93 protein-coding genes and 7 pseudogenes (2 of these 100 only partly in view) are annotated in these 115,343 nt (G+C 66.6%); 58 read left to right on the forward strand and 42 right to left on the reverse strand.

The annotated features are described in order from the left end of the window. From PL79_RS25600 to PL79_RS25610, 3 genes are all read right to left on the reverse strand, one after another. Positions 1-451, reverse strand: partial view of a c-type cytochrome gene (locus tag PL79_RS25600; RefSeq protein ID WP_082088435.1) — the 5' portion only. Its footprint begins 107 nt before the window's first position; 451 of the gene's 558 nt are visible here — the first part of the coding sequence; the start codon lies at positions 449-451; its stop codon lies beyond the left edge, outside the window. Further along, complete coding sequence (soxC, locus tag PL79_RS25605) at positions 444-1,370, reverse strand: sulfite dehydrogenase (protein ID WP_442861570.1); 927 nt, start codon at positions 1,368-1,370, stop codon at positions 444-446. The genes PL79_RS25600 and soxC overlap by 8 nt, the downstream gene beginning before the upstream one ends. Before the next feature lie 442 nt (positions 1,371-1,812). Then, positions 1,813-2,997: a porin gene (locus PL79_RS25610; protein ID WP_044846514.1), complete on the reverse strand. Its 1,185-nt coding sequence runs from the start codon at positions 2,995-2,997 to the stop codon at positions 1,813-1,815. 478 nt (positions 2,998-3,475) lie between these two features. On the opposite strand from PL79_RS25610, the gene PL79_RS25615 reads away from it, so the two are divergent. After that, positions 3,476-3,820 (forward strand): DUF3088 domain-containing protein, encoded by a 345-nt coding sequence (locus PL79_RS25615; protein WP_044846516.1) that lies wholly within the window; start codon positions 3,476-3,478, stop codon positions 3,818-3,820. A 66-nt stretch (positions 3,821-3,886) separates the two neighbouring features. Next, on the forward strand, positions 3,887-4,885 hold the full coding sequence (locus tag PL79_RS25620; protein WP_044846517.1) for an ABC transporter substrate-binding protein: 999 nt from the start codon (positions 3,887-3,889) through the stop codon (positions 4,883-4,885). 50 nt (positions 4,886-4,935) lie between these two features. On the opposite strand, the gene PL79_RS25625 is transcribed toward PL79_RS25620, so the two are convergent. After that, positions 4,936-5,256 (reverse strand): hypothetical protein, encoded by a 321-nt coding sequence (locus PL79_RS25625; RefSeq protein ID WP_044846518.1) that lies wholly within the window; start codon positions 5,254-5,256, stop codon positions 4,936-4,938. 303 nt (positions 5,257-5,559) lie between these two features. Between PL79_RS25625 and PL79_RS25630 the strand changes: the two genes are divergently transcribed. Beyond that, positions 5,560-6,330, forward strand: a complete 771-nt coding sequence (locus tag PL79_RS25630) for a class I SAM-dependent methyltransferase (RefSeq protein WP_044846519.1) — start codon at positions 5,560-5,562, stop codon at positions 6,328-6,330. A gap of 53 nt (positions 6,331-6,383) precedes the next feature. Here the strand turns inward: PL79_RS25630 and PL79_RS25635 are convergent, their stop codons facing one another. The 3 genes from PL79_RS25635 to PL79_RS25645 all read right to left on the reverse strand — a co-directional run bounded on the left by PL79_RS25635 (position 6,384) and on the right by PL79_RS25645 (position 12,056). Continuing rightward, complete coding sequence (locus tag PL79_RS25635; RefSeq protein WP_082088608.1) at positions 6,384-7,505, reverse strand: porin; 1,122 nt, start codon at positions 7,503-7,505, stop codon at positions 6,384-6,386. A 92-nt stretch (positions 7,506-7,597) separates the two neighbouring features. Continuing rightward, positions 7,598-10,024: a membrane-bound PQQ-dependent dehydrogenase, glucose/quinate/shikimate family gene (locus tag PL79_RS25640; RefSeq protein ID WP_044846520.1), complete on the reverse strand. Its 2,427-nt coding sequence runs from the start codon at positions 10,022-10,024 to the stop codon at positions 7,598-7,600. Positions 10,025-10,457: 433 nt separating this feature from the next. Next, the gene (locus PL79_RS25645) at positions 10,458-12,056 is read right to left on the reverse strand and encodes a bifunctional aminoglycoside phosphotransferase/ATP-binding protein (RefSeq protein WP_044846521.1); all 1,599 of its coding nucleotides are present in this window, start codon (positions 12,054-12,056) and stop codon (positions 10,458-10,460) included. A 326-nt stretch (positions 12,057-12,382) separates the two neighbouring features. On the opposite strand from PL79_RS25645, the gene PL79_RS25650 reads away from it, so the two are divergent. From PL79_RS25650 to PL79_RS25670, 5 genes are all read left to right on the forward strand, one after another. Next, positions 12,383-12,823, forward strand: a complete 441-nt coding sequence (locus tag PL79_RS25650) for a hypothetical protein (protein WP_044846522.1) — start codon at positions 12,383-12,385, stop codon at positions 12,821-12,823. Between the two features lie 240 nt (positions 12,824-13,063). Further along, entirely contained in the window at positions 13,064-13,537 is a 474-nt protein-coding gene (locus PL79_RS25655; protein ID WP_044846523.1) for a universal stress protein, read from the forward strand. A 40-nt stretch (positions 13,538-13,577) separates the two neighbouring features. Further along, the gene (locus PL79_RS25660) at positions 13,578-13,853 is read left to right on the forward strand and encodes a DUF1488 domain-containing protein (protein WP_044846571.1); all 276 of its coding nucleotides are present in this window, start codon (positions 13,578-13,580) and stop codon (positions 13,851-13,853) included. A gap of 177 nt (positions 13,854-14,030) precedes the next feature. Then, the gene (locus PL79_RS25665) at positions 14,031-14,465 is read left to right on the forward strand and encodes an Hsp20/alpha crystallin family protein (protein WP_044846524.1); all 435 of its coding nucleotides are present in this window, start codon (positions 14,031-14,033) and stop codon (positions 14,463-14,465) included. Between the two features lie 205 nt (positions 14,466-14,670). Next, positions 14,671-15,321, forward strand: a complete 651-nt coding sequence (locus PL79_RS25670; protein WP_044846525.1) for a BON domain-containing protein — start codon at positions 14,671-14,673, stop codon at positions 15,319-15,321. 83 nt (positions 15,322-15,404) lie between these two features. On the opposite strand, the gene PL79_RS25675 is transcribed toward PL79_RS25670, so the two are convergent. Beyond that, positions 15,405-15,647 carry a hypothetical protein gene (locus PL79_RS25675; protein WP_044846526.1) on the reverse strand — a complete coding sequence of 81 codons (243 nt, stop codon included), beginning with the start codon at positions 15,645-15,647 and terminating at the stop codon, positions 15,405-15,407. Positions 15,648-15,802: 155 nt separating this feature from the next. After that, positions 15,803-16,087, reverse strand: a pseudogene (locus tag PL79_RS25680) (LOG family protein); the annotation flags it as partial. Between the two features lie 59 nt (positions 16,088-16,146). Here PL79_RS25680 and PL79_RS25685 point away from each other — a divergent pair. After that, positions 16,147-17,136 (forward strand): zinc-dependent alcohol dehydrogenase family protein, encoded by a 990-nt coding sequence (locus PL79_RS25685; RefSeq protein ID WP_044846527.1) that lies wholly within the window; start codon positions 16,147-16,149, stop codon positions 17,134-17,136. A 25-nt stretch (positions 17,137-17,161) separates the two neighbouring features. Here PL79_RS25685 and fnr read toward each other — a convergent pair whose 3' ends face one another. The 3 genes from fnr to PL79_RS25700 form a co-directional block, all read right to left on the reverse strand. Next, the gene (gene fnr / locus PL79_RS25690; protein WP_044846528.1) at positions 17,162-17,935 is read right to left on the reverse strand and encodes a fumarate/nitrate reduction transcriptional regulator Fnr; all 774 of its coding nucleotides are present in this window, start codon (positions 17,933-17,935) and stop codon (positions 17,162-17,164) included. Positions 17,936-18,358: 423 nt separating this feature from the next. Then, the gene (locus PL79_RS25695; protein WP_044846529.1) at positions 18,359-19,006 is read right to left on the reverse strand and encodes a response regulator; all 648 of its coding nucleotides are present in this window, start codon (positions 19,004-19,006) and stop codon (positions 18,359-18,361) included. Continuing rightward, positions 19,003-20,997: a PAS domain S-box protein gene (locus PL79_RS25700; protein WP_044846530.1), complete on the reverse strand. Its 1,995-nt coding sequence runs from the start codon at positions 20,995-20,997 to the stop codon at positions 19,003-19,005. Before PL79_RS25700 ends, PL79_RS25695 begins: the two co-directional genes overlap by 4 nt. 251 nt (positions 20,998-21,248) lie before the next feature. Between PL79_RS25700 and PL79_RS25705 the strand changes: the two genes are divergently transcribed. Next, positions 21,249-21,698 carry a universal stress protein gene (locus tag PL79_RS25705; protein ID WP_044846531.1) on the forward strand — a complete coding sequence of 150 codons (450 nt, stop codon included), beginning with the start codon at positions 21,249-21,251 and terminating at the stop codon, positions 21,696-21,698. A gap of 52 nt (positions 21,699-21,750) precedes the next feature. Here PL79_RS25705 and PL79_RS25710 read toward each other — a convergent pair whose 3' ends face one another. The 4 genes from PL79_RS25710 to PL79_RS25725 all read right to left on the reverse strand — a co-directional run bounded on the left by PL79_RS25710 (position 21,751) and on the right by PL79_RS25725 (position 25,207). After that, the gene (locus tag PL79_RS25710) at positions 21,751-22,587 is read right to left on the reverse strand and encodes a universal stress protein (protein ID WP_044846532.1); all 837 of its coding nucleotides are present in this window, start codon (positions 22,585-22,587) and stop codon (positions 21,751-21,753) included. After that, positions 22,584-23,087, reverse strand: coding sequence for a universal stress protein (locus PL79_RS25715; protein WP_044846533.1), 504 nt, complete (start codon positions 23,085-23,087; stop codon positions 22,584-22,586). Before PL79_RS25715 ends, PL79_RS25710 begins: the two co-directional genes overlap by 4 nt. A gap of 69 nt (positions 23,088-23,156) precedes the next feature. Continuing rightward, positions 23,157-24,359: an acetate/propionate family kinase gene (locus tag PL79_RS25720; protein ID WP_044846534.1), complete on the reverse strand. Its 1,203-nt coding sequence runs from the start codon at positions 24,357-24,359 to the stop codon at positions 23,157-23,159. A gap of 8 nt (positions 24,360-24,367) precedes the next feature. Further along, a complete protein-coding gene (locus tag PL79_RS25725) occupies positions 24,368-25,207 on the reverse strand; it encodes a universal stress protein (RefSeq protein WP_044846535.1) in 840 nt (279 codons plus the stop codon). Between the two features lie 190 nt (positions 25,208-25,397). On the opposite strand from PL79_RS25725, the gene PL79_RS25730 reads away from it, so the two are divergent. Genes PL79_RS25730 through PL79_RS25750 form a run of 5 tightly spaced genes read left to right on the forward strand, consistent with a single transcriptional unit; the run spans position 25,398 to position 30,561 of the window. Further along, complete coding sequence (locus PL79_RS25730) at positions 25,398-25,928, forward strand: hypothetical protein (protein ID WP_044846536.1); 531 nt, start codon at positions 25,398-25,400, stop codon at positions 25,926-25,928. Beyond that, a complete protein-coding gene (locus PL79_RS25735; protein WP_044846537.1) occupies positions 25,918-26,664 on the forward strand; it encodes a beta-ketoacyl-ACP reductase in 747 nt (248 codons plus the stop codon). Before PL79_RS25730 ends, PL79_RS25735 begins: the two co-directional genes overlap by 11 nt. Then, complete coding sequence (locus PL79_RS25740) at positions 26,661-28,490, forward strand: PHA/PHB synthase family protein (protein WP_044846538.1); 1,830 nt, start codon at positions 26,661-26,663, stop codon at positions 28,488-28,490. The genes PL79_RS25735 and PL79_RS25740 overlap by 4 nt, the downstream gene beginning before the upstream one ends. Positions 28,491-28,492: 2 nt before the next feature. Further along, positions 28,493-29,524, forward strand: a complete 1,032-nt coding sequence (locus PL79_RS25745) for a bifunctional enoyl-CoA hydratase/phosphate acetyltransferase (RefSeq protein ID WP_044846539.1) — start codon at positions 28,493-28,495, stop codon at positions 29,522-29,524. Further along, entirely contained in the window at positions 29,521-30,561 is a 1,041-nt protein-coding gene (locus PL79_RS25750) for a zinc-dependent alcohol dehydrogenase family protein (protein WP_044846540.1), read from the forward strand. The genes PL79_RS25745 and PL79_RS25750 overlap by 4 nt, the downstream gene beginning before the upstream one ends. Before the next feature lie 72 nt (positions 30,562-30,633). Here the strand turns inward: PL79_RS25750 and PL79_RS25755 are convergent, their stop codons facing one another. From PL79_RS25755 to PL79_RS25780, 6 genes and pseudogenes are all read right to left on the reverse strand, one after another. Next, positions 30,634-32,037, reverse strand: a complete 1,404-nt coding sequence (locus PL79_RS25755; protein ID WP_044846541.1) for an MBL fold metallo-hydrolase RNA specificity domain-containing protein — start codon at positions 32,035-32,037, stop codon at positions 30,634-30,636. Positions 32,038-32,206: 169 nt separating this feature from the next. Beyond that, positions 32,207-32,392: a DUF2964 family protein gene (locus PL79_RS25760; RefSeq protein WP_044846572.1), complete on the reverse strand. Its 186-nt coding sequence runs from the start codon at positions 32,390-32,392 to the stop codon at positions 32,207-32,209. Between the two features lie 153 nt (positions 32,393-32,545). Beyond that, positions 32,546-33,670: an ABC transporter permease gene (locus PL79_RS25765; protein ID WP_044846542.1), complete on the reverse strand. Its 1,125-nt coding sequence runs from the start codon at positions 33,668-33,670 to the stop codon at positions 32,546-32,548. Between the two features lie 2 nt (positions 33,671-33,672). Beyond that, a pseudogene (gene rbbA, locus PL79_RS25770) lies at positions 33,673-36,499 on the reverse strand (ribosome-associated ATPase/putative transporter RbbA). After that, positions 36,496-37,569: an HlyD family secretion protein gene (locus PL79_RS25775; RefSeq protein WP_044846544.1), complete on the reverse strand. Its 1,074-nt coding sequence runs from the start codon at positions 37,567-37,569 to the stop codon at positions 36,496-36,498. The pseudogene rbbA and the gene PL79_RS25775 overlap by 4 nt, the downstream one beginning before the upstream one ends. Beyond that, positions 37,566-39,059, reverse strand: coding sequence for an efflux transporter outer membrane subunit (locus PL79_RS25780; RefSeq protein WP_044846545.1), 1,494 nt, complete (start codon positions 39,057-39,059; stop codon positions 37,566-37,568). Before PL79_RS25780 ends, PL79_RS25775 begins: the two co-directional genes overlap by 4 nt. Positions 39,060-39,502: 443 nt before the next feature. Here PL79_RS25780 and PL79_RS25785 point away from each other — a divergent pair, with 443 nt between their 5' ends. The 5 genes from PL79_RS25785 (at position 39,503) to PL79_RS25805 (ending at position 43,090) form a co-directional block, all read left to right on the forward strand. Beyond that, complete coding sequence (locus PL79_RS25785; protein ID WP_044846546.1) at positions 39,503-40,309, forward strand: transporter substrate-binding domain-containing protein; 807 nt, start codon at positions 39,503-39,505, stop codon at positions 40,307-40,309. An 89-nt stretch (positions 40,310-40,398) separates the two neighbouring features. Then, a complete protein-coding gene (locus PL79_RS25790; protein ID WP_044846547.1) occupies positions 40,399-41,085 on the forward strand; it encodes an amino acid ABC transporter permease in 687 nt (228 codons plus the stop codon). After that, positions 41,082-41,732 carry an amino acid ABC transporter permease gene (locus PL79_RS25795; RefSeq protein WP_044846548.1) on the forward strand — a complete coding sequence of 217 codons (651 nt, stop codon included), beginning with the start codon at positions 41,082-41,084 and terminating at the stop codon, positions 41,730-41,732. Before PL79_RS25790 ends, PL79_RS25795 begins: the two co-directional genes overlap by 4 nt. Continuing rightward, positions 41,719-42,468, forward strand: coding sequence for an amino acid ABC transporter ATP-binding protein (locus PL79_RS25800; RefSeq protein ID WP_044846549.1), 750 nt, complete (start codon positions 41,719-41,721; stop codon positions 42,466-42,468). The genes PL79_RS25795 and PL79_RS25800 overlap by 14 nt, the downstream gene beginning before the upstream one ends. Positions 42,469-42,541: 73 nt before the next feature. Next, positions 42,542-43,090 (forward strand): GNAT family N-acetyltransferase, encoded by a 549-nt coding sequence (locus PL79_RS25805; protein WP_235879331.1) that lies wholly within the window; start codon positions 42,542-42,544, stop codon positions 43,088-43,090. Between the two features lie 157 nt (positions 43,091-43,247). Here PL79_RS25805 and PL79_RS25810 read toward each other — a convergent pair whose 3' ends face one another. After that, entirely contained in the window at positions 43,248-44,192 is a 945-nt protein-coding gene (locus PL79_RS25810) for a MarR family winged helix-turn-helix transcriptional regulator (RefSeq protein ID WP_052664729.1), read from the reverse strand. Between the two features lie 154 nt (positions 44,193-44,346). Beyond that, entirely contained in the window at positions 44,347-45,378 is a 1,032-nt protein-coding gene (locus tag PL79_RS25815; RefSeq protein ID WP_082088609.1) for a Gfo/Idh/MocA family protein, read from the reverse strand. 218 nt (positions 45,379-45,596) lie between these two features. Here PL79_RS25815 and PL79_RS25820 point away from each other — a divergent pair, with 218 nt between their 5' ends. The 7 genes from PL79_RS25820 (at position 45,597) to PL79_RS25850 (ending at position 52,672) form a co-directional block, all read left to right on the forward strand. Further along, entirely contained in the window at positions 45,597-46,451 is an 855-nt protein-coding gene (locus tag PL79_RS25820) for a fumarylacetoacetate hydrolase family protein (protein ID WP_044846553.1), read from the forward strand. Positions 46,452-46,618: 167 nt separating this feature from the next. Further along, positions 46,619-47,491, forward strand: coding sequence for a cupin domain-containing protein (locus PL79_RS25825; RefSeq protein WP_235879355.1), 873 nt, complete (start codon positions 46,619-46,621; stop codon positions 47,489-47,491). A 71-nt stretch (positions 47,492-47,562) separates the two neighbouring features. Then, positions 47,563-48,720 (forward strand): porin, encoded by a 1,158-nt coding sequence (locus PL79_RS25830; RefSeq protein ID WP_235879332.1) that lies wholly within the window; start codon positions 47,563-47,565, stop codon positions 48,718-48,720. A 35-nt stretch (positions 48,721-48,755) separates the two neighbouring features. Continuing rightward, positions 48,756-49,745, forward strand: coding sequence for a 4,5-dihydroxyphthalate decarboxylase (locus PL79_RS25835; RefSeq protein WP_044846555.1), 990 nt, complete (start codon positions 48,756-48,758; stop codon positions 49,743-49,745). 25 nt (positions 49,746-49,770) lie between these two features. Then, a complete protein-coding gene (locus PL79_RS25840; protein ID WP_044846556.1) occupies positions 49,771-51,117 on the forward strand; it encodes an MFS transporter in 1,347 nt (448 codons plus the stop codon). A 52-nt stretch (positions 51,118-51,169) separates the two neighbouring features. After that, the gene (locus PL79_RS25845) at positions 51,170-52,420 is read left to right on the forward strand and encodes a flavin-dependent oxidoreductase (protein WP_044846557.1); all 1,251 of its coding nucleotides are present in this window, start codon (positions 51,170-51,172) and stop codon (positions 52,418-52,420) included. A 48-nt stretch (positions 52,421-52,468) separates the two neighbouring features. Next, positions 52,469-52,672: a hypothetical protein gene (locus tag PL79_RS25850; RefSeq protein WP_082088612.1), complete on the forward strand. Its 204-nt coding sequence runs from the start codon at positions 52,469-52,471 to the stop codon at positions 52,670-52,672. Between the two features lie 187 nt (positions 52,673-52,859). On the opposite strand, the gene PL79_RS37260 is transcribed toward PL79_RS25850, so the two are convergent. Next, on the reverse strand, positions 52,860-54,119 hold the full coding sequence (locus PL79_RS37260) for a formylglycine-generating enzyme family protein (protein WP_442861574.1): 1,260 nt from the start codon (positions 54,117-54,119) through the stop codon (positions 52,860-52,862). A 3-nt stretch (positions 54,120-54,122) separates the two neighbouring features. Continuing rightward, a pseudogene (locus PL79_RS37265) lies at positions 54,123-54,821 on the reverse strand (caspase family protein); the annotation flags it as partial. Between the two features lie 325 nt (positions 54,822-55,146). Between PL79_RS37265 and PL79_RS25860 the strand changes: the two are divergent. The 8 genes from PL79_RS25860 (at position 55,147) to PL79_RS25895 (ending at position 66,610) form a co-directional block, all read left to right on the forward strand. Continuing rightward, positions 55,147-55,575 carry a DUF4399 domain-containing protein gene (locus tag PL79_RS25860; protein WP_044846559.1) on the forward strand — a complete coding sequence of 143 codons (429 nt, stop codon included), beginning with the start codon at positions 55,147-55,149 and terminating at the stop codon, positions 55,573-55,575. A 42-nt stretch (positions 55,576-55,617) separates the two neighbouring features. Continuing rightward, positions 55,618-56,043: a DUF4399 domain-containing protein gene (locus tag PL79_RS25865; protein WP_044846575.1), complete on the forward strand. Its 426-nt coding sequence runs from the start codon at positions 55,618-55,620 to the stop codon at positions 56,041-56,043. A gap of 423 nt (positions 56,044-56,466) precedes the next feature. After that, the gene (locus PL79_RS25870; RefSeq protein ID WP_044846576.1) at positions 56,467-57,894 is read left to right on the forward strand and encodes an efflux transporter outer membrane subunit; all 1,428 of its coding nucleotides are present in this window, start codon (positions 56,467-56,469) and stop codon (positions 57,892-57,894) included. A gap of 191 nt (positions 57,895-58,085) precedes the next feature. Further along, positions 58,086-59,945: an FHA domain-containing protein gene (locus tag PL79_RS36930; protein WP_044846560.1), complete on the forward strand. Its 1,860-nt coding sequence runs from the start codon at positions 58,086-58,088 to the stop codon at positions 59,943-59,945. Next, a complete protein-coding gene (locus PL79_RS25880; RefSeq protein WP_082088613.1) occupies positions 59,932-61,341 on the forward strand; it encodes an HlyD family secretion protein in 1,410 nt (469 codons plus the stop codon). Before PL79_RS36930 ends, PL79_RS25880 begins: the two co-directional genes overlap by 14 nt. 101 nt (positions 61,342-61,442) lie before the next feature. Continuing rightward, positions 61,443-62,195 carry a peptidylprolyl isomerase gene (locus PL79_RS25885; RefSeq protein ID WP_044846561.1) on the forward strand — a complete coding sequence of 251 codons (753 nt, stop codon included), beginning with the start codon at positions 61,443-61,445 and terminating at the stop codon, positions 62,193-62,195. 18 nt (positions 62,196-62,213) lie between these two features. Next, positions 62,214-65,285 (forward strand): peptidase domain-containing ABC transporter, encoded by a 3,072-nt coding sequence (locus tag PL79_RS25890; RefSeq protein ID WP_044846562.1) that lies wholly within the window; start codon positions 62,214-62,216, stop codon positions 65,283-65,285. Next, on the forward strand, positions 65,282-66,610 hold the full coding sequence (locus PL79_RS25895) for a sigma-54 interaction domain-containing protein (protein ID WP_044846563.1): 1,329 nt from the start codon (positions 65,282-65,284) through the stop codon (positions 66,608-66,610). The genes PL79_RS25890 and PL79_RS25895 overlap by 4 nt, the downstream gene beginning before the upstream one ends. Positions 66,611-66,625: 15 nt before the next feature. Here PL79_RS25895 and PL79_RS25900 read toward each other — a convergent pair whose 3' ends face one another. Together PL79_RS25900 and PL79_RS25905 are read right to left on the reverse strand one after the other, a co-directional pair. Next, positions 66,626-67,396, reverse strand: coding sequence for a PP2C family protein-serine/threonine phosphatase (locus PL79_RS25900; protein ID WP_044846564.1), 771 nt, complete (start codon positions 67,394-67,396; stop codon positions 66,626-66,628). A gap of 84 nt (positions 67,397-67,480) precedes the next feature. Beyond that, the gene (locus PL79_RS25905) at positions 67,481-67,765 is read right to left on the reverse strand and encodes a hypothetical protein (RefSeq protein ID WP_044846565.1); all 285 of its coding nucleotides are present in this window, start codon (positions 67,763-67,765) and stop codon (positions 67,481-67,483) included. A gap of 482 nt (positions 67,766-68,247) precedes the next feature. Here PL79_RS25905 and PL79_RS25910 point away from each other — a divergent pair, with 482 nt between their 5' ends. Together PL79_RS25910 and PL79_RS25915 are read left to right on the forward strand one after the other, a co-directional pair. After that, positions 68,248-68,769: a lecithin retinol acyltransferase family protein gene (locus PL79_RS25910; protein ID WP_044846566.1), complete on the forward strand. Its 522-nt coding sequence runs from the start codon at positions 68,248-68,250 to the stop codon at positions 68,767-68,769. Between the two features lie 42 nt (positions 68,770-68,811). Continuing rightward, positions 68,812-69,054, forward strand: a complete 243-nt coding sequence (locus PL79_RS25915) for a hypothetical protein (protein ID WP_044846567.1) — start codon at positions 68,812-68,814, stop codon at positions 69,052-69,054. Between the two features lie 29 nt (positions 69,055-69,083). Here the strand turns inward: PL79_RS25915 and PL79_RS25920 are convergent, their stop codons facing one another. Beyond that, positions 69,084-69,302, reverse strand: coding sequence for a hypothetical protein (locus PL79_RS25920; RefSeq protein ID WP_052664731.1), 219 nt, complete (start codon positions 69,300-69,302; stop codon positions 69,084-69,086). Positions 69,303-69,749: 447 nt separating this feature from the next. Between PL79_RS25920 and PL79_RS37060 the strand changes: the two genes are divergently transcribed. Both PL79_RS37060 and PL79_RS37065 read left to right on the forward strand, forming a co-directional pair. Continuing rightward, positions 69,750-71,027 carry a serine/threonine-protein kinase gene (locus PL79_RS37060; RefSeq protein ID WP_328592078.1) on the forward strand — a complete coding sequence of 426 codons (1,278 nt, stop codon included), beginning with the start codon at positions 69,750-69,752 and terminating at the stop codon, positions 71,025-71,027. 183 nt (positions 71,028-71,210) lie between these two features. Beyond that, entirely contained in the window at positions 71,211-71,870 is a 660-nt protein-coding gene (locus tag PL79_RS37065) for a DUF4384 domain-containing protein (RefSeq protein WP_328592079.1), read from the forward strand. Positions 71,871-71,887: 17 nt separating this feature from the next. Here the strand turns inward: PL79_RS37065 and PL79_RS25930 are convergent, their stop codons facing one another. Together PL79_RS25930 and PL79_RS25935 are read right to left on the reverse strand one after the other, a co-directional pair. Then, positions 71,888-72,346, reverse strand: coding sequence for a (2Fe-2S)-binding protein (locus PL79_RS25930; RefSeq protein WP_044848690.1), 459 nt, complete (start codon positions 72,344-72,346; stop codon positions 71,888-71,890). After that, the gene (locus PL79_RS25935; protein ID WP_044848685.1) at positions 72,274-74,658 is read right to left on the reverse strand and encodes a xanthine dehydrogenase family protein molybdopterin-binding subunit; all 2,385 of its coding nucleotides are present in this window, start codon (positions 74,656-74,658) and stop codon (positions 72,274-72,276) included. The genes PL79_RS25930 and PL79_RS25935 overlap by 73 nt, the downstream gene beginning before the upstream one ends. 281 nt (positions 74,659-74,939) lie before the next feature. Between PL79_RS25935 and PL79_RS25940 the strand changes: the two genes are divergently transcribed. After that, complete coding sequence (locus tag PL79_RS25940; RefSeq protein WP_044848684.1) at positions 74,940-77,285, forward strand: hypothetical protein; 2,346 nt, start codon at positions 74,940-74,942, stop codon at positions 77,283-77,285. Between the two features lie 140 nt (positions 77,286-77,425). Beyond that, entirely contained in the window at positions 77,426-78,268 is an 843-nt protein-coding gene (locus PL79_RS25945) for an NAD(P)/FAD-dependent oxidoreductase (protein WP_135801140.1), read from the forward strand. Positions 78,269-78,416: 148 nt separating this feature from the next. On the opposite strand, the gene PL79_RS25950 is transcribed toward PL79_RS25945, so the two are convergent. Then, positions 78,417-78,677, reverse strand: coding sequence for a hypothetical protein (locus PL79_RS25950; RefSeq protein ID WP_044848682.1), 261 nt, complete (start codon positions 78,675-78,677; stop codon positions 78,417-78,419). On the opposite strand from PL79_RS25950, the gene PL79_RS25955 reads away from it, so the two are divergent. Beyond that, complete coding sequence (locus tag PL79_RS25955; protein ID WP_135801141.1) at positions 78,676-79,080, forward strand: hypothetical protein; 405 nt, start codon at positions 78,676-78,678, stop codon at positions 79,078-79,080. The two genes, PL79_RS25950 and PL79_RS25955, sit on opposite strands and share 2 nt — an antisense overlap. Positions 79,081-79,465: 385 nt before the next feature. Here the strand turns inward: PL79_RS25955 and PL79_RS25960 are convergent, their stop codons facing one another. Further along, positions 79,466-79,726: a hypothetical protein gene (locus tag PL79_RS25960; protein ID WP_044848681.1), complete on the reverse strand. Its 261-nt coding sequence runs from the start codon at positions 79,724-79,726 to the stop codon at positions 79,466-79,468. Between the two features lie 370 nt (positions 79,727-80,096). Here PL79_RS25960 and PL79_RS25965 point away from each other — a divergent pair, with 370 nt between their 5' ends. The 5 genes and pseudogenes from PL79_RS25965 to PL79_RS25995 all read left to right on the forward strand — a co-directional run. Further along, positions 80,097-81,692, forward strand: a complete 1,596-nt coding sequence (locus tag PL79_RS25965) for a GMC oxidoreductase (RefSeq protein WP_044848689.1) — start codon at positions 80,097-80,099, stop codon at positions 81,690-81,692. A gap of 384 nt (positions 81,693-82,076) precedes the next feature. Continuing rightward, positions 82,077-83,090: a hypothetical protein gene (locus PL79_RS25975; RefSeq protein WP_044848680.1), complete on the forward strand. Its 1,014-nt coding sequence runs from the start codon at positions 82,077-82,079 to the stop codon at positions 83,088-83,090. 668 nt (positions 83,091-83,758) lie between these two features. Continuing rightward, positions 83,759-87,901, forward strand: a complete 4,143-nt coding sequence (locus PL79_RS25985; protein ID WP_044848679.1) for a CheR family methyltransferase — start codon at positions 83,759-83,761, stop codon at positions 87,899-87,901. 204 nt (positions 87,902-88,105) lie between these two features. Further along, positions 88,106-89,110 carry a chemotaxis protein CheB gene (locus PL79_RS25990; protein WP_044848678.1) on the forward strand — a complete coding sequence of 335 codons (1,005 nt, stop codon included), beginning with the start codon at positions 88,106-88,108 and terminating at the stop codon, positions 89,108-89,110. 62 nt (positions 89,111-89,172) lie between these two features. Next, a pseudogene (locus PL79_RS25995) lies at positions 89,173-89,346 on the forward strand (BON domain-containing protein); the annotation flags it as partial. 49 nt (positions 89,347-89,395) lie between these two features. On the opposite strand, the gene PL79_RS26000 reads toward PL79_RS25995, so the two are convergent. Beyond that, positions 89,396-89,887: a PRC-barrel domain-containing protein gene (locus PL79_RS26000; RefSeq protein ID WP_044848677.1), complete on the reverse strand. Its 492-nt coding sequence runs from the start codon at positions 89,885-89,887 to the stop codon at positions 89,396-89,398. Between the two features lie 543 nt (positions 89,888-90,430). Between PL79_RS26000 and PL79_RS37270 the strand changes: the two genes are divergently transcribed. Continuing rightward, positions 90,431-90,583 carry a hypothetical protein gene (locus PL79_RS37270; protein ID WP_442861571.1) on the forward strand — a complete coding sequence of 51 codons (153 nt, stop codon included), beginning with the start codon at positions 90,431-90,433 and terminating at the stop codon, positions 90,581-90,583. A 175-nt stretch (positions 90,584-90,758) separates the two neighbouring features. Here PL79_RS37270 and PL79_RS26010 read toward each other — a convergent pair whose 3' ends face one another. The 3 genes from PL79_RS26010 to PL79_RS26020 form a co-directional block, all read right to left on the reverse strand. Beyond that, a complete protein-coding gene (locus PL79_RS26010) occupies positions 90,759-91,313 on the reverse strand; it encodes a phasin family protein (RefSeq protein WP_044848687.1) in 555 nt (184 codons plus the stop codon). Positions 91,314-91,443: 130 nt separating this feature from the next. Further along, positions 91,444-91,641: a hypothetical protein gene (locus PL79_RS26015; RefSeq protein ID WP_044848675.1), complete on the reverse strand. Its 198-nt coding sequence runs from the start codon at positions 91,639-91,641 to the stop codon at positions 91,444-91,446. A 98-nt stretch (positions 91,642-91,739) separates the two neighbouring features. Continuing rightward, positions 91,740-92,129: a hypothetical protein gene (locus PL79_RS26020; RefSeq protein ID WP_135801143.1), complete on the reverse strand. Its 390-nt coding sequence runs from the start codon at positions 92,127-92,129 to the stop codon at positions 91,740-91,742. Positions 92,130-92,830: 701 nt separating this feature from the next. Here PL79_RS26020 and PL79_RS26025 point away from each other — a divergent pair. From PL79_RS26025 to PL79_RS26035, 3 genes are all read left to right on the forward strand, one after another. Then, entirely contained in the window at positions 92,831-96,916 is a 4,086-nt protein-coding gene (locus PL79_RS26025; RefSeq protein ID WP_044848673.1) for a CheR family methyltransferase, read from the forward strand. A gap of 21 nt (positions 96,917-96,937) precedes the next feature. Then, a complete protein-coding gene (locus PL79_RS26030) occupies positions 96,938-97,534 on the forward strand; it encodes a recombinase family protein (RefSeq protein WP_044848672.1) in 597 nt (198 codons plus the stop codon). A gap of 183 nt (positions 97,535-97,717) precedes the next feature. Next, positions 97,718-99,208, forward strand: a complete 1,491-nt coding sequence (locus PL79_RS26035; protein WP_044843138.1) for an ISNCY family transposase — start codon at positions 97,718-97,720, stop codon at positions 99,206-99,208. Between the two features lie 328 nt (positions 99,209-99,536). On the opposite strand, the gene PL79_RS26040 is transcribed toward PL79_RS26035, so the two are convergent. Continuing rightward, on the reverse strand, positions 99,537-100,409 hold the full coding sequence (locus PL79_RS26040; RefSeq protein WP_135801144.1) for a hypothetical protein: 873 nt from the start codon (positions 100,407-100,409) through the stop codon (positions 99,537-99,539). Between the two features lie 721 nt (positions 100,410-101,130). Between PL79_RS26040 and PL79_RS26045 the strand changes: the two genes are divergently transcribed. Continuing rightward, on the forward strand, positions 101,131-103,434 hold the full coding sequence (locus PL79_RS26045; RefSeq protein ID WP_044849154.1) for a YjbH domain-containing protein: 2,304 nt from the start codon (positions 101,131-101,133) through the stop codon (positions 103,432-103,434). A gap of 54 nt (positions 103,435-103,488) precedes the next feature. Continuing rightward, entirely contained in the window at positions 103,489-104,205 is a 717-nt protein-coding gene (locus PL79_RS26050) for a hypothetical protein (RefSeq protein WP_044849155.1), read from the forward strand. A gap of 272 nt (positions 104,206-104,477) precedes the next feature. Here the strand turns inward: PL79_RS26050 and rpoD are convergent, their stop codons facing one another. The 3 genes from rpoD to PL79_RS26065 form a co-directional block, all read right to left on the reverse strand. Continuing rightward, positions 104,478-106,505: an RNA polymerase sigma factor RpoD gene (rpoD, locus tag PL79_RS26055; protein WP_235879334.1), complete on the reverse strand. Its 2,028-nt coding sequence runs from the start codon at positions 106,503-106,505 to the stop codon at positions 104,478-104,480. 555 nt (positions 106,506-107,060) lie between these two features. Further along, on the reverse strand, positions 107,061-107,534 hold the full coding sequence (locus PL79_RS26060; protein ID WP_044849156.1) for an RES family NAD+ phosphorylase: 474 nt from the start codon (positions 107,532-107,534) through the stop codon (positions 107,061-107,063). Next, entirely contained in the window at positions 107,531-107,959 is a 429-nt protein-coding gene (locus tag PL79_RS26065) for an antitoxin Xre/MbcA/ParS toxin-binding domain-containing protein (protein WP_044849161.1), read from the reverse strand. The genes PL79_RS26060 and PL79_RS26065 overlap by 4 nt, the downstream gene beginning before the upstream one ends. Positions 107,960-108,138: 179 nt before the next feature. On the opposite strand from PL79_RS26065, the gene PL79_RS26070 reads away from it, so the two are divergent. Next, entirely contained in the window at positions 108,139-108,453 is a 315-nt protein-coding gene (locus tag PL79_RS26070) for a hypothetical protein (RefSeq protein WP_044849157.1), read from the forward strand. A gap of 100 nt (positions 108,454-108,553) precedes the next feature. Next, positions 108,554-108,784 (forward strand): annotated as a pseudogene (locus PL79_RS36765) (ISNCY family transposase); the annotation flags it as partial. 229 nt (positions 108,785-109,013) lie between these two features. Here PL79_RS36765 and PL79_RS26080 read toward each other — a convergent pair. Then, positions 109,014-109,319, reverse strand: a complete 306-nt coding sequence (locus PL79_RS26080) for a DUF4148 domain-containing protein (RefSeq protein WP_044849158.1) — start codon at positions 109,317-109,319, stop codon at positions 109,014-109,016. A gap of 322 nt (positions 109,320-109,641) precedes the next feature. On the opposite strand from PL79_RS26080, the gene PL79_RS26085 reads away from it, so the two are divergent. The 3 genes and pseudogenes from PL79_RS26085 to PL79_RS26095 all read left to right on the forward strand — a co-directional run. Then, entirely contained in the window at positions 109,642-112,890 is a 3,249-nt protein-coding gene (locus tag PL79_RS26085) for an efflux RND transporter permease subunit (RefSeq protein WP_044849159.1), read from the forward strand. A gap of 56 nt (positions 112,891-112,946) precedes the next feature. Continuing rightward, positions 112,947-114,347: pseudogene (locus PL79_RS26090) on the forward strand (efflux RND transporter periplasmic adaptor subunit). A 31-nt stretch (positions 114,348-114,378) separates the two neighbouring features. Beyond that, positions 114,379-115,343 (forward strand): annotated as a pseudogene (locus tag PL79_RS26095) (efflux transporter outer membrane subunit); it runs 558 nt beyond the window's last position.

A 115,343-nucleotide genomic window follows, 5' to 3' on the forward strand; every position in this document is an offset into this window, starting at 1 on the left:
TCAGGTGCAGCACGTAGGCCGTGACCGCATAGACTTCGTCCGCGCTCAGCGACTGCGGCGCGTTGTACGGCATCGCGCGGCGGATGTAGTCGAACAGCGTCGTCGCATACGGCCAGTAGCTGCCGACCGTCTTTTTCGGTTTCGCGCCGGCCAGCGAGCCGAGGCCGCCGACGAGCGGATCGCCGACGCCGCCCTGGCCGCCGGCGCCGTGGCACATCGCGCACTTGTCGGCGAACACGTGCGCGCCGCGTGCGACCGTGCCCGCGCCGGGCGGCAGGCCGCTGCCGTCGGGCGCGACGTCGATGTCCCATGCGGCGAGCGCCGCGCGGTCGACCGGCTGACCGAGGCCGAAGCCGGCACCGAACGCGGGTAGCGCAGACAACGCGAGCGCGCCGAACGTGGCCGACACGGCCGCACACGACGCGAGCCGACGCACGATCGTGTTACGCATTGCGCACCTCCCCGTCCGCGCCGACGCGCCAGTTCTGGATGCCGTTGTAGTGGTATTGGGAATTGACGCCGCGCGCGGCGACGAGCGCGTCGCGGGTCGGCTGCACGTAGCCCGTTTCGTCGGTCGCGCGGCTTTGCAGGTCGGCGGGCTCGCCGTTCCAGACCCAGTCGGCTTCGAAGCGCGTCAGCGCGCGATCGCGCACGTCGCCCGCGAGCCGCGCGGCGCGCCAGGTGCGGCCGCCGTCGGTCGAGACGTCGACCGCGCGCACCCGGCCGCGCCCCGACCACGCATAGCCGCTGATCGGGTAGTAGCCGTGCGATGCGAGCCGGTGGCCGGCCGACGGGCGCGTGATCACCGATTTCGCGTCCATCTCGAACACGAACTGGCGGGCGCAGCCGTTCGGCAGCAGGCTCGTGTACTTCGACGTTTCCTCGCGCGTCATCTCCGGCGCGCGCACGAGCTTCAGCCGCCGCAGCCACTTGATGTTCGTGTTGCCTTCGAAGCCCGGCACGATCAGCCGCACCGGGTAGCCGTTCTCGGGGCGCAGCCGTTCGCCGTTCTGCGCATAGACGACGAGCGCGCGTTCGAGAATCCGGTCGAGCGGCAGGCTGCGCGTCATCGCCGCGCCGTCCGCGCCTTCGGCGAGCAGCCACTGCGCGGCCGGATCGACGCCCGTTTCGTCGAGCAGCGTCGACAGCCGCACGCCCGTCCATTCGCAGCACGACAGCAGTCCGTGCGTGAACTGGACGGGCAGGCCGCTCGGGCCGTTCCATTCGCTGCCGGTATTGCCCGAGCATTCGAGGAAGTGGATCCGCGATTCGGACGGAAAGCGCAGCAGGTCGTCGAGCGTGAAGCTGCGCGGCTCGCGCACGAGACCGTGCACGACGACGCGGTGGCGTTGTGCATCGATCTCGGGCACGCCCGCATGATGGCCTCGTAGACGAGGCCGTTCGCGTGATGTCGCCGAACAGGTCGGCGAGGGCGTCATCGACGAGCCGGAGCAGGCAACGCCGGCGGCGCGCGCTGCGAGGATGATCGCGTTCGTGCCGCCCGCAGGCATACGGCGGCGACAGCAGCGGTGCGCCCGGCGTACGCGCCACGCTCACGTCCAGCGGTGCGAGCGGGCAGCGGCTGGCCCGCGAGCGCGCCGCGGCCGGCAGCATCGCGGCGGCCAGCCGCCGGCGAGCGGCGCAGCGCCGCGCTCGCCGGCGCGGCGTGGCGGAATGAGAGTCGTCATGAGAGAAGCCGTGCCGCGCGCGGCGCGGCAGCATCCGAAAAACGGACATTCTCGGCAACCGGGCGCGACGCGGCAAACAACGATTCCCGCTTTGCTTATCGCGCCGCGCCGGCTGCGCGAACGCTCAGAACTTCACGCGCAGCCCGCTGACGAACGCGAGCTGGCGATTCGTCGACGATGCGCTGCCGATGTTCGAGATCGCCGCGATCCGGCGATAGCCACCGGACGTCGCGGTGCTCGCATCGCCCGCGGCCAGCTGGTAGATGCCGGACAGGTAAATGTCGGTGCGCTTCGACAACGCATAGTCGAACCCGAGCGTGAACTGGTGCCAGCGCGGCTTCAGCGTCTGGCCGCCGGTGCCCGGCAAGCCGCTCGCGCGTCCGTCGGTGAACGTGTAGACGCCGATCAGCGTCGCCGCCGGCGTGATCTGGTAGCGCCCGTTCACGTCGTAGTTGTTGAACTTGCGCGACGAGCCGTCGACATAGTCGAGCTGCGTGTGGCTCCACGCGAAGCCGAGGGTCGCGCGGCCGAGCGCGTAGTTCGCGCCCGCGACGCCGATCTGCTGCTTGCGCACGCCGCCGTTCAGCCCGTAGAAGAACGCGCCGCTGTAGTCGTTGCCGGTCGTCGTGGTCGCGCCGCCCACCGCACCGCTCGTGTTCGACGTCGCGTTCGGGTGGTTGAGCCGCACATAGCCGGCGCCCGCCGACAGCGGGCCGTTCACGTAGTTCGCCGACACGCCCCATGCGTTGTTGTTCGAGAAGCCGGTGCCCGCGCCGCCGTTCGCCTGGTTGCTGAACGCGTACAGCGCGTCGGCGGTGAAACCGGCGATCGTCGCGCTGCGGAACTTCACCGCGTTGTTGATCCGGAAGCTCTGGTTCAGGTTGTCGTTGTCGCCGACATGGGTGGCCGGCGACCAGAAACCGGACCCCGCGTACTGCGCGACGAGATCGGTGATCGGCTCGTACTGGCGGCCGAACGTCAGCGTGCCGAGGTCGGCCTTGCTCAGGCCCACGTACGCGGAGCGGCCGAACAGGCGGCCGCCCTGGCCAAGCCCGCCGTCGCTCGGCCGGAAGCCGCTTTCGAGCGTGAACACGGCCGCCAGGCCGCCGCCGAGATCCTCGTTGCCTTTCAGGCCCCAGCGGCTGCCGCTCAGCTTGCCGCTCGTCTGCTGGATGTTGCTCGCGCCGCCCTGGCTGTTCGTATAGGCAAAGCCGGCGTCGACGACGCCGTACAGCGTGACGGAACTCTGCGCATGCGCGCCGATGGAACCGATCGAAACCAAACCCAGGACTACCGACTTCTTGATCATGAATAACCTCTTTTTTATGGGTGAATCTGCGAGGATCACGATGCTATTGACGTCGGTCCGGTCGACGAACGTTCGATCCGTGGTTTGCAATTCGCTGCGCGAGCGAATTGCAATGCGTGCCGCTGCACGCTCGACGCGTGCGCCGCGATCGCGTCCGGCGCGCGTGCTGCAGCGGACGTATCGGCATGGATGGCGAACATCGCGCGACGGCCATGCGCGGTCGTGCGCATATCGATCGATGAAATCGTTGGATATCGCGACGAGATCCGTTCGGATGACGATGTTTTTATGCAACGCGGCTCTGTGAGACGCGCGGCCGATGCGGTAGGCACACCTGCATATCGATTCCGCAAAACGTTGGTAGGGCCGCGCGATGCAAGGCAGTAGAGTCGGGCATCCGGCCGCGAGCCGGCCAGCGCCGGGCGCAGTGCACGCTGCGTGCAGCCCGGTTGAACCACGAATATGGGAGCCGTGTGAAATGAGTCGGGATGTGTTGTTTCTGCTGGAACCGGGCTTTGCCGATCCGAAGTATCCGGGCCGACACTTCGTCTGTCCTCACGGACTGGCGATCGAAGGCCTGCTTGCGAGCGCGCCCGAGCGGGCCGGCCGCCTCGACGTGCGCCGGGTCGGTTTCGAACGGCCGCGGCACGCGGTGATCGACGTGCTCGACGACGCGCATCAAGGCCTGCCGGTGCTCGTGCTCGGTAGCGCGCAACCGGCGCCGGACGACGCGCAAGCGCTCGGCACGACGCGCTTCGTCACCGACCCGCGCCGCATCCTCGATCTGCTGGCCGAGCGCCACGGTTTTCCTTCGCTGCATTGACGCACGTCGGCCGTCGCGCACGGCGGCTTCCTTTTTCCCTTACCGTTCAATCGACAGGAGTATCCGATGGCGTCAACTTCGGCGGCACGCCGCCGCCTGGTGCTCGCCGGCGCCGCGATCGCGGCGGGCCCCGCGGTCGCGCGGGTCGCGCTTGCCGCGCCGACCGTCAACGCCGATCTTGCCGGCACCACGCTGCGCGTCGCGACCTACAAGGGCGGCTGGCGCGCGCTGCTGCAGGCGGCCGGCCTGAGCGACACGCCGTACCGGATCGAGTGGCGCGAGCTCAACAACGGCGTACTGCACATCGAGGCGCTGAACGCGGATGCGCTCGACATCGGCTCGGGCAGCGAGATTCCCGCGGTGTTCGCCGCACGCCAGAAGGCCAGCGTCCGGTTCATCTCGCGTACGCGGGAGGATCTGAACAACCAGGTCACGCTCGCGCGCAAGGACACGCCGATCCTCGGCATCGCGGACCTGAAGGGCAAGCGCGTCGGCTACGTGCGCGCGACGACGTCGCACTATTTCCTGTACCGGCAGCTTGCGGAGGCCGGCCTCGGTTTCGACGACATCCATCCGATCAACCTGTCGCCGGCCGACGGGTTGTCCGCGTACGACCGCGGCGACCTCGACGCGTGGGCGATCTACGGCTACAACGGCCAGCTCGCGCGCAACCGTTACGGGGCGCGCGTGCTGAAGACGGGCAAGGGCTATCTGTCCGGCAATTTCCCGATCTATGCGAACCCGCGCACGCTGGACGACCCGCGCCGGCGCGCGGCGACCGGCGATCTGCTGCTGCGGTTCCAGCGCGCGTACGCGTGGGCGAACGGGCATTTCGGCGCGTATGCGCGGGCGCAGAACGGCGAAACGCGCGTGCCGGTTGCCGATCTCGAGGCGATGTTCGTGCAGCGCAGCGACGACTATGCACTGCTGCCCGTCACGCCCGACGTGATCGCGCAGCATCAACGAGTCGCGGACGTATTCGCGCGAATCGGCGTGCTGGATGGGCCGGCGAACGTTGCGCCGTTCTGGGATACGTCGTTCAACGCGCTGGTGGCGTCGGCGTGATGCGCGACCGGCGCTTCAAACGCCGGTAGGTGACTGTCGCGCGGATCGAATCAGGCGAACGTCGTCGCGACCATGATGCCGAACACCAGGCCGAGCGCGATGCCGGTCAGCCGGCCGTAGATCGACGCGCGCACATTGTCGTCCAGCTCGAACGGCGAGCGCTTGTGCTTCCATACGGTGCTGAATGCCACCGGGCGGGTCAGCAGCACGGTGCACGCGATCAGTACCGGCGTCGCGACGAGCATCGCGATGCGCGGCCCGGTCCAGTCGACGCCATGCATCATCAGCGAAACGAGCACGGCGAGCGGCACCTCGACGCACAGGCCGAGCAGCGAGCCGCCGACGAAGGAGTCTCCTGGTGATTGGAACATGGTCGGTCCGTCCGTTCGAATGAAAGCCGCGCCCGTTTTCGCGCCGTTGAAAATGGTGACCGCGGTCCTTGCTGAAGCCCGTGGTCGATCGTGTGGCCGGATGTTAAGGCAAATTGTCGACCGGTTGTCGGCTATTCAAGCTATTTAACAAATGTTCGCCAGAAACCGGGTATCGTGCGCGGATCGGGACGATTCGCCGCGGTAGCCGTCGGCCGCGCCGTTCCGGCAGACGGCGCCGGGGCGCCGGGGCGACGTGACCGGGCGGGTGGCGCGTACGCCTGAAGCCAACCAGGGGACTGCAACATGATTGACATTCCGGCCAACCATCCGGCGACGATCGCCTGCAAGGTGTGCGGTGCCGACGCGGACATCTGCGGCGTGGTCGATTTTTCGCGCTGCGGCGCCGACATGATCGCCGGGAAAAAGGTCGATCCGTTCGTGGGCGTGCCGATCTACTACTACGCGTGCCGGCAATGCGGATTCACGTGTACGCCGGCCTTCGACCGCTGGACGCACGACGATTTTGCGCGTCACGTGTACAACGACGACTACGCGCGCCACGATCCGGAGTATCTCGAGCATCGTCCGCAGCAGCACGCCGACCTGATCTGCACCAGCTTTCCGTCGATGCGCGAGACCCGCATTCTCGATTTCGGCTCGGGGCTCGGGCTGCTGGAAAAGAAGTTGTCCGCGCGCGGCTTCGCGGACGTGACTTCGTATGATCCGTTCAGCCATCCCGTCGCGCCGCAGGGGCAGTTCGATTCGATCCTGTCGTTCGAGGTCTTCGAGCATCATCCGGATCCGCGAAGCCTGTTCGCCGACATCATCCGCTACCGGGCGCCTGCCGGCGCACTGCTGTTCCAGACGTCCCTGATCACGCCGGAGATCCTGGCGCGCGGGATCGAGCAATGGTGGTACTGCGTGCCGCGCAACGGGCATATTTCGTTCTATACGAGCCAGGCGCTGACGCTGCTGGCGACGCGGCACGGGCTTGAATTCGGCTCGTTCAGCCCGGAGCTGCACGTGGTGTTCGATCGCGCGGCGGCGCCGGGGTGGCTTGCGAAATTCTTTTAGCGAAAGGGGCGCGTCGCGTCGATCGCGACATCGGCCGCGGACGTGCGCTTCGTCTAGAAGCGATCGATCACGCCGAACTGGATACCGCGCACCGACGCACCCGGCCACGAAGGCGTGAGGCCGGTCACGTTCACGCCTCTCAGCGTGTAGGTGGCCTGGCCGCGATTGTGAAGCCACGCGGCACTCGCATAGACCAGCACCCGCTTCGACACATCGTATTCGCATGCCGCGCTGAACTGGTCGGCATCGTTGTCGCGGCCCGACCGGTCGCGCAGCCACGTATAACCCAGCGACGCGCGAAAACGCGCGTTCACCGCGTAGCGTGCGGAAGCCGACACGCCGTCGCTGTGATATCGCGGCGTTCCGCCGTCGCCATTGAAGTACGACAGGAAGGCCGTCACCGGGCCGAACGCATAGGACACGCCGCCGAGGTTGGCGCGCAGTGCGCCGCTGCCGTGGGTTTGCTGGTGTGCGTACGAAATGCGCAGCGGGCCGTCATGCCAGGCGAACGTCTCGATGTGGCCTGCCAGCCCGTTGCCGTCGCCGTCCTTCGCGTCGCGCAACGACGCCATGATCGTGGTCGAAAAGCCGTGCACCTCGGGGGACAGGTACGTGATCGCATTGCTTTCGTACGGCGTGATTTTCGACAGATTGTTCAGCCCCGACGCGATCGTGCCGGCCCCGAACGCATCGAGCTGCCCCTTGAACGGGATGTAGATCGGCGAATACTGACGGCCGACCCGCACCGTGCCGTAGCGTGAGCTCACGCCGATCCAGGCCTGGCGGTTGAACAACGTGTTGGCGGCGGCCAGGGTGCCGTCCGCCGAGCCGAAGCCGTTCTCGAGATCGAACAGGATCTTCACGCCGTTGCCGATATCCTCCGCGCCGCGCACGCCGATGCGCGAGCCGCGATACGCGCCGGAATCCATCCGGGCGACGTAACCCGCGCCGGGATTCGTGATCTCGATGCTCGTGTCGATCGTGCCGTACAGCGTCACGCTGCTTTGCGCATGGGCCGCCGACGCGTGTGCGGCAATGGCCGTTGCGGCCGCACCGATGCGCAGTGCGAAACGTGTGACGGCCGCCGGCCGGCGCGATCGGCGGCGTCCCGGCGTGAGGTCGTGATTTCGGATGCGGGAAGCGGGAAAGGAACGATTCATGGACAACGGTAGCATGCAGTCAAGACAGTGAGGTGACGCGCTGAATGCGGGACGGTGCGGCAACCCTCGCCGCCCCGTCCCGCACGCGATCCGGTCGATTCCGGCGCTTACTTGCTGTCGGGCAGGGCGTAAGCCACCACGTAGTCGCCCCGATCGGGCGACTGGCGCGCGCCGCCTGCCGAGATGACGATGTACTGCTTGCCGCCGATTGTATAGCTCATCGGCGTGCCCTGGCTCCCGACCGGCAGCCGTGCCTTCCACAGTTCCTTGCCCGTCGAGCTGTCGAACGCGCGCAGGTAGTAGTCCTGCGTTGCGGCGAAGAACACGAGACCGCCGCCGGTCGTCAGCGAGCCGCCGATGGTGGGCATGCCGATCGGTGACGGCATGTTCATCTGCACGCCGTGAAGGCGCGTGTCCTTCACGCTGCCGAGCGGGACTTGCCATGCGATGCGGCGGGTTTTCAGGTCGACCGCGGTGAGGCTGCCGAACGGCGGCTTCTGGCACGGGATGCCGATCGGCGACAGGAAGCGGTCCTTCAGCACCGAGTACGGCGTGCCGCCGAGCGGCACGGCACCCATGCCCGCGTTCACCGATTCGTTGCCGTCGGAGGCGCCGCCGCGGTTCTTCTCCTGCTCCAGATGGACCCAGAGGCCCAGGCGCATGTCGTTCACGTAGATCATGTCCGCGTTCGGATCGTACGACAGGCCGCCCCAGTTCATGCCGCCGAGCGAACCCGGGAAGCTGAGCGAGCGATCGGTGTCCGGCGCGGTGAAGAGGCCGTCGTAGCGCATGCCGCGGAAGATCACGCGGCACATCAGCTGGTCGATCGGCGTGACGCCCCACATGTCCGAATCCTTGAGCACGTCGGCGCCGATCTGCGGCATGCCGACGGACAGCGGCTGGGTCTTCGAATACGGCTCGTTAGGAATCGACGCGGTCTTGACCGGATGTTCGACGACCTGAGTCAGCGGCTTGCCGGTCACGCGGTCGAGCACGAACAGCTGGCCCATCTTGGTGCCGACGATCAGCGCCGGCACGCGCTTGCCGCCTTCCGCGGGGAACTCGATCAGCGTCGGCTGCATCGGCACGTCGTAGTCCCAGAGGTCGTGGTGGACCGTCTGGACGTGCCACTTTTCCGCGCCCGTCGTGGCGTCGAGCGCGAGGAGGGACGCGCCGTATTTCTCGTCGAGCGCGGTGCGCTTCACGCCCCACAGGTCGATCGCCGCGTTGCCCACCGGCATGTAGACCGTGTTCGACGTCGCGTCGTAGGTCATCGGCGCCCACACGTTCGGCGTCGAGCGCACGAAGGTCTTGCCTTGCGCCGGCTGCGCGTGATCGTCCGGATTGCCCGGATCGAACGCCCACTTCATCTTGCCGGTCATCACGTCGAAGCCGCGGATCACGCCGCCGGGCATGTCGAGCGACACGTTGTCGGCGACACGGCCGCCCGTGACCACCGTCGTGCCCGCGACCGTCGGCGGGGACGTGAGCTGGTACAACGGGCTCTTCGCGTTACCGAGGCCGGCCTTCAGGTCGACGATGCCGTGATCGCCGAAGCCGTCGCACAGCTTGCCGGTGTCCGCATCGAGCGCGACGAGCTTCGCGTCGATCGTGTTCATGAAAATGCGGCGGCGGCACACGGCCGGATCCCCGGACGCGGCGACCGGCAGCACCGGCGTCGATCCGGCGACGGTCGGCTGCACGAGCGGCTTGTCCGCATCGAAGTACGCGAGGCCGCGGCAGCGCACCCAGACCGTCGTTTTGGTCGGGAACGCATGGCGCCATTTCTCCGTGCCCGTCGCGGCATCCACGGCGATCACGGTGTTGTGCGGCGAGCACAGGAACAGCGTCTTGCCGACCTGCAGCGGGGTTTGCTGATCTTCCGAGCCGCCGCCGTCCGGGCTGAGCGGCGTGTCGCCGGTGCGGAACGTCCACGCGACCTGCAGGTGTTTCACCGTGTCGCGATCGATCTGCGCGTAGCGCGTGAAGCGGTCGCCGCCGTCCGAGTGACCGTAGGCCGTCCAGTCGTCGGTGCCTGCATTGCCGGCCGCCGGCACGGGCGTCTCGGTGCCGAACGTGCCGTGCGGCACGAACATGCCGTAGACGAACGCGCCGTTGCAGGCGAGCAGGAGTGCGGCAATGCCCCATGCCATGCCGCGTGCGGGTGCCTTGCCTTCGGCACGGCGCAGCAGCGGCCAGGCCGGCGCGAGCAGCATGCCGATCATCGAGAACATGAAGATCCGCGCGTTGAGCGGCCAGAACGCGAAGCCGACTTCCCACACGGCCCACAGCGCCGTGGCGATCAGCATCACGAGGTAGATCGCGACCGCACTGGCGCGGCGCCGGGCGAGCTGGACGCCGGTCGCACACAGGGCGAGCCCGGCCAGCAGGTAGTACGCGCTCCCGCCACGGGCGACGAGCATGCCGCCGCCGATGACGAAATAAAGGCCGAGGAGCAGCGAGACCGCGCCCGCGGCGGTCAGGCCGATGCGGGCGGCAGCACGAATCGGCTCTGCAGGGGATTGCTTGGACATGAGTGTCTTCTTATCCGTTTGCGCCGGGCTGCATCGAAAGGCGGGAAGAGGGCGCCGTGGGTGGCCCTGTTCGAACACGTGGAGAAGGCGCCGCATGGCATGCATGCGCGGGCGCGGGCTTCGCAGGTCCTGATCGTGCAGCCTGGTTAGCTGTAGAAATTAACCAAGCGGTGCATTTTAATGGCGAACCGGAGATTTTGCTCGCCCATTTTTTCGTCGATTCTTGTTCGATTGGTTGAAAGTGTGTTGCAGATTAGTGCGACGGGCGATCGAACGGAAACCCGGTCGATTTCTTGCAGCAAGTGAACGAACCGCAGCGGGGGGAAGCCGCCCCGGGCGAAGTTGGGGGCGAGCCACCTCGAAAGCCGAGCGAGCCGCCTTCGTGCGGGCGGATCGCGCCATCCTGGCGTCCGGCACGAGCCGCGCCGCGTGCCTACGCGTGCAGCGCGGCGAGCAACGGCGCCCAGAACGCGCCGCTTTCATACGCCGCGGCATCGCAATCGGTGTCGAAACGAATCGCGATCGCTGCTTCGGCTTCGGTCAGCGGATCGGCATGCTCGATCTGCCGGGCCAGCACGGCGGCATCGGCATCGGAGGCATCGCGTCCGCGCGCCGCCCGGGCAGCGACACGCGCGGCGAGCGTTGCCCGGCTCGCGGTGAAGTCGAGCATCGCGACGCGCACGCCGAGCCGGGCGGCGAGCGCGATGAACGCCGCCCGGTTGCGCCGGCGCAGGAACGTCGCATCGACGATCGCCGTGTAGCCGCTGTCGATGACCACGCGAGCCTCCGAAAGCAGTCGGTCGTAGATCTCGTCGATCGCCGTATCCCAATAGGCAACGGCGGGCAGGCGGGTGCCGGCCGATGCCCCGGCCAGGCGCTTGCGCTCGACGTCGCTGGACAGCCGGATGGCGCCGAGCCGCTCGGCCAGCGCACGGCTCGCCAGCGACTTGCCCGAACCGGAAACCCCGTGACACAGGAGCAACGCCGGCTGCGCATCGCGTCGTGCGTCGGCCATCGCCGACGCAATGCGCAGATAGCGGGCGCGTGCCGCTGCGTCGCCGCGCAGCCGGGCGGTCAGCGCGCGCACCAGCGCACGGTAGACGAAGTAGCACGGCAGCACGCCGAGTGCAGCATGGTCGCCCGTCCGCGCCAGCCAGCCGGAAAGGAGGCGGTGGGCGCAATCCTCGCGTCCGTGGGCGGAGAAATCCATCAGCGCGAACGCGAGATCGCTCGCCACGTCGATCCAGCGCAGCGCGTCGTCGAATTCGACGCAGTCGAACATCAGGATCCGGTTCCGCCAGCGCACGATGTTCTCGAGATGCAGGTCCCCGTGACATGCGCGCACGAAACCGAGCGCATGCCGATCGGCGAGCCGCGGTGCGATGCGGGTCAGTTCGGCTTCGTACCAGGCGTGCAGCACGGCTTCGTCCGGCACCGCGACGTCGAGCGTGTCGAGCAAGGGCCGGCACTGGGCCGCGACGCTCGCCGCGCTGCCGGGATGGCCGCGCGGCGCACGGCGCGACGCGTGCAGATGATGGCGGGCCAGCGTATCGGCGAGGGCGTCCGCGTCCGCGAGACCATCGTCGTGCGATGCGCTGCGAGCCGACAGCATCGCGTGCGCGTCGAACCGGCGCATGCGCACCACGTACTCGCCCGGCGCCGTCCGCCGCCGGCGCCCGCCGGTCGGCACCGGTGCACCGAACGCCCACCGCCGGCCATGCGTGACGAGCGGCCAGACGCCCAGGTACAGCGGGCCGGCGAACGGCCGGTTGAGCGTGCACTCCGCGAGCGCGCAGCGGCGCCGCCGCGCCGGCTGCACGAGATCCACGAAGGCGAAGCGCACCGGCTTGATGCGCTTGTACGCGTAGCGCCCGGCCAGATAAACGACGGACAGATGGGTTTCGATCCGCTCGATCCGGCCGGCGGGATGGGGATAGGTATCTGGCCGGCGCAACGCGCGATCGAATTGTCTCGACTTTCGTCGTGCGTTTCCGCGGCTCGGCGCGAACGGGACATGCGGCGCTCGGGACATGATGAACGGATCGGTTATACGGGGCGCGCGTACGCGTTGCCGCGCCCGGCGGGTTGGATACGAAACGAGTATGCGCGTTCTCGTTCGCCCGATGTCGCCGGATCCGGCCGGCAGGCCCGGAATTGCCGACGCGACGAACCCTATTGCAGCCGACCACGGCGTATCGCGACTTGATGCCGGTCAAGCCGGACGCCCGACAGACGCGCGATCAGACGCTTGACGCAGGTCAACCGCATTCCCCGGGGCGGCAATACAGTCGGTTCGAGCGCCCGCGCAAAGCGGCGCGTGACCGTATGCGGAATTCACGGCCGGACGAGGCATAGACGATGAAACGACGGGCGTTGGCGATGGCTGTGCTGCTCGCGCTGGGCGCATGTGCCGGGGCGGAGCGAACCGGGACCTTCAGGACGATGGAAACACGACTGCTCGAGATGCGTCAGGCCACCTCGCTGCAGTGTTCGACGCCGTCCGAGTGCGACCGTGCGTGGAGCCGCACGCGGCGCTACGTCCAGGATCATTCGTCGACCCGAATCACGCGATTCAGTGCGGACCGGATCGAGACGGCGCAACCGTATGTGGCCGGAGAAGTCTATCTCTGGGCGTCGCGCGCGGAATCGGGTGGCGGCGGCTCGGTGATCCGGCTCAAGGCGATGTGCAAGGGCATGTATGACAGCAACGGCGGCCCGGGATGGCAATACGACGCGTGCGCCAGGAAGATCCTTGAAATCGAGCAAGGCTTTCGGTCGGACGAGAACCCGCCGGGCTAGCGGCGGATGCCGTCGGTCTTCGGCAATGCGGCGCCTCGCCTCCCGGTCGGCCGGACGCCGGCCAACGGCCGACCGCCGACCGCTTCGGCCCGCATGCCGCGACGAGCGCCAGTCGCCACGCGTGCCGGTTTAGCGGCGGCTCCCGACCGTTGACCTTGGTCAACGCCTGCCCGCGGCGAGCGCCGATGATGGAAGCGAAGCCGAACGCCGCCGGCGCGTCCGTTCATCAGCGAGGTTCGCATGTACACGAATATCATGGTTGCCACGGACGGTAGTCCTTCGGCGCATCGCGCGCTCGACGAAGGTCTCAGGATGGCCAGGCTGTGCGGCGCCCGCCTGTTCGCCGTGTTCGTCGTCGACAAGTCCACGCTGTTCGCCTACGGCGGCCGGATGGAGCCGGAAGCGTTGCTCGACGAAATCCGGCGCCACGGCGCCGCGATCCTGCGAGACGCCGACCGGACGATCTCGCGCGCGGCAGTCAACGGCGAGACGGACCTCATCGAGACCGATTTCGGCCAGGACGTCGCGGAGCGCCTGCAGCGCTACGTCGTCGATCGTTCGATCGATCTGGCCGTGGCCGGCACGCACGGTCGGCGCGGGGTCAGGCGGCTGGTGCTCGGCAGCGTCGCCGAACGTTTCCTGCGCGCATCGAGTTGCCCGGTCCTGCTCGTGCGCGGTGAGGATGCCGCGCCCGCGACGGTCGCGGCGGCCTAGGGTCGCCGTCGGCCGGCGCCTACCTCCCCAGGTGATCATCATGCAGATATCGTTTCCTTCCGAACAGCCGACGTATTGCGGCTTCGACCCGGCATTGAGCTTTCCGGCGCTCGTGGAAGGTCGGCGCGTACGCTGTTCGATCACTGCGGCCGCGCTGGAAGATCACTTCCGCGCGGCGTCGCCTCGCGAGCAGGATCTCGTCGACGCGTTTGCGCGCCATCGTCCCGCCATCGAGCGCGCTGCCCGCTGCCTGCTCGAGGAAATCGGCGGCCGGCCGGTCCTGCTTCACAGCGGCTATTTCCGCTTCTGTACGTAACCGGCCGCCGCCCTTGACGCGCGTCAAGCGCGCGCCGGGGCACGCAGGTACGCTGGACTTCCAAGGATCAATCGTCCCATGCGCGACATGGGGTGTCGCGCCCTCCGATCTTCATTGCGGCTGCTGCTGTCGGGACGAGCGAACCGGCCGCATGTCACCATATGAGGAGTACGAACCATGAGCAACATGACGCGTTACGATCCGTTTTCGATCGAACCCGTATCCGACCTGTTCCAGGGGCTGTTCAGGCCGCTGCGCGGCATGGCGCTGGCGGACCAGCCCGATCTTGCATCGATGAAGATCGACGTCACCGAAAACGACAAGGCGTATACCGTCAATGCGGAGCTGCCCGGCGTCGCCAAGGACGATATCGACGTCCAGGTGACGGGCAATACCGTATCGATCCACGCGAAGATCGAGCGCAACAACGAGCAGAAGGAAGGCGAGCGCGTGATCCGGCGCGAGCGCTACAGCGGTGCGATCAGCCGCTCGTTCTCGCTGTCCGGCGACATCGACGATGCGAGCGCGACGGCGACGTATCAGGATGGCGTGCTGTCGCTGACGCTGCCGAAGAAGGCGCCGGTCGGGCAGAAGAAACTCACGATCAGCTGATCGGACGACGGGCAGCGGGCGAGGCAGGCACGCGTCGCCCATCGGCAGGAGCCGGCGCGCGGAGCGATCCGCGCGCCGCTTCGACGCGCTACGACGTGCGGCGCGCGGCATCCGTTGACCTGCATCAGCGATCGAAAGCCGCGCGTGTGCAACGCTGGCTGCGTGCGGCCAACAGGCACGCCGCGGGCTCACAGGAGAGCAGACGATGAAAACCGACAAGCAGTTGAAAGAGGATGTCCAGGACGAACTGGAGTCCGACCCGGCGATCGATTCGACCCGCATCGGCGTCGAGGTGGCCGACCGGATCGTGACGCTTTCCGGGCACCCGCCGAGCTACGCGGAGAAGCTGGCAATCGAGCGCGCGGCGAACCGCGTGGCCGGCGTCAAGGCGCTCGTCGTCGACATGACCGTGCATCTGCCGGACGACGACGTGCGCACCGACGAGGACATCGCGAAAGCGGTGCGTTCGGTGCTGCACTGGACGGTCGGGCTGCATGACGACGCGGTCAAGGTGCAGGTCGAACGCGGCTGGATCACGTTGTCCGGCAAGGTCGACTGGGCGTACCAGAGCCACCTGGCCGTGCGCGCGATCTCGCAGATGCGCAGCGTGACGGGCGTGACCGACCACATCGCGGTACAGGGGACGGTCGGTTCGGCCGACATCGGCGGCAACATCAAGCGCGCGATCATGCGCCATGCGGAGCGCGAGGCGAGGCACATCGCGATCGACGTGCACGACGGCACCGTGCGGCTGTCCGGCAAGGTCGGCTCGTTCTCCGAGCGCAAGGCCGTGCGGGGTGCCGCGTGGTCCGCGCGCGGCGTGCGTGCCGTGATCGACGACCTGGTGGTCGAGTAAGTCCGGCAGGCGCAGGAGCGGTTCGCGGCGATCCGGGAGGGCGGTCGGATGACGCTTTCAGGCGAACTTCACGACGCCGCGTATCACCCCACCTTGAGCGCGGAAAGCTGCAGCGCCTGGGCGAAGCGGGCCAGTGTGGCGATCGATCCCGTCACGCTTTCGTACCGCTCGCGCCCGATCTGTCCGTCGAGTGTCACCAGCATGCCGGCGTCCCGGGCGAGCGCGACGAGTGCCAGCGTGTCGAGCGCGGCCGTGCTGGCCGTGTCGGCCGTATCCGATGCGGCGGCCCGCATCCCCGAATCGGAACGATAGTCGGCGTGTGACATGACGCTTCTCCTGGTTGTTGTGCGATCGGCGTGCCGGTCGACCGGTATCCGTGGCTTCAGTATCGGTGGGGCGCGCCCCCGATTCAATCAGCCGGCCCCGAAGTCGAGGTAGGAATCTCACCCGTTTCGTCGGCGGATTCCTACACGGCGGGGACCGCGAGAAACGCCAGGTCGACCGCGCGGCGCCAGTACGCCTCGCCGACGAAGACGACCGGCAGCGGCGCGATCTTTCGCGTCTGCAGCAGGGTCGGCACTTCGAACAGCTCGTCGAACGTGCCGTAGCCGCCGGGGAAGAAGACGGCGGCTTTCGCGCGCTCGAGCAGGGGCAGCTTGCGGATCGCGAAATGGTGGAACCGGAAGCAGCGCGCCCGCGTGATGTACGGATTGGGGGCCTGTTCTCGCGGCAGCTCGATATTGAAGACGATGCTCGCCGCGCCGCGCGGGAGCGACTAGCCTTGGATGGCGAAGCGCGCGAAACCGGTCGCGCAGGGAGGCGAGCATGCTTGCGATGATGTTTGACGGCACGACGCCGCATTTGCGCGAAGCGCGCGTGCCGGAGCCGTCGCCCGCGGCGGGCCAGCTGCTGATCGACGTCCACGCGTGCGGCGTCTGCCGGACCGATCTGCACGTCGTCGACGGCGAGCTCGCGCACCCGAAGCTGCCGCTGATTCCGGGTCACGAAATCGTCGGGACGGTGCGCAGGCTGGGCGAAGGCGCGACGGGCTTCGCCGTCGGCGACCGGGTCGGCGTGCCGTGGCTGGGCTCGACGTGCGGGCATTGCGCATATTGCACGTCCGGCCGCGAGAATCTGTGCGACACCCCCGGATTCACCGGCTATACGATCGACGGCGGCTACGCCGAGTGCGCGCTCGCCGACCATCGCTATTGCGTGCATCTGCCGCAGCGCTACTCCGATCTGGAAGCCGCGCCGCTCCTGTGCGCGGGCCTGATCGGTTATCGCACCCTGCGCATGGCGGGCGACGCGCGCCGCATCGGCATCTACGGCTTCGGTGCGGCGGCCCATCTCGTCGCGCAGGTCGCGCATTGCGAAGGACGCAAGGTGTTCGCGCTGACGAAGCCCGGCGACACGGCCGCGCAGCAGCTCGCGCTGTCGCTGGGTGCCGCATGGGCCGGCGGCAGCGACGAAGCGCCGCCGGAGCCGCTCGATGCCGCGCTGATCTTCGCGCCGGTGGGGGCGCTGGTGCCGGCCGCGCTGCGCGCGCTCGACAAGGGCGGGATCGTCGTGTGCGGCGGCATTCACATGAGCGACATCCCGGGCTTTCCGTACGCGTGGCTGTGGGGCGAGCGCCGCATCGCGTCGGTGGCCAACCTGACACGCGCGGATGCGGTCGAATTCATGCGGATCGCGGCCGCGATGCCGCTGCGGGTCGAGGCGGTGCGCTATGCGCTGACCGACGCGAACCGCGCACTCGACGACCTGCGCGGCGGCCGCGTATCGGGCGCCGCCGTGCTGGGCATGCGCGGTTGAGCTGCTCGACGGCGCCGCGGCGCGGTCAGATCTGCTGCAGGCCTTCCGAATCGACGATCCGGATCTGCTTGCCTTGCGCCGCGACGAGCCCCTTGTGCTGGAACTTCGACAGCATGCGGCTGACGGTTTCGAGCTTCATGCCGAGATATTCGCCGATCTCGTCGCGCGTCATCCGCAGCACGAATTCCGCGGCCGAGTAGCCGCGCGCCTTGAAGCGCGCGGACAGATTCAGCAGGAACGCGGCCACCCGCTGTTCGGCGCTCATCGTGCCGAGCAGCAGCATCTGCGAGGATTCGCGCACGATCTCGCCGCCCATCATCTGGTACACGTGGTGCTGCATCGGCCGCACTTCGCGGCACATCTGCTCGAGCTGGCCGAACGGGATGATGCAGACCGTGCTGTCCTCGAGCGCGATCGCGTCGCCGTTGTGGTGCCCGGTGTACACGCCGTCGAGCCCGAGCGACTCGCCGACGATCTGGAAGCCGGTGATCTGCTCGTCGCCGTCGCGATGCATCACGATGGTCTTGAACGACCCGGTTCTCACTGCGTAGATGCTGTTGAACGCATCGCCCGCGCGAAACAGCGTTTCGCCGCGCTTGACGTGGCGCGTCGTGCAGATCATCGCGTCGACGCGCGCGAAATCGTCGGGCGACAGATCGGACGGCATGCAGACGGTACGCAATGCGCACGTCGAACAGCGGGACGCGGCGCGCTTGGGTTGATCCGCCGCTTCGACGCGATGCAGCGGGATGAACGGGCGCATCGGCATGGTCGTCGTGGCTTCGGCACTGCTCTGCATGATCGGCTCCAGTTCGGGGACAGCGGCGGCCCGCCGTCGGGCGGGGTCGCGCTGGCCGTTGTACCGGCGGCTTTGGTCTCTGCCGCCTTCCTCTCGGAAAAGCCCCGCCGGACGCGCCGGGAGACCGATACGCCAGTCTCGACGATGATGCGGCCGTTGCTCCGGGAGGCACGTTTGCTCGTTTTTACTGATGCCAGTATGGATGTTGCGCGGCGTCAAGAAAATCAGCCGGAATTGAAGTTGCGGTAGGTGAGACGGAAGTCTTGTAGGACGTTTCCTACAGGGGTGCGGCAACTTGTCGCGAGCGTCGCGGGCGGGTGCCGGACGCCGATGAAGGGCGCGGCGCCGCCCGCGCCGGCCCGGCCGCCGTCAACGATGCCGCCCGGTGCATCCTGGCGGGGGCGACCGCGCCCGATGCCGCCGTCAGAGCTCGTCCGGGTCCTCGAACAGCTTGTGGCGCATCGCGTAGCGTACGAGTGCCGTGTCGTTCGGCATCTGCATCTTCTCGAGGATCCGCGTCTTGTACGTGCTGACGGTCTTGACGCTGACGCACAGCGCCTGCGCGATTTCGGAAATCGACTCGCCGGTGGTGACGCGCCGGAACACGTCGAACTCGCGGTCGGACAGGCGCTGGTGCGGCAGGAGATCGGTCGGCTCGTTCAGGCTCTGCGCGAACTGCTCGGCCATGGTCAGGCTGACGTAGACGCCGCCGGCCGCGATCTTGGTCAATGCGGCGACCAGTTCGGCGCTGGCGCTTTCCTTGGTCATGTAGCCCGAGGCGCCCGCGCGGAATGCCCGCACCGCGTACTGCTGCTCGGCATGCATCGTCAGCACGAGGACATGCAATCCCGGCTTCTCGTCCTTGATCTGCTTGATGAGTTCGACGCCGTTGCGGCCGGGCATCGACAGGTCGAGCACCAGCACGTCGGCATCGGTGCCGCGCATGAGCGCGATCGTCGACGCGCTGTCCTGCGCTTCCCCGACGACCTCGAAACCGCTCGCGCTCTGCAGGATGTGCCGCAGGCCGTCCCTGACGAGCGCGTGGTCGTCGGCAATGAGTACCCTGATCATGAAGGCACTTCTCCTTGCTGGATGGCGTGCAGCGGCAACGCCACGGTGATCGTGAAACCCGCGCCCGGCCGGTTGTCGATCGTCACCGTCCCGTCGAGCATGTGCGCGCGCTCGCGGATCCCGATCAGGCCGAACGACGGGCGGTTCTGCCCGTTGCGGGTGGGCTCCGGCGCGCCGTGACCGTTGTCCGCGATGCGCAGCATGCAATATCCGTCTTCCACTTTCAATGCCAGTTTCACGTTCGTCGCGTCCGAGTGCCGCGCGACGTTGGTCAGCGCCTCCTGCACGATGCGGAACAGCGTCGTCGCACCGGCGCCGGTGAACGCGGTATCGACGGGCGGCAGCTCACGGTCGACCGTGATCCGGTAGCGGCGCGTGAAATCGTTTGCAAGCCATTCGATCGCCGGAACGAGACCCAGGTCGTCGAGCATCACCGGCCGCAGGTCGGCCGCGATGCGCCGGACCGACGCAACGATCGAATCGATCAGGCGATGCATGCCGCCCAGCCGCTCGCGCACGCCGGTGTCGGGGGCGACGATGCCCGCGAGCCCCAGCTCGACGGCCGAAAGATCCATCTTGAGTGCGGTGAGCTGCTGGCCGAGGTCGTCGTGCAGTTCGCGCGCGATCCGTGTCTTCTCTTCCTCCCGCACGTTCTGCAGGTTGGCGGACAGCTCGCGCAGTTCCTCGCGCGACTGCTCGAGGGCGTTTTCCGCGCGTACCCGCTCGGTCACGTCGCGCAGCATGACCGTGTACAGCTTGCCGGTGCCGTCGCGAATCTGCGAGATCGACGCCTCGATCGGAAACTCGGTGCCGTCGGCGCGCAAGCCGAACAGCACGCGTTGCCGCCCCATCTGGCGCTCCGACACACCCGTCACGCCGAACTGCTCGACGTGTCGCGCATGCGCGGCGCGAAAGCGCTCGGGGATGAAGCGGGACAGCGGCGTACCGACCGCCTCCATCGCGCTGACGCCGAACACGTGTTCGGCGGCCGGGTTGAAGATCACGATCGTCTGACGCTCGTCGACGGTGATGACGGCCTCCATCGACGACCGGATGATGCCCATCATCCGGGCCTCGGTGGGTTGGCTGTCGCCGGCGCGGGCCAGCGCGCGTTTCGCGACGACCTGCCGCACGAGCGCGGCCAGCGTCAGCGAGAGCACGGTGCCGGCCAGCAGGACGGCCGTCGCGGCGCCGGCCGGGGCAGCGCGCGGCGCGCTGTAGCGCAGCGACAGCGGCGTGCCGCCGAACGTCAGCGTATCGGTTCGCGTGAGCACGTCGCGGGCGCCGGCGGCGCCGCCGACGACAAAGCCGGAACCGCCGGAATACGCGGGCGCCGCGGGATTGTCGGCCACGATTTCCACGCGCAGCGGATCGAGCAGGGAAGGATCGACGAGACGATCCGGATTCAGCGCGGCATAAACGTACCCGGTCGCCGTTGCGTGCCGCGGCCCGGACGCCGTGCCGTCCTCGGCATTGGCGTAGATCGGCAGGTAAAGCGTCAGCTCCATCCGGGCGGGCGTCGCACCGGTGCCGTCCTGGATCGCGTTCGCGGCAAGCGCGACCTCGCCGGTTTCCGCCGCGCGCTGCAGCGCCTGCCGGGTCGCCTGATCGTCCTCCGCGATGCTCGGCTCGATTCTCCCGATGCTGTGGACCGGCGACTGCAATCCGTCCAGATCGAGACCGGTGAGATAGCGGCGCCATGCGGCGCCAGATGGCGGCGCAGGCAGTGCCGATGCGAACCCTCGGGCGCCGTGCAATACGGCAGCGGCGCCGAGAAGACTGCGGCGGAGCGCGGCCGTCGCGCGCGTCGCGGATTGCTCGAACCTTGCGTGGGCGGCGTGTTGTGCGTCGTTCTGCAGTACCCGGGATGCGGCAAATGTCGCAACCAGGCCGAGCGCCAGCGTCAGCACCGCGGCCATGGCGGCATATCGCCCGGGCCGGGTCCGGTGTGGACCCGGCCCGGCCTTGAAGGGAGGCGCATTCACTGTCATTGCCGTTCATCCTGGCGGATTTCGTCGACGGCTGGCTGGCGGCGGGCCCGGACGCGGGGCACGAAAGGCGGGGCAGGCCGCAACTGCGATATCGCCCTGAATTGTGCGCGTTTTGCCGACGTTCGCCAATCGGGACCGACGCGCAAGAGGGCGGCGCCGCGCGGGTTTGACCCGCGTCAACGGAGCGTCGCCTGCGAGGATCAGACTGGCTTCACGAACCGGTCGACCCCTGACGACAACTGGGAGGCGTCATGTACCAAAGGATCTTTGCGGCGCTCGACGCCAGCCGTGGCGCGCGCCTCGCGCTCGACGAGGCGATCTCGCTCGCCCGCGAGTCGGGCGGTCTGGTCATCGCCATGTGCGTGGTGTCGGATGCGCCGCGGCTGGCCGACCAGCGCGACCTGGCCGGGCTGGACACGAACGAGGCCGCGGTCGCGGTCTCGGACGCGGAAACGGCGTTCCGGCTGTCCGGCGTACGCGGCATCGCGCACACGATCGACGCGCGCGGAGAGAACGTATCGGACGTGCTGGCGCGTGCCGCCGCCGAATGCGACGCGGACCTGATCGTGATGGGCACGCATGGCCGGCGCGGTTTCCGGCGCATGTTCGTCGGCAGCGTCGCCGAATCGCTGGTGCGCATCGCGGACCGGCCGGTGCTGGTCGTACGGGAGGGGCCGGGCGCGTGTGCCGGCATGTTGTGACGGTCGTGACGGGACGAGGGCAGCCGCGCGCGGCTGCCCCGTTTTCGTTCGCTCAGTGAGACAGCAGGACCGGCACCGTCATCGTTTCGAGGATCGTGCGCGTCGCGCCGCCCAGCACGCGTTCGTGCATGCGCGCATGACTGTACAGGCCCATCACCAGCAGATCCGCATGCAGGTCGGTCGCCCGGTTCAGCAGCGTCGCGCCCACGCTCACCGGCCGTTCGCGCGGCGTGCTCGAGAACGACGCGCGAATGCCGTGCCGTTCGAGATACGCGGCGACGTCGACACCCGCCGGCGTCTTGTCCGGATCGGGTTGCCCGCGGGTGACCGTCTCGACGTTGACGAAGCGCGCGCGGGCGAGCAGCGGCAGCGCGTCGGCCAGCGCGCGGGCGGCTTCGCGCCCGCCGTCCCAGCCGATCAGCACGTTCTCGCCGAGCGTGCGCACGTCGCCCGCGTAGGGCACGACGAGCGCCGGGCGTCCGCTGCCCATCACGACGTCCTCGACGAAATGACGTGCGACGTAGGTCAGCCGGTCGTCGGGGTCTTCCTGGCCGAGTACCAGAAAATCGGCATGGCGCGCGTGCAGGACCGCGGCGGCGGTCGCCTCGCCGGCCGGCGCCTGCCACTCGACTTCGTTGTGCCCCGCGCGCTCGGCGGCCGCGAGGAATCGCTCCTCGGCCTCCTTGCGCCGCTGTTCGCACAGGCGTTCGTAGACGGCCAGCTTCAGCGGTTCGTCCGGCCGCCGCAGCGGCTCGAGGAGGTCCTGGCAGACCACGTAGAGGCCGATCAGATGGGCGTTCCAGCGTCGCGCGAGCTGGAGCGCGAGGTCGACGCGCGTCGCACAGCGCTCGCTGTCGTCGAGATGGACGAGCAGGGTCTTGTAGCTCATGACGGCTCCTTTTCGGTTGATGCCGCGGTGGTTTCGGCGGGCGCCTGCCCGGCGCAGCTCGCCGGTATCGTCAGGACCGGGCACGTGGCCTGACGCAGCACGCGCTCGGCCACGCTGCCGAGGAACATGCGCCGGAACCCGCGCCGGCCATGCGTGCCGATCACGACCAGGTCGGCGCCGATCTCGCCGGCGAGACCGACGATCCGGTGCGCAACGTCTTCGCCGGCCGGCGCGACGTTGGAGATCTGCGGCGTGCCGGCCACGTCGCGCGCTTTCATGCGGCGTGCCGCGTCATCCGTGACGCGCAGTCCTTCCTCGCGGAATGCATCGATCAGGATCGACGGATCGTATCCGTACGTGTCGTAGGCCGGCACCAGGAAGTCGACGACGTAGACCGGGGTCAGCCGCGCACCCGTCTGCGCCGCGAGGTTCAGCGCGGCGTCGAGTGCGCGGGACGACGTATCGCTGCCGTCGAGCGCGACCAGAATGTTCGAGTACATGACGTTTCCCTTCAACGGATGCCGATGGAACCATCATCGGCGCGTATGCGCCGCTCGCGCTGATCTGGATCAAGCGTCGCGATTGGCGCGCAGCACGCGCACCGCGGCGCGCGCCGCGACCCACGCCTCGTTGGTCGGCTCGACGACCACCGTGACCGCACTCGACGCGCACGACACGACGTGCGCATGATCGGCATTCGCGCGCGCGTCGAGCGCGATGCCGAGCCAGCCGAGCGACGCGCAGATCCGCTCGCGCAACACCGCCGAGTGTTCGCCGATGCCGGCCGTGAAGACCAGCATGTCGAGGCCGCCGAGCAGCGCGGTCAGCGCGCCCGTCTCGCGCACGATGCGATGGACGTACAGCGCCAGCGCATCGCGGGCGGCTTCGTCCCCGGCCGCCTCGCGCGCGAGCAGCACGCGCGGGTCGCCCGACGCGCCCGATACGCCCTTGAGCCCCGATTCGTGATACAGCATGTGTCCCAGCTCGTCGCCGGACAGCTTGCCGGCCTCGAGCAGGTGCAGGACGACACCGGGATCGAGCGTTCCGCAGCGGGTGCTCATCATCAATCCGTCGAGCGCGGAGAAGCCCATGGTCGTCGCGACGCTGCGGCAGTCGCGCAGCGCGCACAGGCTCGCGCCGCTGCCGAGATGGGCGGCGATCACGCGGCCGTGCGCACGGGCGCCGAACGACTCGTCGAGCGCGACGGACATGTATTCGTACGACAGCCCATGGAATCCGTAGCGGCGCACGCCCTGGTCGAACCACGCATGCGGCAGCGGCAGCAGCTGCTCGACGCGCGGCAGCGTGCGATGAAACGCCGTGTCGAACACGGCGATCTGCGGGACGTCCGGAAACGCGTCGCGCAGCACGTCGATCGCATCGAGGCTGTGCGGCTGATGCAGCGGCGCGAGCGGCGTCAGCGTGCGCAGCGCGTCCAGCACGTCGTCGTCGACGACCGTCGGCTCCACGTAGCGTGCGCCGCCGTGCACGACGCGATGCGCGATCGCGCCCAGCGCGACGTGCGGCAACTTCACGCGGATCCACGCCGCGATCTGCGCGAGCACGGCGCGGTAGGGATCGTCCGCCGTGCCGAGCGGCAGCGAACCGTCCGGCTCGGCGTCGAAGCGGATCGACACGCTGTTGCCGGCCGCGACCGCTTCGCCCTCGTGCAGCGGCCGCCGCGCGGGGTCGCCGTGCGGCGGGCAGGCAAAGAGCGCGAACTTCACGCTCGACGAACCGGCATTGACGACGAGCAGGGCGAGCGTACGCATCGGCCGGCTCAGTGCGACATCAGGACCGGCAGCGTCATCGACGCCAGCACCGTGCGGGTGGCGCCGCCCATCACCAGCTCGCGCCAGCGCGGATGGCCGTAGGCGCCCATCACGAGGAGGTCGGAACCCGTTTCATAAGCACGCGACAGCAACGTATCGCCGACCGCGGGGCCGGCGCCGGCATCGATGTCGAGCACGTTCACGTCGCGTGCGTGGCGCGCCAGCATCAGCGCGGCGTCGGCGGCCGGAATGCGCGTGGCCGCCGCTTCCGAAGCGCCGTCGACCACGGCCGCGACCGTCGTGCGCTTCGCGTGTTCGAGAAAGGGCAGCGCGTCGTGCGCGGCGCGGGCCGCTTCCCGGCTGCCGTCCCACGCGATGAACACCCGTTCGCCGACCGACGGGAATTCGCCCGCGCACGGGACGAACAGCACCGGGCGGCCGGCGGACAACACGAGGTTCTCCGGAAACTGGTCGTCGATGTAGGTCTCGGGATCGTTCGGGTCGCTCTGGCCCGCGATCACGAGGTCGGCCAGGCGTGCGGCGCGCGGCACGGCCAGGTTCGCGCGCTCGTCGGCTCGCACCCACGCGGCCGGCACTTTCGCGCGGGCCGTCTCGGCGTGGAACAGGCGTTCCAGCGCGGCGAGCCGCTCGTCGCGCTGTTCGCGGCGCTCACGGAAGTAATCGGCGGACCCGGCCATCACGTAGAACGAATGCGGCTCCGGCGTGTAGACCGCGAACAGGCCGGTCAGGTGCGCACCGAAGCGCCGCGCGAGGCGCAATGCGAACTCGAGGCGCGAATGCGCGCGGGCGCTCGTATCGAGGTGCACGACCATGCTCTTGTAGCTCATCGGAATCGCTCCATCGACGGGGGAACCGCCAGTGCAATCCAGTCTACGGAGCAGGGTTTCCGAGTACTTGACTCAGATCAACGGCTCCCCTGCGCGATGCCCGCACAGTGAAGCGGTCGCGGTGCCGATCCCGGGCAGGCGGCACGAGGCGCGATGCCAACCCATTGACCGGATCGAACGAGGGACGCCGATGAGTACGTACGCTTTGACGACACCGAACGACGCTTGCCGCGCGGGCTGCGATCTCGCGCTGCGCATGGTCGCGCTGAATAGCGACTGGCAGCATGAATGGCATGCGCTGGCAGGGCGGCGCATCGAGCGGGACCGCGCCGCGGTTCGCCACCTGCAGCAGGCGCTGGCGGACACGAACGAGTGGCCGGCCTTCGGCGAGGCGACCCGGCAGGTGATGCGCGACTACGCGATCGCGAGCGTCGCGATCTGGCAGGATGCCGCCGAGCTGTGCATGCGTGCGCAATACGAGAACGCCGGCGCATGGCGCACCTGGTTGCGCGAATACGGCGCGGGCGCGATGTCGCGTTATCAGACCGACTGGCTGCCCGACCTGGGGCGACTGGCCGTGGTCAACGAAGCCAGCATGCCGTGGGCCGACTGGATGACGGCGCTGGAGCGCGGGATCGAGGACGCGAACGACGGGGCGCCGGTTGCCGTGCGCCGCCTGAACGGCACGACCGGCGCGCAGGAGAACGACCATGTGTGCTGACCGGGTCGCGTTCGTCACGGGCGGCATGGGGGGCCTCGGCGCCGCGATCAGCCGTCGCCTGCACGATGCAGGCATGACGGTGGCGGTGTCGCATACGGAGCGCAACGACCACGTCGCGACGTGGCTCACGCACGAACGCGAGGCGGGCAGGACGTTCCACGCGTTCGAGGTCGACGTCGCCGACTACGATTCGTGCCAGCACTGCGCGGCACGCGTGCTGGCCGAGTTCGGGCGCGTCGACGTGCTCGTCAACAACGCCGGCGTCACGCAGGACGCCACCTTCGTGAAGATGACCAAGAGCATGTGGGACGCGGTGCTGCGCACCAACCTCGACGGCATGTTCAACATGACGAAGCCGTTCGTGCCGGGCATGATCGAGGCGGGCTTCGGGCGGATCGTGAACATCGGCTCGGTGAACGGTTCGCGCGGCGCATACGGGCAGGCGAACTACGCGGCCGCGAAGGCCGGCATCCACGGCTTCACGAAGGCGCTGGCGCTCGAGCTCGCGCGCCACGGCGTGACGGTCAACACGGTGGCCCCGGGCTATCTGGCCACCGCGATGCTCGAGACGGTGCCGAAGGAAGTGCTCGACACGAAGATCCTGCCGCAGATCCCGGTCGGCCGCCTCGGCAATCCCGGCGAGATCGCCGAGCTCGTCGCGTTCCTGTGTTCCGACGCGGGGGCGTTCGCGACCGGCGCGGAATTCGATGTCAACGGCGGCATGCACATGCGATGAACGCATCCGTCATGCGCATGCCGATCGAGCACGAGTCGATGCGGCCAACGGCTACGAACGCACCGGCGTCGAGTTCGGCCGGATGCACACCGGTCCGGCTGTCGCCCGCCGAACAATGGAACCGCGCCGCGCATGCGAACGTGGCCGCGATGACCTTCGGGCTGTCGCCCGTGTCGCTCGCGCTGGCCACGCTCGACTGGGGCGCGCATCTGGCCGTGTCGCCGGGAAAATGCTTCGAGCTTGCGACGCAGGCGTGGCTGGCTGCCGTGGCACCCGCGGCCAACCCGGAAGGCGAAGGCGAGGGCGAGGCCGACGATGCCGGCGCGGGCGGCTTGGCCGTGCACGCCGGGCAGGCCGATGCGCGCTTCGCCGCGCCCGCGTGGTCCGGATGGCCGTTTCGCGCGTATCGCGACGGCTTCCTGTCGATCCAGCGCTGGTGGCGCGACGCGACGCGCGGCGTGCCGGGCGTCGAACGGCACCACGAGGAGCTGGTCGGATTCGCTGCGCGACAGTGGCTCGACGCATGCTCGCCGGGCAATTTCCTCGCGACCAACCCGGTCGTGCTCGACGCGACGATGCGCAGCGGCGGCGCGAATCTCGCGGCAGGCTGGCGGCACTGGCTGGAAGACGCGCACGCGCTGCTCGAGCGCACGCACGGCACGCGGGCCCGCGACACGCGCACCTATCTGCCGGGGCGCGACGTGGCGATCACGCCGGGCCGCGTCGTCTGGCGCAACGCGTTGTGCGAGCTGCTGCAATACGACCCGACGACGGCCGGCGTGGCACGCGAGCCGATCCTGATCGTGCCGTCGTGGATCATGAAGTACTACATCCTCGACCTGCAGCCGCACGATTCGCTGATCCGCTTCCTGGTCGATGCCGGCTACACGGTGTTTGCCGTGTCGTGGCGCAATCCGGGTGCGGAAGCGCGCGAGCTCGGGCTCGACGATTATCTGCGCGACGGGTGCATGGCGGCGCTCGGCGCCGCCGGCTCGATCTGCGGCGAAGCGGTCCACGCGGTCGGCTACTGCCTCGGCGGCACGCTGCTGGCGATCGGCGCGGCGGCGCTCGCGCGCGACGGCCGCCAACACGAGGCGTTGCGCTCCGTCACGTTGCTCGCGGCCCAGACCGATTTCAGCGAACCCGGCGAACTCGGCCTCTTCATCGACGCGAGCGAACTGTCCGCGCTCGATGCGCTGATGTGGCGGCAGGGCTACCTGGACGGCGCGCAGATGTCCGCCGCGTTCCAGCTGCTGAACGCGCGCGACCTGATCTGGTCGCGCATGATGAGCGAATACCTGCTCGGCACGCGCACGAAGCCGAACGACCTGATGTCGTGGAACGAGGACACCACGCGCATGCCGTACCGGATGCATACCGAATACCTGACGCGCCTCTTTCTCGACAACGATCTCGCGGCCGGCCGCTACTGCGTCGACGGGCGGCCGGTCGCGCTGTCGGATATCGACGTGCCGACATTCGTGGTCGGGACCGAGCGCGATCACGTGTCGCCCTGGCGTTCCGTCTACAAGCTCCATCTGCTCACGCACCACGCGCTGACGTTCGTGCTGACCTCCGGCGGCCACAATGCCGGGATCGTGTCCGAACCCGGCCATCCGGGACGCCACTATCGCTGCGCGACGCGCGAGCCCGGCGCGCCTTACCGCAACCGGCGCGACTTCGTGAGCGAAACGCCCGCGCTCGACGGATCGTGGTGGACGTGCTGGCGCGACTGGCTGCACGCGCATTCGTCGGGCGAGGTGCCCGCACGCGTGCCGGCGGCCGGCTTCGGCGCGGCGCCCGGCAGCTACGTGCTGGAGACCTGAATATGAACCTGAACCTGCATCCGGATCCGTCCGCCGGCGCGTGCCTGCCCGGCCTGTTGCCGCGCGCGGACGGCGAACTGCCAGCCCTGATCGCGCGTGCGCGCCATGCGCCGCCGCTGACGGTGGCCGTCGTGCATCCGTGCGACACGGCCAGCCTCGTCGCGCTTGCCGCGCTCAACGCGTCGCCGCTGGGCGCATCGATCGAACCGCTGATCGTCGCGCCGCGCGCGAAGGTGTTGCGCGTGGCGAGCGAGGCGGGCGTCGATCTCGCGAAATGGACGATCGAGGACGTTCCCCACAGCCACGCGGCGGCGGCCCGCGCGGTGGCACTCGCGGCGTCGGGCCGCGCCGGCGCGCTGATGAAGGGCAGCCTGCATACGGACGAGCTGATGGGGGCCGTCGTCGCCGCGGAATCGGGCCTGCGCACCGACAAGCGCATGTCTCACTGCTTCCTGATCGAGGCGCCGGCGTATCCGCGGCCGTTCATCCTGACCGATGCCGCGGTGAACATCGCACCGGATCTCGCGCAGAAGGCGGCCATCACGCAGAACGCGATCGACGTCGCGCATGCGCTGGGCGTCGCGCGCCCGCGCGTCGCGGTGCTGTGCGCGGTCGAGACCGTCAATCCGGCGATGCGTTCGACGCTCGACGCGGCGGCCCTCGCGAAGATGGCCGAGCGCGGGCAGATCACGGGGGCGGTCGTCGACGGCCCGCTCGCGTTCGACAACGCGATATCGCAACGGGCCGCGCGCGAGAAGGGGATCGACTCGCCGGTTGCCGGCCGTGCCGACATCCTCGTCGTGCCCGATATCGAAGCGGGCAACATGCTCGCGAAACAGCTCGAATACCTGGGCGGCGCCGCGAACGCGGGCGTCGTCGTGGGCGCGCGCGTGCCGATCGTGCTGACGAGCCGCGCCGACGGCGTCGCCGTCCGGATCGCGTCCTGCGCGCTCGCGGTGTTGCTGGCGCAAGTCCGGCATGACGCCGCCCCGATGCCTGAACAGGCCCCCCTTTCGATGGAGGAATTGCGATGAAAGCACTCGTGTACCACGGCCCCGGGCGCAAGGCGCTCGAACGGCGGCCCAAACCGGAACTGCAGTCGCCCACCGACGCGATCGTCCGCGTGACGCGCACGACGATCTGCGGCACCGATCTGCACATCCTCAAGGGCGACGTGCCGACGTGCGAACCGGGCCGCGTTCTCGGCCATGAAGGCGTGGGCATCGTCGAGCAGGTCGGCGCGGCGGTCGATTCGCTGAAGCCGGGCGACCACGTGCTGATTTCGTGCATCTCGTCGTGCGGACGCTGCGAGTACTGCCGCCGCGGACTGTATTCGCATTGCACGACCGGCGGCTGGATCCTCGGCAACCGGATCGACGGCACGCAGGCCGAGTTCGTGCGCATCCCGCATGCGCCGACCAGCCTGTACCGGATCCCGGCCGGCGCGGACGAGGACGCGCTCGTGATGCTGTCCGACATCCTGCCGACCGGATTCGAATGCGGCGTGCTGAACGGCAAGGTGCAGCCGGGCTGCTCGGTCGCGATCGTCGGCGCGGGGCCGATCGGGCTGGCCGCGCTGCTGACCGCGCAGTTCTATTCGCCCGCGCGGATCATCATGATCGACCCGGACGGCAACCGGCTCGAGGTCGCGCGGCGCTTCGGCGCGACCGACTGCATCGACGGCCACGGCGGCGACCCGGTCGCGCAAGTGATGAAGCTGACCGACGGCGTGGGCGTGGATTGCGCGATCGAAGCGGTCGGCATTCCGGCGACGTTCGAGATGTGCACGGCGCTCGTGGCGCCTGGCGGGGTCGTCGCGAACGTCGGCGTGCACGGCGTCAAGGCCGATCTGCACCTCGAGAAGCTGTGGGATCGCAACATCTCGATCACGACGCGGCTCGTCGACACGGTCAGCACGCCGATGCTGCTGAAGACGGTAGGCGCCGGGCGTCTCGATCCGGCGCGCCTGATCACGCACCGGTTCTCGCTCGACGACGTGGAAAGCGCGTACGACACGTTCGGGCGCGCCGCGCAGACCCACGCGCTGAAGGTCATCATCGAAATCGGCTGAATGCCGGGCCGCGCGTGGCGGAAACCGGGTGCTTCCGCCGCCCGTCACGCGCGGCAGGCGTTGCGCCGGCAGTCAGGACGACAGCGCGGTGGGTTCCCGCGTGTTGTTTGATTCAATCGCGTCCAGATCGACGCACTGCTCGTAGGTCGGCACCTCGCACGGCCAATGCAGGCGCTCCGAGATGCGCCGGCGCATCGCATCCGCGGCAGCGGGTTCGCCATGCGTGACGAAGGTCCGCACGGGCGCGCCCTGCATCGTGCCGAGCCACTTCAGGATCTCTTCGTAGTCGGCATGGGCCGACAGCGTCGTGATCGACTCGACCTGCGCGCGCACGCGCACGTACTCGCCGTGAATCTTCAGCGTCGGCTCGTGCGCGGCGAGCGCCGCGCCGCGCGTGCCGGCGGCCTGGTAGCCTACCAGCGCGATCGTGTTGCGCGCATCGGGCGCATGGCGGCTCAGGTGATGCAGCACGCGCCCTCCGGTCGCCATCCCGCTGCCGGCGATGATGACCATCGGGCCGTGGTGTTCGGCGATCGCCTTGGACTGCTCGACCGAGCGGATCATCGTGGCCGCGTGGCCGAGCGCATTCGCTTCGGAGGCCGTCAGCCGGTGTTCGAGGATATGGTGGCGATAGATTTCGGTCACGTCCGTCGCCATCGGGCTGTCGACGAACACCGGGACGCGCGCCATGCGGCCGGCCGCCTTCAGCCGCGCGATGTAGTGCAGGATCTCCTGCGCGCGGCCGACGGTGAAGCAGGGCATCACGACGACCCCGCCGCGCGCGAAGGTCTTGTCGAACATCTCGGCCAGCTCGTTTTCGGGATCCGACGCCGGATGCAGCCGGTCGCCGTACGTCGATTCGACCACCAGGTAGTCGGCATGCGCGGGCGGTCGCGGCGGTTGCATGATCGGGTCGTGATACCGGCCGAGATCGCCGGAGAACGCGAGCACCTTGTGATCCCAGTGCATCACGACGCTCGCCGCGCCGAGGATGTGCCCGGCCGGCAGCAGGCGGAACGACAGGCTGCCGCCCAGCGCGGTGCATTCGTCGAACGCGACGGGTTGCAGCAGGCGCAGCGCGCGCTGCGCGTCGTCCAGCGTGTAGAGCGGTTGCGCGGGATGATGCTTCGAATAACCGTGCCGGTTCGCGAAGTCGGCTTCCTCCTCCTGCAGCCGCGCGCTGTCGCGCAGCATGATGTCGCAGAGTTCGGCCGTGGCCGCCGTGCAGTACACCGGCCCGCGATAGCCTTCGCGGGCCAGCACCGGGAGATAGCCGGTGTGATCGAGATGCGCGTGCGTGAGCACGACCGCGTCCAGCGTGTCGGGCGCGAACGGCAGCGCGCGCCAGTTGCGCAGCCGCAGGTTCTTGGTCCCCTGGAACAGGCCGCAATCGACCAGGACGCGCCGGCCGCCGTGCTCGAGCAGATATTTCGAGCCGGTCACGGTTTCGGTCGCACCGAGAAAAGTCAGTTTCATGGGTTGCCTCCCCGGGAGTCGACGGAACAGTAAGTCGATTACATCCCGAACGCGCGCGCGGCGGTTGACCGAAATCACGAATGGCGGGATTCCGATGACGAACGGCTCGAACGCGACGCGTAAGATGCCGCTTGCGATGCCCCGAATGCAATGCGTCCGGCCGGTGCCGCTAACGCCCGGGCGGCGCCGGATCCAGCTGCGCGACGAACGCCACGATGCCCGACACCAGCGCAACGATCGCGTACGGCACGACCCGCTCGTCGATCAGCATCGCATGCACGACGCCCAGCAGCGACGCGAGTGCGATGAATACGCAGAGCGTCGCGAACGCGTTTCGGTATCGCAGGCCCATCATGACGTTCTCCCGGGAAGCGGCCGCCGTGGACGGCGTTGCCGTCGGCGCATGCCATCGGTTGCGCAAGACATGTGCCATGATCGCGTGCCGCGCGCCGGCGCGATTGATCTGTATCAACCGACGAATCCCGGCATCACGGAATCGACGCGCCGCTCAAGTCATCTGACCAATCGTCTTGCGGAAGCGCGTCAGCGACAGCAGGAACAGCACGCAACCGATCGCGAACAGCGCCGCGAACTGGGCCCACACCGCCTCGAACCCGGCACCGCGATACAGGATGCGTTGCGCGAGTTCGACGAAATGCGTGGTCGGCGCGGCCAGCATGATGTCCTGCACGACGGGCGGCATGCTTTCGCGCGGCGTCAGGCCGCCCGACAACAATTGCAGCGGCAGCAGCACGAGGACGAGCAGCATGCCGAACTGCGGCATGCTGCGCACGAGCGTCGCGAGAAAGATCCCCATCGACGTCGTCGCGAACAGGTGCAACGCCATGCCGGCCACGAACAGCGGCACCGATCCCGGAATCGGCACGTGCAGCGCGCCGCCCACGACGAACGTCAGCGACGCGACGGCCGCCGCCGCGACGACGAGCCCCATCGACCAGACCTTCGCGAGCATGATTTCCGCCGCGGTCACCGGCATGACGAGCAGATGCTCGATCGTGCCGTGCTCGCGCTCGCGAATCAGCGCGGCGCCGGTGAGGATCATCGACAGCATCGTCACGTTGTTGATCAGTTCCATCAGCGCGCCGAACCAGACTTCGTCGAGATTCGGGTTGAAGCGCATCCGCATCGCGAGATCGACGGGCGGCAAGGACGTGCCGCGATGGCGCCGCACGAACGCATCGATCTCGCCCGACACGATCTGCTGCACGTAACCGCCGCCGGTGAACGCCTGCGTCATGCGGGTCGCATCGACGTTGAGCTGGACCGTCGCGTGACGGCCGGCGAGCACGTCGCGCTGGAAGTCCGGCGGAATGTCGAGCGAGAACGTGTAGTCGCCGTTGTCGAGCCCGCGATCGGCCGCGCCGGCGTCGACGAGCGGGGGCGGCGCGAACTGCGGCGGGAAGAACGCCGCCGCGATGCGCGCCGACAGCGGCGACGCATCCTCGTCGACGATCGCGATCGGCACCTTGTGCAGCGTTTCCGGGCGCGCGGTGGCCGCGACGTAGATCGACGCGCTGAACGTGTAGACGATCAGCGCGAGCAGGATCGGGTCGCGGGCGAGGCTCCACAGTTCCTTGACCCCGAGCCGGAAAATGACGAGCAGGCGCGACATGGTCAACGCTCCTGCTTGCGCAGCAGCACGCCGGTCATGACCAGGATGACCGGCGCGGCCGCGAGCATCGGCCAGAACTGGGACGACAGGTCGGCCAGCCCGAGCGCCTTGTTGTAGACGCCGCGGCTGATCGCGAGCATGTAGGTGGCCGGATAGACGGTGCCGACCCACTTGCCGCTGCCCTCGAGCGACGACAGCGGCGTGAGCAGGCCCGAGAACTGCACGACGGGAATCAGCGTGCCGACGATCGTCATGAAGATCGCGGCGATCTGGCTGCGGGTAAACGTCGACGCGAACAGCCCGATGCCGGTGGCCACGACGTTGAAGATCAGCACCGCGGCCGCCAGCGTCGCGAAACTGCCCTTGATCCGCACGCCGAACACGAGGTCGGCCAGCACGACCATCAGCAGGAAGTTCAGCATGGCCAGCATCACGTACGGCGCCTGCTTGCCGAGCAGGAATTCGGCCCGCGTGACGGGCGTCACGTACAGGTTGACGATCGACCCGAGCTCCCGTTCCCGCACGACGGCGAGCGCCGTCAGCATCGCGGGCAGCATCAGCAGCAGCATCGGCATGATCGCGGGAATCATGGCCGGCAGGCTCTTGACGTCCGGGTTGTAGCGATAGCGGATCGCGATGTCGACGGCCGGCGCGAGCGACACGCCGAGCCGGCGCTTCGCCTGGTCGCGCAGCCAGTTTTCGTGCATGCCGGCCACGTAGCCGCGGATCGTCTCCGCGCGCATCGGCATCGCGCCGTCGACCCATGCGCCGATCTCCACGCGGCGGCCGCGCGCGACGTCGCGCGCGAAACCGGGCGGGATCTCGAGCGCGAGCGACAGCTGGCCGTTGCGCATGCGGCGCTCGATGTCGCGGTCGTCGGCGAGCGGCGCGCGCGGCACGAAGTAGCGGGAACCGGCGAGGTTCTGCGCATAGTCCTGGCTCAGGATCGACTGATCGCGGTCGAGCACCGCGAACGTCAGGTTGTCGACGTCGAGACTGATCCCGATGCTGATCACGCACATCAGCACGAGCGAGCCGAACAGCGCCAGCGTCGCGCGCAACGGGTCGCGTCGCAGCTCCAGCACTTCGCGCCACAGATAGCTGCCGGCGCGCGCCGGCTGAACCATGCCGCCCACGACCGCCGCCGGCCGCCGCGGGTGGCGCGGTCGCCGCGGGCGGCGCGGCGAGCCAGGTCGGCGTCGGACGGCGCATCGCGGCGACCGTCCGCCCATCCGCTTTCTGCGCGTCGCTCAGGTAGCCGATGAACGCGTCCTCGAGCGTGGCGGCGCCGCGCAGGCGCACCAGTTCCTCGGGCGCGGCGCTCGCGAGCACGCGGCCCGCATGCATCAGCGAGATGCGGTCGCAGCGCGCGGCCTCGTTCATGAAGTGCGTCGAAATGAAGATGGTGACGCGATCGTTGCGCGCGAGCTCGATCATCAGCCGCCAGAAGTCGTCCCGCGCGACCGGATCCACGCCCGACGTCGGTTCGTCGAGGATCAGCAGCTCGGGCTTGTGCACCATCGCCACCGCGAGCGAGAGCCGCTGCCGCATGCCGAGCGGCAGGCGCTCGGGCAGCGCGTCGAGGGCGTCGGCCAGCCCGAAGCGCGCGACCATTTCGGTCACGCGCGCGGGCACGTCCGCCTCCGGCACGCCGAACAGGCGCGCGTGCAGCACGAGGTTCTGCCGGACGGTCAGTTCGCCGTAGAGCGAAAACCCTTGCGACATGTAGCCGACGCGCCGGCGCGTGTCGATGTCGTTCGCGGCGACCGGGCGGCCGAACAGCGTCGCCGTGCCGTCCGACGCGGGCAGCAGGCCGGTGAGCATCTTCATGGTCGTCGACTTGCCGCAGCCGTTGGAGCCGAGAAAGCCGAAGATTTCGCCGCGGCGGATCTGCAGGCTCACGTGGTCGACCGCGACGAAATCGCCGAACCGCATCGTCAGCCCGTCCGCCTCGATCGCGTAGCCGGCCGCCCGATCGGCCTGGAACGGCGCGATCACGACCGGCTGGTGTCCGTGCCGGCGCGCCTCCGGGAGCAGCGCGATGAACGCGGCTTCCAGCGTGTCGCAACCGGTGCGCTCCAACAGCTCGCCGGGGCTGCCGGTTGCCAGCACGCGGCCGGCGTCCATCGCGATCAGCCGGTCGAACCGGCGGGCCTCGTCCATGTACGCGGTGGCGACCAGCACGCTCATCGCCGGGCGGGCGGCGCGAATGCGGCCGATCAGCTCCCAGAACTGCGCGCGCGACAGCGGATCGACGCCGGTCGTCGGCTCGTCGAGGATCAGCAGGTCGGGATCGTGGATCAACGCGCAGCACAGGCCGAGCTTCTGCTTCATGCCGCCGGACAACTTGCCGGCCGGGCGGTCCAGGAACGGCTGCAGCCCGGTGCTGCGCGTCAGCGCGTCGATCCTTCGGCGCCGCTCCGCCGCATCGTGGCCGAACAGGCGCGCGAAGAACTGCAGGTTTTCCTCGACCGACAGCGTCGCGTACAGGTTGCGGCCAAGGCCTTGCGGCATGTAGGCGATGCGCCGGCACACGCGCGCGCGATGGCGGCGCGACGACAGGTCGCCGTCGAGCGTCCATACGCGGCCCTGCTGGATCGCGCGCGCGCCGGAAACGAGCGCGAGCAGGCTCGACTTGCCGACGCCGTCCGGCCCGATCAGCCCGATCATGCGGCCGGCCGGGATATCGAGCGTCAGGTCGTCGAGCGCGGCCTTGTCGCCGTAGCGCAGCGAGACGCCGGACAGCCGTGCGACCCAGCCCGGATCGGCCGACACCGGCGCAGCGCCGGTCGCGCCGGCATCCGTCTCGACGGGCGGCGCCGCTTTCATTGCGGCACCCTGATCGCGAGGCGATCCGGCCAGCCCGCGTGCGGGTCGGTCTTCAGCCACGCCACGCCCGGCAAGCCGGTCTTGACGAGCTTCAGGTGGCGCTGCAACAGGTCGCGATCGATGCGTGCCTTCACCCGGAACATCAGCTTCTGCCGCTCGGTGGCCGTTTCGACCGTCTTCGGCGTGAACTGCGCGGTGCTCGACACATAGGACACGCGGGCCGGAATCACGTATTCCGGTGCCGCATCGAGCACGATCCGCACGTCGGCGCCGAGCGGGACCCGGCCGACGGCCGCTTCGGGCAGGAAGAACGTCATGTACACGTCGGACAGGTCGACGACGTTGAGCACCTTGCCGCCTGCCGGCAGGACTTCGCCCGACTCGGCGATCCGGTACTGGACGCGCCCGTCGCGCGGCGAGGTCAGTTCGCTGTCCGAAAGGTCGGCCCGCACGCGCGCCACGGTCGCCTGCGCGGCCGTCACGGCCGAGCGCGCCGCGACGAGCTGGGCCTGCGTGGCGTCGATCGCGGCCTGAGCGGCTTCCACCTGGGCCCGCGCGGCATTCACGGTCGCGCGCAGGCTGCCGGCGCGCGCGCGATCGTCGTCCAGTTCCTGCATCGACGACGCGCCGTCGCGCGACAGCGTTTCGGACCGCGCGAGCCGCCGCGTGGCCGCGTCCAGCTCGCTTTCCCGCTGCACGACGACGGCCGCGGCCGCGGCCTTGTCGCTGCGGCGCTGCGCGACCTGCGCGTCGATGCTCGCCGCGGTGTTCACCGCCTGCTGCTCGCGCGCCCGTGCCTCGTCGAGCTGCGCCTGCAGGACGACGACGTCCATGCGTGCGAGCGGCTGGCCGGCCGTCACGAAGTCGCCTTCGTCGACGAGCATCGCGGTAATGCGCCCCGGCAGCTTGGTCGCGACGTCGATTTCGGTCGCCTCGATGCGGCCGTTGCCGCTGACGAGCCCCGCGTCCGCCTGGCCGTCGTGCCAGCGCGTCCACCCGTAATACGCGAGGCCGATCGCAAGCACGGCCGCACCGATACCGATCAGAAGAGGGCGCGGGATGGTTTTCATGGTGTGTTGTCCGAGTCTGTCGAAAGGGGCGCCGTTGCCGCGGCAGTCTTGCCGGTGTCGATCACGCCGCCGCCGAGCGCGCCGTACAGCGCGACGCGGCTCGACAGCAGCGCACGACGGGTCGTGACCAGCTGCTGCTCGGCGTTCATCAGGTCCCGCTGCGCATCGAGCACCTCGAGGAAGCGGGTCGCCCCGCTGTCGTAGCGCAGCTTCGCGAGGCGCGCCCGCTCGGCCTGCGACGCCAGCGTGGCGCGCTCGATGGCGACCTGGTCGGCGAGCCAATGGCGCGCGGCGAGCGCATCGGACACGTCGCGGAACGCGCGCTGCAGCGTCTGTTCGTAGCGGGCGAGCGCTTCTTCGCGTTGCGCGCGCGCCAGTGCGAGATTCGACCGGTTGCGGCCGCCGTCGACGAGCGGCAGCGTGACGTTGGGAATCACCGACCACACGCCGGACCCCGACGACAGCAGGTCGTGCAGCGCGCTGCTTCCCGAACCGATCGCACTCGTCAACGCGATGCGCGGAAAGAATGCCGCGCGCGCCGCGCCGATGTTCGCGCGGCTCGCCTGCAGTTCGCGCTCCGCCGCAATCACGTCCGGGCGCCGGGTCAGCAGCGACGAGGGCAGGCCGGGGGTTAGCGACGGCAGCACCGCGCCGTCGTCGAGCGCGAGCGGCGTGGCGCCCAGCGCCGGCGGCGCACCGACGAGCAACGCCAGCGCATCGGCTGCCGTCGCGCGGGCCTGCTGCAACTGCACGCCGAGCGATTCCGCCTGCTGCAGCAGGATCTCCGATTGCGTGAGATCGAGGCGCGAGATCGCGCCGGCCGCGTGACGAAGCCGGAAAATCCGCAGCGATTCGCGGCGGGTGTCGATCGTCGCGCGGGTCAGCGCGATGCGTTCGTCGATCTCGCACAGGGTCAGATACGCGTCCGCGACACCGGTGACGACGCTCAGCGTCACCGCCTGCCTGGCTGCGTCGCTCGCGAGGTAGCGCTGAAGCGCTGCTTCCTTCAGGTTGCGCACGCGGCCCCAGAAATCGATCTCCCATTGCGTCTCGGCCAGCTGGACTTGATAGACCTGGCCGATGACGGGCGCCGGAGTGAGAAAGCCGCCCGGCGTGCGAAACCGCGCGTAGGCCGCGCCCGCACCGATGGTCGGCCATTGATCCGCGCCGCGGATGCCGTACACCGCGCGAGCCTGCTCGACGCGTGCGACCGCCGCGCGCAGATCCCGGTTGTCGGCGAGCGCCTGGCCGATCAGTGCGCGCAGGCGCGGGTCGACGAAGTAAGCCTGCCAGTCGGGCACGGGCGCGGCGGGTGTCGCGTCGGCGGACGGCTCCGGAAAGGACGCGGGAATCGGTGCGGCGGGACGCTCGTCCGGTGGCGCAAGCGACAGGCAGCCCGACAGCAGCCCCATGCCCGCCGCCAGCGCAATGGCACGCATGCGCCGCACGACGGCAGGATGACAGCGAACGGGAGGCGCGGCAGCGCGCATGGAATGCCTCGTCGAATACGGAAATGCGGGAATTCGGGATGGCGCCGCCCGCGGGGCGTCGCCGATTCGGATTCACTTATATCCGACGATTACCGGGTTTCCCCTTGATCTGGGTCACTTGGGCGGGGATGCGTTTCGAGGGGCTGCTCGCTTGACGCGCGTGCCCGATCAATGCCCAGGAACCGGCATGCGCCCCATGCACCGGCCCCGCTTCGCGGAATGAACCGGTTAGGTAATTTGGTGCGCCGGCGCGCGCTGCGAGGGCAGCCGCTGGCGCCGGTGCCGGCCCACGCACCGAAATGGGGAATGCGGTGCGCCGGAATTTCCGTCGACTGCCGGTAAGGCAAGCGTTTCACGGCGGTGGCCCGGTTTTTGCTGGAGTACCCGCGGCCGCGCAACGGTTGCGCGCTGCCCGACGACATACCAGACAAGGAAGATTCACCGTGAGCCCGACGACTCGACCGTTCCCCCGACGCACCTGGCTGGCTGCGCTGATCGCCGCCCCCGTGATGGCGCTGTTCGCCGCTGCGCCGGCGCATGCCGACGCGCTCGACACCATCGCGAAAAACGGCGCGCTGCGCGTCGCGGTGCCCGAAGACTATCCGCCGTTCGGCTCGGTCGGCACGGACATGCAGCCGCAGGGCTACGACATCGACATGGCCGAACTCCTCGCCAAGTCGCTCGGCGTGAAACTGAAGCTCGTGCCCGTGAACAGTGCGAACCGGATTCCGTACCTGACGACCAACAAGGTCGACATGGTGATCTCGTCGCTCGGCAGGACACCTGAGCGCGAGAAGGTCATCGACTTCTCGAGCGCGTACGCACCGTATTTCCAGGGCGTGTTCGGGCCGGCCGACGTGAAGGTGAGCGCGCCCGCCGACCTGAACGGCAAGACGGTCGGCGCCACCCGCGGCGCGCTCGAGGAGATCGCGCTGTCGCAGCTCGCGCCGAACGCGACGATCAAGCGCTTCGAGGACAACAACGCGACGATCCAGGCGTTCCTGTCGGGGCAGGTGCAATTGATCGCGGCCGGCAACATCGTCGCGGCGGCGATTCTCGCGAAGAATCCGCCGCGCCGGCCCGAGGTCAAGTTCGTGATCAAGAATTCGCCGTGCTTCGTCGGCGTCAACAAGAACGAACCGCGCCTGCTCGCGAAGATCGACGACACGATCGCCCATGCGAAGCAGGACGGCACGCTGGGCGCGATGTCGAAGAAGTGGCTCGGCCAGCCGTTGCCGGCCGGACTGTGACGAATCGCAGTGTCGCCTGATACATCGCCGCGGCCGGCATCGCCGGCGCGGCGGGTGTCGTTGTCCGAACCCGAATTTACTCCATCGTCATGAGCTACCAGCTTCAATTCGGCGAGCTCGCCGAATACGCCGGCGTGTTCGCGAGCGGCGCGGCGATCACGCTCGCGCTCACCGCGGTCGCGACCGTGCTCGGCGTGGCGCTCGGCGTGCTCGGCGCGGCCGCGTACAGCGCCGACGCGCGCGCGGCCGTGCGGCTGCGCCCGCTGATCGGCGCGTACGTCGAGGCGATCCGCAACACGCCGTTCGTCGTCCAGCTGTTCTTCATCTTCTTCGGCTTGCCCGCGCTCGGCGTGCACATCGACGAATACACGGCCGCGATCCTCGCGATGACGCTCAATCTCGGCGCGTACTCGGTCGAGATCGTGCGCGCGGGCGTCGCCGCCGTCCCGAAAGGGCATCTGGAGGCGGCGTCCGCGCTTGCGATGTCGCGCGCGCAGATGCTGCGCCACGTCGTGCTGCCGCAGGCGCTCGCCAAGGTGTTTCCGGCGCTGTCGAGCCAGATCGTGATCACGATGCTCGGCTCGGCGGTCGTGTCGCAGATCTCGGTGGCCGACCTGACCTATGCGGCCGGCTACATTCAGTCGCGCAACTTCCGCGCGTTCGAGACGTACTTCGTCATCGCGCTCGCGTATCTGGCGATGGCGCTGCTGCTGCGTGCCACGCTCGGCTCGATGGGGCGCCGCCTGTTCTCCCGTCGCGTGCGAGGTGCGCGATGATCGACTTCACGTTCGGGCAGATTCTCGCGAACCTGCTGCTGGCCGCGCGCTGGACGATCGTACTGTCGATCGTGTCGTTCCTGTCCGGCGGCCTCGTCGGCCTCGGGCTGCTCGTGATGCGCGTGTCGAGCTCCACGCTGCTGCGCGGCATCGCGAAGCTGTACATCGAGATATTCCAGGGCACTCCGTTGCTGATGCAACTGTTCATCGTGTTCTTCGGCCTGCCGCTCGTCGGGCTCGACGTGCCGCCGTGGATCGCGGCCACCGCAGGGCTCACGTTCTTCACCAGCGCGTATCTCGCGGAGATCTGGCGCGGCTGCGTCGAGGCGGTGCCGAAAGGGCAGTGGGAGGCGTCGGCGAGCCTGGCCATGAGCTACGTCGAGCAGTTGCGTCACGTGATCCTGCCGCAGGCCGCGCGCATCGCGATCGCACCGACGGTCGGCTTCGGCGTGCAGGCCGTGAAGGATACGGCACTCGTGTCGATCATCGGCTTCACCGAGCTGACGAAGGTCGGCATCGCGATCTCGAACGCGACGTTCCGGCCGTTCGTCGTGTACGGCCTCGTCGCGCTGATCTATTTCGCGCTCTGTTATCCGCTTACCCGTTATGCGCGCACGTTGCAAAGGAGATGGCATGCCGCTCGTTGAAACCCGTGGTCTCGAAAAGAACTTCGGCACCCATCATGTGCTCAAGGGCATCGATTTCTCCGTCGAGCGCGGGCAGGTCGTCTCGATCATCGGCCGCAGCGGCTCGGGCAAGAGCACGCTGCTGCGCACGCTCAACGGACTCGAGAGCATCGACGCGGGCACGATCTCGATCGACGGCGAACGCGTCGATGCGCGGCACGCGGACCTGCGTGCGCTGCGGCTGAAGGTCGGGATGGTGTTCCAGCAGTACAACTTGTTTCCGCACCTGAGCGCCGGGCAGAACGTGATGCTCGCGCAGTCGGTCGTGAAAAAGTCGCATCGCCAGCAGGCGCGCGCGATCGCGGAACTGATGCTCGAGCGCGTCGGCCTCGGCGACAAGTTCGACGCGTTTCCGGAACAGCTGTCGGGCGGCCAGCAGCAGCGCGTCGCGATCGCGCGTGCGCTCGCGATGAAGCCGAGCGTGCTGCTGTGCGACGAAATCACGTCCGCGCTCGATCCCGAGCTCGTCGGCGAGGTGCTGGGCGTCGTCGCGCAGCTTGCGCGCGAGGACATGACGCTGATCATGGTCACGCACGAGATGAACTTCGCGCGTGCGGTGAGCGACCGGATCGTGTTCATGCATCAGGGCAGGGTGTGGGAGAGCGGGACGGCCGAAGAGATTTTCGAGCGGCCGCAGACGGTGGAGCTGACGCGGTTCCTGGGCAGCGTCCGGAACACGGAAGCGGTTGCGCGCTGATTCGCGACGCCCGCGGGGTGCTGACACGGTCGCCCCGATCGTCGACAATCCGGCTCGTGCGCCGCGCCCGCGTGTGCCAAGCCAGCCGAGAGAGTCTTCCATGTCCGTAATATCCGTCAGGACCGCCCACCTCGACGATGCGCAGGCGATCGCCGATTTTCACGTCAAGGTCTGGCGGCATACCTATCGCGATCTCGCGCCGGCGCAGGCGCACGCCGTCCTCGACGAGCGCCATCGCGGCAGGACATGGCGGGAAAAGCTGGCGTCGAACGAGCGCGACCAGCTGGTGCTCGTGGCGGAAACGGACGGCACGATCGTCGGCATCGGCGCGCCGTCGGAGCCGATCTTCGGCGGCCGTGGCGAGATCAAGTTCCTGTACGTCGATCCCGGGTTCAAGCGTCGCGGCATCGGCCGCACGCTGCTCGCCCGGCTCGCAACGCATCTGCAAACGATGCGGTACCAGGGCGCGGCGTTGAGCGTCGTCAAGGGAAACGACGCCGCGATCGCCTTTTACGCGTCGTTGAACGGCCGGCTGGCCGGCGAGTACGTCGACGCGGGGCCGATCTGGCGATCGCAGAACATCGTGATGGTGTGGGACGACCTGACGAGTCTCGTTTCCTGACTTCCCGCCTCGTCGCAAACACGTGCGCGCATCACGGCGCTGCTGGCGAAGTTTCAGGCGCTGGCGGGCATGGCGCTCGAGCAGCGTGCGCAGATCGATGCATTGAGCGACACGTGCCTGTCTAGAGCGACGAGAAGCGGCAAGGGCGGCGGGAGCGTCACCGACCGACGGAATGGCGTTGTTGGTCGTGATACTCGTCATGGCTCCAGACGATGCGCTCCATCAATGTGACGAACGCATCGCGTTCTGCATCGTCGAGCCCGTGCAGCATTCGTTCGTTCGAGCGTTCGGTCGCTTCGAACAACGTTGCATACAGCGCGTCGCCGGCCGCCGTCAGGTACAACACCTTCGCACGGCGATCGGAAGGGCTCGGCTCCCGCACGATCAAGCCTTTCAGTTCCAGGCGTTCGAGCACACCGGATAGCGTGTTGCGGTCGAAACCGATGGTTTGCGACAACGTGATCTGGTCGATGCCGGGGCATGCAAGCACGGACACCAATGCCCCAAACTGAACGGGCGTGATGTCATGGCCGTCGGTTTCCTCGAGAAAGACCGTCACGGCGAACTGCTGAAGGCGCCGCATCAAATAGAGAGGGCGGTTGAGCAGCGCTGCGGCGAGGGAAGGGTCGGAATTGGATCGCGCCATCGGCACGCGCGACGCTTCGTTCGTATCGCGTATGACACGGGCCAGCATGGCAGCGAAACCTTTGCGGTCGCGTGCGGGCAGTGCGTCGAGCATCCGGGCGTCAGCGCGATCTGCGCAGATCACCAATTTTTGATACAAGGCCAGACCGGAGCCCGTAGGCCGGATGAGCTTCGCGCGGCGATCGTTCTCGTCGGTTTTGCGGGCGATCAGCTTTTTGCTTTCGAGGCGCGTGAGCACGCCCGAGACCGTAGAGCGGTCAAAACCCGTCGCGGACGTGATGCCAAGCTGATCGGTGCCCGGTGACACGACGACGGCCGTCAGCACACAAAACTGATCGAACGTTGCGTCGAGTCCGTCGGCTTCTTCAAGAAACAATCGTGTGGCGAGCGTTTGCAGCCGGCGAATCAGGTGCCCCGGCTTCTTGTGCAGAACTTCTGCGAGTGTCTTCTGTGGCATGAAGCGGACGGCGCTGCATGAATTTGAACCGGCCGATCATAGCATGGCGGCTTCGATGCGACGTCCTGTGATCAATTCGGGGCGAGAGCGCATCGAGATGATGGCCGTAATCGTGCCATATTGCCGGTCAGCTTCCGTCGGCCAGTCGAACACCTCACGCGTGGGCGATCATGTAAGCGTCGTCGATCAGCCGGACCGCCTTCAGGCAGTCGGCCACGCCGACGGGCGGCGGACGCCCATCGCGCCACGCAGACAGAATATCCGCCAGCGTACGTGAAGCAGGATTCTCGGACGGAAGGTCGACAAAATTCTCCTCGCCGTCCGCAGTGACGATTCGGATATTGCCGTCCTTCGCCATCAGCAACGCGTCGCGCCCCGCAATCTTCCATTCTCCGTCTGCGCCATCGAGCAACTTGTCGCGACCGGCGCCGGGTGCGGCGCCTTCGGTCGTGCGGCGCGGATAGGTATTGCCGACCTCGATCGTGCCGCAAATACCGTCGGGCGTGCGCAGCAGGACGGTTGCGTAGTCCTCGACTGGCGTGTCCAGCGCGCGATGACCGATCTGTGCGCCGGTTACGTGCGCCGTGCCTCCCGTCAGCGACAGAAAGATGTCGAGGCCGTGCATGCCCAGATTACGCAAGCAACCGCCGCCCGACGCGGCCGGATCCAGCATCCACGGACAGTCCCATGCCGGATAGCGCGCCGACGTGAAACGGTTGGTTCGAATGTACAAGTGGGACAGGGGGCCGAACTGTCCGTTCTCGAGCATTCGGCGTGCGTGGCGGGCAAATGCCGACAGCCGCTGCGGCATCGGGACGGCAACGAAAGCGCCCGTCGCCCGTACCCTGGCAGCGATCGACTCGACCTCGGCGGCATTCAACCCCATCGGCTTCTCCATCACGAACGGAAGACCGCGATCGAGCAGATCATGCGCGATTCGAGCCATTCGGTCATGGCGTCCGAGTGCGACCACGAAGTCGGGCTGCAGCGTGTCGAGCATCCGGGCCGCGGCCTCGAACGCTGGCGGATTCCCGACTTCGGCGGCTCGCCTTCGTGCAACGTCAAGTCGATCGTCCTGCACGCCGACCAGTTCGACGCCAGGCATGCATGCCAGGTGGCGTAGATAGGCGGCGTCATAAATCGAATGCCAATGGCTCACACCCAGCGCAGCAATACGAATAGTCATCTTCCAGGTCTCCTCTTCGATGGCAGGTGAGCGTCGTGCAAACGCTTCGCTTGCGCGCGCCACCGGAACGTCAGATCAGCCGGCTCAACTGTAACGGAGTCGTATCGTGATTCCTTGTTGACATTGATCCGCCTTGTGATAATCTGCGTACGTACTATATGGAATAAGCCGAACAGGTGCAAGTCGGCACGTACGTCAGACAGATGGAGGAGAGTGAAATGTTTCTGTGTCGTTTCAATCATGACCGGCTCGGCGTCGTCGAAAGCGGTCTCGTTTACGATGTGACAGCGGCCCTCGATGTGTTGCCGTCCGAGCGATGGCCGCAGTCGTTTGGCGATGCGCTGTACCGGCACTGGGATCTCGTGCTCGACGCAATTCGTGATGTCAGGCCGCTCGCTGCCACGGTGCCGGCGGATTCCGTGACCTGGGCCGCGCCGGTCGCCACGCCGAGCAAGATCGTTTGTGCACCGGTCAATTATCTCGATCACAAGAACGAAGCCGATGCGGACCCCGCAAATTTCTATCGCCATCTGAATAAAATTCAGGAGGCCGGATTATTTTTGAAGTCGACGAGCGCTTTGGTCGGACCATCCGATGGCGTGCGGTTGCGGCATCTGGATCGTCGAAACGATCACGAAATCGAACTCGCGGTCGTCATTGGCCGCTCCGCAGATCGTGTGAGCCGCGATGATGCGCTGTCTTATGTCGCGGGCTACGCGATCGGCCTTGACATGACGGTGCGCGGGCCCGAGGAGCGCTCGTTTCGCAAGTCGGTCGACACGTTTGCGGTCCTCGGGCCCTGGCTGGTGACGGCCGATGAACTGTACGATCCGTCGCGGCTCGACATTGAGCTGAAAGTCAACGGCGAGTCGCGGCAGCGGGCCAATACGCAAGACCTGATCGTGGACGTGCCGGGGCTGATCGAGATGGCGTCGCGGTTCTACACGCTGTTTCCCGGCGATGTCATCCTGACCGGCACACCTGCGGGTGTCGGGCCCGTTGTGCCCGGCGACGTGATCGACGCGTCGATTTCGCGCATCGGTTCGATGTCCGTCCCGGTCCGTGTGGCTTGATCGGACCAACGATTCGGATCAAGAACATGAAACCATACGAAGCACTCCTTGCGCGGATGAACGACTTGCACACTGCGCCGCTCTGGGAGTTGTACATGAAAATCGCGAGCCGCGAGCCGCGCCGCACCGACCAGCCGATGCACTGGCGTTGGGATGCGTTGTCCGGCGTGATCGAGACGGCCGCACGCGAAGTCTCGCTCGAAACAGCGGAGCGCCGCGTCGTGCTGTTCGCGAACCCCGCGTTCGCACCGAAGGTCGTTACGACCACCAACCTGCAGGCCGGATTCCAGATTCTCGAGCCGGGCGAATCGGCTCGGCCACACCGGCACAGCGCCTCGGCGCTGCGGTTCATCATGTCGAGCAAGGGCGGCGCCACGCTGGTCAACGGGCAACGTTGCCCGATGGTGCCCGGCGACCTCATCACGAATCCCGCCTGGTGCTGGCATGAACACGTGAATGACACGGACGAGCGAATCGTCTGGTTCGACGGCCTCGACGTACCGTTTGTCCAGTATCTCGACGGCTTTTTCTTCGAAGAAGCACTTGAGGGCTTCACTCCGCCGCTGGACGCGTCGGCGCTTCCGGACGCGTCGCTTGTCGCCGGCGGCTTCGTTCCGGAGCCTACGGGCGCCGCGGTGCCGTTTTCGCCGCTGTACCGCTACGCCGGCGACCACATGTCGGCCGCGCTCTCGGCGATGCCGGCCGGGTCGGACGGCACGAAGCGCATGCGTTACGTCAACCCTTTGACGGGTGGCGCGATCATGCCGACGCTCGACTGCTACATGCTCGAACTCAGCGGGCATGCGCAGACGCGCGCATCGCGCAGCACGTCGAGTGCGATCTGCCTTGTCGTCGACGGCGAAGGGCGGTCGACGATCGGCGATACGACGATCGACTGGCGCAAGCACGACGTCTTCACGGTTCCTCATTGGCATTGGGTGACGCACCGGGCGGTCTCGGCTGCCCCCGCCCGGCTTTTCATGATGACCGACCGGGATCTGCTCTCGAGGCTGCATCTTCTGATCGAGCAGAACGAATAGCCACACGATGCGCGTTCGCGCATGCCGTCAACGCCGGAACAGGCGAATACGACAATATCAGGAGACTTTTGATGCAATCGACGATGATGCGGAGAAGGGTGCGCTTGCTGACGGCAAGCATCGCGGTCGCTGCGGTGTGCGACGTTCAGATCCCGGCTGCCCATGCGCAGAGCACTGTGACGTTGTATGGATTGCTATCCGAAGGGATCGGCTACGTCAGTAACGAAGGGGGCAAATCCAACATCAAGCTCATCCCCGGCACGCTGCAGAACAACCGGATCGGCTTGAAGGGCAGCGAGGACCTGGGCGATGGATGGAAGGCGATCTTTACCCTCGAGAACGGCTTTGACGTGACCAACGGCAAGTTTCAACAGGGTGGTCGCATGTTCGGGCGCCAGGCGTTTGTCGGCCTGGCCAGCGCGAAGTGGGGCACGTTGACTGCCGGCCGTCAGTACGACGCCGTATTCGACTATCTGACCGGATTCGAGGCTGCTGTCGTCGCGGCGGGCCTGGGCGCGCACATTGGCGACAACGACAACGTGTTCGGCAGCTACAGGCAGAACAATTCGATCAAGTATCAAACGCCCGTGATCGCGGGCCTGCGCGCCGAGGTGCTGTATGCGCTGAGCAACGCCGCCGGCCAATGGGCAGTGAACCGCACGATCAGTGCCGGTCTGTCGTACGAGCGTGGTGGTTGGCGGTTTGCCGCTGCATTTCTGAATATGGACCGGCCCGGTGTCGGCGGCAACGCGGGCGGGGCGGTTACCGACGACTACGCAGGCGCGCCGTTCGTCCTGTTCCATGCGAGTCCGTTGAATCCGAGCATCGGTGTGCGGCGACAGCGCGAATTCGGCGCGGGCGGTCAATATTCGGCGGGCACGTGGCGCGTGGCAGCCATGGCGACGGACGTGCGCTACGACTATCTCGACGGAACCAGCCTGCGCCTCGACAACTTCGATGTCAACGGATCGTACTACCTCATGCCCGATCTGATGGTGTCGGCCGCATACATCTACACATCGGGGAAGTACGGCGGAGGCTACGAGCGCGCGCCGCACTGGAACGCGGGTCAACTGAGCATCGACTATTTCCTGTCGAAGCGCACTGACCTCTATCTGTACGGCAATTACCAGAAGGCGGCCGGCGCGACCGCCGACATCTATCTGTTCGCCCCATCCTCGAGCCAGAACCAAACGGCAATCGTCGCCGGCATCCGGCACAAATTCTGATTTCCTGAGCCTGCTTCTACCTGGAGGGATCTAGCATGAAAGTTCCGATTACGGTCGCTTGTTGGGAATACGACCGGACCCGTGCCCTGTTCGACGGTCGCGTTACGATCGAAGGCTGCGACGCGAATTTGCTGAACCTGCCTGTCGAGGAGACCTTCTTCCGTGCGCTGAACGCGGCGGAATTCGACGTCACCGAACTCTCGTTCAGCAGCTATACGATGCTGCGCTCGCGCGGCGAGTGCCCCTATGTTGCAATCCCGGTGTTCCTGTCGCGCTCGTTCCGGCATTCCGGTATCTACATCCGAACCGATCTCGGGATTGAGCGCCCGGAGGATCTTGCTGGCCGCCCGATCGGCACGCCCGAATATCAGTTGACCGCAGGTGTCTGGCAACGGGGGCTCTTGCAGGACCGATACGGTGTTGCACCGTCTGCCATCGAGTGGTGGACGGGCGGTGTCGAGGAACCCGGTCGTCGAGAGAAGGTGCCGTTCGCCGCGCCGATGGGCACGCATGTCAAATGCATTCCGGATAACGAAACATTGACAGAATGGCTGCGAGACGGACGCATTCATGCATTGATCGCACCGCGTGAACCGCAGTGCTTCATCGATCGAGAGCCGAACATCGGTAGGCTGTTCCCGGACTTCGCGACCGTCGAACGGGACTATTTCGACGACACGAAGATTTTTCCGATCATGCATGTGGTTTGCATCCGTGAGTCCATCGTGGCCGAGCATGCATGGTTGCCGTCGAGCGTATTCAAGGCGTTCGCGCAGGCGAAGCGTATCGCGGAAAGCGAATTGCGGCAGCAGGCGGCTTTGAAGGTCATGCTGCCGTGGCTGGTCTCGGAATACGAGAGCACGGTCGCCCGTATGGGACACAACTGGTGGTCGTACGGCATCCGTGGCAACGAGCGATCGCTCGATGCCTTCGTCCGCTATCACCACGAGCAGGGATTGTCCGGGAAATGCATGGCGATGGAGGATTTGTTCGCGGCCTCCACGCTCGATGCGGCCCGGATCTGACATGGATATGAAAGGAGGAGACATCATGGAGACGGAAAAGATCGACGTCGGCGCCTTGATCGACGCTTGGGGTATCACGGCATGGCAGATCGGGATCGTCGCTATCTGCATGATCGTGACGCTGCTCGACGGCTTCGACCAGTTTTCGCTCGGATTCGTCGCGCCCGCCATCAAGAACGAGTGGCAACTGAGCCCGCAACAGTTGTCCTACCTGTTCACCGCCAGCTTGTTGGCCAGCGTTGCCGGCGTGCTCGGCGGTCCGTTGGCCGACCGCGTCGGCCGACGCTGGCTCGTCATCGGTTCAACGGCCTCGTTCGGGCTTTTCACGTTGCTGAGTTGCACGGCGACGAACGCGGAGCAGTTCTTTGCGTGGCGGATGCTGACGGGTCTCGGGCTGGGCGCGGCGGTACCGAACGCGATTGCGCTCTGTGCGGAAATTTCGCCCAAGCGCGTGCGCTCCACGGTGGTCGTATTGCTGATTTGCGCGGTGCCCTTCGGAGCTGCGCTCGCTGGTTTCGTATCTTCGCAGCTGCAAAGCCACTACGGGTGGCGGTCGCTATATGTCGTCGGCGGCGTCTTGCCACTGCTGGCCGCATTGCTTCTGACCGGCGTATTGCCCGAATCGATTCGCATGCTTGCGTTGCGAGGCACGTCCGGCGCGCAACTTCGCATTCGGGCAACGCTGCGGAACATCAACCCGCACTGGAATCCGCCCGACACGGTCAGTTTTTACGTACCCGAGGAAGGGCTGAGCCGAAACCCTGTCGCGAGCCTGTTCGAACCGGGACGCGCCTCCGGGACGGTGGCGCTCTGGCTCGTGATGGCGATGAATCTGCTGGAGATTACGTTCCTGGGCGTGTGGCTACCCTCGCTGATTCTGCGTGCCGGGCTCGACGGTGCGGTGCCGAGCCATGTGACGTCCGTGATGCTGATTGGCGCGACGATCGGCTCCGTGCTGGTCGGGCGCATCGTTGACAGGTTCGGCACGTTTTCGATTCTGGTTCCTGTACATCTTGCCGGTGCGGTAGCGGTGGCGTCGATGGGCGTCGCGATGGGAAACATCGAAGCGATGTACTGCGCTGCATTCATGATCGGCCTGTTCGTCAACGGTGGGCAAGGCGGCGCCGACGGCATGCTCACTGCGTTCTATCCGACATCGATGCGCTCGACCGGCATCAGCTGGGCGCTGGGCGCCGGGCGTCTCGCATCGATAGGCGGTCCGCTGCTTGGTGGATTGATGCTGTCCGCGGGGCTGTCCACGCAGGCGATCTTCATGCTCGCGGGTGTGCCGGTCATCGTTTCGGCGCTGACGATCCAGGCGATGTGGCGACGCGCATCCCGTCAGTTGGAGGCAAAACCGGCAGGGCAATGAAATGGCGCTTCGGCGCGGCCTTGAAAGAACATTGGTGAGAATGGAGTGAGCTATGTACGATGAAGCAGAGGACGTTATTGTTATTGGCGGCGGGATTGGCGGCTTGACACTTGCGCTCGCACTGCACGAGAAGGGCGTGCGTTGCCGGGTATTCGAAGCAGTGCCTCAACTCAAGCCGCTCGGCGTTGGCCTGAACCTGTTGCCGCATGCCATGCGTGAACTGGACAAGCTGGGACTGATGGACGAGCTATGCAACAAGGGAATCGAGACGCGCGAATACAGCTTCTACACCCAGCATGGACAACTGGTCGACCACGAGCTGCGCGGACGCTTCGCTGGCCTGGACTGGCCGCAAGTATCGATCCATCGCGGTGACCTGCACATGACGCTGTACGACGCAGCATGCAAGCGTCTCGGGGACGATGCAATCGTGCTCGGTCAACGATTCGTCGGGTTCGATCAGGACGATCGCGGCGTGACTGCGTACTTCGAGGACGCGATGGACGATGGACGTGTTTCGTCAGCACGAGGTAAGGTGCTCGTCGCGTGCGATGGCGTACATTCGGTCGTCCGGCGGATATTCCATCCCAGGGAGGCGCGGCCGCGCTACCAGGGTTCGACGCAGTATCGCGGCGTCACGCGCTGGAAGCCGTTCCAGTCAGGCGCGAGCATGTGCTACATCGGCACGTTCCGCACCGGCAAGCTGATTACCTATCCGATTCGCGACAACATCGACGGTGAAGGCCGTCAGCTCATGAACTGGGTGATCGAGTATGCGCGTCCGGAAGAGCATCAGCGCGACTGGAACCGCGAAGGCAAGCTCGAGGATTTCATTCACCTCTTCGAGCATTGCAGGTTCGACTGGCTCGATGTGCCTGCCATGCTGCGTGCAGCAGACGCGATCTACGAGTATCCGATGGTCGACCAGGACCCTCTTTCGTTCTGGACGCAAGGGCGCGTCACGCTTCTGGGCGATGCCGCGCATCCGATGATGCCGCGCGGATCGAATGGTGCCGCGCAGGCAATCATCGACGCAACAACGCTTGCAGAACTGCTTGGAGAAAGCGATAACTGGCCCGCTGCATTGCAGATTTATGAAGCGCGCCGACTGCAGGCGACGTCCGACATCGTGCTGGCCAATCGCGAGATCGCACCCGATGCGATTTTGCTGGTGGTCGACGAGCGCACGGGAGGACGTCCTTTCAACAACATCGACGATGTCATTTCACGCGACGAACTGAAGCAGTGGCAACTGAGGTACAAGCAGGTCGCCGGTTTCAGTGCGGACACACTTGCTCGTTGAGGAAGTCGGAAGTAACCGCGGTCAGGGAACCGGCCGCGGTCGCCTCTCATGTCGATGAAGGTTGAGACGGAGACGGGAGCCGCCGATTCGCATACGCAAAACGATGGCGCGAATACTCGTCGACCCAGCGCTCGAAGTCGTGCCGCGGCCGGTTTCGGGGACGGCATGAGCCACAACATCGTCGAAGCCTCGGTGCAGGCTGTTATCGGCATGGCGAAGCGTCTGCTGCAGCAACGCCGCGTTCAGGCTTGACGGTGCCGGGCGCCAGGCGCGCGCTCATCGCTGCGGTCATCGGTGCGTCAGCTCGACGCGTAACGGAGCGCCGAATCCGGCGCTCCAACGCGCATGCCGATACTGCCCGTCGCTCGGCGAAGCGGTGTCGACGACGCACTGGACGGCCGCAATTGCCGCGCAATCTCCCGGCCGGACCGACATCGATCTACTTCAAGTCCCGCGCCACACGAAACCCGTTTGCCGAATAACGTACGCTGCTGTCGTACTTGAAGCGTGTCGAAACGGGCATGTAGCCTGCACCATCCCGCCACGAGCCGCCGCGGATGACGCGGACCTGGCAATTCGGCTCGTCCCATGAGCGGCCGTCGGCAGGCGCATTCCTGTACGAGTTGTGCCAGCAATCGCTGACCCATTCCCATACGCTGCCGCCCATGTCGTAGAAGCCGAGCGGATTGGCCGCGAACGAGCCGACGTTGTCCGGTGCGTCGGCATGCCAAGGCTGACCGCAGTCCTTGCAGTTGGCGTTGCCCGGGCGCATCTCGTTGCCCCACCAGTAGCGCGTCGCGGTGCCGCCCCGGGCCGCGAATTCCCATTCGGCCTCGGTCGGCAGCCGGTAAGACTTGCCGCTGATTTTCGACAGCCACTTGACGTACAGTTGCGCATCGTCCCAGCTCAGGTCGCGCACCGGCGCGTTCGCCGCCGTGTTGCTGTCGTTGGGCAGGCGCGGGCAGGCGCCCGCGTCGCGGCATGCGTTCCACTGCGCAACGGTCACGCCGTACTTCGCCAGCGCAAAGGCGTGATCGAGCGTCACGCGATGCGCAGGCTTTTCCGACGGATCGCCCGAATTGCTGCCCATCGTGAAAGCCCCCGGACTGACCGCCAGCATGGCGGGGCAGGCAGGGCAATCGTGGATTTCATTGGCGGCCGTCGCGCCGCCTTTCTGCGGCGGTGCCGACGGTGCCGACGGGGCAGCGGGCGGCGGCGCTTTCGGCGTCGAGCCGGACGTGTGCGCGGGCTGCGCCGGCGCAGGTGCCGGAGCCGGAGCCGAAACGGCGGCGGGGGCCGGCGCGGCGCTCGCCGTCTGCGCGGGCGCGGACGCCGCGGGCACCTTGGGCGCGGCCGCGCGCAGTCGTGCGAGACGAGCCTGCGCCAACTGCGCGAAGCGGCCGTTCGGGTAGGTCTTCAGATAGGCTTCGTAGTCGCCCGCCTCCTTGCTGTCCTTGATCGACTCCCAGAACGTGATTTCGTACTGTTCGGCGCTGTCTTTCGGCATCACGCCGCGGCTATCGAGCGCCACGACGCCGACGTCGGCCAGCAGGTCGGATCGTTGCGCCGTGCCGCCGCCGGCATGCGCCCCGGCGGCTCCTGCGCGACGCGCCCCGGTGAACGCCAACGTCGCGGCCGCACCGGACAGGGAAGACGCGATCCACGGCGTCTGCCGATGCCCGGTCGCGCGTTCGACCATCGCGCCGGCACGGTCGAAGACCTGTGCGATACCGAGCCCCGGCACCGCGAGCGACTGCAGCAGCGCTGCCGTGTAGACACCATGCGCCGTACCGTCGGCGGCTCCTGCGCCGGGCGCTGCCGCGTATGCGACGAGCGTATGCGGCGGCGGCTTGCGGGCCGCCACCTGTCCGGCACCGGGGGGCGCGATCAGACAGGAATCCAGAATGATCAGATCAATCCGGTCGCCGCGCGGCCGCGACGTCGCATCGAACACGGTTTGCAGGTCGATACCCGTTCGCGACAGGCTGGCCGGCGCGCCGACGTCGGTATCGACCGGCGCAAGCCACGTCGTTCCGCCGACGCTGGCGCCGTGGCCCGCAAAATAGACCAGCCCGGTGCCGCTGGCCGCGCTGCGGCGTTCGAACGCGGCAAGCCCGTCGAGCATTTGCTGCCGGGTGGCGTTGCGCAACGTGATGACGTCGAAGCCGAGCGCGCGCAGCGCGGCGCTCATTGCATCGGCGTCATGGACGGGATTGGCGAGCGGATGATCGCGATAGGCGCCGTTGCCGATCACGAGCGCGACGCGCTGCGGTTCGACTGACGGGGCGCGCGCGGACGCTGACGGCGGTGCGGGAAAAGCATGCATGTCCTCGCCGGAGCACGTGCTCGATGCCACCGAGATCGACGCAAACAGGCATGCGGGCAGGAGTATTCGCCACATGTTGAGCCCCCCAGGGTGCGCCGTCGGACCCGATGCCGAAGGCGGAGCGCAGCCATTGCCGGGTGTTCGGTCGCGGCGAGCGCAATGCCGGCTTGCGGCAGGCACGGGCGCGGCCGGGACACATTCAAGATAGCACGTGCGCCTGGCGGCGATCACCGGATCCACCCGCGGGTCTCGCAAAAAACAGACATACGCATCCGCGCATCGCGGCCGGCCCGTTACCCTGGAACATCGTTATGTGTCTTCCTGTCGATTACGTCCTAAGCTGTTAGACACGCTCCACTGTCCGACGCCGCGCGCCGCCATCCACGCGAGGAGCAACACGATGCGAAGAAGGGCTACCTTGTTGGCTTTGGCCGCCACCGTCCTGGCGCCGAGGATCGCGTTCGCCGCCGGGCGTACGCCTTCGCCGCCCGGCGCCGAGGCCTACATCATCTGGCCGTCCGACGGTGCAACGATCACGGGCGGCAAGTTCTGGGTGCGCATGGGCCTGCGCAACATGGGCATCTGCCCGAAAGGCATCGAGCGGCCCAACGTGGGCCACCATCATCTGCTCATCGACACCGATCTCCCGCCGCTGGACCAGCCGATACCGTCGGACCGGAATCACCTCCATTACGGTGCCGGTCAAACCGAGGCGCGCATCGAGCTGCCACCCGGCAAGCACACGCTGCAGCTGCTGATGGGCGACCACGACCACGTGCCGCACGATCCGCCGGTGTACTCGAAGAAGATCACGATCACGGTCAAGTAGCGCGCCATGCCGCGCCTGCCGCACGAACCGGGAATTGCCGCCATGAACAAGCTCATCCTCTTCGCCGTTGCCGTGACGTTGCTATGGACGGGGGCGGCGACCGCAGAGACCAGCACGCATCCCCCGAAGGCCGTCGTCTACATCGGCTGGCCCAACGATGGCCAGGTGATGCCGGCCGGACGTCCGTTCCGGGTGTGGTTCGGCTTGCGCGACATGGGTGTCGCGCCGTCGCATGTGCAGTTTCCGAACACGGGCCACCATCACCTGCTGGTCGATACGGACCTGCCGCCGATGGACCAGCCGATTCCGTCCGACCGCAATCACCTGCATTTCGGCGCGGGCGAGACCGAGACCACGCTGGAGCTTCCGCCGGGCAAGCACACGCTGCAGCTCTTGATGGGCGACGCCAACCACGTGCCGCACAATCCCCCCGTCTACTCGAAGAAAATCACGATCTACGTGAAGTGACGTCGCGCACGCCGATCGGCGATCGCGTGACGTACGCGTGCTCGCGCTCACGCGCTCACGCGAGCAGGCGAGCGCCGGACGGCGACGCGGCCGCCGGTCGCGCCAAGTGTCGGCGCACACCCGACATCCCGAGCCTGAACTGTCTGCGACGCCCCATCACGCACCGTTGATCCGGGTGCCGCGCACACGTCGCCCGCACGCCCGTCTTCGTGGCCCGGACCCGCGCCGGCAAGCCTGCCGGCACGATTGCCGCCGACCCCGCGAGCGGCTGGCACGCCCCATGCGAGATGAGACGCGAGCGTGCCACGCTGCAGCATCGACACCAACACATCCCCGATCCCGCATCGTCGCCGCGTTCCGCCCAAGGAGTCGATCGTGAACACCTGCCTGTCGCCGACTGCCACGCGCACCCGCCGCGGCCTCATGCGTTCGCTGGCCCGCATCGCCGGTTCCGCCGGCGCATGCGCGGCGTTGCTGTCCGGCTGCATGGACCTGAACATGCCCGTCTACCAGCGCCCCGAGATGCCGGCAAAGACCACCTGGGCGCATGCGCACGGGCCGGTATCCGCGTCGGACGCGGTCAACGCCGAATGGTGGAAGAGCTTCGACGATCCGACGCTCGACGCGCTCATCGACAAGGCCATCGCCGGCAACGTCGATATCAAGGTGCTGGCGGCGCGCATCGGGGTAGCCGGCGCGCAGGTCGGCGAAGTCCGGGCGGGCGCGCTGCCGAGCGTCGACCTCGGCGCGGGCGTGGACTTCGAGAAGAACACGCATCAAACGCTGTCGAAGTCCTACAACCTCGGCAGCCAGGTGAACTGGGAGATCGACATCTGGGGCAAGGTCGAGAAAGGCGTGCAGGCGCAGAAGGCCGAATACCGCGCGACCGAGGCCGACTGGCGCGCCGGCTACCTGACGCTCGTCGCCGACGTGTCGAGCACGTATTTCCGGATCCTCCAGTTCGACGACCAGATCGAGCAGGAACAGCGCACGCTCGACAAGAACCGGAAGATCCTCGCGATCTACCAGTCGATGCTGGCGAACGGCATCGCGCCGCAGACCGAAGTGCTGCGGCAGAGCGCGGAGATCAACGGGCTGGCGAACGAACTGATCGAACTGCACCGCTCGCGCGACACGGCCGAGAACGCGCTCGCGACGCTGCTGGGCGTGCCGGCCGGCGAATTCAGGATGCCTGCCGGCCATCTCCGGCAGCGCGTCAAGCTGCCGGACGTGCCGATGGGGCTGCCCGCGCAACTGCTGGCGCGCCGGCCGGATGTCGTCGCCGCGCAGTATCGCGTGCTCGAATCGTATGACGAAGTGGGCGCGGCGAAGCTGGCGCAGCTGCCGTCGATCAGCCTGACGGGGCGGGGCGGCACCGCGGCGTTCGCGCTGTCGGATCTCTTCAAGGCCTTCACGTTCAGCTTCCTGCCGAGCATCAACCTGCCGATGTTCGACCCGGGCGTGCGCGCGCACATCAAGACGACCGAGGCGCAGACCAAGGTCGCCGAGCAGCAGTACCGGCAGACCGTGTTTACCGCGTTCAAGGAGGTGGAAAATGCACTCGTCGATCTCGACGCGCACAAGCAGCAGCGCATACAGCTTCAGCAGCAGAGCACGCGTCTGCGCACCGTCGCAGCGCAGGTCGAGGCGCAGCTCAAGGAAGGGCTCGTCTCGCAACTCGAGGTGCTCGAATCGGAGCGTTCGGTGGCATCCGCGGAACTCGCGCTGCTCGCCAATCATCAGCAGATTCTGAGCGACACGGTCACGCTCTACAAGGCGATCGGCGGCGGCTGGCGCGCGGTCGAAATCTCGAATGCAGGCAGCGAGCCGACCGGCCACGCGCTGCAATGAACACGCCAGCCCTGCGCAGCCGCGCGATCGGCGCCAGCCGATTGACTACCGCCATCCGTCGCCTAAACTTTTTTCACGATCGTGCCGCCACGTGCGTTGGCGGTGCGGCTTCACTCAGGTGGTTCGAAAGCGCGTCGCGTTGCCTGCGCCGCGTCTCCATTGGCGGGCGCATGTCGATCGTTGGCCGAATCATGGTTCCAGACGCCGCTTCGATTGCCGAGAAACACGCCGCGCTCGACCGGCAGTTCGACATCGTGCTCAAGCCGGTTTCGCATCCGGAGCTGAGCGAGATCCGGATCGACCACGCGCTGTTCGCCGTCGGGCGGACCAACACGCCGTTCGCGTCCGCCAGGCCCGAACTGGTGGCCGACCTGTCGCGCCGCCATGCGCGCATCTTCTTCGAAGGCAGCGCGGCCTACGTCGCCGATCTCGGCAGCAAGAACGGTACGGCCGTCAACGGTGTCGAGGTCGGCGACAAGCCGCACCTGCTGCGCGACGGCGACGAACTGCGCTTCGCCGGCGCGCTCGCGTACCGTGCCGCGTTCGTGCCGCGCGCGACGCATCGGCCGGCGCGGCCGGCCGTCGTCACGCTGGCGCCGGAGCGCGGCGATCTCGGCCTGCAACCGGTCATCATTACCGCCTTCCCGTTCCTCGTGAGCAAGACCGACGACACGTTCGCCTGCTACCGGGACGCGTATCCGCATCAGGTCAACTATCTGTCGCGGCGTCATGCGCACATCTACGTGCAGGACGGCGACGTCTTCGTGGAAGACCTCGGCAGCACGAACGGCACGTTCGTCGACGGCCGGCGCCTCGACGAGCATGCGGTGCCGCTCGGCGACGGCGCGCTGCTCGCGTTCGGCGGCGATCATTTCGTCTATCGCGTCGGGGTGCAGCGCGAGCCGGGGCCGGACTCCACCGTGACGGCCGCATCGTCGCCCGGCGCCGCCGCGCATGCGGCCGCCGCGGACCCCGACCGGACCACTTTCGTCGATACCGCGCATTCGTTCCTCGACATCTTCTGCACGGTGCCGGCCGTTCAGCCGGACGACGAGGTCAACCCGCACGCCGCGCATGGCGCCGCCGAAACCGCGCACGACGCGCGCCGCCGGCGCGGCAGGATCGAAGTCTTCCTGTCGGAGCTGAGCGAGGCGTTCGGCGGCAGCGGGCACGTCAACCTGCGCCGGCTCGCCGGGTGGAGCGGCGCACTGCTCGCGGCGGTCGGCCTGCTGGTCGCGACGCTGTATTTCCAGGACGCGCCGCTGCGCGAGATGCACGCGCTGCTGGCGCGCGGCGACGCCGCGCAGGCGGCGCAACTCGCCGACCGCCATCTGGCCAGCCATCCCGACGACCCGGCGTTCGTCGCGCTGGGCACCGAGGCGCTCGTCCGGTCGAAAGTGCCGGACTGGATCGCCGCGATGAACGCGCGCGCCTTCGACCGCGCCCGTGCCGTCGTGCAGGACATGCGCACGCTGGCGCGCCACAACGCCGACGCGCGCCCGCTCGTCGACGAAGTCGCGTGGATCGGCGAGCTGCAGGCGTTCGTCGCCGGGCGCGGCGGGGCGGAAGCGCCGATCCGCATCTATCGCGACGAAGCGCCGATCAAGGCGCTGACCGGCCGCTGGAACGACGACCCGGGTGCGCATCAGCGGCTGCTCGACCGGATTTCGTCATACGTTCCCGCGTTCGGCGTGCTGTATGCCGACGCGCTCAGTCAGCTGCGCCGGCTGCAAAGCGACAACTCCGTCTACGTGGCCGCGCTCGAGCGGCTGCAGCGCGCGATCGCGTCGGCGCTTGACGACGACCGCCTCGACGGTCTCCCCGCGCTGCTCGCCGACGACGAGCAGCGCTATCCGCGCCTCGGCGGCCTCGACGCGGTGCGGGCCGACCTGCAGCAGTACCTGCAGTTCGAGAGCGACGCGCGGGCCGGCCACGGGCCGGCCGTACTGGATCGCCTCAAGCAGTTCCGCTTCGCGACGCCGCAATTCGCCGCCCATGTCGCGACGCTGGAGCGGCTCGCTTCGTCGGGAGGGCGCAGTGAAGCTCGATAGTCTGCTCAAGCGCGCGCGCCAGGCGCCGCCGCCGGAGCCGCCACGCTCGCTGGGCGAGGCGCTGGAGGATCACAGCGTCGAAGGGATCGCGATCCTGACGGCGCGGCCGTGGCGGCTCACGCAGGCGACCATCATCGCGATGGTCGGGCTCGTCGTGTGTGCGCTGCTGTGGTCGTTCGTCGGCCGCGCCGACGTCATCGTGACGGCGCCGGGCGCGCTCGCGCCGGAGTCCGAGGTGCGCCGCATCTACGCGCCCGTCGACGGCGAGCTGGTGGACATCTACATCGCCGAAGGCCAGCCGGTCGAAAAGAACGACGTGATCGGCCGGATCAACGCGCGCGGCGCGATCGAGGCGGCGACCAACGCGCTCGATGCGCGCCTCAAGCTCGACGACGCGGAGCGCGAATGGAAGCAGTTTCCGGACAAGAAGCAGCTGATGGAGCGCAAGGCCGACGCGCTGAAGCAACAGATCGAGGTCGAGGAGCACCTGCACCAGAACCGCATTGCCGAAGGCACCAGCAAGCTCGCGCAATCGCAGCACGCGCAGATCGACGAAGCGCGCAGCAATATCGACAACGCCCGCCACGCACTCGATCTCGCGAAGGACGAACAGGACAAGTACGCGCGCCTGTTCGCGCTGCCGGGCGGCGGCGGCGTGTCGCAGAGCCAGGTGGAACAGAAGCGCAGCGCCTACCTGCAGGCCCAGGACAGCTACCGCGTCGCGCAGGCGCGGCTCACGCAGCTCGAGGCGCAGCAGAGCCACGAGTTCGCGCAGGCGAAGGCGCAACTCGAAGGCAGCGGCGAGACGCTCGCCGGGCTGCGCATCCAGTACGACGCGACCGTGCGCGACATCGCGAACACCGAAGAGAAGCTGCGTCTGCAGGTGCAGACGGCGCGCCTCGCCGCGGATGCCGCCGCGCGGATCCGCTTCGAGAACATCGACAAGGACAATTTCCTGCTCGTGCTGGCGCCCGTCTCCGGCGTGATCACCGATGTGACCACGACGCAGCCCGGCGACAAGATCCTCGCCAACACGCCGCTCGGCAGCATCGCGCCGTCGGATGCGCGGCCGGTGGTGAAGGTCGCGATCGCGGAGCAGGACCGCGCGTTCCTTCACGAGGGCCTGCCCGTGAAGCTCAAGTTCAATGCGTTTCCGTATCAGCGCTACGGCGTGATCGACGGCACGCTCGAATACATTTCGCCGGCGACGAAGCCGCAGGCGCAGACGAAGGAACCCGTCTACGAGGGCCGGGTGGCGCTCGTGCGCAACGCGTACACGATCGCCGGCACGACCTACCCGCTGCGCTACGGCATGACGGCCACGGCGGAAATCGTGGTGCGCGAGCGCCGCCTGATCGGGTTCGCGCTGGACCCGTTCAGGCAGATCGCGGGCTGACGGGCGCCGCCACGGCGTAGTGGAACGCAGGCAAGCGGTGAGGCGAGGCACCGGCGGCGCATCAGGGCGAACCGCCGCTGACAGGGATCAAGGGGAACGAGATGACGGCAATAGTGCGTATCGACGACGAGGTGATCGGCACCGACGACTTCATCCGCGTGCTGAAGCTCAGCGGGCAGTTCGAGGGCCTCGTCGAACAGCAGGTTCGCGACCGGCTGACGGTGATCGCGGCAAGGAAGATGGGCATGCAGGTCACGCCGGAAGAAATCCAGGAGCGTGCCGACCAGTTTCGCCGCGTGCGCGGGCTGCACCGCGCCGCGGACATGAACCGCTACCTGGACGTGTTCGGCGTCAGTCTCGACGAGTTCGAGCGCTTCATCACCGATACGCTGTACCAAGAAAAGACGCTCGACACGGTGTGCAGCGATGCGGCCGTCGACGCGTACTTCAAGCTCAATTCGCCGAAGTTCGACAGCATCGAGGTCAGCCACATCGTGCTCGATTCGGAAGGCAAGGCGCGCGAGATGATGGCGATCCTCGAGGACGACCCGAGCTGCTTCGGCGACATGGCGCGCGAGCATTCGATCGCCGACACGAGCGAGCGCGGCGGCGTGATCGGCAAGGTGCTGCGCGGCTCGCTGAAGACGGATATCGAGGCCAAGGTGTTCAACGCGCACGTGGGCGACCTGCTCGGGCCGTTCGCGGCGCCCGACGGCGCGTTCTTCGAGATCTTCTCGGTGACCGCGAAACACCCGGCCGCGCTCGACGCCGACGTCGCGTCGGAGGTGCGCCGCCTGCTGCGCGAGGAGTGGCTCGCCGAGCGCGCGCAGGAACACATCATCGAGGCACGCTGATCACGGAGAACCGCATCGATGGACGCACAAGCCCCCGCCCCGGCCAGCACCCCGTCGCTCGCGGCGTTTCTCGCGTCGGTGGAGCCGCTGTCGCTCTTCTCGCACGACGAACTCGATCGCATGGCCGCCCATGCGCAGGTGCGCACCTATGGGTTCGGCGACACCGTCTGCAATCGCGGCGACCTCGCCGAGGGCCTGTATGTGCTGCGCAGCGGGTCCGTGCGCCTGATCGCCGACGAGCGCGGCAAGGAAACCAGCGTCGGCGTGCGCAAGGAACGCGAGGTGTTCGGTGAAATGGCGATGCTGCGCGAATACTGGCACGAGGTGTCGGTGCGCGCGTCGACGAAGACCGAGGTGCTGTGCATCCCGCGCAGCGCGATCGAACCGATCCTGCGCGACAACCCGGCCGCGCAGTCGTTCGTGACGAGCTATGTCGCGATCAGCTCGGCCGGCGGTTTCGTGACGCGGCTGTTCGACCTGCGCGGCAAGCTGACGCGCGCCGAGCTCGAGGAATACGTGTCGAGCGTCGGCGTGAAGCGCGTGCCGGCCGGCAAGGAGATCGTCCGGCAGGGCCCGGGCGGCGACCTGCGGCTGTACGTCGTGCGCCAGGGCGAGGTCAGCGTCTCGTGCCGCGAGGACGGCAACGACTATCCGCTCGCGACGCTCGGCGCGGGCGAGATCTTCGGCGAGCGCGCGTGCCTGCTGCGGCAGGAGCAGGTGGCGACCGTCACCGCCGTCACCGATACGCGCCTGCTCGTCATTCCGGAAAAGACCGTGCACTTCATGCTCGAGCGCAACCCGAAATTGCGCGAGGTGCTCGAGGAGCGCATCCGCTTCGTCGACCAGGAACTGCAGCGGCAGAAGAAGCTCGCCGAACGGCGCCGCCATCCGCTGCAGATCGACATCGGCGCCGACGCCGCGTTCGGCGAGCGCATGATCAAGCGTTTCGTGCTGGTCGAGCAGGCGGAGGAAATGGATTGCGGGGCCGCGTGCCTCGCGATGATCTGCCGTCACTACGGCGTCGCGATGACGCTCGGCAAGCTGCGCGATCTGGCGAACGTGACGACCCAGGGCGCGACGCTCGACAGTCTCGCGCGCACCGGCGAGGCGGTCGGCTTCGCGACGCGCGGCGTGCAGTGCACGTACGAGGCGCTGCTCGGGTTCGACCTGCCGTTCATCGTGCACTGGGAGGGCTACCACTACGTCGTCGTGTACGGCGTGTCGAAGTCGTGGGTGCGGATCGCCGATCCGGCGCTCGGCTTCAGGAAGCTGAGCGTCGAGGCGTTCGAGCGAGGCTGGAGCGGCACCTGCCTGCTGTTTACCGCGAGCGGGCCGGCCGCGGCGCCGGTCGAGTCACGCTCGCCCTGGGTGCGCTTCATCGGCTATCTGCGCCCTTACCGGAAGATCCTCGCGCACCTGTTCCTCGCGACGTTCGTGATCCAGATGCTGGGCGTCATACCGCCGCTCATCATCCAGAACATCCTCGACGGGGTCGTCGTGCACCAGAACGTGAGCCTGCTGCACCTGCTGATCGCCGGGCTCGTCGTTTCGCACGTGTTCACGCAATTGATGACCACGATCCGCGCGCATCTCTCCAACTTCATGGTGCGCAGCCTCGACTTCGCGATGATGTCGCAGTTCTACAAACACACGATGTCGCTGCCGTATTCGTTCTTCGCGCGCCGCAAGAGCGGGGACGTGTTCGCGCGCTTCCAGGAGAACCAGACGATCCGGGCGTTCCTGACGGAGTCCACCGTGACCACCGCGCTCAATCTGCTGATGATCTTCATCTACTTCACGATCATGTTCCTCTACAACGTGAAGATGACGCTGGTGCTGATCGCGTTCGTGATCCCGATCATGGCGCTCACGGCGCTCGCGACGCCGAAGCTGAAAGGCTATGCGCGCGAGGTGTTCGCCGCGTCCACCGATGCGAAGTCGCTGCTGATGGAGACGCTCGGCGGCGTCGAGACCGTGAAGGGCATGGGCATCGAGCGCTCGGTACGGCTGAAGTGGGAGCGCAAGTATGCGAAGGCGCTCGACGTCCAGTACCGCGCGCAGGCATTCAACATCCTGGTCGCGCTGGGCAGCCAGTTGCTGAATGCGGCGACCACCATCGTGATCCTGTGGGTCGGCGCGAACCTCGTGCTCGCCCATGAACTCAGCATCGGGCAACTGATCGCCTTCAATGCGTTCATGGGCAGCGTGCTGGCGCCGCTGATGGGGCTCGTCGGCATGTGGAGCCTGATGAACGACGCGGCGGTGGCAATGGAACGGCTCGGCGACGTCCTCGACCTCGAACCCGAACAGCAGCCGTCCGGACTGGCCTCGCGCGTGCTGCTGCCCGACCTGCAGGGCGACATCGGCTTCGAGGGCGTGTATTTCCGCTACGGCGGCAACGAAACACCTTACGTGCTCGAGAACATCAACTGCACGATCAAGCGCGGCGAGATGGTGGCCATCGTCGGGCGCAGCGGTTCGGGAAAAACCACGCTGGCGAAGCTGCTGGTGGGATTCTATGCGCCCACGGACGGCAAGATCGTGGTCGACGGATACGACATGAGCGCGATCGACAAGGCGTACTACCGCCAGCAGATCGGCTATGTGATGCAGTCCAATCTGGTGTTTTCCGGCTCGATTGCCGAGAACATCGCCTGCGGCGACACGAGCCCCGACTGGCGCCGCATGGAGGAGGTCGCCCGGATGGCCGACGCGCATGCCTTCATCAGCAAATTGCCGCTCGGCTACGAGCAGGTGGTGGGCGAGCGCGGCGTGGGCCTGTCGGGCGGCCAGATCCAGCGGCTCTGCATCGCGCGCGCGCTGTATCACGACCCGCGCCTGCTCGTGTTCGACGAGGCGACGTCGTCGCTCGACACGCAGTCGGAGAGCAACATCCTCGCGAACATGCACGAGATCCTGCAAGGGCGCACGGCGGTGATCATCGCGCACCGGCTCAGCACCATCATGCGGGCCGACAAGATCCTCGTGCTGTACGAAGGCGCGATCGTCGAACAGGGCTCGCACGACGAGCTGGTCGCCCTTCAGGGCATGTATTACCAGCTCGTGCAGAAACAGCTGGGCGCATCATGAAACTCTTCGACCCGCACGGATTCGGCAACTCCGCGGTCTCGTATGCCGGCCTGCTCGAGAAGATCGAGATCCTGCGCTCGATGCTGCGCTGGGCGCCCAAGCTCGAGCGTGTCGACATCGAAAAGCTGCTCAATCAGGCGAACGTGCTGCGCGACGAAGTCATGCAGATGTCGCGCAAGGAGCGCTTCGTCGAGGCCGCCGTGGCCGCGCCGCAGGCGCCCGACGCAGCCGATTCGGCCGACGCGCCGGAGGCGCCCGCGCCCGCGGTGCAACGACGGCGGCAGGCGTTGATCGAGCGCAGCTTCATCTTCGAGGGCATTTTCGGCGACAACCCGAAGCTGCTCGCCGCACTCGAAATCGCCGAGAAGGCCGCGCCGACCGATCTGCCGGTGCTGATCGACGGCGAGAGCGGGACCGGCAAGGAGCTGATGGCGAAAGTCATCCACGCGAACGGGGCGCGCGCCGACCGGCCCTACATCTCGGTGAACTGCGGCGCGATTCCCGACAACCTGCTCGAATCCGAGCTGTTCGGCCACCGGCGCGGCGCGTTCACCGGCGCGTCGAACGATCGCAAGGGCAAGTTCGAGAGCGCGCACACCGGCACGATCTTCCTCGACGAAATCGGCGAATTGCCGCTGTCGGGCCAGGTCAAGCTGCTGCGCGTGCTGGAATCGCACGAGATCCAGCGGGTCGGCTCGGACGAGCCGATCAGCGTCGACACGCGCATCGTCGCCGCCACCAACAAGAATCTGCGGCAATTGAGCGAGCAGGGGCTCTTTCGCGAGGACCTGTTCTATCGCCTGAGCGTCATTCATCTGACCTTGCCCGCGCTGCGCGAGCGTCGCGACGAAATCCCGCTCCTGCTCGCGTACTTCGGCGACGAGGCGGCAGGGGCGCTGAAGCGCAGGCCACTCAAGACGACGCCGAAGCTGCGCGACTTCCTGCTGACGTACGCGTATCCGGGCAACATCCGCGAACTGCGCAACCTCGTCTACCGTCTGTCGTGCCTCGCCGGCGAGGTCGCGGATATCGAGCACCTGCCCGAGGACATCCGGCCGAAAACCGGGGCGGCCGCCGTTCGCGCGACCGATGACGGCACGTCGGGCAGGCCGATGTCGCTCAGCGACGCGAAGCGTGCGGCAAGCGACGAGGCGGAGCGTGCGTTTCTCGAACGCGGGTTGCAGGAGACCGGCGGCACCGTGGCCGAACTGGCGCGCCGTTGCGAGATGAACCGGTCGCACCTGCAGATGCTGCTCAAGAAGCACGGCATCCGTTCGAAAGCGTTCCGTCATCAGGACCCCGCGACGCCCGACAAGGACGCGTAGGCGTCGCGCGATCGTTCAGCGTCGCACGGAAGGATTGGCGAGCGTCCGGTCCGACGCATCGGGATCGGACGCGCGGATCACGACCGCGGTGACGTTGTCCCGGCCGCCCGCGCGCAACGCGAGGGCGACGAGCTCGTCCGTTGCGCGCGCGCAATCGCCGCAGGCGAGGGCGGCCGAGATGTCGGCTTCGTCGAGCTCGTTGCTCAGGCCGTCGCTGCACAGCAGAAACATGTCGCCGTCGCATACGTCGATGCGTCGTTCGTCGAGCTGCAGTTGCTCGGCGGCGCCGACCGCGCGCGTGATCACGTGCTGCGACGGGTGATGGCGCGCCTGCTGTGCGCTCAGGTGGCCCTGCGCCTGCAGTTCCGCGACGTGGCTGTGATCGAGCGTGAGCTGCGTCAGGCGCGCGTCGCGGTACAGGTAGATCCGGCTGTCGCCGGCCCACAGCCAGCCGCATTGGCGGCCGCTCGCCAGCAGCACCGCCACCGTGCTGCCGATCATGCGCACGCCGCGCCGGGCGGCCGATTCGCGCAATTGCGCGTTGACGGCATCGAGCGCGGTACGCGCCGCCGCGATGAAGTCCGCCAGCGTGGCCGGGGCGGCCAGCCGATCCAGCGCCTGCACGATCATCCGGCTCGCGAGGTCGCCGGCCGAATGTCCGCCCATGCCGTCCGCAACGGCCCACAGGCCACGGTGCGGCAACGCGAGGCAATCGTCTTCGTTGATCTCGCGAACCCGGCCCACGTCGGTGCGTGACGCCGAAGTCCATTGCAGTTCTGCGCTCACGGCGCGCCATTCCTTTTCGTTCAGGGCGGGTTCATGCCGATCAGGGCTTGTGAACGCGCGTTGCCGGCCGGCTTGAAACCGGCGCTAGACGAGCCGGTTCCTGCCGTCCGCGCCGACCCCGACCACGATGTTCGCGCCAGGCGCCGAGTTCGCGACGTCGATGTTCTGGATCTGGTTGAGAACCTGGTTCGCGTAGAACGTGTTGTACGTCTGATAGAGGTTGACGACCGGCCCGAACGCAGGCGCCGGCGGCGTGTACGGCTGGATCCAGCCGAATACCCACGGCGCGCCTGCGCCGCGGATGAACGACATCGTCTTGCGGTCGATGTCGCGCTGCATGTGAAGGTCGGTAATTGCGAGCGTGGTCATGATGCGTCTCCGAATGGGGCTTGCCGACGAACCGGGTACCCGATACGTGCAAACCTCGTGCCATGCGCGACACGACCCGCGTGCGTGGCCCGGGCGCGGGCGTCGATCCGCCCGGGCGCCACGCGCGGCAAGGCAAGGCGCGATCGACACGCGTTGTTTGCATCCTAGTGCGTCGCGGCCTCGTCCCGCAATGGTTGTACGCGAGCCAACAGTCGGGGCCACGAACGTGGCCGCGAAACCGACACGTGCTCCGGCACATGCAGACGGCGGTCGGGCGCGCCAACTGGTGCTGTCTCACCAACAAAATCCCCGGCAAACGGTTGGCCGCGCGGCGACAGCGCAGTGCGCGGTTCGCCGGGCGCTTCCCGCCAGGCCTTGCACGGCGGGCGCCGCGAAGAGTGGCACGCTTGATGCAGGTTAGTTGGCAACCGGCCGACCCATGAGCAACACGGGCGGCCGCCAACCTGCAGACGGAGCCCGTCATGGAACGCGACCTTCAACCAGTGAACAGCATTGCGGACGCAAGCGCGCAGGCAGCTTTGCTGTCCGGCGGCGTCGATGCACTGCCGCTCGGCGCGCACCTGGTTTCCGATCGCGGCGCCTACAGCCATCACGGCATCTACGTCGGCGACGGGCGCGTCGTCCACTACGCGGGGCTGTGCACGTCGCTGCATCGCGGCCCGATCGAGGAAGTCACGCTCGAACGCTTCGCCGCCGGTCACGCGGTGCGCGTCGTGCCGCATCCGTACGCCGCCTATGCGGGACGCACCGCGGTGCTGCGCGCGCGTTCGCGTCTGGGCGAAAACCGCTATCGCCTGCTCACGAACAACTGCGAGCACTTCTGCACGTGGTGCGTGGAAGGGACGGGCCACAGCGAGCAGGTTCGCACCTGCGTCATGCATCCGCGGACGGCCGTCCGGTTCGCGCTGTCCGTCTGCCGCGCGCTGCTCGCGGCGCGGCGCGCGGGCGGACGAGGTGCCGCGGCCGCCATCGCCGCCGCATGAGCGACGTCCCGGCGCGTTCGACATCGTCATCAGGGGGCTCAAATGAACGGAACCGAATCCTCGCTGCGCATGCAGGTCGACAAGTGGCTCGCGCCGAGCGCGCGCGTGCCGGCGCGCATCGTGCGCTTCAGCCGCCTGCCGGCGCAACGGCGGCGCTTCGTCTGCGTCGAGGCCGTGCATCCGGCCGGCACGATCGCGATCTTCTTCTTTCGTCACGACGACGGCTCGTGGTGCGTGTTCCCGCCGGCCGATCGGCGGCCCGCGATGATGTCGCAGGCGGCCTGACCGTGCATGCGCGGCCGGGTGGTGTGCCGTCAGCGCAACAGGGTCGGGCGCGCCGGGGACGCCGCCGTTTCGGCCGCCGGTGCTTGCTTCAACGCAGCCCCGCGGGCGTCGGTGTGCAGATAGGGGAAAGGCTGCGGCGCGAGCATCGTCTGATGCGCACGGACCCGCGCGCCACCGCTGATGGCGGCCATCGCCTGGCGGTCGAGGTCGACGCTTTCGGGAAGATCGTTGATGACGAGCACGCCCATGGTTGACTCCGCGAAATCGGATGGAAGAGGGGCAGCCATGCAGCATCGTGCGATGTGCCGACGTACCGGGAATCTGTCCAGTATAGGTTCGCCGCACGACCGCGCGCGCTGGAAAATCGACCGGGCAGCGCGGGTGCGCATGGACGGCGAAAACCTGAAGCCGGTTCGCGATCGATCGACGTGAATTCTAGTTCCGGCACCGATTGCACAGGGCGTGACCGCAGACTAGTATGATTTGTTAGACGTCCTGTCAGAAGGCCTGCGGCCGGTGCGGCGCGCAGCCGGATTCGTCTGATGATGACGTGGCAGCGTGCGCAGCTTCGATGGTGTCCGGTGCATCACCGGCATGTCGCGCTGCACGGGTACGTCATCGACGGTCCTTGCCCTGGCGGCGCCGCGGGACGCCGAAGCGGGTCGGCAAGCTGAAGCTGAGTAGACGGCATACGAATGATGAGCTTTGCGCAGCTGATTCAGACATTCCAGAGCGGGACGCTGTCGCAGGAAGCGTTCTTCTCGGAGATCGACCGTGTGCTGGCGACCGATCAGGTCGATTGCGCGCGGTTGCGCGAAGTGCTCGACCAGACGCAAACCACGCAGCCGTTGTCGGACGATATCTATGCGGAAGTGCTGAAACGCCTCGAGCGGTGTCGCGACAGAACGGCATCCGCGGGCGACGCGACCCGGATCCAGGAGAGCCCGCTTCGGCCGGACGCGCGTCCGGGCATCGCGCCCGGGCCGTCGGGCGACGCACTGTCCATTGACGGCGAGCGCGTGAAAGGCATCGGCGATACGCTGAACGGGCGCTTCGTGCTGGAGGAGTGCCTGGGCGTCGGCGGCATGGGTACCGTGTACAAGGCGCTCGACCTGCGCAAGCTGGAGGCGTCGGATCGCAAGCCGCACATCGCGATCAAGGTGCTCAATGTGCAGTTTCGCGGCCAGCCGACGTCGCTGATCGCGCTTCAGCGTGAGGCCCGCAAGGCGCAGACGCTCGCCCATCGCAACATCGTCACCGTCTACGACTTCGATCGGGACGGTCCGCTCGTCTACCTCACGATGGAGTATCTGTCGGGCCGGCCGCTCAGCAAGGTGCTGCGCGCGCCGGACTTCAAGGGCATGCCGCTCGATGCCGCGTTGCCGATCATCGCCGGCATGGGCCAGGCGCTCGCCTACGCGCACGAGCGCGGCTTCGTTCACTGCGATTTCAAGCCCGCCAACGTGTTCCTGACCGACCGCGGTGAGGTGAAGGTGATCGACTTCGGGATTGCGCGCGCATTCCAGCGCCGCGACGAGGATCCCGACGTGACCGTGTTCGACCCGGCGAGCCTCGGCGGCATCACGCCGGCCTATGCGAGCCCGGAGATGTTCGAGCATCTCGAGCCGGATCCGCGTGACGACGTCTACGCGCTCGCCTGCGTCACCTACGAATTGCTGACCGGGCACCATCCGTTCAATCGGCTGTCGGCCACCCAGGCGCGTCACGACCACTTGCGGCCCGAGCGTCATCCCGGTCTCGATCGCACGCAATGGCGAACCTTGAGCGCCGCGTTGTCGTTCGACCGCGCGGCGCGCACGCCCAGCGTCAACCAGTTCCTGGAAGGCATGGGCGTGCTCAAGCCACCCGCCCGGGCATCGGGCGTACGCGTGGGGGTGGCCGTGGGCGCTTGCACGGCGGCGGCGATCGCCGTGCTCTGGTACGGCTACCAGGCGCTTTCGCGCAGCAGGTGACGGGCGCCCTGGCAACGGATACGTCGCGCACGCGACCGCCGGCGGCGGGAATGGCCGGACGGCGAGCGCCGGTGCCGGCAGCGCCCCGCGGCCGCCGCGAACGCGCGCCCGCTGCTGGCCAGGCGCGCCGCCGGGCGCACCGGCACCGGCACGACACCCGCACCCGGCGATCTCGCTGCGGCCGTGACGGCTGCGCTGGCGCGCGTACCGTGTTCGGCGCTGGTTGCATCGGTGCAGGATCGCGTGCTGCAGGTGCGCGGTTATACGGAAGCCGGTGTCGGCATCGGCCGCGTGCGCAGCTCACTCGGCGGCCTGGCGGGCGGCCAGGCGGCGAGGCTCGACGTGCGTCCCGTCGACGCCCGCGATTGCGAGGTCGTGAGCGCGCTGGCGCCGTACTGGCGGTCGAATCAGGCATCGTCACACGCCGCGTCGCTCCGCACGCGAGCGCCGGACGCGCATCTCGCGGAAGGCAGCCCGCTCGTCATCGACATCACGACACCCGGTTACGAGTCGTATGTGAACGTCGATTACTACGTGCTGAACGGCAGCGTCGTGCATCTCGTGCCGAGCAGCCGCGAACGCGACAACCAGGCGCCGCCGAATTACGCCGCGACGATCGGCAGCATGGGCGAGTGGGTGATCGGGCCGCCGTTCGGCACCGAGATGATCGTGCTCCTCGTCACGCCCGCGCCGCTGTTCGACGGGTTACGGCCTTCATCCGAGCCGCGCGCCGCCTATCTCGCGGCAATCGGGCGGCAATTGAAGCTGTTCGAGGCCAAATACGGCGAGGGGCGCATTGCCGCCGATTTCATCCAGATCACGACGCATGCCAACGGCCGCTGAGCGGGCCGATGCGCCGGTCAGCGGCCCAGCGCTTGCGCCGCCTGGTGAATGGCGCGGCGGATGCGGGGAAACGTGCCGCACCGGCATGCGATGTTCTTCATGGCTTCGTCGATCTGGTGGTCGTCGGGGCGAGGGCAGCGCATCAGCAGCGCGGTGGCGGCAATCAGCTGGGCGCTCTGGCAATAGCCGCATTGCACGACGTCGACGGCAATCCACGCGTTCTTCAGCGCCCGCGCTTCGACGCCGTCCAGCCCTTCGATGGTGGTGATGCGCGCGCCGTTCAGCGTACCGACCGGCAGCTGGCACGCGGGCACGGCCTGATCGTTCAGGAGCACCGTGCACGCACCGCAGACGCCGACACCGCAGCCGAACTTCGTGCCGGTCAGCTTCCGTTCGCACCGAATCACCCAGAGCAGCGGCGTGTCGGGCTCGGTATCGAGGTCAGCGGTTTCCCCGTTGATACGGACTGACACCATCGGTCGTCTCCTTGCCCGGGCGGGCTCGGCTTGATGAGCGGCAGGGTGCGATGACGCACGCCCGTGAGCGCATACAGCGCATTCGCCACGGCCGCCGCGATCGGCGGCGTGCCCGCTTCGCCGACGCCGTGCGGCTCGGTCCCGCCGGCCAGGACTTGCGTGACGATCTCGGGGCAAGTCTCCATGTTGACCAGCGGATAGCTGTCGAAATACTGCTGCGCGACTTGCCCGTTCTCGATCGTGATCGCCTGCTCCAGCGCGGCCGACAATCCGAAGATGATCCCGCTCTCCATCTGCTGCTCGACCAGGTTCGGATTCACGGCCAGCCCGCAGTCGATCACGCAGAACACGCGCGTCACGCGAAAGCCGTCACCGTCCTGCCGGAGTTCGGCGACTTGCGCGACCACGCTGCCGAACGATTCGTGCATCGCCACGCCGCGTGCGCGCCGCGCGCCGGTCTCGTCACGCCACGCGAGCGGCGAACGCCAGCCGGATAGCGCGACGAGCGCCCGCAACACGGCCACGTGGCGCTGGTGCGCCGGCTGCTTCAGCATGTCGAGCCGAAACTGGATCGGGTCCTTGCGAGCCAGCGCCGCCATCTCGTCGATGAAGCTCTCGACGAAGAATGCCTGATGCGAGTGTCCGACGGAGCGCCAGTAGCCAACGGGGACCGGGAGCGTCACCGTATTGTGCTGGACGAGAATGTTCGCGCATTCATAGGGCAGGTCGAATGCGCCTTCCGCCGTGGTGGCGTCGGGCAGCCATTTCGCGGCGAGGCCCGGCATGCCGAAGGTGCGCGGCATCGCCTGCGCGCTGATCGACTGGCTCGCCGACACCCCTTTCCAGGCAACCAGCCTGCCGCTCGCATCGACGGCGCCGCTGTATCTCGCCACGCAGGCCGGGCGGTAGAAGTCGTGCGTCATGTCCTGCGGGCGCGACCAGATCGTCTGGACGGGCCGCCCCTTCGCATGAAGCGCGATGGCGGCCGCCTGCGTGATGAAGTCGACCTCGAGCCGCCTGCCGAAGGCCCCGCCGATCAATTGCTGGTTCACGACCACCTTGTCTTCGTCCAGGCCCAGCAGCGCCGCGACTGCCCGGCGTGCCACCATCGGAACCTGCGTGCCGCACCAGATCGTTGCCGCGTCGTCGTCGACCCGCACCGTGCAATTCATCGGTTCCAGCGGCCCGTGAGCCAGGTACGGCACTTCGTACTGCGCGACGAACGGCTTCGCGTGGCCCAGCGCCGCATCGGCATCGCCGGCGGCGTAGAACACGTGGCGCCCGTCATCGCCGTCGAGGGCGCGCGTCAACGCCGCGCGGACGTCCGCGGTATTCACGCCCGCAGCCGGCCCGTGATCCCATGTGACCGGCAACCCGCACAACGTCCGCATGGCGATGAAGGGATTGTCGGCAATGACGGCAACGCCTCCCGTTCCGCCGTGGTATGGCGCGATCGTGAAGACACCGGTCACGCCCTTCAGGCCGCCGACCCTGGACCGGTCGACCGCCAGCGCCGTTCCGCCGAGTGTCGGGCACATCGCGACGCTCGCATACAGGAGCTTGTCCGGAAGCACGTCGATGCCATAGCGCGCGCTGCCGTCGAGCTTCGCGTGCGCCTCGATGCGGCCCAGCCGTTTCCCGACCAGCATGAAAGTCTTCGGGTCCTTCAGAGCGACATGTGCCGGGCGCGGCACGTCCCGCGCGCGCTCGACCAGTTCGCCGTACGTCGCCGAGCGCCCCGACCGATGCAGCACCACGCCGGCTTTCGTCTCGCATTCGGCGACGGGCACCTGCCAAAGCTGCGCCGCGGCGCTGCGCAACATGATGCGGGCCGTGGCGCCCGCTTCGCGCATGGGCCCCCACAGATCGATCATGCTCGTCGATCCGCCCGTTACCATCGAACCCAGATAGCGTGCGCCGTGGCGCACCAGGGCCGCCGCGCCGCGCGCGAGCAGGCTGTCGTCATCGGGACGAAACGGCAGGCCGTCGGCCAGTGATTCGCGGTCCTTGTAGATCGTGTCGAGCGGGGACATGACGATGCGCGCGCGCGACCAGTCCGCATCCAGCTCTTCGGCCAGCAACATGGCCGCGCCGGTATGTATCCCCTGGCCCATTTCGGATTTGCTCATGACGATCGTCACGTCGTTAGCGGAACTGATCATCACCCAGCCGTTCAGCGGCACATCGACGCGCGACATCGCCAGCTGCGCGGGTATGGCCAGCCGGTCGTCGCGGCGCCACCACGCCCAGCCGATCACCAGCGTGCCCGCCACGCCCGCACTGCCCAGCACGAAGGTTCTGCGCGTCAACATGAGGTGGCCGCCGACATGTGTTGATCGAGTCACGGCGCCGCCGGCGAATCACGCCACGCGCCTCCGGCATTCAATGTTTCGAACACAATCCGACATTTCATTGCAGCTGCAATCACCTATATTAGTCACTGATCTCGGCAACCGAGAACCTGAATGTGAGGTTCGTTTGAAACAAGCGCTGAAGAGGCGGCCTGCAGCGACCGGATCGACATGCGTGGGGTTCCGGGACGCGAAGCGCATCGAGCCGGCCGCTTCGAACGCACCACCGCCGGAGGCCGTCGATGCTCGTCGATGAGGTTCACGCGTTGCTGCTCGGATTGCCGGCGCCGTGGCGAGCAGCGTTCGAACGTCACGGTCTCGACCTGTCCGATTCGGGCACGCCCGAGGAGACGGCGAAGCGACTGAGCCGGCCGCTGCCGATCGACTGGGACGATCCGCGCATTCACGATCTCTGCCCGGACACCACGCGGGCGATCGAGCCCGGCGACCCGGCACGCAGTCTCGTCTATCACCTGCTCGCACTGTCCACGTGCCCGGCGCCGGATGCCGGCGTGCGCCTCGAGGCAATCGACTTGCTGGAGAACTACATCGATTCGCTGGCGCCGTTGCCGCCCGACTGGCAGACGCTGGACATCGCGGTGCTGGCTTATCAGTACCGGCCCGCGCGCCGTACCGGACATCAGCAGCATGCGGACCTCGTGTTCTCGCGACTCGGCATTGCCCGCAACGGCGACGTCGACGCAAGCTACGACGAGCAGACCCGCAGCTTCGTGCCGCACGTGCCGGACGGGATCGAGCATGTCCGCGCGATGCCGGCGCGCTATGGCGCGTTTCTCGTGCGCCGGGTCACCGGCCCCGGCACGCTCGCGCTGATCGAGGGCAGGCAAGCGGGCGACGATCGGCGCACCTTCATCGAACCGGTGCGCAAGCTGTTTCCCGATGAATGCCTGCCCGGACGCCGGTTGACGTTGCAATATGGCCACTGCCATCGCGGCGAGAAGCTGAAGCGGGCCGTCGAGGCGCGCTGGGGCGTGCGGCCGTCGCCGTCGGGCGATCTGGGCGGCGCACCGTATGCGATCTGCTCCGAGGACGCCGGCACGGCACCGCCTGCCGGCGCGAGCACCCCGGCAGTCGCACTGAAGCGTTCGGGCGCGGCCGTGCTCCTGATCCCGGCCGCGCGGCCGCTGATCGAGCCGGTGAACGCCGCCAACTTCGGCGTGCACGGCTTCGGCGTGCCGGCTCGATGGCGGCTGGCCCCGCTCGCCAACCGGCGCTTCACGACGATGAGAATCATCACGAATCTGTGGAAGCTGGTGCTGGCCGCCGTCGACGACGTGCGGCAGCACTATTTTCCGCATTTCGCGCCCGCCTGGCTTCGATTTCCCGAACCGCGCAATGCACCGGAGTTCATCAACATCCGGCACAAGGCGCATGAGGACGGCTCCTGCACGGATATGCGCGCGCATCCCGTCGACCGACAGGCATTCCTCGGGGAAGTCGGCAAAGGCGGCTATCGCGCGCAGCTGTTTCTGGATCACTGCAGCGAAGGCGTCGTGACGATCCGTATCGCCGAGCTGGCGGGACACGCGGTACACCCGGCCTATTCGGTCGTTGCCGCGCCGGATTTCTACCCGTACGCCGACCAGGCGGAATTGCAGCGCTGGTTCAAGGACCGGCGGATCGATCCGAAGTCGCAGTTCAGGAGCGGCTCGCCGATATCGCTCAGCGCCGAGCGCCTGCCGGCCAATCCCCATCACGTCGATCCGTTCAGCCATACGCAGGCGTTTTCGCCGCGTGACGAGACGGTCGCCGTCGCGTTCAGCCGGGCGGCACGCTCGGCGCGGCGGCGGGACCGGGACGTGCAGATGCCGCGCATGACCTCGTTCCTGTCGGACGCGTCTTCGGGCGTGTTTGCGCCCGGCTGGGACGTCACCTATGCGGGCAACCGGCGCGGCATCTTCCTCGCCACCTTCGGGCTCGGCAGCCCGTTCGCCGAAGATATCAAGCTGTGCGCGGCCTCCAACAGCTTCTGGCCCGCCGTGAGCCCCGATGCGTCCAGAACCTTCAACCGGAGCGACGCGCCGACCGCGATCCCGATGCTCGACCATGAACTCGGCCTGCATCCGTGTCATCCGCTGGTCACGCGCGGCGACGAGTCGAACACGCGGCGCGGATGGGACGGCGAATACGGCCCGTACCTGACGCCCGACGGCAGCGTGGATTACGCGGACATCGAACGCTCGGACTACGTCGCCAACGCGCTGCACGGCGAGATGCTGTACGGCGCGTTCGAGCATGTCGATTCGGCCGAGCTGATCCGGCGCATCGGTGCATTGCGCCATGCCGTCGCCGCATGCGACCACGGACAAACGCCGTCGCATACGAAGCTGTGGCTGGTATCCGCGCGGGCACTTCGCGAAGCCGACGCTGCGGACGCGTCGGGCGTTGCCGCGCGCTATCGCTTTCTTTTCGTTCTGCCTGCTGCCGATGCGACGCCGGCGCAGCACATGCCGGGACGGCTGCGCGTGCGCTACGGTGAGGCGATCCGTTGCGATGCGACCGAGGCCCGGGTGATCGGCCCCGTGCTGCGCAGCGCACCGGGGCCGGACGCGCTCGGGCTTTACTGAAGGGAACCGCGATGAATGCGATCGACGTGCTCGTGGTCGGCGACGGGCCTGCCGGATGCGCTGCCGCGATCGCGGCAGCAAGAGTGGGCGGCAACGTGTGGATGCTGGGCCACGGGCGTTCGCGGGCGGCGCCGGAATGCGTGTCCGGCGCCGCGCTCGCGCTGCTCGATCGACTGGCGCCGAGCCTCGCGCGGCAACCGCATACATGGCTCGATGATGTGGCCGATGCGCAGCGGGGACGTGCGGTCATCCGCAGCCGGCTCGACGACGGCCTGCGTGCCGAAGCGCTGGCTGCCGGCGTTCGCTATGCGCGTGCGCCCGCCGGCGGGTTTCTCGCGCGTGTCGAACACGGCGCGGTCATGGGCATCACGCACGGCGACGGCGATGTCGGCGCAAGCACCGTGATCGATGCAACCGGCGTCAACGGGTGGCTGCGTCGCGCGATGCGGCTCGAGGTGGCGACCGACTCTTCGCTGTTCTGGCTTCGCCGCGGCTACGCGCGCGGGCCAGGCACGCACCCCGGCACATATTGGAACATCGCGCGCGGCGGCTGGCTGTGGATGAGGGCGACGTCCACGTTCCGGATCTGGACGTCGCTATCGACGCTGCGCGATGGCGAGATCGCGTGGCCGGCGGACACGACACCCGTCGGACCGATGTGGCGCGAGGGCAGACGCTGGCAGTGCGTGCGCCGGACCGCGGGCCCGGGCTATATCGTGTGCGGCGATGCGGCGGGTTATCTCGACCCCGCGACAGGAGACGGTTTGCGTTTCGCCATCGCTTCCGGCCTGCGCGCGGGCGCAATGGCCGTCGACGTTTCGCGTCATCCCGGTCGGGCAAGCGTGCTGGCCGCGCTGTACTGCGACTGGGTGACAGACAGCTACGAGCGCAGCAGAGCCGTGTTGGCACGGAGTTACGCGCGTGCGGGGCTCGATCTCGGATGGCGCGACGCAGTCCGCTGCGCGGCAGTGGATGCGGCATGAAGGCCGGTTGCGCTTTCACCATGCAAAGAAGCCCGCCAGCGGGAGCTGGCGGGCTTGAAACGCCGCAGGACGAACCCGCGGCGGGCTGAGGAACTTCGGTACGACTCGATCGAAACACTGCTGCGACTGCAAGCAAGCATCGCGAAACTTACAGGCCCAGCTTCGCGATGACCTGGCCGCCGAGGTTGTTGATCGAGTTGGTCACGCTGGTGAGATCCTGGTGGGTCGATGCATCGACCTGCGTCACCGGCGCCGTGATGGTATTGGCGCTGGCGAACGAGAATCCGCCGCCGGTCACGATGTTGTTGATACCTGCGTTCTGGAACACGCTACCCCCGCTGACGGAAGCCATTTCCTTGCGGCTGAGTTCGTGGGCGTGGGACAGATCGTTGATCATCAGTGCGGACATGGTCAATCTCCTTGAGTGTGCTGCGGTTTGGAAAGAGCACGTTTCGTTGCGCTCGCAGCTATCAATGCACGGCGCGTGCCAGGCTCTGCTCATGCGCGCGGGAAACACATCCAACCTCATGAAAACAAACGAAATTCAATCCGCTCGACGCCATTTCACCGGGTTCGCCGGGCAAGATCGGAGCACGGCGGTGTCGGGTTCTTCCAGACGGTTTCCGCGTCTGCTGTTCTATCCCGGCCAACAGGAACGGGACGTGACGCTGGCGATTCGCGTCGAAGGCATCGACGGGCAGCCGCAGCGTGTGAGCGCCTGCGCAGGAAAGCCCTCGACGCGATGCTGCGCCGACGGTCGGCGGCAACCGGCATTGGCGCAACGATCGTCACGAGGTACTTCGGATCACTGAATTTATCGCGTACCATCCGGAATGGCACAACGCATCGGGACTGCCGCGCCGACGGCCAACGGGGCATCGATGCGACCACGCGGCACCATGACTGGCGCCGCGGCGCCATCCGCCTCGACGAGGCGAAGCGGATCCGCGTGCAGGGAAGGGAGGTCGAAGGCGCGGCGGGATCAGCCCGGCCGCTGATGGGCGCGGGCGGTGCTGTTGACGGGGCGTCGGCCCGTCTGCCCGTTCATGCCGGCTTCGTTTTTATCATGCAGGGAAGCCCGCCAGGGAACACGGCCTGGCGGGCTTTGAACGCCGCGAGGACAACCCCGCGGCGGGCTGGAGCGTTTCGGTCGACGCTGTCGGACACGGTTGCCGCTGAGCGGACATCCGGCGCAGCTTAGAGGCCCAGCTTGCCGACGACCAGGCCGCCGAGGTTGTTGATCGAATTGGTCACGCTGGTGAGATCCAGGTGGGTCGATGCATCGACCTGGGTGACCGGGGCCGTGATGGTATTGGGGCTCGCGAACGAGAAGCCGCCGCCGGTTGCGATGTTGTTGATTCCGTAGTTCTGGAACACGCTACCACCGCGGACGGAAGCCATTTCCTTGCGGCTGAGTTCGTGGGCGCGGGACAGGTCGCTGATCATCAGTGCGGACATGATAAATCTCCTAAGTTTGCTGCGGTTTTGGAAGAGAGCACGTTTTCGTTGCGCTCGCAGCTACAAATGCATGGGGCGTGCCAGCCCGCGTCACGCCTGCGCGATGGGCGCTTAACCCGATGAAAACAAAGGACATTTCATCCAGATCCCGATAATTCGCCGCGTGCGCCGGGCAAGCTCGCGGAAAGACGATGTCGGGTGTTGCCAAACAATTTGCCGGGCAACTGTTTCGCGTCATCCAACACGAAGGCGGCCTGGCTGCCCGCATTGGCTTCGCTCGGTCCGGCCTCGCGATGCCGCCGGAAATCCGCGGATGCTTCGGGTCGTGCGTATCGGAACCGTGGCGCACCTGCGTCAGGAGATCGTCGTCATGAGCGCGCTTGAATACGATGTCGTCGTGGTCGGCAGTGGCTTCGGGGGCGCGGTGGCGGCCTGCCGCCTCGCGGAAGCGGGATGGAGGGTGCTGGTGCTGGAGCGTGGCCGGCGCTGGACGCCGAAAACGTATCCGCGCGACGAGACCGACCCGTGGCTCTGGAACCAGCAGAACCCGCAACGCTTCCACGGCTGGGCCGACCTGCGTGTTTTTTCCGACATGTCGGTGGTGACGGCCGCGGGCGTCGGCGGCGGGTCGCTGATCTACGCCAACGTCTCGGTCGAGGCCAAACCCGACGCGTTCGAGCATGGCTGGCCGCCGGAGATCACGTACGAGGCGCTCGAGCCTTATTACCGGCGCGTGGGCTGGATGCTGTCGGTCCAGGAGGTGCCCGACAACCAGATCAGCGAACGCACCCGCTTGTTGCGCGATGCGGCCGACGCCTGCGGCTGGGGCGATCGGTATCGCAAGTTGCCGCTCGCCGTGTCGTTTTCGTCGACTTACGATCCGTCCTTGCCCGACGCGCGCGACGACCGGCATTCCGTCAGGCACGTCAACGTGCACGGGGTATCGCAAGGCACGTGCGTACACTGCGGCAATTGCGACATCGGATGCCAGGTGTCGGCGAAGAACACGCTCGATCTCAACTATCTGGCCGTGGCCGAGCGCCATGGCGCAACGATCCTGCCGCTGCACGTCGTGCACAAGCTCGAGCCGCTCGGCCAGGGATGGCGCGTGCATTTCAACGTCATCGATCCGGCCGCGGGCAGTTTCATGCCCGGATACGTCACCGCGACCAGGGTGATCGTCAGCGCCGGATCGATCGGCAGCACCGAGCTGCTGCTGCGCTGTCGCGACGCGCATCGCACGCTGCCGAATCTATCGCCGCGGCTCGGCTGGGGCTGGGCCTTCAACGGCGACTTCGTGACGCCGGCCTTCTACGGCAGCCGGAAGATCTCGCCGTCGCACGGCGTCACCATTTCCGCCGCGATCGACCTGCTCGACGGGGCTGCCGACGGTGGTCAGCCTTTGTTCGTCGAGGATGGCGGCGTGCCCAACCTTGCGCATGATTTCGTGCGCCGCCACCTGCAGCGCTCGCACGGCACGGCGATGCGCACGTTCTGGCGCGCCTTCGCGCGCCATTTCGATTGCGACGACCCGGTCGAGAACATGATGCCCTGGTTCGGCCAGGCGATCGATCCGGGAGACGGGCGCATGCGTCTCGGTCGCTGCTGGTTTGCGCCGTGGCGTCGCGTGTTGCGGCTCGACTGGTCGTACACGCGATCGCAGGCGGTGGTCGATGCGATGGTCGACACGCACCGGCGCCTGTCGGCCGCCACGGGCGGCGAACCCTTCGTCCCTCCGACGTGGAGCGACTTCCACAGGCTGATCACCCCGCATCCGCTCGGTGGTTGCAACATGGGGCTCACGCACGCGGATGGCGTGGTAAACGCGGACGGAAAAGTATTCGGTTACGACGGGCTCTACGTGATGGACGGTGCGACGATCCCGCGCGCGCTCGGGCTGAATCCGTCGCGCACGATCGCCGCATTGGCCGAGCGCAACGTCGCCGTGTTGCTTGGCCGGCGTTAAGCGAAGGTGTTCCGGATCGGCGACGGTTGACGGGGCATCCTGATCGTCACAATGGATCGCGTGGAAACGCGCGCCGAACGCATCGGGATCGGACCGAATATCGATATGATTTCCACGCGCGTCCCGTTCGGCGGTCCTGCCTTTGCGAATCGGCAGGTATTGCAGGAGGCAAACACCTATTGTTCGTTGCAAGACGGAGCGATATTGCTTCATCACGAGCCACCGAGTGATTCTGCGCTGCACGGTGGCTACGGCGAGGCGGAGATTGCATTTGATCGTCTGCAGGCAGGAGAACCGATGCTCAAGCGCCCGGCATCAAGGGCGATGCGACAAATGGCGTTGTGTCGAACCAGGTCGAGGTTACCAAGGTCAGGGAGAGTCCAAATGGGACAGTGCCGTCGCAACTATGCGCGCTTCGTCGTCGCCAGCTCGATCGCCGGTCTGGTCATTCTGGCAGGCGCGGGCCACGCGCAAGCCGAGGACAGTCCTGCGAGCTCGCCGGCCGGCTTCAAGCCAGCGGAAAGAAAGATCGACGTCTATGCGGTGTATGGCGACGGACGCGCGACCGAGGGTGGCGACATGCATTGGCGTGCGTACGAAGTCGGTTTCGGCGACGTCCTGAACGACTACTTCTCCGTCTATCTCGCGTACCTGAACGAGGGCCATCCGCTGAATCACCACCGCGATGGCTTCGCCGCGCTGGGTTCGTTTCGTTGGCCGCTCGGCAATCGCTTCGCGCTCGAATTGTCGGCCGGGCCGTATTTCAGCATGGACACGACACACGTCGACAACCAGCCGCGCAACGACAAGCGATGGGGCGTGCGTGCGTCTGCAGCGGTGCGGTATTACGTCGTTCCCGAACGCTTCTTCCTCAAGGTGCAGTACAACCACGTGCAGATGATCGGCGGATTCAACTCCGACGCGGTGCTCTTCGGCATCGGCGCGGATTTTGGCGGCGATCCGGGACCGGCGTTTTCGGACGGCAAGACGCAGGTCGGCGTGTGGGCCGGAACGTCACAGACGAACCGTCCGCAAGTGCCGATCGAAAAGGGCTACATGGTCGAAGTCAAGCGGCCGCTCGGCAATGCGTGGGCCTATTCGGCGAGCTTCATCTACGAGGGCAACAACGGCGTCGCCGGGCGAAGAGGCGTGGCAGCGCAAGTCTGGTACGTCGCGCCGATCAGGAGCAAATGGACGCTTTCGGCAGGCGTAGGTCCGTATCTGTCGCGTGATCGGGACGAGGCCTCGAGCACAACGAGGCTCAACGCGTTGCTCAGCGCACAGGTGACGTATCAGGTCACGCCCGCTTGGGCGGCGAGCTTGCGCTTCAATCGCGTCGCAACCGGCAACGACAAGGATCAGGACATGTTCATGGTCGGCGTGGCACGCAATTTCTAGCACTTGTTTTCAAGCGCAGGCGCATTCTGTTCACAGAGCGTTGCTCGACAAGGCAAAGAACCCGGCGGTCAGCGAGTGGTACGGCGGCACGGGCAGCGCGCTCGAGCACGGGTGGCGCCTCGACGTTCCCGCGATGCGAATCGAGACGCATGCCCATGCGCGGGCCGGTGCGGCCGTCACCTATATCGTGAACGCAGGCGGCGCTGCGTTGCGATCGAGACGCACCAATGCGCGTGACTTTCACACCGTCCACCGATCCCAAGTCGATCGGCTGTCCCTGTCGCCGCGTTTGCCTTCGGGGAGATCAGACTCCGGAAATTCGAGTAACGCGGCGCAACGGGACGACCGGCGAGTGAATTCGGGGTCAGTGTGCCGGCTCATGGCTCGATCGCCGCGTACAATACGCACGAGCGCCCGTGCAAGGTCTCGCGAGCACGAATAGGCTGCCGAATATCCATCAGGCGCTGGGACGAAACCGGCTTCACCGGTCGATATCGCGAGCCCGTGCGGTCGCCTTCGAGCGCGCTCCCGATAGCCGGCTGCCAACCTGATAGAGTGCATGGCCACGAACAGGCTCGGCCCGTTGCGAACTGCGCCCCGATCGATGTGACGCCCCAACGGTTGGCGCCCGACAGGCGACGTCCAGCTACAGCATCAGGAGAAAATCAATGTCACGGCAAGAGCCGACCCATCAGGAGCAGCCACACTCGTCCACCACGGTGAAGAGCGATCTGCCGTTTCCGGTTGTGGGCATCGGGGCATCCGCTGGCGGCACGACGGCCTTGCAGACCTTCTTCGAGAGCGCGCCGACGGGCATGGACATGGCGTTCGTGGTCATCGTCCATTTGGCACGAGAACAAGTCAGCCATATGGACAACGTCCTGCAGCACACGACGGGTATGCCGGTGCATCAGGTAACGACCACGGTAGCGATCGAAAAAAACCATATCTACGTGATCGCGCCCGGCATGCAGCTGGAGATGTCCGACGGTTGCCTTCGCTGTAGCCCGCTGAGCTCCGCCGAAGGTGCCGCGCTCTCGATCGACCACTTTTTCCGGACGCTGGCGGACGCTCACGACTCGCGCGCGATCGGCATCGTGCTGTCCGGTACCGGCTCGGACGGCGCGGCGGGCTTGAGCCGTATCAAGGAGGCGGGCGGCATCACGCTCGCCCAGACGCCGGACGATGCGGAGTACGCGGAGATGCCGCAGCATGCGATCTCGACGGCGCGCGTCGATATCGTGCTGCCGGCGGCCGAGATGCCGCAAAAATTGCTGGACCTCTGGGCGAATGCGCGGCGCATCGAGCAGCAGACCCTCGAACTCACGCAGATGCAGCAAATCGGCGATCGGCCCGGCGCCAATGATCCCGAACGGGCGCTATCGGACATCCTGATGCACCTGCGGGTACGCACCGGCCACGATTTCAGGCTGTACAAGCGGGCGACGGTGCTGCGACGTATCGAGCGGCGCATGCAGGTAAACGGCCAGCGCGACATGCTCGCGTACCGCGACTTCCTGCGGACCGCCCCGGACGAGGCCAACGCGCTGCTGGCCGACATGCTGATCGGCGTGACCCAGTTTTTCCGCGATCGCGAGGCCTTCGACTTCCTCGAACGCGAGGTGATCTCCCAGTTGTTCGCGCCGGAATCCGCCGAGGAGCAGGTGCGGGTCTGGGTAGCCGGATGCGCGACGGGGGAAGAGGCGTATTCGATCTCGCTGCTGCTCGCGCGGGCACGCGAGGCGTCGATGTCGAGCCAGGCGATCCAGGTATTTGCTACCGATATCGACGAAGCCGCGATCGTCCGCGCACGCACGGGCTCCTACCCGCTGTCGATCGCGACGGACGTGCCTGCGCCGCTGCTGCAGCGCTACTTCACGCGCGAGGGCGCGCACTACGTGATTGCCAAGGCCGTGCGCGAGCGCATCCTGTTCGCCGCCCACAGCCTGCTGCGCGATCCGCCGTTCTCGCACCTCGACCTGATCTCGTGCCGCAACGTGCTGATCTACCTGGAGCGCGCGGTGCAGCGGCAGATCCTCGAGTTGTTTCATTTCGCGTTGCGTCCGAACGGCTATCTGTTCCTCGGCACCGCGGAGTCGGCCGACGCAGCCGACGATCTGTTTACGGTCGTCGACAAGAAGCGGCGGATCTACCAGGCGCGTGTCGTCACGCATCGCGCGAAACCGGTCACCGGCTTCCCGCCGCTTTTCCAGGTCGAATCCGGCGGGGACGAGCGCTCCGCGCCTCAACCGCCGATGCGGGTTCCGGCCAGCCCGGCCCAGCGCAACTTCTCCTATTCGGAGCTTCATCAGCGTGCGCTGGAAACGTATTCACCGCCGAGCGTCATCATCGACAAGGAATCCAACGTGGTTCACCTGTCGGACAACGCCGGGCGATTCCTGCGGCATGTCGGCGGGGAGCTGTCCAGCAACATCATGACGCTGGTGCTGCCGGACCTGCGGCTCGACTTGCGCACGGCCATTTTCCGCGCGCTGCAAACGGGGACGAGCGTCGAGGCGCGGCGCGTCAAGTGGACGCACGAGGCCCGCGTGTCGTGGATCAACATGACGGTCAGGCCGTTTCACGACAAGGTCGCCAATTCGGAATTCCTGCTGATCGTGTTCGACGAGGTGGCCGGCCGCATGACCGAGGAGGACCAGGCGGAAGCGAGCGGACAGGATCCGGTGCTCGCGCAGCTCGAACAGGAGTTGCAGCACAGCCGCGAGCAACTGGCGACGATCATCGAGCAGTATGAAACGTCGGTCGAGGAGCTGAAGGCGTCGAACGAGGAGCTGCAGGCGATCAACGAGGAACTGCGCTCGACGAGCGAGGAGCTCGAAAGCAGCAAGGAAGAACTGCAGTCGGTCAACGAAGAGCTGACCACGGCGAACGCCGAAATGCAGGCGCGCATCGAGGACACCGCAAAGGCGAACGACGACCTTCACAACATCATCGCGTCGAGCGAAATCGCCACCGTATTCGTCGACAAGGAGATCCGCGTCAAGCGCTTCACGCCGAACGCGACGGCGATCTTCAACCTGATCGATACGGACCTCGGCCGGTCGCTGTTCCATATTACACACGCGCTACGGTACCCGACGCTCGCGGACGACGTCCGCCAGTCGTTCCAGTCGCTGCGCCTGATCGAACGCGAAATCGAGAGCGAGACGGGACGGTGGTACCTGATGCGGCTGCTGCCTTATCGCACCGCGGACGATCACATCGACGGCGCCGTGATCACGCTCATCGACATCACCGACCGGCATCACGCGGAAGAAGCGGCACGCGCGGGCGAGCAACGCCTGCGGCTGGTCGCGCAGTCGACCAAGGACTACGCGATCATCATCCAGGACAACAACGGATCGATCGTCAGCTGGAATGCCGGCGCCGCACGCATCTTCGGCTATACGGAGGACGAGATGATCGGTCAGGACGTGGAACTGATCTACGAACCGAACGACCGGCAGGCGCTCGTGCCGGCGCGCGAGCGCGACATCGCGACCCGGGAAGGGCGCGCGGACGACGAGCGCTGGCACCGCACCAAGGACGGGCGCCGCATCTTCTGCAGCGGCGTCGTCACGCCGATTTCGGACACCTCGTTCAGCGGGTTCGCGAAGATCGTTCGCGATCTGACGTCGCGCAAGCAGAGCGAGGATGCGAACCGGGAAGCGCTCGCGCGGGAACAGGCCGCACGCGAGCAGGCCCTGAGCTCGAACCAGCTGAAGGACGAGTTCATCGCGGTGCTGTCGCACGAGCTGCGACATCCGCTCAACCTGATCGGCGTCAAGTCGGAGATGCTGCCGCGCCTTCCCGAGACGCGCGACATTCCCGCCGTGCGCGAGGCGGCCGATTCGATCCGCCAGGCCGTACGCGCGCAGGCCCAGATCATCGACGACCTGCTCGACCTGTCGCGCATCCAGACCGGAAAGCTGGCACTCGACGTATCGCGGGTCGACCTGACGGCCATCTTGCGCACGATCGCGGATACGTGCGAGGCCGACGCGCACGCGCGCGGGCTGGTTCTGAAAACGGAGTTGCCGGCCGGTCCGGCCATCGCGCTCGCCGATCCGGTGAGATGCGAGCAGATATTCTGGAACCTGATGTCCAATGCGCTGAAGTTCACGCCGCCGCATGGGCAGATCGTGGTGCAGTTGACGCACGAAGGGCGGATGCTGCGTGTCGACGTCGTCGACAACGGCCAGGGCATCGATCGCGAGATGCTTCCGCATGTATTCGACATGTTTCGGCAGGCGCCGCGCGACAGGGCTCGCGGTGGCCTCGGCATCGGTCTGGCGCTCGTGCGGCAACTCGTCGAGATGCACGGCGGCCGGATTTCGGCGGCTTCCGATGGTCCGGGGCAAGGCACGCGGATGACGGTATGGCTGCCGGCCGCGGCGGACGAGCGCGCGGTGTCCGCCACCGGCGGTGACGTGTCGGAGCGGAGCATCGCCGGCCTGCGCGTGCTGCTCGTCGAGGATGACCAGGAGACGGCGCTGTCGCTCACTGCGCTGCTGGAGTTGGCGGGCGCGGTGGTCAGCACCGCCGAAACCGCCGCCTCGGCACTGGAGCTGCTGCCGACGACACCGATCGACGCGATCGTGTCCGACATCGGACTGCCGGACATGGACGGCTACGAGTTGCTTCGCCGGATCAAGGCCGACCCCCGGTGGGCGAACCTGAAGGTCGTCGCGTTGACCGGCCGTAACCGCCAGGACGACGTCGACGCTGCCGCAGACGCCGGATTCGATGCGCATCTCGCCAAACCGCTGGATTTCGGGATGCTGCTTGCCGCATTGACCGACCTTCAGTGAAGTCGCGCGCCTGTTCAATGCGCGTGTGACGGGATGGCAGCGGACGACGGTCCGCTGTCGTCCATCTGCATGCATTCGTCCCCGCGTCGAGGTCGTCTATTCGAGCGTCGGTCGGCGCTTCGTACCGCCTGCTCGTACGTGGTTCATTCGGCGGCATCCCGTATCGGGCACTAATCTTGCTGCACCATCCGCATAGGAGGTGCCATGAACCACCGAGACATTGTTGTCATCGCCTCGTCCCGCGGTGGCCTCGCGGTACTCCGGACGCTGGTGGCGGGCGTTGCCGCGGATCTCCCGGTGCCGATTTGCATCGTGCAGCACATTGGCCGGCATCGGACGATCCTGCCGGAGCTGCTGACCCGATGGGGTCCCTTGCTGGCAAGCCAGGCGATGCATGGGGAACGCCCCCAGCAGGGAAGGATTTACATCGCGCCGCCGGATCGGCACATGATCCTACGCGGCGGGATCTTCTTGTTGCTCGATACCGCTGCCGAAAACTACACCCGTCCGGCCGCCGATCCGCTGTTTCGATCGGCGGCACGTGAATACGGCGCCGGGGTGGTCGGCGTGGTGCTCAGTGGCGATCTGGACGACGGCGCAGCCGGACTTGCCGCAATCCGGGCCCGCGACGGCTACGGGATCGTTCAGGACCCCGATGAGTGCGACGCGCCTTCCATGCCGCGCAGCGCGCTTGCCGCGGCGGGCGCCGATGCGATCGCCCGGGCCGATGAACTGCCGCGGACCATTCATGCAGCGGTCTACGGTGCACGTGTGGAGGAGAAGGACAAGATGGCAGAGTTGCGCGATCTGGACGAAGAGGCCCGGCTTGCGGAGCGCGGCCTCGTGACGCCACAGCTACTTGATGCGATCGGCGAACGCTCCGCGCTCACATGCCCCAGTTGCCACGGCGTGTTGTGGCGCATGAGCGACGATCGCCCGTTGCGCTATCGGTGCCATACCGGGCACGCGTTCTCCGTGCTTTCGCTGGAGGACGCGCAGGCGCAGAAAGCGGAAGACACGATATGGGCGGCGATCCGGGCGGTTCACGAGCGAATGATCTTTGCGCTCGAGCGCCAGAAATGGGCCCGACAGAGCGGCAACGCCGAGGACGTTGCAATCGAGCAGGCCCGCATCGATGAGAACGAGCAGCTCGCGGAGGTCCTGCGCAATGCCGTGGGGGCGACGATGCACCGGAGCGAAACGCAGTAAGCGGACGCTGATTGGAAACGCGGCAGACGGCGCATGTTTCAGGGTGGCCTTGATGGCAACGCGTGGGCAAGGACAACCTGTCGTCAGGCGATATCCACGTGAAGACGCGCCACGGCGACGTCGTGCTGACGGGCAGTGTGCCGGACCTGCAGCAGCGCACGCTCGCCGTCAATACGGTGAAGCATGTCGATGGCGTGCAGCACGCCCACGACCAGCTCACGATCCGGCCCAGATGACGGCGCACGTTTCCATGCTGCTCTCCTGCGACGATGCAACCGCCGCGTGTCAGCGCTGGCGTCCGTCGTGCCCAGGAACATTTGGCGCCAGCTGATCTTCAGGCATATCGGACCCGAACTCGTCATCGACGCTCCAGTGAGGCACGCTGCTGTAGTAGTCGCGGATCGGTCCGGCCCATTGCGGATCGGCCAGAGCCGGCCAGTGGTCCTTGTCGAATCCCTGTGCGCTGCGAACCTGTTCGATTGACACCGACAACACGAAGCACTTGTGTGCAGCGTCAAGCGTGAGCTCGTTCCATGGAATTGCGAGCAGCTTGTCGCCAATCCCGAGCAGGCCGCCGCTCGACAGCACCGCATAGGCGACTCGACCGGAGCCGACATCGAGCATGATCGCCTTGATCCTGCCGGCGTGGTCGCCGTCCGCGGTGAGCACTTTGTCGCCTTCGAGCGTACTGGCGGCCATGAAGTCGGGGCCAGGGCCGCGCGCAGTTTCACGTTCCTTGCGAATGATGCGGGTTCCGTGGTGGTCGGTGGTGTTCATGGTGATCCTACTGGCTGGCGCGAACGTCGACTCTGTCGGGCAGCGTTTCGCGCGGGTGAGTTTCCAAATCGGCGGGACGCGTCGCGCATCGTCGACATGCTGCTCCGAACGATACGCATGCGTGCCGCCGTGATACGCCTGCGGCGGCGTCGAATGTACGGCGCGCCGGCCCAGGGTCAACGCGTCGTCGCCGGCGTGGTGGGGTTTGGTCGTGTCGGATGCTCCTTCGGGGCACGCGTTCGCCAGCGCAACGGACGTTCCCGCGGCGGCGTGGCTATGCCGCTTGCGGCAGCCCCTCCCGTCACACCACGACGCCAGCGCCGCGGCCGGGCGGGGGAGCGAGCCTGCGGGCCGCGACATGGCAACGGCCGTGCAACGCCCGCAACGGCGGCGTCGACAATGCAGGAGGGCGCTACGACTTGGCCGAAACCGACACATCCGGTCCACTACGAAGTCAACGTTCGCGGCGGTGGATTCGATACGGCGAGGGACCGTTTTCAGGTTTGGAAGCACGAGCCGCCGGTTTCGCGGCCCGACAGGCTGATGTTCGAGGGCAAGAGGGAGGTGCGGTGGCTCGGGAATGCCGGCTTCGATGATACCGAAGCCGTGCGTCGGGCGTTGCAGTCGGCGAGCCGTCCGCAGGACGATTTCGCACTCGCCGAGTGGGAAAAACAGTTGGACGATCGTGGTTTTTGAACCGGAACAATCGACAAGTCGAACAGGCACGCTCGATCGAATCCGACGCCGACGAGCGCGCGTGAAGCCCCGCAGATGCCCGCAAATGCACAGTCGATCCGGGCGTGGTCCGCGATGGAAAATGTCCGCTTGGTCGAGTGATGTGCGGTGACAGGCTGCGGCGCTGCCGGCCAAATTATCGTTTCGCCGCGCGCGGCTCCTGCTCGATCGCGCGCCTGGCGCTCTTCGACACCGCGGCCGCCGCCACATCGACGGTGCTTTGCGCGACTTCGACCGCCTGCTGCCCGGTTTTCCCTAGCGTCAGATAAAACTCGTTGGCGGCATCGATCGCGGAGTTCAAGGCAGCGACAGCCGCCTCGGAGCCGCTCGGCGCGTGTTTCGTCGCGTTTTCCACGAAGGTCTGGACACGACGAACATACGTGTCGCTTCCCTCCTGCGCGGCCTTGAGCATCGACGTCTGGGCCGACGACACGATTCCCCAGAATTCGCTGCTGTAGGACTGAACGTTCTCGGCCATCGGCGCGACGGTCGCACTCTGGATCGCCAACCAGTCTTGTGGATTGACGATCGCGTTCTGTCCGATCTCCAGCGCGCTCTTCAGCGTCGACCGCGTGAAGCGCGCGTGGAGTTCAGCCAGTTTCCCGACGCCATCGACCATCGTGCCGGCCAGATCGAAAAAAGTGTCGAGATTGGCGCGCTGCGCGCCGGAAACCAATTCATGGGTTTGCATGATCGACAATCTCCTGAATTGAATGAACTACCGTGGATGTTCACCTGCTCGGCGCGCGGACGTTGGCCACGTCACGGCTTTTCGCCTGTCGCGCCTGGCCGCCATGACCCGGTCGGTCAGCGAAGGCTGGTCAATGTGCCCGCATCACTGCACGAAGCAGCAATTCGCCGTCATCCGTCACCGAGGGACGCCGCACGCCGGAAGCGAGCCGCTCGAGTATGACGAGTTGCTGCTCGAGCAGCGTATCGAGTTCCTCGCGTTCCATGTCGATCTGGTCTGGCGACGACTTGATCAGCATGAGCGCCGCCAATTCGTGAGGGCTCAGCATTTTTGTCTCCTGGAATTTGAAATAGGCGTTTTTACCGATCCACTGAGTGTCGGTCGTGACGACCGCAAACCGGGACTACGTCGCGCGCTTTGGCGCGATCATTTTCGCCTGGAGCACGTGACGTGATCCGTGACATCTCCGGCCAGCGTCAGCCGCGGACCTGAGCGTACGCGTGCGAATGGACCGACCGCGTCGCGTGCGCCGCCCGTCCCCGATGCAGGCTCGGCTCCCGGATTCGAGATCACCGTCAAATGAAACGGCGCGACTCTCATTTCGAGATGCGGGTCGCCGAGCATGGCGGCGAGGTCGGCGATGCGCATCGGATGGGCGCCGACAACGTCGACCGTCATCGATTCCATGCGGGTCGTCCGATCGACTTCAACTCTCCAACGACACACTTTCATGCCGTTTTTTGCGAGGCATTGCCAGACCGCGATGACCTTCAGCTTGCCGAAGTCAGCACGAATCGAAAGCCTTTGAACAACCATCGCGATTTCCCTGTAAGGAGCTCGTCCGAGCCGGGATGGGACCGTACGTAGCATAGGCGAGGGACGGTCGCGAGTACACGACGTAAACATGTCCGTATGTTTAGCATTACGGACAGCTGCGCCGACTGCAGGCAAGAGCGATTTCTCGCTCGTCGATACGTTCGAGCGTGAGAATGCGACGCCTTCGGTTGTCGATAGCGAACAAGGAGAGACGCGGCGGGGCCGGCACCTTGTCGCGACCCAATGGTCGGCGAGATCGCGCACTGAGCGTGCGGCGCGAAAACTGCGCGTGCTCCCTGTTGTCGCCAACGACGTGGATGTGCGAAGCCCGAATCCAATGGATACGTTTCCATCAGGCACATTCATGACCGATTTTCGTTGCAATATCCCGCGCATCGGAGATTTCAGTTTCGGCAACTGTCTGCGCAGCCGTTTCGGATACGTGAGATGTGTGACGATCGATGTGGCGGGCGTACCGCGGGAAAAAATACTCGCCGGGACGGTGCGGCGACCCTGCGTCGCGCCAGGGGGAAGAGGCGGGCGGCGGCCCGGCGCGTGCGGCATGGCGGCATGCGGCAAAAATCTTGCAGTCGCTGCTTCTCGAAGGATAATGGAAGTTTACTGCGCATCTTGGTGCAAGCGGGCCAGGAGCCTGCCTGACCCTGGCCGCGAATACCTATTCTTCCGAAGGATCAGCAGCGATGTCGAAAAGACGCGGCCACACTCTCCCGAGCCAGGCAAATCATCCGATCGTCGGTATCGGCGCGTCGGCGGGCGGGTTGAGTGCGCTCCTTGAATTTTTCGAAGCGCTGCCGGCGCGCACGTCGATGGCGTTTGTCGTGGTCGTGCATTTGGCGCCTGATCACGAAAGCAACATGGCTTCGCTGCTGCAGAAGGCAACCAGCATGCCCGTGCTCCAGGTGACGAGCGCCACGCCCATTCAGCCGGATCACGTCTATCTGATCGCACCCTCGCTCGCGCTGACGATGGTCGACGACTATTTGCGCGTCGCCCCCAATCAGCCTGAAGAAGGGGGGCGCAAGGCCGCGATCGATCTGTTTTTCCGGACACTGGCGGAAGCCCACCGCGAACGCGCAATCGGCATCGTGCTGTCCGGCGCCGGCTCGGACGGGTCCGTCGGGCTGTCGAGAGTCAAGGAGATGGGCGGCATCACGCTTGCCCAAGACCCGGCGGAGGCGGAATACGACAGCATGCCGTGCAGCGCGATTGCCACCGGCATGGTCGACTTCGTGGCCACCGCGGCGGAGATGCCGCAGCGGCTAATGGACCTGTGGCTGACTGCAAAGGAAATACATCTGCCGGCGGTCGAAAACGAGGAACACCTCTACGATCTGGGCAACGAGGCGGCAGAACGGGCGCTGCGCGAGATCATGATCATCCTGCGCACGCGCACCGCGCACGATTTTCGTCATTACAAGCGGGCGACCGTTCTGCGACGGATCGAGCGCCGCATGCAGGTCAACGGCATCACCGATCTGCAGGCGTACCGCGACCACCTCCACCTGCACCCGGAGGAAACCCAGGCGCTGCTGCAGGACATGCTGATCAGCGTCACGAACTTCTTCCGCGACAAGGAGGCGTTCGACGTGCTGGAGCGGGATGTCCTGCCCGGTATCTTCGATAGGCGAGACGAGCAGGACCGCGTCCGCGTATGGTCGGTCGGATGCGCCACCGGCGAAGAAGCCTATTCGCTGGCGATGCTGCTGCAGGACCGATCGCTGAAGTCGCCCGAGGGCAATTCGTTCCAGGTCTTCGCGACCGATATCGACGAGCGGGCAATCTCCTTCGCGCGTGCCGGCCTCTATCCCGATTCGATTCTCGCCGACGTGACGCCGGGCCGCGTACGCCAGTTCTTTACAAGAGACGCCGCGCACTATCGGGTCAAGAAGGAACTGCGCGAGCACATGCTGTTTGCGCATCACAACGTGTTGAGCGATCCACCGTTCTCGCGGCTCGATCTGATTTGCTGCCGTAACTTGCTGATTTATCTGGATCGGGAAGCCCAGATTGAAATTCTGAAGATGTTTCATTTCGCGCTGCGTCCGGGCGGCGTGCTGTTTCTCGGCAGCTCCGAATCGGCCGACAGCGTCAGTTCGATGTTCACCGTCATCGACAAGCGCAACTGCATCTACCGTGCGAACGTGGCGGTGCGCGGCGATACGCTCGTGCCGGCGTCGATTTCCAGCACCCTGAGCGCACGGCCGATCGTTTCGACGGTGCAGCCGCCGGGACGCCGCCGCCTCTCCTTTGGCGACTTGCATCAGCGTCTTGTCGAGCAACATGCACCGCCCAGCGTGCTCGTCAGCCGCGATTCCGAAATCGTTCACTTGTCCGACCGCGCAGGGCGCTTCCTGCAGTACTCGGGGGGCGAACCGTCTCACAACATCATCGCGGTGGTGCGCCCCGAGCTGCGGCTCGAACTGCGCACCGCGATCTACCAGGCCTTGCACACGAATCGCAGTGTGGAAGCGCGACGTGTGAGGATAGAGCGCGAGGCACGTTCGTATTTCGTCAACATGACGGCGCGTCCCGTGCACGATCCCGAGGCCAATGCGGATTTCGTGCTGGTGTTGTTCGATGAAGTCGAAGACAGCATGAGCGGATCGGAAACATCGACGGCCGACGCGCAAAAAGATCCGATCATCGACCAGCTCGAGCGCGAGTTGCAGCGCACGAAAGAGCAGCTTCAGTCGACCATCGAGCAGTCGGAAACGTCGACGGAAGAGCTGAAGGCCTCCAACGAGGAACTTCAGGCCATCAACGAAGAACTGCGTTCGGCGACAGAGGAGCTCGAAACCAGCAAGGAAGAGCTTCAGTCGATCAACGAGGAGTTGACCACCGTCAATGCCGAGCTGAAATCGAAGGTGGAGGAAACCGGCAAGATCAACGACGACTTGCACAACCTGATTGCCGCGAACGACATCGGCACGATCTTCGTCGATCGCAATATCTGCATCAAGCGTTACACGCCGCGTGCGACCGATGTCTTCAGCATCATTCCTTCCGATATCGGACGATCGTTGCTGGATATCACGCATCGGCTCGAATACCCGAAGCTCGCCGACGATGCAGCGGAGGCGTTCGATTCGCTGCGCCTGATCGAGCGGGAGCTGAAGAGCAACGATGGGCGCTGGTATCTCGCGCGCTTCGTTCCCTACCGGACGACGGAAGATCGTATCGACGGCGCGGTGCTGTCGTTCGTCGACATCACGGACCGTCGTCACGCGGAAGACCGGCTGCGCGAAGGCGAACGGCGCATGCGTATCGTGGCCGAAGGCACCAAGGACTACGCGATCATCACGTTCGACGACGACGGCCTCATCACGAGCTGGAATGCCGGTGCGAAGCGGATCTTCGGGTACTCGGAAGCGGAAATGATCGGGCAGTCCGCCGATATCCTTTCGACCGAGGAGGACCGTGTCAATAACGTTGCCCGGCGCGAATTCGCGGAGGCCAGACTGAATGGGCGCACCGAGGAGGAGCGCTGGCATCAGCGCAAGGACGGCACGCACTTCTTTGCGAGCGGCGTGCTGGCGCGTCTGGATGAACCGGGTGTGAGCGGATTTGCGAAAATCGCTCGTGACCTGGGGGAATTCGCCGAGTCCGCAACGGCCGCCCGCGCCGCAAAGCCCGAACTCGTCCGAGAAGCCAGCGAGCGGGATACCCAGCGGCGGCGCGACGAATTCCTCGCCGTGGTATCCCACGAACTCAAGCATCCGCTCAATCTGATTTCGGCGAGCGCGGAACTGATTGCGCGCGCGCCGGAAACGCGGCAGAACCTGAACCTCTTGCGTGCAACCGACACGATCCGGCGCACCGTGATGGGTCAAGCCCAGATCATCGACGATTTACTCGATATCTCGCGCGTACGGACCGGCAAGCTGTCGGTCGTGCGGACGCCCGTCGACCTGCGCGAGGTCGTCCGTCGTGTCACCGACGCCGTTCAGGCCGAAGCGACCCAGCGCAGCCTCGCGCTCAACGTCGCCATGACGGGCTCGCCGGTCATCATTCATGCCGACATCACGCGAATCGAACAGACGGTCTGGAACCTGATCAGCAATGCGCTGAAATTCACCCAGCGCGGTTCGGTGGATGTCTCGCTGCAGGTCAACGAACATGCCGAGGCCGTGCTGCGTGTGGCAGATACCGGCAGCGGGATCGAGCCGTCGCTGTTGCCGCACATCTTCGACATGTTCCAGCAAAGCCGGGACTCGAACGCACGCCGTGCCGGCCTCGGCATCGGCCTTGCGCTGGTCAGGGATCTCGTGAGCCTGCATGGCGGCGCGGTACGGGCGGAATCCGAAGGTGTCGGCCGCGGTGCGACATTCACTATCACGCTCCCGACCCATCGCGCTGTCGCAGTTACGAGTCCTGCCAGCGGACCCGTGGCGGAATCGTTGCACGGTCTGCATATCCTGATGGTCGATGACGACGCTACAACCGTCGAAACCTTCAAGGTCCTGCTGGAAAGCGATGGCGCGATCGTCCAGACGGCGACCAGCGGAGAAGAGGCGTTGTCCCTGCTCGACGGCCAGATACCGGACCTCGTCCTGTCCGATATCGGCATGCCAGGCATGGGTGGGTTGGCGTTCATCGCGAAGCTGCGCGAAGCGCCGGCGCTCAGATCGGTGACCTGTATCGCGCTCAGCGGCTTTGGCCAGGAGGCCGACGTGAAGGAGGCCACGAATGCCGGCTTCGACGCGCATCTGCTGAAACCGGTGGCGCTGGACGACTTGCTGTCCGTTCTTGCGCGTTCGCGTCGTTGATGCCCGCTCCAGGACACCGTCGTGGCTCGCACTTATTTCTACCTCAACAAACCAGTCGATCGTCAGGATCCGGAAAAGGAGTTGTTCGAGCTCGACAAGGCCGGTTACACCGTCGTGCTCAGCCGCACCGCGATCGAACATGTGCACCCGTACGTCGCGGCAGCCGGTCGGCCGGAACTGAAGGGTCTCTTGCGGCGTGTTGCTCCCGGCGATTCTCTGGTGGTACTCGAACTTTCCGCGCTCGGGTGCAGCGCGCGCGATGTACTTTCGACGTTGATGGCATGTCGCGACAAAGGAATTTCCGTCCTGTGCGTCGAACTCGGCAACGTGGACCTCGCAGGCCGTCCCGAACGGCAAGCGGTCAAAACGCTGCGCGCGATCGTCCAGATGGAAATCGCGACGAGAAGCCAACGCAGCCAGAACGGCCTGAAGTTCGCGCAGGAACGCGGACAGCATACTGGCCGGCCAGCCTCGCTGTCGCGCCACGATCAGGAGCGCGTCATGCGTTCGCTCGACAAAGGCCTGTCGGTCAGCGAGGTCGCACGTAAATTCGGCACCTCGCGTCAAACCGTCATGCGGATACGGGCGTCTTCCGCGACTGCCGCTACGGAAGACTGACGGGTGCGCAATTGTCTTGACTGCTCGGGTACAGTCGGAAGTTTAGTTGACATAATGCCGATGATCGAACTTTTTGATTGTAGTGGCTAAGTTGTAATGTCCGCTTCTAGCCAAGTTCAAATGTCCGCTTTTCGACCCATCGTAAGCTGATCGGCCGCTGGGAATCCAGCGCCGGAGGCTTTGATGGCTGGAACGGAACGGATCACGATGACGATGCGCGAGCTGGACAGGTTTAAGGTCATTCAGGACGTCGCGGACGGCAAGCTTCAGCCGTGGCGCGCGGCCGAGCGACTCGGGCTGACAACGCGGCAGATTCGGCGACTGGTCGGCCGATTGCGTGAGCACGGGCCGCAAGGTCTCGTGTCGCAAAGGCGCGCGAAGCCCAGCAACAACCGATTGGACAGCATGACGGCTGACCGGGTGCTGTCGATCATCCGTGATCGCTACGCCGATTTTGGCCCGACGCTGGCCTGCGAGAAGCTCTGGGAATGTCACGGCATTCGGCTGGCCAAGGAGACGGTCCGGAAGCTGATGACCGACGCTGGCCTGTGGGTGCCGCGCCGGCAGCGGCCACCGAAGGTTTATCAACCGCGGGCGCGACGCGCGTGCCTGGGTGAACTGATCCAGATCGATGGCAGCGATCATCGGTGGTTCGAGGAACGGGCGCCGGCCTGCACGTTGCTGGTGTATGTGGATGACGCGACGAGTCGGCTGATGATGCTGCACTTCACGCAGACCGAATCGACCTTCAGCTACTTCGAGGCGACGCGCGCGTACATCGAGTGCCACGGCAAGCCGGGGGCGTTCTATAGCGACAAGTACAGCGTGTTCCGCAACGTAACGCCAGGCAAGACTGGTAATCGTGTGACGCACTTCGGTCGCGCGATGTACGAGCTGAACATCGACGCGTTCTGCGCAAACAGCAGTCCGGCCAAGGGGCGAGTCGAGCGAGCACATCTGACGCTGCAGGATCGCTTGGTCAAGGAGATGCGATTGCGCGGGATCAACACGGTGGCTGACGCCAATGCGTATGCGCCCTCCTTCATGGCCGCTTACAACGCACGTTTTGCGAAGCCGCCGAAGAGCGACTTCAATGCGCATCGACCGTTGCGCGCCGATGAGAATCTTGACTTGGTGCTGACGTGGCGCGAGCCGCGAAAAGTGACGAAGTCGCTCACGGTGCAGTACGACCGGGTGATGTACTTGCTGGAGGACACGCCGGAGAATCGAAAGTTGATCGACCGGCAGATCGAGGTGTGGGAGTACCCGGATGGGCGCATCGAACTCCGAACAGAGGGTCGCGTGTTGCCCTGCAGGCAGTACGACCGGCTGGCTGAGATCGATCAAGGTGCCATCGTCGAACACAAGCGTCTGAGTCACGTGCTGCAGATCGCGCAAGCGCTTCAGGCGCAGCGCGATAACAGCCGAATCGGTAAGGCACCGTCTCGAACGCATCGGGGCGATTCGACCAAGACGAATCGCTGCGCCACTCAGCCGGGCAAGAAGAAGCAGCGCGAGTTCGTGCAGGCGGACGTCGAGAAAGTGATCGTGGATCTCGCCGAACGCAGACAGGTCCAACAGCCCGCGCGCAAACCTGGCCGTCGGTCTGCAAGGGGCCGTGACGCAAGCGTAAGCACCCTGCCCGTTCAGGATCAGCTCTTCGACACGGCGTGATCTGCAACCCAAGAGAAACAAGCCTCAAGCCCGTAAACCCGGACATTTCAACTTAGCCGAGACGCGGACATTTGAGAATGGCTTTGACATTGATTGTAGCGGCCATATCCTAATGTCGTGTTCTGGCTATTTACAGATGTCGTGTTTTTGACTGCTGGCATGCTGGACGGCTCGTTGAGTAAGCCCGGGAGCCGACCATGCAGCCAACAGGGAGCGCCGGCGATGAACGGGACTGGGACGATCACGATGACGATGCGCGAGCTGGACCGATTCAAGGTGATTCAGGATGTATCCCATCGCCATAGACTATTTGAAATTTTTATTCAAATTAATGCAATTGCACCTCCGAATATAATTGACTCCATAAGCGAGAAAAGCGTGACTGCGCCAGATATGCCGGCATCTCCGAATAGACGAAGAACGGAGTCAACCCATAGCGTAAGCCCTGTCGATCACATTGCCGCAGAAAAGTCGGCCCCGCCTGTGTCGCCGCCTCCAGCAAGCTGCGTAGCGGCATGCCCGCGGTCTCATTGAGCACGACGTGAAGAATCGGATAGAGTGCGTCACGCTCACGGCACTCGGTTTGGCGACATGCTTCGCAATACGCCTCCCAGCCTTCGTCGGTGCGGTCGATCGGTGCAAGGACGGCCGCGCGGACGTGCGCGGAGACGACGTCATCGAGACATTTCCGATTGCCCTCCAGCACCGCGAGATTCTTACGCCGAAACGCATCTTCGATCAGCGCGCGTTCGGCGTCGTCGATTGTCCGGAAGCCCGCGTAATCTTTATCGCCCCAGGCTTCCGCGTAGTCCCAGTCATACAGTGACCGGACATCGTTCAGTCTCTGCTCTTCGACGACATAGCGCACGAGCGTCGGACACATGTCCATGACGAACAGCCTCTGATTCAACGCGTCCATGGTCCTTGCCGGCATTCTGTCGACGAGGTACTCCAGCGACTCCGCGTTTGCGCGCCGGTGGACGCGCACCGCCCGGCTCGCCACGTCCGGTGCCGCGGCCCGGTCATTTAACGGTCCTGCCACGGTCAACAGTTTGTCCGGTGACCAGGTCGTCACGGCGGCATAACCCGGATGAAAAGCCACGATTGAAGCGCGATCGCCATAGCCAAATCGCGCGAGCACGTCGAGGTACTGTTCGAGCCGCTCCAAGGTGCGCACGCACGCATCAAGCGATTGATTCAATACTGGTTTATCCGGTGTTCAAGCGAAAGGCGATCCCATTCGCGCGCCCGGGCATGCTTATTTCCGTCGACTCAAGTTGTCGGATTTGATCAAGAATCCGGCGCAGATTGCGCTTCCGGTTTCCACTAGACTTACTCGCATATAGGTAACGATCGGTAATACAGCAGCGAGACATGCGAACCCATGGGAAGCGCACGTCTGAATGAAACGATTGCCCGCGGACGTGTACCGCACGGCGTCGGCCCGATCGCCGGACGCATGAGCATGGGGTGAAAGTCGGTCTAATTATAAGTTATGCGAATGAAACGATATTGACGAAACCCGGTGCCGATTGCGGTCGCCGGGCTTGATTGCGCGAGCGAGTCGCTTCGGGGAACGTTCCACGCGGCAGGACGCGGTGGGCGCGCCAAATCGCTAACGGGCGCGCGATGTTGGGGGGGGCGTTGCCATGTGTCGATCACGGTGCCATGTGTCGATCACGGTCCCATGTGATCGGCGCGCGACAGCGATCGGAGTTATGCATACCGGTGCGTCGCGGGTGATGCGGGCACTTCGCCGTTCCGCGGGACGGGGTTGGGTAGAGGATCGAGAGGGATCTTCGATCGCATCGTCGCCGCATGAGCGTTCACGGCCACGAGCGATGCCAGTGCCGCGGCGGTGCATGTCGACGTTCGGCGATGTCGGATGCCACACACGATACGAACAACCAAGTACACGACCGATGACGATCAAGCTACGTGCGAACGCGACCACGAACAAGCCGGCGGCCATTGCCCTGGGGGCAGCGGTGGCATTTTCCCTGCCGGCTGGTGCGGCGGGCACGCCCGTGCTGACATCGCTGGGGCAGTCCGGCGGGCTATTGATTCCATACGGATTCACGCTGCCTGAAGGAACATTCGAGGGGCAATACAACAACTACATCGATCCACGGTTCGGGAAGCAGACGACGAGTTCGGACATCGTCTGGGGCGCGATCGGCCTGTTTCCGCACGTGGAGATATCCGGCGGTCTGGCGAACTATCCGGGCGACGTACGCACGACGGTGCCGGGCTACGACCACATCGTGCTTCGACATCTGATGGCGAACGCAAAGGTCTCGATTCCGAAGTTCTTCACATACCAGCCGGACATCGCGATCGGCATCAATGACGTTGGCGGGCAAACGCATTACTTCCGGTCCACCTACGGTGTCGTATCGCAAGTGCTCGGGCCCGCGACGCTGACGGTCGGCTACGGGCACGGCGACCGACTCGACGGGGTGTTCGGCGGCGCCGAGCTTCGGCTGTGGCACACGGGCCTGTCGCTGCTGGCGGAGCACGATTCGAAAACGCCCTATGCGGGCATCCGCTTCCAATCGCCGCCGATCAAGTGGCTGGCCGACGCGAGCCTCGTGGGCACCGTGATGCGCTCGCTCAGGCATACGGACGGGATCGCGCCGCGCACGTCGTTCTCGATCGGCGTGCAGATTCCGCTCGGCCGGCGGTTCGATGCCGCGCGCTGCGGCGACAGCTTGTGTAGCGACGCGCCGGTTGTCGCGGCAGGCACATCGGCGCCGGACGACACGCTGCGCCCTGCGGCCGCGCTCGCGCCGCTCAGCGCATTCACGCGGATCGAGCCTGTCACGCCTGCGGCGGCGGATGCGTCACGCGACGATCGAATCATGCCGTCGCTTCACACGCCGCCGGATCTCGTTCGGACCGCCGCGCCGGCAGTCGACGCGGCGCCGGACCCGGCGGCGCTCGACAGGATCGTGCGCGCGCTGACGGACGCCGGACTCGAGCGCGTGCGCGCCGGCATGGCGGGCGCGGATCTCGTCGTCGAATATGAAAACCACCGCTACAACCAGAACGAGGCGGACGCGCTGGGCATCGCGCTCGGCGCGGCAGCGGAGTACGCGCCGAAGGGCGTCGAGACCGTGCGCGTCGTAATCAAGAAGGCGAACGAGCCCGTTGGCGAGGTGAGCGTCGATCGGGCGGACTACGCGCGCTTCGTCGCGGGTGGCGCGTCGACCGCCGCCGGCGCGTCGCTGTCGATGCGCACGCGGCCGACGCACGATGCTGATTCGATTGCGTGGGTAGGCAACGCCCGCGCGCACGGGCTCGTACGGATCCAGGTCGCGCCGGTCACGCACTACCTCTACGGCACTGAGTACGGCAACTTCGACTACTCCGTGGGCGCGAAAATCCAGGGCTTCGTGCCGCTGTGGCGCGGCGCGGAACTGTATTCGAGCGTGATCGTGCCGATTGCGAACAGCAAGAACATGGACAACGGCCGCGTCTACGACCAATACCGCTTGCGCGGCGGGCTGTCGACCGTTGCGCTCGTGCAGAGCTTCTGGATTGCGCCGCGCGTTTTCAACGTGACCGCGCTCGGCAAGTTCGACCTCCAGTACCTCGGCGTCGAGAACGAGACGACCGCGTTCGTACCGGGCCGTCCCGACGTGGTGCGGCTGAAGCTCGCCTATCTGCATCACGAGCCGGGCAAGGATGCGCTGCCGGCGGAGAAGAACGCGCTGCTCACGTACCGGTGGGTCGAGCCCGCATGGAAGATGTGGATCGAGGCGGGCGTCGCGCGCTATGTCGGTGGCGACAAGGGCCCGCTGATCACGTTGACGCGCTGGTTCGACGACGTGTCGTTCAGCGTGCAGGGATGGCATAGCGGCCACGGCTCGTTCGTCGGCGCGTCGGTCAGTTTCCCGTTGACGCCGCGCCAGGGCATGAAGCCGGGGATCGTGCAGATCAACGGGCCCGAGCAGTTCTCGCTCAATTTCCGCACGCGTGTCGGATCGTCGAACTATCTTGCGCAAGACGGCGCCGAGAATCTCGACTTTGCCTACAACGCGCAACAGTTCCTGCTCAACCAGGGGCGCTTCAGCGCCGAGTACTTCGCGACGCAGCTTTACCGGATGCGCGATGCCTACAAGCGCTACGCGCATTCCGCCGGCGTGGCGCCGCCCGCGACGGAGGCGGCGCTGCCGGCTGACGGCGTGCATTCGTCGACCGCGCGCGAGGCAAGCATTCAATGATCGAGGGACCGGAGAGTCCTCGGGAAAATCGGGTTGATCTAACGGAGAAAATCGATGAAGACGATGAAGAAAGCGGCAGTGAGGGCATTGCAAGTCGGCACGTTTGCGCTCGCGGGTACGCTCGCGGCCTGTGGCGGAGGTGACGACAGTCCGAGCACGACGCCTTCGAATGCGTCGTCGGCCACGATCAACGGCACGGCCGCGACCGGTGCAGCGATGGCGAACGCGGCGATCACGATCGTGTGCGCGACCGGCAACGGTTCGGGCACGGCCGACGCGAACGGCGCTTTCTCGGTCACGTTTGTGCTCGCGGGGCCGTGCGCGATCACCGGCACGAACGGGACGACCACGCTGCACTCGTTCGCGAGCGGCGGCGGCACGTTCAACGTGACGCCGTTGACCGAACTGCTGCTGACCTATCTGGCGGGGCAACTGGGCACGGACCTGAACGGGCTGCTGTCGGGCCTCGCGTCCAATCCGACGTATCAAAGCGCGTTGACGAACCCCGCTGTCGTTGCGGCTGCGGCGAATGGGGTTGCCCAGACCATCAAGAACGAAACCGGCGTCACGCTGTCGACGTCCGCGTTCCTGACGACGCCGTTCAAGCCAGGCCAGACCGGCCAGGATTCGGACCTCGAAGCGCTGAAATCGAAGGGTGCGCTCGGAGGAAACGGCCAGCCGTCTGCAACGTTGCTCGGCAAGGTGGGTGACGCCGGCAAGGCAGCTGGCAAGCCCACCGGCGGGACCGGCGGCAGCGGCAACCCGGCGTAACGGCGAGCGAAGCCGCGCGCGGCGCCGTGCGCGCGGATTCACACCCGGCGCGTTGCCCGCCACGCGGTTCGATGTCGAACGCGCGCGCCCGGGCAACCGTGCCTTGGCGGCTGATATGACGCCCCGTGTCAATCGGGTTCGTTTTTTCAGTTTTCGGAGGCACGTTGCCTGAATTTCCCGAGGGCGACGCAGCAGCAAATCTCGCCGGGCATGCCGCCTGCCGACTTGTTCCGGCCAGCGAAGTGAGTTCGAGGGTGAAAGACGAAATGGCCTCAGCGCTCAAGAAAGGGCCTGAGCTTGTCTGCACGGCTGGGATGCATCAGCTTGCGCATCGCCTTGCTCTCGATCTGACGGATCCGCTCGCGGGTCACGTCGAACTGCTTGCCGACCTCTTCAAGCGTGTGATCGGAGTTTGTGTCGAGCCCGAATCGCATCCGCAGAACCTTGGCTTCGCGCGGCGACAACCCGGCGAGTGCCTCGTCGATCGCCGCGCGCATGTTCGCGTGAATCGCCGCCTCAGCCGGTGAACTCGCCGAGACATCCTCGATCATGTCGCCGAGTGTTGCATCGGCGTCGTCACCCACCGGGGTTTCGAGCGAGACAGGTTGCTTGGCGATCTTGAGGATACCGAGCACTTTCTCCTCGGACATCTCCATGCGCTTTGCCAGCACTGCGGGATGCGCTTCCTGCCCTGTCTGTTGCAAGATTTCGCGCGATATCCGATTCAGCTTGTTGATCGTCTCGATCATGTGGACCGGCACGCGAATGGTCCGCGCCTGATCGGCGAGCGCACGCGTGACAGCCTGGCGGACCCACCAGGTCGCGTAGGTCGAGAACTTCCAGCCGCGCCGGTATTCGAACTTGTCCACGGCCTTCATCAGGCCGATATTGCCCTCCTGGATCAAATCCAGGAACTGCATGCCGCGGTTCACGTATTTCTTGGCGATTGAAATGACAAGACGAAGGTTCGCCTCGATCATCTCGCGCTTGGCCTGCCGCATTTTCAGTTCCGCGGCACTCATCTGGCGGTTGATCTGCTTGAGTTGCTGGAGCGGCAACGAGACCCGGGACTCGATGTCGACGAGTTTCTGCTGCGCCGCCTGAATCGCCGGCTGATGTCGCTCGAGCGCCGCGCCAAACTGCTGCGAGGTCGCCGCCGCTCGGGTCGTCCATTCAAGATCGGTCTCGTGGCCCGGGAACGAGTCGACAAACGCGTCGCGCGGCATGCCGCAACGGTCGACAGCAATCGCCAGGATACTGCGCTCGATCGCGCGAACCTCAGTCACTTGCCCATGGACAATTGCGCACAGGCGGTCGATGGTCTTGGCGGTAAAGCGGATCGGCGCGAGCTCACACTGGATCGCCGTGCGCACTTGCGCAGCGGCTGCGGAACGGGCACCGCCAGTGACAGGCACATCCGGCAACTGCTCGAACAGTGCACGCACGCGTGCGAAAATCGCAAGACTGTCGTTCGTGAGTTCTTCGAGGCGCGCCGCGTTCGCCTTCTCCGAATCCCCGGCATCCGTTTCGACGTCGTCTTCGTCCGAATCATCGTCGGCGGCGAGTGCTTCCGCATCCTCTTCTTGGGACTCCGGCGTCATTTCGCTTTCATCGGCGTCGACACTGATGCCATCGACCAGTTCGTCGATGCGGAGTTCGCCTGCCACGATGCGGTCGACATCGGCAAGAATCGTGGACACGATCGACGGACACGCGGCAATCGCTTGAATCATGTCCTGTAGACCATCTTCGATCCGTTTCGCGACCTCGATTTCACCGGCGCGGGTCAGCAGTTCGCTGGCCCCCATCTCACGCATGTACATCCGAACCGGATCCGTGGTGCGGCCGAATTCGGAATCGACGGTCGATAGCGCAGCTTCCGCCTCCTCGTCCGCCTGATCGTCGGATGCCACGGCCGGCGCAGCGTCGGTGAGCAGGAGCGCTTCGGCGTCCGGCGCTTGTTCGTACACGGCCACGCCCATGTCGCTGAACGTGCTGACGATGGTGTCCATCGCCGCCGTTTGAGCAAAGTTGTCGGGCAGGTGGTCGTTGATGTCCGCGTGGGTGAGATAGCCGCGCTCTCGACCGAGCGCGATCAACGCGCGCATCTGGTGCTGGCGCTCCTCGTTCTGGCGTGCCAGTGACGCGATGTCCGTCGGCGTCAGGGCCTGGGGCTTTCCCTTTGACACACGGCGGCCGGCTTTTGCCGTGGCTGTGATTTCAGGGGATGTGGAATCGTTCCGATCAGAAATTGCCAATACATGCTCCTCGACAGATGAGCCGACGATCGTCGCGAGCATGACGCCAGAACGGGTTGCCTGCCGGGATGCGAACGGAATCGTGATACGCAAAGATGGTCGAGGCCGGGACGCCTCGCTCGAAATCCGTATGCGCAGCTTGTGGGGGGCGTGAATGATACCGGAAAGTATTGTGCGGCACAACACGGGGCCCTTGGATTTCCATGCACTTTACCGGTGAAGCCCGCTCTAGCTGCGATTAAGGGGGTAGCAGTCGCCCCCCCAACCGCCCCTGCACAGGAACGAGTTCGGCCGCCTTGCCCCTGCAAGGATAAGCGGCCATACGTCGATGGCGAGGTTGAAATTGACGTTTAGAGAACACTCATCTGCCGAGGATCCCGCTCCGGCATCTTGACCGACAGCACATCTTTCGCGGCTCTACGCATTCGTGCAATAAGCGGTACGCCGACACCGTCAATCGTGAGCCCGAAGCCATACGCTTCGATGTCGACTCGCCTAAGCTTCGGAATGGGTTCCCACATCGGCTTCCAACCGTGCGTCGCAGTACGAGCGAGCAACGACGCTTCGAAGGTTGGTTAGCAGACCACCATCAAGCATTTATGATCGGCCAACTGGCGGTATGGCAAAAAGTCGCTCGTCCCACACGACCGGTTGTGGATCCGTCACGATGATCCGCGCGGTGTCAGGATGCGCCAGATTCACGAGCACGTTGAACTCTGCACGGACGACGACGGAAGGGACGATCAGGAGTGCTGTACGCGATTCTGCCATCCATTCGTCGCCGAACTGCCGTGCTGCCTGCAGTGCCGCCGCACCCCATCCTCTCGGCAACGTTTCTGCCGTATGGCGTTCGACGCTGACGTCGTCGGGAACGGTTGCTTCGACCCATCCGTGGGTTTTCGGCACCTTGCCGATGCGTGCATGCACGAGCACCTCGAGCATCGCACCCGCGAAGGTCGACGCCGCGTAGACGACAGGCCGGCCCGGACTATTAAAGCGGCCACCGACCAGCATCGCGCCGGTGCCGCTCCAGATCGTGTGTCGCGTGTCACCGATGCGAAACAACTTCATGCCGGTAGCCCGTAGAACAGTTTCCAGAGCAACTCTTCAACCCTGCGCGCACCGAGCTCGGTCAGCGCGACGTCGAGCGGCGCCCGTCCCTCAAGTTCAGGATGTGGCGTCGACAAAAATGCCCGCGCGTCCTCTTCGTCGTTCCAGACGTAGGTGGTCGTTGCAACGATCCGGGCCAGACGCTCTGTCTTCTCCGATTCGTCTTGCGTTAGTCGATCGCGGCGGCGCTTGTAGGTCGCTTCGGGGATGATGCGGGCGAGCAGCGCGCGCCGAGCATCGGCGCCTTGCGTCGCGTGTTCGACGCCCGCGCGCAGCGCGGACTTCGGCAGACCGCCGCGCACAAGCGCTTCCAGCTCCGCCAGCGTATGCGGGAGCGGCCGCAGCCCCATGACCGCAGCCACGGCCTCAGGGGTAACGAGTGACATGGCGACTCCCATTCAGTATCATTTGATACTTCATTTTAGCGCAAATGATACCGCCCGCAAGGCGTTCTTGAAAGTTGAGACGCGGAGACGCCTCGCAAGCCGGCTGTCGCACAACGTGGCCGATTTTGGTGGATCCTTGCGCAGCGTTAGAATAGCGCCCCTTCTCATGGGAGACGACAATGTCCTGGTTCGTTTATGAAGTGCCCGAATACCACGAAGACGCTGCGCGCATCGAACCCTTCAGCGAGCTGCGTAACCGTGTGCTGAAAGTCGGTGGCCCGGCCATGGCTGACGACCTGGAAAGCGTTCGCGAGAACGCCGCAGCGACAGCGGACACGCCAGAGCGGCCCCTGCGGACGCCGGAGAATCCGCAGGTCTTTCCGATTCCCTACGCCGACTCCATGATCCTGGTCGGGTTCATCTTCGATCTGAAACGCGAGTTCCGGCAACTGGTCGTGTCACCCGTGGAAATGCCCTGGTTGAACGACGCGTAAACGGCGCGTCCGACCGGAAGCCGACGGGAGAGTTGCTTCTGTTCCGGGGCCGGGTCCGACTATCTACTGCACGCTTTCGGATACACATGCGTGGAGTTGGGCCCGTGCCAACGCTTATGCGCCCTACTTCACCACTGCTTACAACACACGCTTCGCGAAGCCACCGAAAAGCGATTTCAATGCGCATCGGCCGCTGCGGGATGACGAGCATCTGGACACAGTGTTGACCTGGCGTGAAACACGTCGGGTATCGAAATCGCCGGCAGTGCTCCACGAGCGAGTGCTTTACTTGCTGGATGACACACCGGTAAACCGGAAGCTGATTCACCGCACCGGCTGCCGTCGCTCTTCCTCGCGCGCGCCGGATGCATGATGAAACTCCCGGGAAAGACTCGATGAGGGCGCACCGAAGGTGCGCCGCCGGCACGCCCGTGCGTGCGATGTACTGCCCGACACGTTCATTCTCACGATCGCGGCGCGCACGGCGCCGACCGGCAGATGACGCATTCGAAATCCGCGGCCGCTTCCTTCGGGCCGCGGATGGCAGTTGAAAATCGGGCTCAGTGATGCTCGTACGGCTGCTCCGTATCGAGCGATGCGAGCGATTGCGCGGTCGTCTCTCCGGCGACGCTCGGCCGTGCAGCCACCGATTGCGATGGCTGCGCGGCGATCTTCGCTTCCGCGGCCTGGATGTCGGCGGGATAGTAAGGATCGCTCCCGACCGGCTTATAGCCGGCCTTCTCGACCCGCACGAGATCGGCGCGCACGTCGGCCCGCGTGACCGCATGGTCGGTGGTTTGCGCAAATGCGAAGATCGGTGCGCTCAGCGCGCAGGACAGCAGGACCGCACGAATCAGGTTGTTCATGATGTTCACCTCTCAAGATGGCATGTTCGCGTCCGCAGATCAGGCCGGACATCCGCTCCGCATCGATGTGATGAAGAGTTGTGTCCATTCTGCGATTCGCGCGATTTCCGGAAGGTGAGGCTTCGATTACGGTCTTGTCATCTGATCGCGGCCGCATGTCGGTCACGGGCCGGCCCGTCCGGTCGGACACTGCGCACCTGCGCGCCAGCACAGATAACGGTTTCGTAATCCTCGGGTCAGGGTCGGGTCAACGCCGCGCCGGCAGACTGCACGCTCGCCGCATCGCACGCGGCATCCATGCCCTGCTTCGAGGAGCACCATCATGTGGATCGTCCGGCTGGCGTTACGCAGGCCCTACACGTTCGTCGTACTCGCACTGCTGATCTTCATCGCGGGACCGCTTGCGCTGCTGCGCACGCCGACCGACATCTTCCCGAGCATCGACATTCCGGTCGTCAGCATCGTCTGGTCATACAACGGCTTCTCCGCGGAGGACATGGCCAAGCGGATCACGTCGAACTACGAGCGCGCGCTCACGTCCGACGTCGACGACATCGAGCACATCGAGTCGCAGTCGCTGAACGGCGTGTCGGTCGTGAAGATCTTCTTCCACCCGGGCGCCGACATCAATCGCGCGATCGCGGAAGCCGCGAGCAATGCCGCGTCGATCCTGCGCATCCTGCCGCCCGGCACGTTGCCGCCGAACATCATCACGTACAACGCGTCGACGGTGCCGATCCTGCAGCTCGGGCTGTCGAGCGACACGCTCGCCGAGCAGCAGCTGTACGACCTCGGCAACAGCTTCATCCGCACGCAGCTCGCGACCGTCCAGGGCGCGGCGGTGCCGCTGCCGTTCGGCGGCAAGATCCGCCAGATCGTCGTCGACCTCGATACGCGCGCGCTGCAGGCGAAGGGGCTCGCGCCGATCGACGTCGTGAACGCGATCAACGCGCAGAACCTGATCCTGCCCGGCGGCACCGCGAAGATCGGCACGCACGAATACAACGTGCAGATGAACGGCAGCACGCAGACGGTCGCCGCGCTGAACGATCTGCCGGTGAAGACGATCGGCGGCAATGTCGTGTACGTGCGCGACGTCGCGCACGTTCGCGACGGCTACGCACCGCAGACCAACATCGTGCGGGTGGACGGCAAGCGCGCGGCGCTGCTGACGGTCGAGAAGACCGGCAGCGCGTCGACGCTGACGATCATCGACCAGGTGAAGGCGATGCTGCCGAAGATCGCGGCCGGGCTGCCGAAGGCGCTGCACATTTCGCCGCTCGACGATCAGTCGGTGTTCGTGAAGGCGGCTGTCCAGGGCGTCGTGCACGAGGCGCTGATCGCCGCGTGCCTGACCGCGCTGATGATCCTCTTGTTCCTCGGCAGCTGGCGCGCGACGCTGATCATCGCGATCACGATCCCGCTCGCGGTGCTCACGTCGCTGCTCGCGTTGTCCGCGCTCGGCCAGACCATCAACATCATGACGCTGGGCGGGCTCGCGCTCGCGGTCGGGATCCTCGTCGACGACGCGACCGTCGCGATCGAGAACATCACGCATCATCTCGAGCTCGGCGCGCCGCTCGAGGACGCGATCCTGACCGGCTCGGGAGAAATCGCGGTGCCGACCTTCGTGTCGACGCTGTCGATCTGCATCGTGTTCGTGCCGATGTTCCTGCTCACGGGCGTCGCGCGCTATCTGTTCGTGCCGCTGGCCGAGGCCGTGATCTTCGCGATGATCGCGTCGTACTTCTTCTCGCGCACGCTGGTGCCGACCCTCGCGATGGTGCTGATGCGCGCAAAAGGAAACGGCCGGCCGCCGCGCGGCGTATTCGCGCCGCTCGTGCATTTGGCGCGTTTCCAGGCTGCGTTCGAGCATCGCTTCGAGGCCGTGCGGCTGCGCTATCGCGCGCTGCTCTCGGCGGCGATCGCGCGGCGTCGCCGCTTCGCGGCCGCGTTCCTGCTCGCATGCGTCGCGTCGACGGGCCTCTACGCGTTCGCCGGGCAGGACTTCTTCCCGTCGGTCGACACCGGCGAGATCCGTCTGCACCTGCGAGCGCCGACCGGCACGCGGATCGAGGAAACCGCGCGGCTGACCGACGAGGTCGAAGCGAAGATCCGCAGCGTGATTCCGGCGGGCGAACTCGCTGGCGTGCTCGACAACATCGGCGTGCCGGTGAGCGGGATCAACCTCACGTACGATTCATCGGATCCGATCGGCACCGAGGACGCCGACGTGCTGGTGACGCTGAAGCCGAACCACGCGTCGACCGCCGCATACGTCGCCAGGCTGCGCAACGTGCTCGCGCAGTCGTTCCCCGGCGTGACGTTCGCGTTCCTGCCGGCCGACATCGTCAGCCAGATCCTCAATTTCGGGCTGCCCGCGCCGATCGACATCCAGATCGTCGGCAACAAGCTCGACCAGAACCGCGCGGTCGCGAATACGCTGCTCGCGAAGCTGCGCGGCGTGCGCGGGCTCGTCGACGCGCGCATCCAGCAACCCGGCGACGAACCGGCAATCGACGTGAACGTCGACCGCACGAAGGCGATCCAGGCCGGCCTCGAACAGCGCGACGTCGCGCAAAATCTGCTGATCGCGCTGTCCGGCAGTTCGCAGACGACGCCGAACTTCTGGCTCGATCCGCGCAACGGCGTCAGCTACCCGGTGCTCGTTCAAACGCCGCAATACACGGTGAATTCGCTGCAGTCGCTCGCGAACGTGCCGCTGCCGGCCGGCACCGCGCGCCCGCCGCAGACGCCGGCTGGCGGCCCGGCCGCGGGTGCGCCCGCGCAGAACCTGCTCGGCGCGCTCGGCACGTTCTCGCGCTCGACGCAGCAGGCCGTGGTGTCGCACTACAACGTGCAGCCGGTGCTCGATATCTTCGCGTCGGTGCAGGGGCGCGATCTCGGCGGCGTCACGGCCGACGTGACGAAGCTCGTCGACGCCGCGCGCGCGCAGCTGCCGCCCGGCTCGTCGATCGTGCTGCGCGGCCAGGTGCAGGCGATGCACGAGTCGTTCGCGGGCCTGCTCGGCGGTCTGGTACTCGCGATCTCGCTGGTCTACCTGCTGATGGTCGTGAACTTCCAGTCGTGGCTCGATCCGCTCGTGATCGTAGGCGGGCTGCCGGCATCGCTCGCCGGCATCGCGTGGATGCTGTTCGTCACGCGCACCACGCTGTCGGTGCCCGCGCTGACCGGCACGATCCTGTGCATCGGCATCGCGACCGCGAACAGCATTCTCGTCGTGAACGCGGCGCGCGAGCTGCTCGCGGGCGGCGCGTCGCCGTGGCAGGCGTCGCTCGACGCCGGCTTCAGCCGCTTCCGGCCCGTCGTGATGACCGCGCTCGCGATGCTGATCGGCATGTTGCCGATGGCGCTCGGCCTCGGCGACGGCGGCGAGCAGAACGCGCCGCTCGGCCGCGCGGTGATCGGCGGCCTCGCGTTCGGCACGTTCTCGACGCTGCTGTTCGTCCCGGTGCTGTTCGGCTTCGTCCACGCATGGCTCGCGCGGCGCCGCGACGCCTCGGCCGCGCGGCGCACGCAGCACGCGCCCGACACGCCGGCGCTGCGTTGAGCTCGGACGGCCGCCCCTTCTCATCATCCTTCGATTCGCCCGACCCCGGACCCATCATGAACGACTCGATCGAACCCGTCGCCCCGCCGCCCGCCGCCGAAGCGGCCACCGCCGTGCCGTCCGCGCGCGCGGCGCCGCGCCCGACACCCGCCGGCCCGCCGCGGCCGCAAGCTGGCCGTGCCTGTCGCGGCCATCGCGCGCTGGCCGCCGCGCTGCTCGCGCTCGGCATCGTGCCGCGTATCGATGCACGCGCCGCACAGCGTGCACAGGTGGCCGAGCAACAGGCGCTGCCGGTGTCGGTCATCGTGCCCGGCGCGGCGCCGGCCGACCAGACGCTGACGTTGCCCGGTTCGGTGGCGCCGTATGCAGACGCGTCGATCTACGCGCGCACGAGCGGCTACATCGCGCACTGGAGCGTCGATCTCGGCACGCACGTGAGGGCCGGCCAGACGCTCGCGCAGATCTCGGCGCCCGATCTCGACGCGCAGTTGCGCCAGGCGCGCGCCGACGAAGCGAGCGCGCAGGCGAACTACGACTACGCGAAATCGACCGCGCAGCGGTGGCAGGACATGCTGAAAACGCAATCGGTGTCGCAGCAGGACACCGACACGAAGGTCGCCGACATGAACGCGAAACGCGCGATGCTCGCGTCCGCGCAGGCGAACGTCGCGCACCTTGCCGAACTCGTGTCGTACGAGTCCGTCACCGCGCCGTTCGACGGCGTGATCACCGCGCGCAGCGTCGACGTCGGCACGCTGGTCACCGCGGGCGGCACGCCGGGCAGCCCGGGCCTGTCCGGGGAACTGTTCCATCTCGAACAGACGGACACGCTGCGCGTGTTCGTCGACGTGCCGCAGGACAGCGCGACCGGCGTATCGACCGGCACGCCGGTCTACCTGACGACGCCGCAGTATCCGGGGCGGCGCTTTGCCGCGCGTGTCGCGCGCAGCGCGGGCGCGATCGATCCCGTCACGCGCACGCTGCGCGTCGAGATCGACGTCGACAACCGCGACGGCGCGCTGATGCCCGGTGCGTATGCGCAGGCGCATCTCGTCGTGGCGAGCGCGGCGCCGGCGCTCGACCTGCCGGTCAGTGCGCTGTTGTTCCGCCCGAACGGCGTGACGGTCGCCACCGTCGGTACGAACGGGCGAACCGTGCTGAAGACCGTGCAGATCGGGCGCGATTTCGGCACGCGCGTGGAGATCGTCGCGGGGCTCGCGGCGACCGATCGCGTGATCGACAACCCGGGCGATGCGATCACGGCCGGCGAAGCCGTGAAGATCGTGTCGACCGTGCGCGCCGCGGCTCCGGTGGCCGCTTCTTCCGCTTCGTCCGCTTCGTCCGCGCAGACCGCGCAAACAGGGGCGGCGGCCATTGCCAGCGACGTGCCGCCGCTGCGCGCGGCCGACACCGCGCCGGCCGCGTCGACGCCCGCTCCTGCGCCCGCCCGCGGCTGACCCATCGACGACGACTCACGAGATACCTGCCATGCGCCTTCCTCACCCGCTCCCGTTCGCCCGCCACGCCGTCGCGCTCAGCGCCGCCACGGCGTTGGCCACGTTGACCGCGTGCTCGACGTTGCCACCCTATTCGCCGCCCACCGTCACGGTACCCGCGCACTACGCGGGCGCACCGGCCGCGCAGGCCGGCTGGCACGTCGCGATGCCGGCCGATGCGGCCGCGCGCGGTGCGTGGTGGACCGTGTTCGGCGACGCCGACCTGAACGCGCTCGAAGCGCGCGTCGACGTGTCGAACCAGACGGTGAAGAAAGCCGTCGCCGATCTGCAACAGGCACGCGCGATGGTCGACTACCAGCACGCCGGGTTTCTGCCGACGATCACGGCGGGTGTCGCGCAGAGCCGCGCGCGCGTGTCGCAGAACCGGCTCGGCTCGTCGCTCGCCGGCAAGACGACACCCGACTATCAGGCCGGCGTGGCCGCGAGCTGGGAGCCCGACGTGTTCGGCCGCGTACGCGACGCGGTGACGGGCGCGCAGGCGAACGCCGCGGCGAGCACGGCCGACCTGCAGGCCGTGAAGCTGTCGGTCACGGCGGAACTCGCGAGCGATTATTTCGCGCTGCGCTCCCTCGACACGCAGAAGCAGTTGCTCGATGACACGGTGCATGCATACGCGGACGCGCTGACGCTGCTCAAGCAACAGCTCGCGGCCGGTGCGATCGATGCGTCGGCAGTCGCGCAAGCCGAGACGCAGCTCGAATCGACGCGCACGCAGGACACCGACATCGACGCGTCGCGTGCGCAGTTGCAGCACGCGATCGCGACGCTCGTCGGCGAAAGCGCGTCGACGTTCGCGCTGCCGCCGCGCGTGCAGGCGTTCCACGTGCCGGCCATTCCGGCCGGCGTGCCGTCGGAACTGCTCGAACGGCGGCCCGACATCGCGGCCGCCGAGCGCCGTGTGGCGGCCGCGAACGCGCAGATCGGCGAGGCGCGGCC

This window comes from Burkholderia sp. USMB20 (genome assembly GCF_000949135.2).
Taxonomy (GTDB): domain Bacteria; phylum Pseudomonadota; class Gammaproteobacteria; order Burkholderiales; family Burkholderiaceae; genus Burkholderia.

Excerpts from the sequence above, each read along its gene's own strand:
- PL79_RS25635 (WP_082088608.1), bottom strand. The coding sequence starts at position 7,505 with ATGCTACCGTTGTCCATGAATCGTTCCTTTCCCGCTTCCCGCATCCGA.
- PL79_RS25985 (WP_044848679.1), top strand. The coding sequence starts at position 83,759 with ATGTCACGGCAAGAGCCGACCCATCAGGAGCAGCCACACTCGTCCACC.
- PL79_RS25720 (WP_044846534.1), bottom strand. The coding sequence starts at position 24,359 with ATGCGTACGCTCGCCCTGCTCGTCGTCAATGCCGGTTCGTCGAGCGTG.
- PL79_RS25660 (WP_044846571.1), top strand. The coding sequence starts at position 13,578 with ATGCAGATATCGTTTCCTTCCGAACAGCCGACGTATTGCGGCTTCGAC.
- PL79_RS26000 (WP_044848677.1), bottom strand. The coding sequence starts at position 89,887 with ATGAACACCACCGACCACCACGGAACCCGCATCATTCGCAAGGAACGT.
- PL79_RS25755 (WP_044846541.1), bottom strand. The coding sequence starts at position 32,037 with ATGAAACTGACTTTTCTCGGTGCGACCGAAACCGTGACCGGCTCGAAA.
- PL79_RS25940 (WP_044848684.1), top strand. The coding sequence starts at position 74,940 with ATGCTCGTCGATGAGGTTCACGCGTTGCTGCTCGGATTGCCGGCGCCG.
- PL79_RS26035 (WP_044843138.1), top strand. The coding sequence starts at position 97,718 with ATGGCTGGAACGGAACGGATCACGATGACGATGCGCGAGCTGGACAGG.
- PL79_RS25620 (WP_044846517.1), top strand. The coding sequence starts at position 3,887 with ATGGCGTCAACTTCGGCGGCACGCCGCCGCCTGGTGCTCGCCGGCGCC.
- PL79_RS25735 (WP_044846537.1), top strand. The coding sequence starts at position 25,918 with ATGTGTGCTGACCGGGTCGCGTTCGTCACGGGCGGCATGGGGGGCCTC.
- PL79_RS25935 (WP_044848685.1), bottom strand. The coding sequence starts at position 74,658 with ATGTTGACGCGCAGAACCTTCGTGCTGGGCAGTGCGGGCGTGGCGGGC.
- PL79_RS25780 (WP_044846545.1), bottom strand. The coding sequence starts at position 39,059 with ATGCGCGCTGCCGCGCCTCCCGTTCGCTGTCATCCTGCCGTCGTGCGG.
- PL79_RS25810 (WP_052664729.1), bottom strand. The coding sequence starts at position 44,192 with ATGCCACAGAAGACACTCGCAGAAGTTCTGCACAAGAAGCCGGGGCAC.
- PL79_RS25905 (WP_044846565.1), bottom strand. The coding sequence starts at position 67,765 with ATGACCACGCTCGCAATTACCGACCTTCACATGCAGCGCGACATCGAC.
- PL79_RS26065 (WP_044849161.1), bottom strand. The coding sequence starts at position 107,959 with ATGTCACTCGTTACCCCTGAGGCCGTGGCTGCGGTCATGGGGCTGCGG.
- PL79_RS25610 (WP_044846514.1), bottom strand. The coding sequence starts at position 2,997 with ATGATCAAGAAGTCGGTAGTCCTGGGTTTGGTTTCGATCGGTTCCATC.
- PL79_RS25860 (WP_044846559.1), top strand. The coding sequence starts at position 55,147 with ATGCGAAGAAGGGCTACCTTGTTGGCTTTGGCCGCCACCGTCCTGGCG.
- PL79_RS37270 (WP_442861571.1), top strand. The coding sequence starts at position 90,431 with ATGTTCGAGGGCAAGAGGGAGGTGCGGTGGCTCGGGAATGCCGGCTTC.
- PL79_RS26025 (WP_044848673.1), top strand. The coding sequence starts at position 92,831 with ATGTCGAAAAGACGCGGCCACACTCTCCCGAGCCAGGCAAATCATCCG.
- PL79_RS25765 (WP_044846542.1), bottom strand. The coding sequence starts at position 33,670 with ATGTCGCGCCTGCTCGTCATTTTCCGGCTCGGGGTCAAGGAACTGTGG.
- PL79_RS25930 (WP_044848690.1), bottom strand. The coding sequence starts at position 72,346 with ATGGTGTCAGTCCGTATCAACGGGGAAACCGCTGACCTCGATACCGAG.
- PL79_RS37060 (WP_328592078.1), top strand. The coding sequence starts at position 69,750 with ATGATGAGCTTTGCGCAGCTGATTCAGACATTCCAGAGCGGGACGCTG.
- PL79_RS25670 (WP_044846525.1), top strand. The coding sequence starts at position 14,671 with ATGAAAACCGACAAGCAGTTGAAAGAGGATGTCCAGGACGAACTGGAG.
- PL79_RS25655 (WP_044846523.1), top strand. The coding sequence starts at position 13,064 with ATGTACACGAATATCATGGTTGCCACGGACGGTAGTCCTTCGGCGCAT.
- PL79_RS25815 (WP_082088609.1), bottom strand. The coding sequence starts at position 45,378 with ATGACTATTCGTATTGCTGCGCTGGGTGTGAGCCATTGGCATTCGATT.
- PL79_RS25795 (WP_044846548.1), top strand. The coding sequence starts at position 41,082 with ATGATCGACTTCACGTTCGGGCAGATTCTCGCGAACCTGCTGCTGGCC.
- PL79_RS25850 (WP_082088612.1), top strand. The coding sequence starts at position 52,469 with ATGTCGATGAAGGTTGAGACGGAGACGGGAGCCGCCGATTCGCATACG.
- PL79_RS25730 (WP_044846536.1), top strand. The coding sequence starts at position 25,398 with ATGAGTACGTACGCTTTGACGACACCGAACGACGCTTGCCGCGCGGGC.
- PL79_RS25700 (WP_044846530.1), bottom strand. The coding sequence starts at position 20,997 with ATGACAGTGAATGCGCCTCCCTTCAAGGCCGGGCCGGGTCCACACCGG.
- PL79_RS25725 (WP_044846535.1), bottom strand. The coding sequence starts at position 25,207 with ATGAGCTACAAGAGCATGGTCGTGCACCTCGATACGAGCGCCCGCGCG.
- PL79_RS25965 (WP_044848689.1), top strand. The coding sequence starts at position 80,097 with ATGAGCGCGCTTGAATACGATGTCGTCGTGGTCGGCAGTGGCTTCGGG.
- PL79_RS36930 (WP_044846560.1), top strand. The coding sequence starts at position 58,086 with ATGGTTCCAGACGCCGCTTCGATTGCCGAGAAACACGCCGCGCTCGAC.
- PL79_RS25890 (WP_044846562.1), top strand. The coding sequence starts at position 62,214 with ATGGACGCACAAGCCCCCGCCCCGGCCAGCACCCCGTCGCTCGCGGCG.
- PL79_RS25650 (WP_044846522.1), top strand. The coding sequence starts at position 12,383 with ATGAAACGACGGGCGTTGGCGATGGCTGTGCTGCTCGCGCTGGGCGCA.
- PL79_RS25870 (WP_044846576.1), top strand. The coding sequence starts at position 56,467 with ATGCGTTCGCTGGCCCGCATCGCCGGTTCCGCCGGCGCATGCGCGGCG.
- PL79_RS25830 (WP_235879332.1), top strand. The coding sequence starts at position 47,563 with ATGCAATCGACGATGATGCGGAGAAGGGTGCGCTTGCTGACGGCAAGC.
- PL79_RS25625 (WP_044846518.1), bottom strand. The coding sequence starts at position 5,256 with ATGTTCCAATCACCAGGAGACTCCTTCGTCGGCGGCTCGCTGCTCGGC.
- PL79_RS25710 (WP_044846532.1), bottom strand. The coding sequence starts at position 22,587 with ATGAGCTACAAGACCCTGCTCGTCCATCTCGACGACAGCGAGCGCTGT.
- PL79_RS25645 (WP_044846521.1), bottom strand. The coding sequence starts at position 12,056 with ATGTCCCGAGCGCCGCATGTCCCGTTCGCGCCGAGCCGCGGAAACGCA.
- PL79_RS25750 (WP_044846540.1), top strand. The coding sequence starts at position 29,521 with ATGAAAGCACTCGTGTACCACGGCCCCGGGCGCAAGGCGCTCGAACGG.
- PL79_RS26070 (WP_044849157.1), top strand. The coding sequence starts at position 108,139 with ATGTCCTGGTTCGTTTATGAAGTGCCCGAATACCACGAAGACGCTGCG.
- PL79_RS25835 (WP_044846555.1), top strand. The coding sequence starts at position 48,756 with ATGAAAGTTCCGATTACGGTCGCTTGTTGGGAATACGACCGGACCCGT.
- PL79_RS26020 (WP_135801143.1), bottom strand. The coding sequence starts at position 92,129 with ATGGTTGTTCAAAGGCTTTCGATTCGTGCTGACTTCGGCAAGCTGAAG.
- PL79_RS25975 (WP_044848680.1), top strand. The coding sequence starts at position 82,077 with ATGGGACAGTGCCGTCGCAACTATGCGCGCTTCGTCGTCGCCAGCTCG.
- PL79_RS25910 (WP_044846566.1), top strand. The coding sequence starts at position 68,248 with ATGGAACGCGACCTTCAACCAGTGAACAGCATTGCGGACGCAAGCGCG.
- PL79_RS26010 (WP_044848687.1), bottom strand. The coding sequence starts at position 91,313 with ATGCAAACCCATGAATTGGTTTCCGGCGCGCAGCGCGCCAATCTCGAC.
- PL79_RS25790 (WP_044846547.1), top strand. The coding sequence starts at position 40,399 with ATGAGCTACCAGCTTCAATTCGGCGAGCTCGCCGAATACGCCGGCGTG.
- PL79_RS25955 (WP_135801141.1), top strand. The coding sequence starts at position 78,676 with ATGGTCAATCTCCTTGAGTGTGCTGCGGTTTGGAAAGAGCACGTTTCG.
- PL79_RS25960 (WP_044848681.1), bottom strand. The coding sequence starts at position 79,726 with ATGTCCGCACTGATGATCAGCGACCTGTCCCGCGCCCACGAACTCAGC.
- PL79_RS26080 (WP_044849158.1), bottom strand. The coding sequence starts at position 109,319 with ATGAACAACCTGATTCGTGCGGTCCTGCTGTCCTGCGCGCTGAGCGCA.
- PL79_RS26045 (WP_044849154.1), top strand. The coding sequence starts at position 101,131 with ATGACGATCAAGCTACGTGCGAACGCGACCACGAACAAGCCGGCGGCC.
- PL79_RS25840 (WP_044846556.1), top strand. The coding sequence starts at position 49,771 with ATGGAGACGGAAAAGATCGACGTCGGCGCCTTGATCGACGCTTGGGGT.
- PL79_RS25760 (WP_044846572.1), bottom strand. The coding sequence starts at position 32,392 with ATGATGGGCCTGCGATACCGAAACGCGTTCGCGACGCTCTGCGTATTC.
- PL79_RS25885 (WP_044846561.1), top strand. The coding sequence starts at position 61,443 with ATGACGGCAATAGTGCGTATCGACGACGAGGTGATCGGCACCGACGAC.
- PL79_RS25715 (WP_044846533.1), bottom strand. The coding sequence starts at position 23,087 with ATGTACTCGAACATTCTGGTCGCGCTCGACGGCAGCGATACGTCGTCC.
- PL79_RS25915 (WP_044846567.1), top strand. The coding sequence starts at position 68,812 with ATGAACGGAACCGAATCCTCGCTGCGCATGCAGGTCGACAAGTGGCTC.
- PL79_RS25820 (WP_044846553.1), top strand. The coding sequence starts at position 45,597 with ATGTTTCTGTGTCGTTTCAATCATGACCGGCTCGGCGTCGTCGAAAGC.
- PL79_RS25640 (WP_044846520.1), bottom strand. The coding sequence starts at position 10,024 with ATGTCCAAGCAATCCCCTGCAGAGCCGATTCGTGCTGCCGCCCGCATC.
- PL79_RS25950 (WP_044848682.1), bottom strand. The coding sequence starts at position 78,677 with ATGTCCGCACTGATGATCAACGATCTGTCCCACGCCCACGAACTCAGC.
- PL79_RS25685 (WP_044846527.1), top strand. The coding sequence starts at position 16,147 with ATGCTTGCGATGATGTTTGACGGCACGACGCCGCATTTGCGCGAAGCG.
- PL79_RS25895 (WP_044846563.1), top strand. The coding sequence starts at position 65,282 with ATGAAACTCTTCGACCCGCACGGATTCGGCAACTCCGCGGTCTCGTAT.
- PL79_RS25845 (WP_044846557.1), top strand. The coding sequence starts at position 51,170 with ATGTACGATGAAGCAGAGGACGTTATTGTTATTGGCGGCGGGATTGGC.
- PL79_RS25705 (WP_044846531.1), top strand. The coding sequence starts at position 21,249 with ATGTACCAAAGGATCTTTGCGGCGCTCGACGCCAGCCGTGGCGCGCGC.
- PL79_RS26060 (WP_044849156.1), bottom strand. The coding sequence starts at position 107,534 with ATGAAGTTGTTTCGCATCGGTGACACGCGACACACGATCTGGAGCGGC.
- PL79_RS25775 (WP_044846544.1), bottom strand. The coding sequence starts at position 37,569 with ATGAAAACCATCCCGCGCCCTCTTCTGATCGGTATCGGTGCGGCCGTG.
- PL79_RS25665 (WP_044846524.1), top strand. The coding sequence starts at position 14,031 with ATGAGCAACATGACGCGTTACGATCCGTTTTCGATCGAACCCGTATCC.
- PL79_RS25990 (WP_044848678.1), top strand. The coding sequence starts at position 88,106 with ATGAACCACCGAGACATTGTTGTCATCGCCTCGTCCCGCGGTGGCCTC.
- PL79_RS26050 (WP_044849155.1), top strand. The coding sequence starts at position 103,489 with ATGAAGACGATGAAGAAAGCGGCAGTGAGGGCATTGCAAGTCGGCACG.
- PL79_RS25615 (WP_044846516.1), top strand. The coding sequence starts at position 3,476 with ATGAGTCGGGATGTGTTGTTTCTGCTGGAACCGGGCTTTGCCGATCCG.
- fnr (WP_044846528.1), bottom strand. The coding sequence starts at position 17,935 with ATGCAGAGCAGTGCCGAAGCCACGACGACCATGCCGATGCGCCCGTTC.
- PL79_RS37260 (WP_442861574.1), bottom strand. The coding sequence starts at position 54,119 with ATGGTCGAACGCGCGACCGGGCATCGGCAGACGCCGTGGATCGCGTCT.
- PL79_RS25920 (WP_052664731.1), bottom strand. The coding sequence starts at position 69,302 with ATGGGCGTGCTCGTCATCAACGATCTTCCCGAAAGCGTCGACCTCGAC.
- PL79_RS26015 (WP_044848675.1), bottom strand. The coding sequence starts at position 91,641 with ATGCTGAGCCCTCACGAATTGGCGGCGCTCATGCTGATCAAGTCGTCG.
- PL79_RS25675 (WP_044846526.1), bottom strand. The coding sequence starts at position 15,647 with ATGTCACACGCCGACTATCGTTCCGATTCGGGGATGCGGGCCGCCGCA.
- PL79_RS25745 (WP_044846539.1), top strand. The coding sequence starts at position 28,493 with ATGAACCTGAACCTGCATCCGGATCCGTCCGCCGGCGCGTGCCTGCCC.
- PL79_RS25865 (WP_044846575.1), top strand. The coding sequence starts at position 55,618 with ATGAACAAGCTCATCCTCTTCGCCGTTGCCGTGACGTTGCTATGGACG.
- PL79_RS25695 (WP_044846529.1), bottom strand. The coding sequence starts at position 19,006 with ATGATCAGGGTACTCATTGCCGACGACCACGCGCTCGTCAGGGACGGC.
- PL79_RS25630 (WP_044846519.1), top strand. The coding sequence starts at position 5,560 with ATGATTGACATTCCGGCCAACCATCCGGCGACGATCGCCTGCAAGGTG.
- PL79_RS26085 (WP_044849159.1), top strand. The coding sequence starts at position 109,642 with ATGTGGATCGTCCGGCTGGCGTTACGCAGGCCCTACACGTTCGTCGTA.
- rpoD (WP_235879334.1), bottom strand. The coding sequence starts at position 106,505 with ATGCTCGCGACGATCGTCGGCTCATCTGTCGAGGAGCATGTATTGGCA.
- PL79_RS25800 (WP_044846549.1), top strand. The coding sequence starts at position 41,719 with ATGCCGCTCGTTGAAACCCGTGGTCTCGAAAAGAACTTCGGCACCCAT.
- PL79_RS25740 (WP_044846538.1), top strand. The coding sequence starts at position 26,661 with ATGAACGCATCCGTCATGCGCATGCCGATCGAGCACGAGTCGATGCGG.